Annotated in this window: 85 protein-coding genes, 1 tRNA gene and 1 riboswitch (2 of these 87 running past the window's edge); of the genes, 40 read left to right on the plus strand and 46 right to left on the minus strand. The window is 50.5% G+C overall.

Going from position 1 to position 115,343, the window contains the following annotated elements; translation table 11 throughout:
* Positions 1-619, plus strand: the 3' portion of a protein-coding gene (locus LX87_RS15300; RefSeq protein ID WP_111629089.1) for a class I SAM-dependent methyltransferase. 86 nt of this gene lie to the left of the window's left edge; only the last 619 of its 705 coding nucleotides appear in the window; its start codon lies off the left edge, out of view; it ends in the stop codon at positions 617-619.
* Between the two features lie 3 nt (positions 620-622).
* On the opposite strand, the gene LX87_RS15305 is transcribed toward LX87_RS15300, so the two are convergent.
* The 4 genes from LX87_RS15305 to LX87_RS15320 form a co-directional block, all read right to left on the minus strand.
* A complete protein-coding gene (locus LX87_RS15305) occupies positions 623-1,681 on the minus strand; it encodes a glycosyltransferase family 2 protein (protein ID WP_111629090.1) in 1,059 nt (352 codons plus the stop codon).
* Positions 1,674-3,746, minus strand: a complete 2,073-nt coding sequence (locus LX87_RS15310; RefSeq protein WP_111629091.1) for a DUF7657 domain-containing protein — start codon at positions 3,744-3,746, stop codon at positions 1,674-1,676. Before LX87_RS15310 ends, LX87_RS15305 begins: the two co-directional genes overlap by 8 nt.
* Before the next feature lie 61 nt (positions 3,747-3,807).
* Positions 3,808-4,203, minus strand: a complete 396-nt coding sequence (locus tag LX87_RS15315; protein ID WP_111629092.1) for a DUF2304 domain-containing protein — start codon at positions 4,201-4,203, stop codon at positions 3,808-3,810.
* Between the two features lie 2 nt (positions 4,204-4,205).
* Positions 4,206-4,931, minus strand: a complete 726-nt coding sequence (locus LX87_RS15320) for a glycosyltransferase family 2 protein (protein WP_111629093.1) — start codon at positions 4,929-4,931, stop codon at positions 4,206-4,208.
* 133 nt (positions 4,932-5,064) lie between these two features.
* On the opposite strand from LX87_RS15320, the gene LX87_RS15325 reads away from it, so the two are divergent.
* Together LX87_RS15325 and LX87_RS15330 are read left to right on the plus strand one after the other, a co-directional pair.
* Entirely contained in the window at positions 5,065-6,045 is a 981-nt protein-coding gene (locus tag LX87_RS15325) for a lysylphosphatidylglycerol synthase transmembrane domain-containing protein (RefSeq protein ID WP_111629094.1), read from the plus strand.
* 138 nt (positions 6,046-6,183) lie between these two features.
* On the plus strand, positions 6,184-7,779 hold the full coding sequence (locus LX87_RS15330) for a M28 family peptidase (RefSeq protein ID WP_111629095.1): 1,596 nt from the start codon (positions 6,184-6,186) through the stop codon (positions 7,777-7,779).
* 84 nt (positions 7,780-7,863) lie between these two features.
* Here LX87_RS15330 and LX87_RS15335 read toward each other — a convergent pair whose 3' ends face one another.
* Entirely contained in the window at positions 7,864-9,489 is a 1,626-nt protein-coding gene (locus tag LX87_RS15335) for an amidohydrolase family protein (protein WP_111629096.1), read from the minus strand.
* A 256-nt stretch (positions 9,490-9,745) separates the two neighbouring features.
* Between LX87_RS15335 and LX87_RS15340 the strand changes: the two genes are divergently transcribed.
* Positions 9,746-10,522 carry a hypothetical protein gene (locus LX87_RS15340; RefSeq protein WP_111629097.1) on the plus strand — a complete coding sequence of 259 codons (777 nt, stop codon included), beginning with the start codon at positions 9,746-9,748 and terminating at the stop codon, positions 10,520-10,522.
* A gap of 10 nt (positions 10,523-10,532) precedes the next feature.
* Here LX87_RS15340 and LX87_RS15345 read toward each other — a convergent pair whose 3' ends face one another.
* From LX87_RS15345 to LX87_RS15370, 6 genes are all read right to left on the minus strand, one after another.
* Positions 10,533-11,123, minus strand: coding sequence for a chemotaxis protein CheB (locus LX87_RS15345; protein ID WP_111629098.1), 591 nt, complete (start codon positions 11,121-11,123; stop codon positions 10,533-10,535).
* Positions 11,105-11,914, minus strand: coding sequence for a CheR family methyltransferase (locus LX87_RS15350; protein WP_111629225.1), 810 nt, complete (start codon positions 11,912-11,914; stop codon positions 11,105-11,107). The genes LX87_RS15345 and LX87_RS15350 overlap by 19 nt, the downstream gene beginning before the upstream one ends.
* A gap of 9 nt (positions 11,915-11,923) precedes the next feature.
* Entirely contained in the window at positions 11,924-12,289 is a 366-nt protein-coding gene (locus LX87_RS15355) for a response regulator (protein ID WP_111629099.1), read from the minus strand.
* A gap of 49 nt (positions 12,290-12,338) precedes the next feature.
* The gene (locus tag LX87_RS15360; RefSeq protein WP_111629100.1) at positions 12,339-15,944 is read right to left on the minus strand and encodes a response regulator; all 3,606 of its coding nucleotides are present in this window, start codon (positions 15,942-15,944) and stop codon (positions 12,339-12,341) included.
* A gap of 33 nt (positions 15,945-15,977) precedes the next feature.
* On the minus strand, positions 15,978-17,555 hold the full coding sequence (locus tag LX87_RS15365) for a hybrid sensor histidine kinase/response regulator (protein ID WP_111629101.1): 1,578 nt from the start codon (positions 17,553-17,555) through the stop codon (positions 15,978-15,980).
* Positions 17,556-17,786: 231 nt separating this feature from the next.
* Positions 17,787-17,859, minus strand: a tRNA-Met gene (locus LX87_RS15370).
* Between the two features lie 127 nt (positions 17,860-17,986).
* Between LX87_RS15370 and era the strand changes: the two genes are divergently transcribed.
* From era to LX87_RS15385, 3 genes are all read left to right on the plus strand, one after another.
* The gene (era, locus tag LX87_RS15375) at positions 17,987-18,904 is read left to right on the plus strand and encodes a GTPase Era (protein WP_111629102.1); all 918 of its coding nucleotides are present in this window, start codon (positions 17,987-17,989) and stop codon (positions 18,902-18,904) included.
* A gap of 118 nt (positions 18,905-19,022) precedes the next feature.
* Positions 19,023-20,330, plus strand: a complete 1,308-nt coding sequence (der, locus tag LX87_RS15380) for a ribosome biogenesis GTPase Der (protein WP_111629103.1) — start codon at positions 19,023-19,025, stop codon at positions 20,328-20,330.
* 305 nt (positions 20,331-20,635) lie between these two features.
* A complete protein-coding gene (locus LX87_RS15385; RefSeq protein ID WP_111629104.1) occupies positions 20,636-20,944 on the plus strand; it encodes an ArsR/SmtB family transcription factor in 309 nt (102 codons plus the stop codon).
* A gap of 45 nt (positions 20,945-20,989) precedes the next feature.
* On the opposite strand, the gene ruvB is transcribed toward LX87_RS15385, so the two are convergent.
* Both ruvB and LX87_RS15395 read right to left on the minus strand, forming a co-directional pair.
* Positions 20,990-22,018, minus strand: coding sequence for a Holliday junction branch migration DNA helicase RuvB (ruvB, locus tag LX87_RS15390; RefSeq protein WP_111629105.1), 1,029 nt, complete (start codon positions 22,016-22,018; stop codon positions 20,990-20,992).
* Positions 22,019-22,130: 112 nt separating this feature from the next.
* Positions 22,131-26,201, minus strand: coding sequence for a PKD domain-containing protein (locus LX87_RS15395; protein ID WP_170139369.1), 4,071 nt, complete (start codon positions 26,199-26,201; stop codon positions 22,131-22,133).
* 262 nt (positions 26,202-26,463) lie between these two features.
* On the opposite strand from LX87_RS15395, the gene LX87_RS15400 reads away from it, so the two are divergent.
* Positions 26,464-27,498 (plus strand): PorP/SprF family type IX secretion system membrane protein, encoded by a 1,035-nt coding sequence (locus LX87_RS15400; RefSeq protein ID WP_111629107.1) that lies wholly within the window; start codon positions 26,464-26,466, stop codon positions 27,496-27,498.
* A 67-nt stretch (positions 27,499-27,565) separates the two neighbouring features.
* Here LX87_RS15400 and LX87_RS15405 read toward each other — a convergent pair whose 3' ends face one another.
* From LX87_RS15405 to LX87_RS15455, 11 genes are all read right to left on the minus strand, one after another.
* Positions 27,566-28,846, minus strand: coding sequence for an aspartate kinase (locus LX87_RS15405; protein ID WP_111629108.1), 1,281 nt, complete (start codon positions 28,844-28,846; stop codon positions 27,566-27,568).
* A 74-nt stretch (positions 28,847-28,920) separates the two neighbouring features.
* A complete protein-coding gene (dxs, locus tag LX87_RS15410; protein ID WP_111629109.1) occupies positions 28,921-30,855 on the minus strand; it encodes a 1-deoxy-D-xylulose-5-phosphate synthase in 1,935 nt (644 codons plus the stop codon).
* A gap of 283 nt (positions 30,856-31,138) precedes the next feature.
* Positions 31,139-32,059 (minus strand): rhomboid family intramembrane serine protease, encoded by a 921-nt coding sequence (locus LX87_RS15415; RefSeq protein ID WP_111629110.1) that lies wholly within the window; start codon positions 32,057-32,059, stop codon positions 31,139-31,141.
* A 3-nt stretch (positions 32,060-32,062) separates the two neighbouring features.
* Positions 32,063-32,836, minus strand: a complete 774-nt coding sequence (locus LX87_RS15420; protein ID WP_111629226.1) for a rhomboid family intramembrane serine protease — start codon at positions 32,834-32,836, stop codon at positions 32,063-32,065.
* Between the two features lie 36 nt (positions 32,837-32,872).
* Positions 32,873-34,819 carry a DNA mismatch repair endonuclease MutL gene (gene mutL / locus LX87_RS15425; RefSeq protein ID WP_111629111.1) on the minus strand — a complete coding sequence of 649 codons (1,947 nt, stop codon included), beginning with the start codon at positions 34,817-34,819 and terminating at the stop codon, positions 32,873-32,875.
* A 537-nt stretch (positions 34,820-35,356) separates the two neighbouring features.
* A complete protein-coding gene (locus LX87_RS15430) occupies positions 35,357-36,082 on the minus strand; it encodes an RluA family pseudouridine synthase (protein WP_111629227.1) in 726 nt (241 codons plus the stop codon).
* A 65-nt stretch (positions 36,083-36,147) separates the two neighbouring features.
* Positions 36,148-36,966: a 3-methyl-2-oxobutanoate hydroxymethyltransferase gene (panB, locus tag LX87_RS15435; RefSeq protein WP_111629112.1), complete on the minus strand. Its 819-nt coding sequence runs from the start codon at positions 36,964-36,966 to the stop codon at positions 36,148-36,150.
* Between the two features lie 131 nt (positions 36,967-37,097).
* Positions 37,098-38,519 (minus strand): murein hydrolase activator EnvC family protein, encoded by a 1,422-nt coding sequence (locus LX87_RS15440; RefSeq protein ID WP_229310674.1) that lies wholly within the window; start codon positions 38,517-38,519, stop codon positions 37,098-37,100.
* A 24-nt stretch (positions 38,520-38,543) separates the two neighbouring features.
* Entirely contained in the window at positions 38,544-39,389 is an 846-nt protein-coding gene (lolB1, locus tag LX87_RS15445; protein WP_111629114.1) for a lipoprotein insertase outer membrane protein LolB1, read from the minus strand.
* Positions 39,382-41,133: a tetratricopeptide repeat protein gene (locus LX87_RS15450; RefSeq protein WP_111629115.1), complete on the minus strand. Its 1,752-nt coding sequence runs from the start codon at positions 41,131-41,133 to the stop codon at positions 39,382-39,384. Before LX87_RS15450 ends, lolB1 begins: the two co-directional genes overlap by 8 nt.
* Positions 41,134-41,392: 259 nt before the next feature.
* On the minus strand, positions 41,393-42,037 hold the full coding sequence (locus tag LX87_RS15455) for an AlbA family DNA-binding domain-containing protein (protein WP_111629116.1): 645 nt from the start codon (positions 42,035-42,037) through the stop codon (positions 41,393-41,395).
* A 202-nt stretch (positions 42,038-42,239) separates the two neighbouring features.
* Between LX87_RS15455 and LX87_RS15460 the strand changes: the two genes are divergently transcribed.
* The gene (locus LX87_RS15460; RefSeq protein ID WP_111629117.1) at positions 42,240-42,683 is read left to right on the plus strand and encodes a sterol desaturase family protein; all 444 of its coding nucleotides are present in this window, start codon (positions 42,240-42,242) and stop codon (positions 42,681-42,683) included.
* A gap of 90 nt (positions 42,684-42,773) precedes the next feature.
* Here the strand turns inward: LX87_RS15460 and LX87_RS15465 are convergent, their stop codons facing one another.
* On the minus strand, positions 42,774-42,995 hold the full coding sequence (locus LX87_RS15465) for a DUF2795 domain-containing protein (RefSeq protein WP_009284883.1): 222 nt from the start codon (positions 42,993-42,995) through the stop codon (positions 42,774-42,776).
* 200 nt (positions 42,996-43,195) lie between these two features.
* Here LX87_RS15465 and LX87_RS15470 point away from each other — a divergent pair, with 200 nt between their 5' ends.
* Positions 43,196-43,924: a copper homeostasis protein CutC gene (locus LX87_RS15470; RefSeq protein ID WP_111629118.1), complete on the plus strand. Its 729-nt coding sequence runs from the start codon at positions 43,196-43,198 to the stop codon at positions 43,922-43,924.
* A gap of 84 nt (positions 43,925-44,008) precedes the next feature.
* Here the strand turns inward: LX87_RS15470 and LX87_RS15475 are convergent, their stop codons facing one another.
* The 4 genes from LX87_RS15475 to purU all read right to left on the minus strand — a co-directional run bounded on the left by LX87_RS15475 (position 44,009) and on the right by purU (position 50,639).
* Entirely contained in the window at positions 44,009-45,673 is a 1,665-nt protein-coding gene (locus LX87_RS15475; RefSeq protein ID WP_111629119.1) for a sodium/sugar symporter, read from the minus strand.
* 132 nt (positions 45,674-45,805) lie between these two features.
* Positions 45,806-46,891 (minus strand): DUF4421 domain-containing protein, encoded by a 1,086-nt coding sequence (locus tag LX87_RS15480; protein WP_111629120.1) that lies wholly within the window; start codon positions 46,889-46,891, stop codon positions 45,806-45,808.
* Complete coding sequence (locus LX87_RS15485) at positions 46,888-49,722, minus strand: AsmA-like C-terminal region-containing protein (RefSeq protein ID WP_111629121.1); 2,835 nt, start codon at positions 49,720-49,722, stop codon at positions 46,888-46,890. The genes LX87_RS15480 and LX87_RS15485 overlap by 4 nt, the downstream gene beginning before the upstream one ends.
* A gap of 77 nt (positions 49,723-49,799) precedes the next feature.
* A complete protein-coding gene (gene purU / locus LX87_RS15490; protein WP_111629122.1) occupies positions 49,800-50,639 on the minus strand; it encodes a formyltetrahydrofolate deformylase in 840 nt (279 codons plus the stop codon).
* A gap of 186 nt (positions 50,640-50,825) precedes the next feature.
* Between purU and LX87_RS15495 the strand changes: the two genes are divergently transcribed.
* Positions 50,826-52,640 (plus strand): glycosyltransferase, encoded by a 1,815-nt coding sequence (locus LX87_RS15495; RefSeq protein WP_111629123.1) that lies wholly within the window; start codon positions 50,826-50,828, stop codon positions 52,638-52,640.
* An 84-nt stretch (positions 52,641-52,724) separates the two neighbouring features.
* Here LX87_RS15495 and LX87_RS15500 read toward each other — a convergent pair whose 3' ends face one another.
* Positions 52,725-54,095, minus strand: a complete 1,371-nt coding sequence (locus LX87_RS15500) for a DUF349 domain-containing protein (protein ID WP_111629124.1) — start codon at positions 54,093-54,095, stop codon at positions 52,725-52,727.
* A 71-nt stretch (positions 54,096-54,166) separates the two neighbouring features.
* Here LX87_RS15500 and ettA point away from each other — a divergent pair, with 71 nt between their 5' ends.
* The 3 genes from ettA (at position 54,167) to LX87_RS15515 (ending at position 58,492) form a co-directional block, all read left to right on the plus strand.
* Positions 54,167-55,834, plus strand: coding sequence for an energy-dependent translational throttle protein EttA (ettA, locus tag LX87_RS15505; RefSeq protein WP_111629125.1), 1,668 nt, complete (start codon positions 54,167-54,169; stop codon positions 55,832-55,834).
* 61 nt (positions 55,835-55,895) lie between these two features.
* Positions 55,896-56,717, plus strand: a complete 822-nt coding sequence (locus tag LX87_RS15510; protein ID WP_111629126.1) for an aminotransferase class IV — start codon at positions 55,896-55,898, stop codon at positions 56,715-56,717.
* A gap of 62 nt (positions 56,718-56,779) precedes the next feature.
* On the plus strand, positions 56,780-58,492 hold the full coding sequence (locus LX87_RS15515; RefSeq protein WP_111629127.1) for a GMC oxidoreductase: 1,713 nt from the start codon (positions 56,780-56,782) through the stop codon (positions 58,490-58,492).
* Between the two features lie 85 nt (positions 58,493-58,577).
* On the opposite strand, the gene LX87_RS15520 is transcribed toward LX87_RS15515, so the two are convergent.
* Positions 58,578-59,324 carry a GLPGLI family protein gene (locus LX87_RS15520; protein ID WP_111629128.1) on the minus strand — a complete coding sequence of 249 codons (747 nt, stop codon included), beginning with the start codon at positions 59,322-59,324 and terminating at the stop codon, positions 58,578-58,580.
* A 21-nt stretch (positions 59,325-59,345) separates the two neighbouring features.
* Positions 59,346-62,165 carry an outer membrane beta-barrel protein gene (locus LX87_RS15525; protein ID WP_111629129.1) on the minus strand — a complete coding sequence of 940 codons (2,820 nt, stop codon included), beginning with the start codon at positions 62,163-62,165 and terminating at the stop codon, positions 59,346-59,348.
* A 441-nt stretch (positions 62,166-62,606) separates the two neighbouring features.
* Here LX87_RS15525 and LX87_RS15530 point away from each other — a divergent pair, with 441 nt between their 5' ends.
* Entirely contained in the window at positions 62,607-62,903 is a 297-nt protein-coding gene (locus LX87_RS15530; RefSeq protein WP_111629130.1) for a hypothetical protein, read from the plus strand.
* 457 nt (positions 62,904-63,360) lie between these two features.
* A complete protein-coding gene (locus LX87_RS15535) occupies positions 63,361-65,088 on the plus strand; it encodes a sensor histidine kinase (RefSeq protein ID WP_170139370.1) in 1,728 nt (575 codons plus the stop codon).
* Positions 65,089-65,128: 40 nt separating this feature from the next.
* Here the strand turns inward: LX87_RS15535 and LX87_RS15540 are convergent, their stop codons facing one another.
* Together LX87_RS15540 and LX87_RS28585 are read right to left on the minus strand one after the other, a co-directional pair.
* Entirely contained in the window at positions 65,129-67,060 is a 1,932-nt protein-coding gene (locus LX87_RS15540) for a glycoside hydrolase family 9 protein (RefSeq protein ID WP_111629132.1), read from the minus strand.
* Positions 67,061-67,196: 136 nt separating this feature from the next.
* A complete protein-coding gene (locus tag LX87_RS28585) occupies positions 67,197-67,397 on the minus strand; it encodes a hypothetical protein (RefSeq protein WP_146624488.1) in 201 nt (66 codons plus the stop codon).
* Between the two features lie 556 nt (positions 67,398-67,953).
* On the opposite strand from LX87_RS28585, the gene LX87_RS15550 reads away from it, so the two are divergent.
* Positions 67,954-68,478: a pyridoxamine 5'-phosphate oxidase family protein gene (locus LX87_RS15550; RefSeq protein ID WP_111629228.1), complete on the plus strand. Its 525-nt coding sequence runs from the start codon at positions 67,954-67,956 to the stop codon at positions 68,476-68,478.
* Positions 68,479-68,603: 125 nt separating this feature from the next.
* On the opposite strand, the gene LX87_RS15555 is transcribed toward LX87_RS15550, so the two are convergent.
* Complete coding sequence (locus tag LX87_RS15555) at positions 68,604-70,412, minus strand: acyl-CoA dehydrogenase FadE (RefSeq protein ID WP_111629134.1); 1,809 nt, start codon at positions 70,410-70,412, stop codon at positions 68,604-68,606.
* Between the two features lie 295 nt (positions 70,413-70,707).
* Here LX87_RS15555 and LX87_RS15560 point away from each other — a divergent pair, with 295 nt between their 5' ends.
* On the plus strand, positions 70,708-72,816 hold the full coding sequence (locus tag LX87_RS15560; protein WP_111629135.1) for a LysM peptidoglycan-binding domain-containing protein: 2,109 nt from the start codon (positions 70,708-70,710) through the stop codon (positions 72,814-72,816).
* Positions 72,817-72,842: 26 nt separating this feature from the next.
* On the opposite strand, the gene LX87_RS15565 is transcribed toward LX87_RS15560, so the two are convergent.
* From LX87_RS15565 to LX87_RS15595, 7 genes are all read right to left on the minus strand, one after another.
* Positions 72,843-74,018, minus strand: coding sequence for an acetyl-CoA C-acyltransferase (locus LX87_RS15565; protein WP_111629136.1), 1,176 nt, complete (start codon positions 74,016-74,018; stop codon positions 72,843-72,845).
* A 33-nt stretch (positions 74,019-74,051) separates the two neighbouring features.
* Positions 74,052-74,303 carry a type II toxin-antitoxin system RelE family toxin gene (locus LX87_RS15570; RefSeq protein ID WP_111629137.1) on the minus strand — a complete coding sequence of 84 codons (252 nt, stop codon included), beginning with the start codon at positions 74,301-74,303 and terminating at the stop codon, positions 74,052-74,054.
* Positions 74,281-74,502: a hypothetical protein gene (locus LX87_RS15575; RefSeq protein WP_111629138.1), complete on the minus strand. Its 222-nt coding sequence runs from the start codon at positions 74,500-74,502 to the stop codon at positions 74,281-74,283. The genes LX87_RS15570 and LX87_RS15575 overlap by 23 nt, the downstream gene beginning before the upstream one ends.
* 327 nt (positions 74,503-74,829) lie before the next feature.
* The gene (locus LX87_RS15580) at positions 74,830-75,216 is read right to left on the minus strand and encodes a hypothetical protein (RefSeq protein WP_111629139.1); all 387 of its coding nucleotides are present in this window, start codon (positions 75,214-75,216) and stop codon (positions 74,830-74,832) included.
* 24 nt (positions 75,217-75,240) lie between these two features.
* A complete protein-coding gene (locus LX87_RS15585) occupies positions 75,241-77,709 on the minus strand; it encodes a 3-hydroxyacyl-CoA dehydrogenase/enoyl-CoA hydratase family protein (RefSeq protein WP_111629140.1) in 2,469 nt (822 codons plus the stop codon).
* Positions 77,710-77,735: 26 nt separating this feature from the next.
* The gene (locus tag LX87_RS15590; protein ID WP_111629141.1) at positions 77,736-78,206 is read right to left on the minus strand and encodes a MarR family winged helix-turn-helix transcriptional regulator; all 471 of its coding nucleotides are present in this window, start codon (positions 78,204-78,206) and stop codon (positions 77,736-77,738) included.
* Between the two features lie 139 nt (positions 78,207-78,345).
* Positions 78,346-79,377 carry a WD40/YVTN/BNR-like repeat-containing protein gene (locus tag LX87_RS15595; RefSeq protein WP_111629142.1) on the minus strand — a complete coding sequence of 344 codons (1,032 nt, stop codon included), beginning with the start codon at positions 79,375-79,377 and terminating at the stop codon, positions 78,346-78,348.
* Positions 79,378-79,549: 172 nt separating this feature from the next.
* Here LX87_RS15595 and LX87_RS15600 point away from each other — a divergent pair, with 172 nt between their 5' ends.
* From LX87_RS15600 to LX87_RS15615, 4 genes are all read left to right on the plus strand, one after another.
* The gene (locus LX87_RS15600) at positions 79,550-80,218 is read left to right on the plus strand and encodes a hypothetical protein (protein WP_111629143.1); all 669 of its coding nucleotides are present in this window, start codon (positions 79,550-79,552) and stop codon (positions 80,216-80,218) included.
* A gap of 222 nt (positions 80,219-80,440) precedes the next feature.
* On the plus strand, positions 80,441-81,730 hold the full coding sequence (locus LX87_RS15605; RefSeq protein ID WP_229310675.1) for a Gfo/Idh/MocA family protein: 1,290 nt from the start codon (positions 80,441-80,443) through the stop codon (positions 81,728-81,730).
* Between the two features lie 5 nt (positions 81,731-81,735).
* Positions 81,736-82,662 (plus strand): sugar phosphate isomerase/epimerase family protein, encoded by a 927-nt coding sequence (locus LX87_RS15610; RefSeq protein ID WP_111629144.1) that lies wholly within the window; start codon positions 81,736-81,738, stop codon positions 82,660-82,662.
* A 132-nt stretch (positions 82,663-82,794) separates the two neighbouring features.
* Positions 82,795-84,237 (plus strand): S41 family peptidase, encoded by a 1,443-nt coding sequence (locus tag LX87_RS15615; protein ID WP_229310676.1) that lies wholly within the window; start codon positions 82,795-82,797, stop codon positions 84,235-84,237.
* Between the two features lie 61 nt (positions 84,238-84,298).
* On the opposite strand, the gene LX87_RS15620 is transcribed toward LX87_RS15615, so the two are convergent.
* Positions 84,299-84,688, minus strand: a complete 390-nt coding sequence (locus tag LX87_RS15620; protein WP_111629145.1) for a gamma-glutamylcyclotransferase family protein — start codon at positions 84,686-84,688, stop codon at positions 84,299-84,301.
* A gap of 84 nt (positions 84,689-84,772) precedes the next feature.
* Between LX87_RS15620 and LX87_RS15625 the strand changes: the two genes are divergently transcribed.
* The 7 genes from LX87_RS15625 (at position 84,773) to LX87_RS15655 (ending at position 95,943) form a co-directional block, all read left to right on the plus strand.
* Complete coding sequence (locus LX87_RS15625) at positions 84,773-86,242, plus strand: TonB-dependent receptor (RefSeq protein WP_111629146.1); 1,470 nt, start codon at positions 84,773-84,775, stop codon at positions 86,240-86,242.
* Between the two features lie 237 nt (positions 86,243-86,479).
* A complete protein-coding gene (locus LX87_RS15630; RefSeq protein WP_111629147.1) occupies positions 86,480-88,117 on the plus strand; it encodes a sodium/sugar symporter in 1,638 nt (545 codons plus the stop codon).
* 177 nt (positions 88,118-88,294) lie between these two features.
* On the plus strand, positions 88,295-89,287 hold the full coding sequence (locus LX87_RS15635) for an aspartate-semialdehyde dehydrogenase (protein WP_111629148.1): 993 nt from the start codon (positions 88,295-88,297) through the stop codon (positions 89,285-89,287).
* Positions 89,288-89,525: 238 nt separating this feature from the next.
* A complete protein-coding gene (locus tag LX87_RS15640; protein WP_229310678.1) occupies positions 89,526-92,231 on the plus strand; it encodes a TonB-dependent receptor in 2,706 nt (901 codons plus the stop codon).
* A 100-nt stretch (positions 92,232-92,331) separates the two neighbouring features.
* Entirely contained in the window at positions 92,332-93,963 is a 1,632-nt protein-coding gene (locus tag LX87_RS15645; protein WP_111629150.1) for a M28 family metallopeptidase, read from the plus strand.
* Between the two features lie 81 nt (positions 93,964-94,044).
* Positions 94,045-95,122 (plus strand): peptide chain release factor 2 gene (gene prfB, locus LX87_RS15650; RefSeq protein WP_111629151.1). Its coding sequence is split into 2 segments (ribosomal slippage): positions 94,045-94,104 and positions 94,106-95,122, totalling 1,077 coding nucleotides; the frame shifts between segments, so codons are not numbered across the junction.
* A gap of 62 nt (positions 95,123-95,184) precedes the next feature.
* Positions 95,185-95,943: an alpha/beta hydrolase gene (locus tag LX87_RS15655; RefSeq protein WP_229310679.1), complete on the plus strand. Its 759-nt coding sequence runs from the start codon at positions 95,185-95,187 to the stop codon at positions 95,941-95,943.
* Here the strand turns inward: LX87_RS15655 and LX87_RS15660 are convergent.
* Positions 95,940-96,617: a TVP38/TMEM64 family protein gene (locus tag LX87_RS15660; protein ID WP_111629153.1), complete on the minus strand. Its 678-nt coding sequence runs from the start codon at positions 96,615-96,617 to the stop codon at positions 95,940-95,942. The two genes, LX87_RS15655 and LX87_RS15660, sit on opposite strands and share 4 nt — an antisense overlap.
* 66 nt (positions 96,618-96,683) lie before the next feature.
* On the opposite strand from LX87_RS15660, the gene LX87_RS15665 reads away from it, so the two are divergent.
* Complete coding sequence (locus tag LX87_RS15665; RefSeq protein ID WP_111629154.1) at positions 96,684-97,823, plus strand: cystathionine gamma-synthase; 1,140 nt, start codon at positions 96,684-96,686, stop codon at positions 97,821-97,823.
* Positions 97,824-97,889: 66 nt separating this feature from the next.
* Here the strand turns inward: LX87_RS15665 and LX87_RS15670 are convergent, their stop codons facing one another.
* The gene (locus LX87_RS15670; RefSeq protein WP_111629155.1) at positions 97,890-100,301 is read right to left on the minus strand and encodes a TonB-dependent receptor; all 2,412 of its coding nucleotides are present in this window, start codon (positions 100,299-100,301) and stop codon (positions 97,890-97,892) included.
* Positions 100,302-100,390: 89 nt separating this feature from the next.
* A riboswitch (TPP riboswitch) is annotated at positions 100,391-100,488 on the minus strand.
* Positions 100,489-100,644: 156 nt separating this feature from the next.
* Between LX87_RS15670 and LX87_RS15675 the strand changes: the two genes are divergently transcribed.
* The 6 genes from LX87_RS15675 (at position 100,645) to LX87_RS15700 (ending at position 107,910) form a co-directional block, all read left to right on the plus strand.
* Positions 100,645-101,586, plus strand: coding sequence for a ring-cleaving dioxygenase (locus tag LX87_RS15675; protein ID WP_111629156.1), 942 nt, complete (start codon positions 100,645-100,647; stop codon positions 101,584-101,586).
* 71 nt (positions 101,587-101,657) lie between these two features.
* Complete coding sequence (locus LX87_RS15680; RefSeq protein WP_111629157.1) at positions 101,658-102,323, plus strand: alpha/beta hydrolase; 666 nt, start codon at positions 101,658-101,660, stop codon at positions 102,321-102,323.
* A 14-nt stretch (positions 102,324-102,337) separates the two neighbouring features.
* Positions 102,338-102,634, plus strand: coding sequence for a muconolactone Delta-isomerase family protein (locus tag LX87_RS15685; RefSeq protein ID WP_111629158.1), 297 nt, complete (start codon positions 102,338-102,340; stop codon positions 102,632-102,634).
* 33 nt (positions 102,635-102,667) lie between these two features.
* Positions 102,668-103,102, plus strand: a complete 435-nt coding sequence (locus tag LX87_RS15690) for a barstar family protein (RefSeq protein WP_146624489.1) — start codon at positions 102,668-102,670, stop codon at positions 103,100-103,102.
* Between the two features lie 51 nt (positions 103,103-103,153).
* The gene (mfd, locus tag LX87_RS15695) at positions 103,154-106,549 is read left to right on the plus strand and encodes a transcription-repair coupling factor (protein WP_374755130.1); all 3,396 of its coding nucleotides are present in this window, start codon (positions 103,154-103,156) and stop codon (positions 106,547-106,549) included.
* Positions 106,550-106,638: 89 nt separating this feature from the next.
* Positions 106,639-107,910: an SUMF1/EgtB/PvdO family nonheme iron enzyme gene (locus tag LX87_RS15700; RefSeq protein ID WP_111629161.1), complete on the plus strand. Its 1,272-nt coding sequence runs from the start codon at positions 106,639-106,641 to the stop codon at positions 107,908-107,910.
* Positions 107,911-107,944: 34 nt separating this feature from the next.
* Here LX87_RS15700 and LX87_RS15705 read toward each other — a convergent pair whose 3' ends face one another.
* Positions 107,945-108,655, minus strand: coding sequence for a ComF family protein (locus LX87_RS15705; RefSeq protein WP_111629162.1), 711 nt, complete (start codon positions 108,653-108,655; stop codon positions 107,945-107,947).
* Positions 108,656-108,796: 141 nt separating this feature from the next.
* Here LX87_RS15705 and LX87_RS15710 point away from each other — a divergent pair, with 141 nt between their 5' ends.
* The 4 genes from LX87_RS15710 to LX87_RS15725 all read left to right on the plus strand — a co-directional run.
* Entirely contained in the window at positions 108,797-109,183 is a 387-nt protein-coding gene (locus LX87_RS15710; RefSeq protein ID WP_111629163.1) for a hypothetical protein, read from the plus strand.
* 112 nt (positions 109,184-109,295) lie between these two features.
* Complete coding sequence (locus LX87_RS15715) at positions 109,296-112,781, plus strand: DUF4175 family protein (protein ID WP_310587914.1); 3,486 nt, start codon at positions 109,296-109,298, stop codon at positions 112,779-112,781.
* 174 nt (positions 112,782-112,955) lie between these two features.
* Positions 112,956-114,818, plus strand: a complete 1,863-nt coding sequence (gene mnmG, locus LX87_RS15720; protein WP_111629164.1) for a tRNA uridine-5-carboxymethylaminomethyl(34) synthesis enzyme MnmG — start codon at positions 112,956-112,958, stop codon at positions 114,816-114,818.
* 103 nt (positions 114,819-114,921) lie between these two features.
* On the plus strand, positions 114,922-115,343 hold the 5' portion of the coding sequence (locus LX87_RS15725; RefSeq protein WP_229310680.1) for a class I SAM-dependent methyltransferase. Its footprint extends 370 nt past the window's final position; the window shows 422 of its 792 coding nt (coding positions 1-422); the start codon lies at positions 114,922-114,924; its stop codon lies beyond the right edge, outside the window.

Raw genomic sequence — 115,343 nt, forward strand, 5'->3', positions numbered from 1 at the left:
CAGACAAATACCGGCAGGGGCTACGTTGCTGGATGTAGGCGCGGGCGAATGTCAGTATAAACCGTTCTTTGCGCACACCCGCTACCGAAGCACCGACTGGTGCGGCACCACCGACCACCACCGGTATTCGGCGGGTATTGATTACATCTGTCCGGCGGACGACCTGCCGCTGGGGAACGCCAGTGTAGAATATGTGCTGTGTACGCAGGTTCTGGAACACGTCCGGCATCCCGAACGCGTCATTCAGGAACTGGCACGGGTCCTGAAACCGGGCGGTTTGCTGTTCCTGACGGTGCCGCAGAGTTGGGAAGAACACGAGCAACCGTACGATTACCACCGGTTTACGCGTTTTGCCCTACAAGCCTACGCCGACGATCACGGTTTTGAAGTGGAGGAAATCCGGCCGCAGGGTGGGCGTTTTCTGGTAATCGGTTTTTTTCTGGCCTGGAGTTTACCGACGTTATTTAAAAATACATTCGGCCAACCCGGTTTTCTGTTTGCCGTACTTTTCTTTTATCCACTTAATTTCCTGATTGCCTTACTCTTCTTTCTGCTCGATCCGCTCGACCGCAAGCGTGAGTTTACGATGAATTACGAGTGCATTTTCCGCCGGAAATAAAGCTCAGAGCAGTCGGCGGACCAGGGCGAAGTAGCCTTTCAAAACCGGGTTAACCACCCATGTAATGACGGGATTCCGGATTTCCGAGAAAACCAGCTCGCTCGAAAATTGCGACCAGAAAGCGGTATCCGGCACCGTTCGCTGGCGTTGAACCTGACGGCGAACAGTGCGGATGTGGCTCCGGTGCCGAATCAGAAAACCGTAGCCGTTTAGCTTTTCCGTGAAAAAGCCGCCCATCACGGAATACATCAGAATCAGTAATTCAATCCCGAGTAAAGCCGGTATCAGGAGGAGCAGCGTTTTTCGGTCGTAGTTCTGCCACACCGCCATCAACCGGTTTTTCTCCACATGGTACCACTTGGCCGTGCTTTTGGAAAAATGGTAATCGTGATAAATCACCGCCGACGAGCAGCAGAAATGCCGGTAGCCTTGCAGCAGGCCCCGCCAGCTTAAATCCTGATCTTCGGAATACGCAAAGAACACCGGATTGAAACCGCCAATCTGTTGGTAATACGCTTTGGGAATGTATAAACAGGCCCCGCTCACGCTGATAATTTCCCGGTCCTGAGTTTCGGCGGGCCGGGGACATCCGTTGTCTTTGCACCAGCCAAAACCGAGGTAATGAATCGCGTTGCCCGCCGTATTGAGCAAATCGCGCTGTTGCTGATGCAGAATAACGGGTTGCAGCAAACCGACGTTGACGCCTTTTTGAATCTGATGACAGTAACTCGCTTCCAGCCGGTCCAAAAAATCCGGCGTCACCTCAGTATCCGGATTGAGCAAAACGCAAACGTCGGCACCCGCAGCAAACGCCCGGGCCATTCCCAGGTTGTTAGCCGCGCAAAAGCCGGTATTTTCCGGCTGGTAGATCACCTTAACCGGCAACGATTGGGTCTGTAAAAACTCGCGGGTTCCGTCGGTGGACTGGTTATCAATGACCAGAATGTGGTGATTCCGATGTGTCAGCCGGGCCAACGACCCGAATAGCGTCGTCAGGTACTTTTGGTGGTTATAGGTGACAACAATAATCCAGGTGTTCAGCACAGTGACGGGCTCAGTCATTGGTCCGGTAAATCTCGATACTGCCCAGTTTTTTGACCTGCCGCAAACAACGGGTTTCGGCCGGTTGCGGCTGGCGGTCAAATACGAAGTACTTTACGTTCAATTGTTTCAGCTTGGCGGAACAAGGGTCAACACCCACGGCATACCCGTCTTCAAAGGTGTTGTTAATGACTGTTGTGTCGCGGCCATCGATGTAGGTGTAATATACCGTGTGGGCGTACCGGTTATAGGCCGAATCGCGTCTGGCGGTGGGATCCAGCACCCGCATGGTCTTGAAATCCGGCAGGTTTTTTACCCCACTCAACTGATTGACGCCTGTTGCCGCCACCAGATACGTAATATACTGACTGCCAATGACGACCCACCGGGCTTTAGGCTCCTGTTCGTGCAGTTCCCGAACGTTTTTGTACAGGGCGTTATCGGTAATTGGGGCCAGCCCTTTCGAGAGCGGATTCGCTTTCATGTTGGGGGCTACAAAGAGAAAAATCGCCAGAGCGAAAATGGCGGTCTGGTACGGAAACCGTATGAAAGGCAGTAACGAGATCGCCAGAGCCGTAAAAAAGAGCGTTGGCAGGAAGACCTGATGCGCTTTGAAAAAACCGTTGGAATCGTTCATATTCAGCACCGCCACGTAAGCCATCAGGCCAATCACGCCCGCGATGGCCAGCGCCGACACCGTGCCGCTCACCTTGATGCGCTGTTTACGAACGTAATCCAGATACAGCAGCGTCAGAAACACGTTGCCCACCCCAAAGGGAACCTGCGCCCGGCGCGTGGGACTCATGTTCAGCAGGGTAATTCTGGCGAGCCAATCCGGAAAACCAACTTCGATCCAGGCCCAGAAGATGAGCACGAACAGCGAAACGGCCACCAGCAGCGGATCGGCTTTGCGCGTATAGACAAACAGCAAAATCAGCGACAGAAAAATAACCGGTGCAAAGGTGATGAAGTGCGACAACTCGCAGCTATTCAGCCATTCTTTCGGAAAACGCACATCATCCACCAACCAGCCGTAATATTCCGAAAACCAGTTGGCAATAAAGCCCGTTCCGCCGGTTTCGCTCCGCTGGCCGGGATACACCGTATGGCTCATGACGTCAATGGACGCTTTGGCATCGGTGTAATAGGTATAGAAAATGGCTCCCAAAACCGCAAAGGCTACCCCAAACGTCAGCAGTTTAGCTGGTAGTTTGTCAAACAGCCAGTCGCGGTGAAACTCCCGCGCGACAAAGCCGACAAGCAAAAAGATCAACAGGTACCCCAACGGAATTTGATAGGGCGGATACAGCGCCAGCGCAAACGTGGCAAATGCCCAGACAAACAGCACGCCATTCACCATCAGCGTTTTCAGCGAACGACCGTAGAAAAGGTAAATGGAAGCCACCAGCAGCAGGGCCCCCGGCATCAGGTTCGGAAGCAGGTAGAACGACCACCGGGCCACACCGCTGGAAAAAACAAGCCAGAACGCCCCAAAAACCGACAGCCAGAAGTTGTTGCGGGTGAGCAGCATCAACAGCAGTGTCAGGGCCACCAGCGAACCAATGACCTTAAACTGCCACCACCAGGCGTAACCCTGCTCAGGACTCAGCAGGAAAAATCCCCAGTAGTCCGGACGAAAAACGCTCACCAGGTGCTTGACGGGATAATAGCCGACCAGCGCCGGACGCTCACCGCCCAGCGCCGGATTTTCCAGCGGAAAACCGTTCTGAACCTGCGACAGAATAAAAGGTGTTGAAACACCCCACTCGTCCACCCGAATCGGTAACGGTTTGCCGGAGATAAGCCCCCGCTTTGGGTCCGAGCCATCCGGAATGACCTGATTCCAGTACGGAATAGATGAATAATGAATTTTAGCCAGCGTCAGCAACACAAAAAGACCAAAGCAAACGCCCAGAAACCATTTCAGGCGCTTGTCAAAATGAATCAGTCTAAAGCCCTGGGGAGCGGTTTCAACCGGTTTTTCAGCCAAAGCGGCCGGGCGGCTGGCGGATACATCGGTTTTTACGGGTTGGGTGGTGTTCTTTACAAGGATAGGTTGGGCCGGTATTTTCTTCTTTTTTGACATAGCCGCAAGTTCTAATTTTCAGGTAGGGTACGATAGAAAGGATGTAGACCAATAATCAGGGTCAATCAGACCGTTTTTCGTTTTCCAGCACCAAATTACCGGTGTTCTGCAAATCCGTTACTTCTTTTTTCAAAATTGCTACTTCGTGTGTCAACTCCTTGATCGACTGCTGAAGTCTGGAATTAACGACCGACAGGTGCACCAGGAAGCAGATAATGGCAAAAATAGCAAACAGGAAAATGAGCGACGGCGGATAAAAAACGCCCAAAAGCAGGGAGATCTGCGTCAGGCCGTCACGCCAGATGGAAAATACAATCAAAATGATTGCACAAGCAATCCAGACAAAAGAATATTCTTCCCGCAGCTTTCCCCGCACGATCAACCGGGCAATGAATCCCATGAAAATCAACGTGCCGATCAGGCTAAAAACCTGGATGGTAATGGGTAAGGATTGCATGGCTATAAGCTTTGTTTTCGTAAGCGCACATAAACAAACAGGGTGCCCAGCGTTACTTTGAACAGGTAATAAATCGACCGGATAAACGTGATAGACGACGCTCCGCCCTGCCGTTCCTCCATCGTGACGGGTACTTCCAGGAGTCGTAGCTTGTGCAGGCCAAATTGCACGATTGCTTCCGGTTCGGGGTACTCGTCGGGATAATACCGGTTGACGATTTCCAGGGTTTTCCGGTTAAAGGCCCGGAATCCTGATGTGCTATCATGCACCGTTTTATGAATCAGTAACTGATTGAGCCACCGAAAATAGCGAATTCCAACGCGCCGTGCAAACGAAGACTGGAAGCCTTTGCGCTCCAGAAAGCGCGAACCGATGACCACATCGGCGCGGTCGTCAAAAAGCGGTTCGAGGAGTTTGGGCAAGCCGTCGGCGGGATGCTGGCCGTCACCGTCGATCTGCACGGCCATGTCGTAGCCTTTTCGGTAGGCATATTTATACCCCGCCTGCATACAGCCGCCGATACCCAGGTTGACGGGCAAATCCAGATGCAGGCAATCCAGCGTCCGGACAACGGCCAGGGTATTATCCGTTGAGCAATCATTGACAACCAACGTATCAACCGGCAAACCCGTCCGGATTTTAACCCGGCGAATGTCCTCCACCACAGCAGCCACCGAACTCTGCTCGTTGTAGCACGGAACCACCACCAGTATCCGAAGTGACTTCATTTTTGTTTATGAGTACGATAAAGTTGGACAGAAAACCTACTACTCAAAGGTAGCAGACCACCCCATGCGGGTCAACTTACAGGCCATAAATTCTCCACGGTTTGTCTATCTTACAGCCGATTAGTCTGAACTGATGATGCGCTTTCTCCGAAAAATCCTGCCTTTCTGCCTCGCCATTGCCCTGCTGGCCTATGCCCTCAACGATATATCCTTCGTCGATATTACCCGCCAGTTTCAACAGGCTCACTACGGCTGGATCGCGCTGGTCGCTCTGATTACGGTGCTGACGTATCTGATTCGGAGTAAACGCTGGCAGCAACCGTTGAAGGCACTAGGCTATTATCCTACGGCATTCCGGGCGATGGTTGCGATGCTGGCGGGCGTCATTGCCAGCCTGATTGTGCCGGGTTCGGGCGAGCTGACCCGCTGCGCCACGCTTCAGCGGACGGATAGCGTACCGTTTTCACAGGGTATTGGCTCGGTGGTGGCCGAACGGGTTATTGACCTGCTCATGCTGGGCGTGGTGCTGCTGCTTACGGTGCTGCTGGAACTCAACCGGATGCAAATCTATTTGAGTGGCCTCTCCCTTAATATTCCCAACGTTTCCGGCTGGTGGCTGTTCTTCGGGTGCCTCGTTACTGGGCTTTTAAGCTGGCTCAGTTGGCGGTGGCTACTCCAGTCCACCTTTCAGCAACACTCAATTGTTCTGAAACTAACCAACGCTGCCAGGGGCGTATGGGCGGGTTTCAGCGCCATTCGGAGTTTACCAAAACCATACTTGTTTGTACTCTTAACGGTAGGAACGTATTTCCTTTTCTGGCTGAGTACCTATTGCCTCTTACTATCGCTGGATCGTACGCACTCGCTCCCGCCATCGGCCGCCCTGACCATCCTGGCCGTTAGTTCGCTGGGCGGACTGGCGGTACCGACGCAGGGCGGTATTGGAACCTACCACTTTTTTGTTAGCCGGGTGCTGGTATTATACGGTTTTACGCCCGCCGAAGGGGCCGTCATCGCTACGTTTCTCCACGCCGTCGGGTTTGGTATTAACCTTCTTCTGAGTAGTCTGAGCTTTGTTCTCGTACCGTTTATTCTGGCTGATAAAACCAAATAACTATCCTTATAAGCTATTGATTATGAGACAGGAAAGATTACAGAATGGCTTTCAATAAATTACCCATATTTTCGTTTTATATTTGCACAAGCAGGGTCGGTCCCTGCTTTTTTGTTTGTTTTTCTTCACAACACTCTCATGAAGTATTTGCGTTACAGCGTCGGCTTCCTGTTGCTGGGTCAGTTGGCAATGGCCCAAACCGCCATGGATTATGCCAACACCATTCAGGCTGCCGACCTGGAAAAACACTTACGCGTGCTGGCTGCCGACGATATGCAGGGCCGTGAAACCGGTACGGCCGGTCAGCGAAAAGCCGCCGATTACATTGCCAAACAGTTTGCCGACGAAAAACTGCAGCCCATCGTCAAAAGCGAGGATGGCAAAACAGGCTACTTTCAGCCGTTCAAACTCTATCAGAAAACCTGGGGGGAATTTTACGTTAAGGCCGGAGGCAAGACCTACAATTACCCGAAAGATTTTATTGTTAACGGCCTGTTTGCGGTGATGCAGGAAACCCCGGGCGAAACGGTTTTTGCGGGTTACGGTATCTTTTCGGATCAATACAACGACTACGCCAAACTGGATGTTAAGGGCAAAGCCGTGGTGATTCTGGAAGGTGAACCTAAAAAAGCCAACGGGAATTATGTGATCACTAATTCCAAAAAACCGTCGGACTGGAGCAGCGAGGAAAGCGTACGCAAAAAAGCCATAATTGCCAAGGATAAGGGAGCCGAACAGGTATTTATCGTTTCGGCCGAATCGCCGGAAGCCTACCGCCAGCTGGTGGCCCAGCGCACGGCCCTGATGGGTCGCTTCAATCGGATGAGCCTCAAACCGTCGATGGAGAAAATCGGTGCCGTCGGAACGTTTCTGATTACGCAGGAAATGGCCGCTAACCTGCTGAACACAACAGCCCCAAAATTGCAGAGCGCCGTCGCGAAGATCAATAAAACCGGCAAACCGAACTCGGGCGTTCTGAAGGGCAAAATCAGCCTGAAAGCCGAACGGAAAGACGAGATTCTCGAAAGCAGCAACGTTCTGGGCTTTCTGGAAGGAACCGACAAAAAAGACGAAATTGTGGTGATTTCGGCGCATTATGACCACATCGGCGTCAATCCCGACGGTCAGGTAAACAACGGGGCCAACGATGACGGTTCGGGCACGGTTTCGGTTATTGAAATTGCGCAGGCCTTCGCCAAAGCCAAAGCCGAGGGCCACGGTCCGCGCCGGAGTATGCTGTTCCTGACGGTTTCGGGCGAAGAAAAGGGGCTGCTCGGTTCGGAATATTACACCGACATGAACCCGGTGCTGCCGCTGGAGAATACCGTCTGCGACCTGAACATCGATATGGTAGGCCGCGTGGACGACCTGCACGAAGGCAAATCCGATAACTACATCTACGTGATTGGCTCCGACAAACTGTCGTCGGAACTGCACCAGATCAGCGAAGAAGCCAACCGGAAGTACACCATGATGGATCTGGATTATAAATACAATGAGCCCAGCGATCCGCAGCGGATCTACTACCGCTCTGACCACTACAACTTTGCCAAGCACAAAATCCCCATCATTTTCTACTTCAACGGTTTGCACGCCGATTACCACCGCCCCGGCGATGACGTGGAAAAGATCGATTTTAAGCTGGCCGAAAAATCAGCGCGGCTGGTGTTCTATACCGCCTGGGAGATTGTAAACCGGGAAAATAAGCTGGTTGTGGATAGCAACAAGCCGTAAGCCAGAATCAGGCAGATTTAAGGAGTAACCGATATTCCCGCTACAACAACGGTTTGTAGCGGGAATATTCATTTTAGACAATAGTTAGTTTCCGGTTGAAATTTTGGCGGGCTTAGGAGCCATGCCCGGTTGTGCGATTTCGAAATTTTCTTTCTGTTTGGCTTCGGCAACAATCTTGCGGACATCGGCCAGCAGTTGTTTGGCATCGTAGACAACGCCGTCTTTTACGGTATATTTCACCCCGCCAACCCGCGTTACTTCATTTTTTTCGTTCAGGTGAATGGCTCCCGTGCCGTACAGGACTTTCAGGTTCGCCAGCGGGTTCTCTTCAGTAATCACAAAATCGGCCAGTTTACCGACTTCCACCGAACCAATCTGATCAGCCATACCGAGGGCTTCGGCCCCTTTCAGCGTGGCCGCCCGGATCACTTCCAGCGGATGGAAACCCGCTTCACGCAGCAACTCCAGCTCACGGATGTAGGCAAAACCGTATAACTGGTAGATATAGCCCGAATCAGACCCCGTGGTGACGCGTCCGCCCCGATTTTTGTATTCGTTGATAAATGCCATCCACAGTTGGTAATTGCGCTTCCAGGTTACTTCCTGCTCCGTTCCCCAGTTGTGCCAGTACGACCCGTGCGAAATCCGGCTCGGTCCATAAAACCGCCAGAGCGACGGAAGCGTGTATTCATCGTGCCACTCAGCCCGGCGGGTTAACATCAATTCGCGGTTGGCCTCGTAAATGTTAAACGTTGGGTCGATGGTAAAATCCAGCGCGATCAGTTCATCCATCACCCTGTTCCACTTTTCGGTGCCCGGTTTGGCGGCTTGCTGCCAGAGCTTACCGGCCTCCTCAAACCGATTTTGCTCGTTGTTATAGTTATAATCGGCGGGGTACGACTGAACGGTTTTATCCTCAAACAGGGCTTCGGGTAAACCATACCAGTGCTCCATCGTCGTCAGACCGGCTTTGGCGGTTGCCAGCGCATTCATCCGGGCCACTTCCAGTTGCGCGTGGTGGCAAGCCGAACGCAGGCCCAGCTTTTTGTTTTCGTCCAGAGCTGCCCGAAAGACATCCGGTTCAGCTCCAAAAAACTTGATACCGTCGGCTCCTTTTTTAGCATTTTCGCGGACCCACGCCCGGGCTTGCTCAGGTGTCGAAATCGGATCTTTGGCCCCCATCCCGAAAGCCGTATACGCTTTGATGCGGGGAGCCGTAATCTCGTTCCGCTCGCTTTTGGCGCGGTGGTCGAGCACCCAGTCGAGGCCGTTTCCCGCCGATGGATCGCGGATGGTCGTAATACCGTGTCCCAGCCAGAGTTTAAATACATATTCCGACGGCGTTCCCTGCGCCTTACCGCCGATGTGGCCGTGCATATCCACAAACCCCGGCATCAGGTACATGCCTTCGCAATTCAGCTCTTTGTCGCCGGGATTGGCCTGGGGGCGTCTTTTCCCGTCAATCGGAACACCGGGGTAGCCCACCTGCCGAATCTGGGTAATACGGTTTTTCTCCACCACAATATCAATCGGCCCGACCGGGGGCGCACCGGTGCTGTTGATGAGCGTAACGCCCCGGATGATGAGCCGTTTGTGGGGGCCATCGCCTTCCCTGCGGGTGGGGGCGTCGGTAATCTGGGCCAGTAAGCGGGATGAAAAGGTAAAAAGCAGGAGTATGAGTGTAAACCGACGGGTAAAAATCGAGTTCATACCGTGATGGAGGGTTTGTTGATCAGCAGATTAAGCAATATACGGCGTTTGTTGGTACATTTGATTTTTCCCGAACGTGGTTTTGTTTACTGAGTAAAAAAGTCAAGATTCGGATAATTATTCGCCGATAAAGTACAAATTATTTGAATTGGGGGTGGTCGTTACAAACAACTCACCATACGCAACGTTTTACAAATAGCCGTTCACCAGCGCTTCAGCCGTTGATGACCGGAACTCCAAGGACTGTTTAACGCTTATGAAAACCCTGTTTTTTAGCTGCATTTTACTGCTGACCCTCGTAGCCTGCTCCTCCGACAGCGGGAAAGAAACCGATGCCAACACGCCGAAATCCGGCCCCATCTATACCCTGATTTTCCTGGACAAATCGGTAAGCGTTAATCCTAACCAGGCCTTTGTCGCCCAGAAATATCAAAGTGCCCTCAACGACATCATCGAGCAGAATATCAAGAATAAAGGGGATAAACTGGAGGTTTATTTCATCCACGAAAATACCTCGAAAGCCCGCGCGCTGTCGGTGACGACACGTTCCGAGATGGAAGACGTCAGCAGTGCCAACGCCACCGACCGCGAAACGGCCCAAACCAGCTTTGATGTGTCGCTGAGCCGCGAAAAAGCCGCCATCCGTCAGCGGGTGTTGCAGCAACTGGCCGCACCCAATTCTTCCTCTTCGCGGAAAGAAACCGACATCTGGGCCAGCCTGCCGGTGATTGCCAAAGCCAACGAAAGCGGAGCTACCGTAAAGGTGTATTATCTCAGCGATATGGTGGAGAGCGTCTACAGCGCCGGACGCCGGGACTTTCATAAAACTCCGCCGAAAGACAATGCTCAGGCCGAAACCTGGGCCAAAGCCGACGCGGGGCAATTGAAACGGCACATGATTGGTAGCCCGGATATCGAAATGATTCTGCCGTTTGCGCCGGATGCGTCGGTGAAAGTAAATAACCCGGCGGTGACGCAGTACTGGACCACCTTGTTTCAGGAACTGGGGGCCGGAACTGTTGAGGAGCAATAACCCGGCTTTGTTACGAAGCCGTATTCAGCGACCGGACGAATTCGATTAGTTCATTAACGTCCAGAATAAAGTCGATGGGCGTGTTGAGAATGGCCTGCTGCGGCATAAAGCCGGACATGGCGGTTTCCGGTTTCTGGGCCACGATGACGCCCCCGGCATTCTTAACGGCCTTCAACCCGGCTGTACCATCGGCATTGGCACCTGATAGCAGAATGCCTACCATCGCCGGACCGTACACATCCGCAGCCGACTCAAACGTTACATCAAGCGATGGGCGGCTGTAATTCACTTTTTCGGAATTATCGAGTGAAAAAACGCCCTGTTTTTCAATCAGCAGGTGGTAATCTGCCGGAGCCAGGTACATGCTTCCGGGAAGTACCGCATCCTTGTCTTCTACTTCCTGAATGGGTACCGCTGTTTTAAGAGAAAGCAGATTGGCCAATGATGACTCAGCCGAGTTTTTTCGGTGTACAACGATAATAACAGTGAATGACAGAACAGAAGGCAGGGCTGGAAGTAATTTTAATAATACTTCAATACTACCCGCAGACCCACCAATAACGACGGCTTTGCAAGGCGTTTTCAGCTTATTTTCCGCCATATTTTTTCTTTATTCAATTGTTTATATTTCGGCTTAATTGTCGAAAAGTTCAGGGTTTCTTTCGAGCCCAAGGCCAGATAACCCAGCTTACCAATACTTTCATCGAACAGTCGGAGCGTTCTGTCCTGCAAATCTTTATCAAAGTAGATCAAAACGTTTCGGCATAAAACCAGATCAAACTCATTAAAAGAGCGATCAGAAACCAGATTATGCGTCGAAAAAATCATTTTCTCCGCCAACTTATCTTCAAATTTAACCTGGCCATACTGAGCGGTATAATAAGACGAAAAATCCTGCTTACCGCCGGACTCAATGTAGTTCTCCGAGTAGAGTTTCATCTGGGCCATCGGAAAAATACCCCGCCGGGCTTTTTCGAGTGCTTCAGGGTTTAAATCGGTCGCATACAGCAAAGACTTATGGAGCAGATTGGCTTCTTTTAACAGGATAGCCATCGAATATACTTCTTCGCCGGTTGCACAGCCCGCGTGCCAGATCCGGATGAAGGGTTTGGCGGAAAGTGTTGGTACAACTTCCGTACGCAGCGTTTTATAAAATAGCGGATCACGAAACATTTCCGTAACCGTTACCGTGAGCCCTTCCACTACGTGTTTCAGATAATCTGCATCCGATTTAAGTCGGTACCGGAATTCGGCAAAACTTGGAAATCGGTCCAGCGTAAACAGCCGGTTGATCCGCCGTTTCAGCGACGCCCGGGCGTAGTTTGTAAAGTCATAACCGTAGATTTCAAACAGGTCATTCAACACCAAATCCACTTCCTCGTCTTCAATCATCATATCCTGTCAAACCTGCGATAACAATTGCAATAACCGATCAACATCAACCGGCTTTGAAATATACTCCGTAGCTCCGGCTTGCAGGCATTTTTCGCGATCACCGACCATGGCCTGAGCCGTTACCGCAATGATAGGCATCCGGGCCCGTTTCTCGATGTTTTTAATTCGCGGAATCGCTTCATAACCATCCATCTCGGGCATCATCATATCAATCAGGATGGCATCTACAACTTCGTCGGTTGTTAATAAATCCAGAGCATCCTGCGCATTCGAGCACGAAATACAGTCGAAAGATTTAGCCCGTAAGGTAGCACTCAGGGCAAAAATATTCCGGGAGTCATCGTCAATAATCAAAATTCGTTTTTTGCGCATGGCGACCGTGTTAAAGTATCTACGCTAATGGGCTGTAATCAGACGTTTATCAGGGCCGCTCATAAAGCCACACCCGCAACAATGAGATTAGTTGATCAATATCGACCGGCTTCGTAATGTAATCGGAAGCACCCGCCTGAATGCATTTTTCGCGGTCGCCGGTCATGGCTTTCGCGGTTACGGCAATAACAGGTAAATTCTTCCACTGGTAATTTTCGCGGATTTTTCGGGCCGTTTCATATCCGTCCATTTGCGGCATCATCATATCCAGTAAAACCACATCAATAGCTGGGTTTTCCTGGAGTTTCTGATAGGCTTCCTTACCGTCCAGGGCCGTCACCACGTTCATCTTATAATTCTCAAGTGCTTTCGAAAGCGAGAAAATATTCCGCACATCGTCGTCGGCAACCAGTACGGTTTTATTCGCCAATACCTGACCTAACGCACCCAGTTTTTTATAATCCTCGTTGATCTTACCGGACTTCTTATTTTCATCCACTAAATGGAGGAAAAGCGACACTTCGTCGAGCATACGCTGGTACGAATGTGCCGTTTTTATAATGATGGAATCGGCGTATTTTTTAATTTTTAATTCCTCGGCCAAAGAAAGACTTTTCCCGGTAAATATAATAATTGGTAGACTTTCCAAACCCGGATTCTTTTTGGCTTCTTCCAGCGTTTCATACGCCTTTGTATCCGGAATTCCCATGTCCAGAATCACGCAGTCGATCTCTTCTTTCTGCAAAGCATCAACCCCTTCCGAAATGTCACTTTTCAGGTCCGAATTAATGTTAAACGTTTCCAGAAAATAAGCCAGGGCTTTAGCGTGTTTTGGATTATCTTCAATAATGAGAACTTTCTTACTCGTCCGGTTCAGGACGTATTCGATCTTCTCGAAAATTTCCTGCATTTGCTCAAAAGCCACCGGTTTATCCACAAAGTCTACGGCTCCTTTTATCAGGCTCTCGTTTTTCAGCTTGTGCGAAGACATGATGTGGACCGGAATGTGACGGGTTTGCGGATCGGCTTTCAGGGCGTCCATGACCTGCCAGCCACTCATGATGGGCAACTGAATGTCCAGCAAAATGCCGATTGGCTTGTAAATACCGGCCAGTTTCAGCCCTTCATCACCCCGCACGGCTACCACACCCTTATACCCCTTGTTGCGCGAATAATCCAGCAGGGCTTTGGCAAAATTCGTGTCATCCTCAACAATCAGAATCACCTTATCCTGCTCGGTAATACTGGCCCGGTCGTCCGGAACACCCTGCGGAACGGTTGTACTAATGTATTTATTGGCGGTTTCCGGCTCCCTCTCCGGCTGCGGTTCTACGTTCCGGCTGACATATTGGGTGGTTTTTGCCTGCACCTGCTCCAAAGGCGCGTTTTTAATGGGCAGGTGGACGGTAAACTCACTTCCCGCATTGACTTTGCTGGAAAGTACAATTTCGCCCCCAAGCAGCTTTGCCAGTTCACGACTGATGGATAAGCCTAAACCCGTGCCGCCGTACTTGCGTTTGGTAGAGCCATCGGCCTGCTGGAAGGCTTCAAATACGAGTTGCTGCTTCTCCGGCGGAATACCGATTCCTGTGTCTTTCACAATAAAGCTCAGCATTGAGTCCGTCTGCGGAGTTCTCTTAACCGTCAGCGTAATACTGCCCTGTGCCGTAAATTTGAGCGCATTGGAAATCAGGTTTTTCAAAATCTGTCCCAGACGCATTTTATCGGTTTCGATCACGGTCGGCACATTTTCTTCAACGGTTATGGCAAAATCCAGTTCTTTTTCTTTGGCCAGCGGAGCAAACAGCGCCTGAAGTTCCTCGGTTATATCGGCCAGCGAGACATCCAGGTACTCCAGTTTCATCTGACCGGCTTCAATCTTGGAAAGATCCAGAATCTCGTCGATCAAACCGAGCAAACCATTTCCGGACGACTGAATGACTTTGGCGTAGTCGATCTGGTCGCTGGTCAGGTTTTCCTCGTTGTTCTCGGACAGCAATCGGCTCAGCAAGAGAATGGAATTGAGCGGGGTCCGGAGTTCGTGGGACATATTGGCCAGAAACTCCGACTTGTAGCGGGTGCTGAGTTCCAGTTCTTCGGCCTTCCGCTGGATTTCGTTATTTTTTTCTTCCAGCAAAAAGCTGCGTTCTTCAAGCTCGGCGTTGGTTTGCTGGAGTTCTTCCTGCTGCACGCGCAGTTCTTCTTCGGACGCCTGAAGCTTCAGCGACTGGGCTTCGAGTTCGGCGTTGACGTTCTCCAGTTCGTTGTGCTGAGCCTGCAATTCCTCCGACTGAGCCTGGGTTTCCTCCAGGTAATTTTGCAGTTTCACATAGTCCAGCGCCGAATTGATGCCAATGGCCACCGACTCCAGGTTTGACTCCAGAAATTCCATTTCCAGCGGTTCGGGTTTCCGCAGCAAGCCAATTTCGATTACGCCAATGCACACGCGGGCGTATACCAGCGGCAGAATGACCAGAGCCGTCGGTGTGGAATCTCCTAAAGATGAACTAACCCGAATATAATTGGCGGGCAAATCCTGAATAACGATCGGCTTTTGGCTTTTGATCACCTCACCAGCCAATCCCTCACTGATCCGAACGGTTTCCGGTGCATGGGTTGCTGCGTAGCTGCCGGCCAGCTTAAAGGTGGCGTCGTTTTCGATGATATAAACCGTCCCCAAAGGCGCATTAAGGTAGCTGGTCAGCGTCGCAATAAGGTTGTCAGCCAGCTTCTTTAAATCCCGTTCGCCCCGCATGGCATCGCCTATCTGAACCGTACCGGTTTGCAGCCAGTTGCGCTTATTTAAATCAGTAAATGTCGTCTCAAGCGACTCCGCCATCGTATTGAGCGCCCGGGCTATTCGACCCAGCTCATCATCACGGTCGTCCTGGCTTCGAATGGCGTAGTTTCCTTCGGCGATGTCGGTCGTAATATCCTCCATCACGGTGATCCGTTCGGCGGTTTCCCGGTATTTTTCTTCCGATTCGAGCTGCTTGGCAATCCGATCGTCCAGGTCTTTTTTAATACGTACATAGGCACTACCGGTAATAATAATGGAAATAAGGGCGGCAGCAAGCAGTAGATAAGGCGTATACGTAATATAGATTTGCTGTTGTTCGAGCCGGGTGTTTAAAAAGTTATTTTCATCCGCTTTAATCTGGTTGATCATGGCCCGTAACTCATCCATGATTATTCTTCCTTTTACCATTTCCGCATGACGGGCCAGGGTATCTTGGGTAAACGATTTCCGGCGGGTTGTTAAGGTGATGACCTGCTGCATCTGAGCAAACTTGGCCTCATATAACTCCTTAACTCTCTGAAGATTTTTCTGCTGGGCGGGATTGTCGGCCGTCAGTTCCTGAACCTGGTTATAGCTATTCGTTACCTTTTCATAGCTTCCGTTATAAGGTTGTAAGAAAATCGGATCAAGGGTGACTAAAAAACCACGCTGGCCGGTTTCAGCGTCTTTAGTATACGAGATAATATTTTCAGCTTCGATTAATATCTGGTTGGTATGATTAACCAGCTTCGAATTGTCGATCAGCTTCTGGGTGCTATAAAATGAAGCAATAAGGCTGACCAATAATAATAAAACGGAAAAAGAAAAGACAAGCTGAAGCTGTCGTATTACGGAGTTGGAAATCGTTTGCGGCATGACGGATGCGCTTAATTAGCACTTAGCGTTGTGTTATTCTATTTCATTATTCTGGCGAGCCGGAAGAATCAGAATGAATTGGCTCCCTTTATCAATCTGGCTCCTGGCAGAAATAATTCCGTTGTGTCTGTCAATGTTTTTCTTTGCAATGGCCAATCCAATACCGGTGCCTTCGTAACTGGTCCGGTTGGTTAACCGCTGAAAAATCACAAAAATACGGTCTATAAATCGTTCATCGAAACCAATACCGTTATCGCTGACAATGATCCGGTAAAAGTCTCCATCACTGGCCGGTTCGCTGTCAATTCGTTTGTCTTTAATACGCTCCGACGTGATGCTGATCATGGGCGGAACGTCTTTTTTAGAAAACTTCAGGGCATTACTGATCAGGTTTTGAAAAACCTGCCGAATCCGGCCCGGTATGGTATCAATGGTTGGTAAGGAATCTACCGTAATGATGGCGTTCTTTTTGCTGAGTAGTTCGTCGAAATCCGATAAAATTTCGTTTAGAATACCGTTTAAATCCGTCGATTGAAAGGCTGCGGGTGTCGATAATTGGGAGTAGGCCAATAAATCGTTGATCAAACTCGACATACGGGCCGACGAATTAATGGACCGGTCAAGGTAAGAAACAGCTTCCGGAATATCGGATAAAAACTGCTCTTTAACCAGATCGTTCAGAATCTGAATTTTTCGGAGCGGCTCTTTTAAATCATGCGACACCACCCACGTGAACTGCTGTAGCTCATGGTTGCTTCGTTCGAGTTCCAGATTTTTAATGAGCAGTTCTTTGGTCCGCAATTCTACTTCCTGTTCCAGCAATTCAGCCGCCTGTTTTTGCGGATGGATATCCGTATACGTACCGACCCAACGTACCAGAGCATTCTGCTGTTTGACGGGTAGAATACGCAGCAAATGATAGCGATAATTTCCGGTTTCCAGCTCTTTCAGACGAACTTCCCGCGTAAATTCAATCCCACTTTTTAAATAAACCGGCCATTCGTCGCAGACATCATCGTCCGGGTGGGTCTGGGGAAAAGTCGTCGGGTCAGTAGAATACCGAAACCAGTGTTCGTTGACGTACTCAATCTGACCATCGGGGGCAATGGTGAAGGCCATTTGAGGCAGCGAAGACATAACCAGCCGAAGTTCCTGCATCCGCCCGGCTATTTCCTCCTGCGCCTGCTTTCGAACTTCAATTTCTTTCTGCAAAGACAGCTGCGTTTCGCGCAATTCCTGCTGCTGCCGGTAGAGCCGATATAACGTTTTAACTTTCAGAACCAGAATATCCGGGTCCACGGGCTTGGTCAGGTAATCCACGCCACCCGATGTATAACCGCGGGTAATGAATTTTTTCTCGGTATTAACGGCCGACAGAAAGATGATGGAAGTGTCTTTGGATTTACTAAAACCTGCAATGGCATTGGCGACCTCAAAACCGTCCATGCCGGGCATTTGTACATCCAGAATAATGACCGCATAATTGGTTTTCAGAACTTTCTTCAGCGCTTCTTCGCCCGATTCAGCCGTATCGACCAGAAAGTTATGCAACTCAAGTATTTTTTTTAAAGGGAGGATATTTTCCGGCCTGTCATCAACAATCAAAATCATACGCAATTCGGGTGTTTAAGGCTACGAAAAAGGCCGCTTTACGTGTTTCCGACTCCTTCCAAAAGAAGGTGTGAAGATAGGACGGTGAACGGGGTGCTTCCAAATCTGGAAGTGTTCGCTAAATAAATAAATTGAAGGTATTCTGCGCTTTTGGATAGTTTTCGGCAGAAGATAATGAACAACTGGGTACTAAAAAATAAACCCTTGCAGAATTTCTGCAAGGGTTCTCAGTAGCGGGAGCTGGACTCGAACCAGCGACCTTTGGGTTATGAGCCCAACGAGCTACCAACTGCTCCATCCCGCGATGTTTGGAATGCAAAGGTACAGCGTTTTTCATAAAAAACAACTATCTTTGTAAAAAATTTAACCCCCTCCGCTATTTTTTTAGTTCGGAGGGGAGTTTTTTTCTGTAGGTGTTGGTTATCAAATCCATGAATACTTCCATTGAAACATATTCCCCGGACCATAAAGCCGGTTTTGTCAGCATTGTTGGTAAACCGAATGTGGGTAAATCCACGCTGATGAATCAGTTGGTGGGTGAACGGCTTTCCATTATTACCTCCAAAGCCCAAACCACCCGTCACCGCATTATGGGTATCCTCAACGGGGTACACAACGGGCAGGAGTTCCAACTGGTTTATTCGGATACACCAGGCATTATTAAGCCTCAATACCGCCTGCATGAGTCCATGATGAGCTTCGTGCGCGGTTCGCTGGAAGATGCCGACGTGGTTTTGTTCGTGACCGACATTTTTGAAAAACACGACGAAGATGATGTAATCGAACGGTTGCAGAAAGCACAGACCCCCATTTTGTTGCTGATCAACAAAATTGACCTGGCAACTCCCGAACAGATTGAGGAGAAAATTCAATACTGGCAGGAGAATTTTAAGGCCGAAGCCATTATTCCCATTTCGGCGCTTAATGCCAAAAATATTGATCTGCTGTTTGAAGCCATCATAAACCGTCTGCCGACTCACCCGCCTTTTTTCCCGAAGGACGAACTGACCGACCGGCCCGAACGCTTTTTTGCTTCAGAAATTATTCGCGAGAAAATCTTTCTAAATTATAAGAAAGAGGTTCCGTACAGTTGTGAGGTTATTATTACGGGCTTTAAAGAAAAAGAAGACATCATCGTCGTCCAGTCGGAAATTCTGGTTGAGCGGGCTACTCAACGGGCAATTCTACTCGGAGAAGGTGGTAAAATGATTAAAAAAACGGGCATTATGGCCCGTGAGGAACTGGAACGCTTCTTTGGAAAGAAAGTGTTCCTTGAACAGTACGTAAAAGTTGAACCCGATTGGCGCAGTAAAGAAAGGGCGCTGAAACGGTTTGGATACGAAGAATAACCGGAAAAAGAGGACGGGAAGACAGGAAAACAGGAGGAAAGGAACACTTACTAAACTTCTCCTCCCGGCTCTCCTTCTTCCCATTTTCCTTTTCCTCCTTTCCTCATTTAACTGAATTATGGCAAATATTGTAGCAATTGTAGGCCGCCCGAACGTCGGGAAATCGACGCTGTTTAACCGACTGGTAGAGCAGCGACAGGCCATTATGGATAATCAGCCGGGCGTTACGCGCGACCGGCATTACGGCTATGCCGACTGGACCGATAAGTATTTCACGGTAATCGATACTGGTGGTTACGTAGTCGGCTCCGATGACGTTTTTGAAGAATCGATTCGCGAACAGGTGCAGATCGCCATTGAAGAAGCATCGGTGGTGCTGTTTATGGTGGATGCCATGGCCGGCCTAACCGATCTCGATAAGGACTTTGCCGACGTACTTCGCCGGTCGAAAAAGCCGGTTTTTGTGGTGGCCAACAAATCCGAAACCGTGATGCGTCAGAACTCGGTCGGTGAGTTTTACGCCCTGGGGCTGGGTGACCCTTACCCGATCTCGTCACTGACGGGCACCGGAACGGGTGATTTGCTGGATGAAGTCATTAAGCATTTTCCAACACCGGGCGTGGAAGATCCAAACGCCGGTATTCCCCGTATCGCTATTCTGGGCCGTCCGAACGTCGGGAAATCGTCATTTCTGAACGTTCTGATCGGTGAAGACCGCAGCATTGTGACCGACATTGCCGGTACTACGCGCGACGCCATCGACACCCGGTACAAGGCATTTGGTAAAGATTTTATCCTGACCGACACCGCCGGTATCCGGCGCAAGGCGAAGGTGAAGGATAATATCGAATTTTATTCGGTGATGCGCTCGCTGAAAGCGCTTGAGGAATCGCACGTGGTCGTTGTGATGCTGGATGCTACGCGCGGCCTGGAAGCCCAGGACATGAACATCATCGGGCAGGCGGTTCGAGCCAAAAAAGGCGTGGTTCTGATGGTGAATAAATGGGATGCCATTGAAAAGGATTCCAAAACCGCCGACCAGTGGAAAAAGGACATCGTGCATCGTATGGCCCCCATTGATTATCTGCCGGTTGTTTTTGCTTCGGTTCTGGAAAAACAGCGGATTTTTCAGGTCATGGAAAAGGCGATGGAGGTATACGAAAACAAAAGCAAGAAGATTCCTACCTCGAAGCTAAACGACGCGATGCAGCCGGAGATCAACGCGTACCCGCCCCCGGCCACGAAGGGGAAGATGATCAAAATCAAGTATATGATTCAACTGCCAACGCCGTCGCCAACCTTCGTGTTTTTCTGCAACCTGCCGCAGTACATCAAAGAACCGTACAGCCGGTATCTGGAAAACAAACTCCGCGAACACTTCGGCTTTGACGGGGTTCCAATCACTATATTTTTCCGCCAAAAATAATCGAAACCGTTGGGGCGGTTTTGTCGTCTCAATTACGGGATTGAATTGGAGCGCTGCTGGTTTTCCCGGCAGTGCTTTTTTTTGCCCTGAAGCCGTTAAGCTAACCTATTCTTAGCCGTCGGCAATGGCCTATAGGATAGCTATTCCATGATGCAGAACCTCCTAAACAGCACCTAAATTTACCGTTTGATCTAAATAAATTAACATATCAACTTTACGGGCTATATTTTTTTGGAGAATATGGATAAATGACTAAATTTCAATCACTTTACCATCTCTATTAATTCTAAAACGCACAAGGAATCATGACTAACGACACGCTGACCAACGACGACAAAAAGATTGAACGGGCTGCCTACGTACTGAAAGCCGTGGCCCACCCTCTGCGCATCAAAATTATTCAGATGCTGAACGAGCAAAAGGAACTGAATGTATCAACAATTTACAAAAATCTCAACGCTGAGCAATCACTGATCTCCCACCACCTGATCAACATGCGCGACAAAGGAATTCTGGAAATTCGTCGGAGCGGCAAAAATATTTATTACTTTCTGGTCGATGGCTCCATTGCCGAAATTATCGACTGCATATACCGTAGCAAAATTATGGCCTAGCAAAAAGGGAAGCGGTACCGCTTCCCTTTTTCATATTTTCTATATTTACGAGAATAACTCGCCATCCCGGTAGACGGGCACAACGCCCAGGTGCCGATACGCTTTTTCAGTGGCTTCCCGTCCGCGCGATGTGCGCTTCAGGTACCCCTCCTGAATCAGGAAGGGTTCGTACACCTCCTCAATGGTTTCGGCTTCATCACCGCAGGCCGTGGCAATGGTCGATAAGCCAACCGGTCCGCCTTTGAACTTGTCGATAATGGTCATCAGAATCCGGTTGTCCATTTCGTCCAGCCCGTTCTGATCAACGTCGAGCGCCCGCAGGGCGATTTCAGCAATTTCGGCGGTAATGATGCCCTTTCCTTTCACCTGCGCAAAGTCACGCGTCCGGCGAAGCAGGTTATTCGCAATCCGCGGAGTTCCGCGGCTCCGCCGGGCAATTTCATACGCTCCGTCCTCTTCAATGGGCGTACTCAGAATGGCCGACGACCGCTTGACAATCGAGGTCAGCAGGACCGCATCGTAGTACTCCAGCCGGGCGTTGATCCCGAACCGGGCCCGCAAGGGCGAAGTCAGCAACCCGGCCCGGGTGGTGGCGCCGATCAGCGTAAACGGATTCAGCTTGATCTGAACCGTTCGGGCATTGGGCCCCGAATCGAGCATGATATCAATTTTGTAATCCTCCATCGCCGAATACAGGTACTCTTCCACAACGGGGTTGAGCCGGTGAATCTCGTCGATGAAAAGCACATCATTTGCTTGCAGGTTGGTGAGCAAACCGGCCAGATCACTCGGCTTGTCGAGTACCGGACCGGACGTCATTTTAATCCCCGCATTTAACTCATTGGCAATGATGTGCGAGAGGGTGGTTTTACCCAAACCCGGAGGGCCGTGAAGCAGAACGTGGTCAAGAGCCTCTCCGCGCTGCGTGGCCGCCATTACGAAAACTTTCAGGTTTTCAAGCACTTTGGCCTGGCCCGTAAAGTCTTCGAATGAGAGCGGCCGCAGGGCGCGTTCGATCTCTTTCTCCGTCGCTGTCATCCCCTCACCGGTACCTTTTAGAATATCTTTCCGCATGGTTCTTTGAATGAAAGCATTTGTTGTTTAACTTCTAAATTCGGCTTGATTTTCAGCCATTTAGACAAGTGCCGTTTTCATTCAAATATACGAAATTCCGCGCACAAAACCGCTATCGAACCAGCAGAATTGACCCCCGTTTTACGACTTTCGGCCGCTCCGGATAATATAAACTTTTGTAGTTGACGACGTAAGCATACACCATCGGCGGGTACGCCTGTCCACGGTATTTTCCATCCCATTTCTGCTCCGGATCGTTCGAGACAAAGATGACCTCCCCCCAACGGTTAAAGATGCGAAGCTCGAAGTCGGTTATGTAGGAGGTGAATACGTCCAGCAGGTCATTGTTGCCGTCGCCGTTGGGCGTGAACGCGTCAGGAATTACAACCCGAGGTTCGCACTTATCGACTACCACAGCCGTATCCATCCGGAAACACCCGTTGGCGCCCGTCACCCGGACGGGGTATTCGCCCACCTCCAGCACAATCGTCCGGGGGTTAGTATCGCCCGAACGCATCCATAAGTAGGTCAGATCACTCCCGCCCGTTACCTGGAGGGTTACACGGCCACCTTCATTCACGCAGAAGGGCACCTCCTTGGTCAGACTGAAATTGGGCAGCGGCAGGAAGGTAAGCTGCACCTCGTCGGATACCGTACAGACGCCGTCTTTGGCCACCACCGAGTATGTACCCGAAGTGGTAGGCTGGATGGATGAGGTGGTGGCCCCGGTTGACCATAGGTAGGTGGCCCCCGCCGAACCCGTTGCCTCCAGCCGCAGATCGGGCGTTGGACACAGGGTTCTATCCGGCCCTAAACTAACGGTGGGCGGCACCTGCACAAACACAATTTTCCGGTCAGAAGCTACACAACCCAACTGTGATGTCGTATACGTCAGGACAACAGGATTTGGCCCGGCCAGGCTATCGGCGGGCGTAAACCGTCCGGTACTGTCCACTCCCGGCCCCGTCCAGAAACCGCCTAACGGTGTTGCTCCGCTGAGCGTTACAACCGGCGAATTGGCGCAGACTTCCAGCGTTGGCCCGGCTTCAACGGTTGGTTTGAGATTAAAATTAACCACAATTTCATCAGATCCCTGACAGCCGGTTAACGGGTTACGAACCGTCAAGCGGTACGGACCAGCCGCTGATACGGTAATCGATGGGGTCGTCTGGCCGGTATTCCACTGATAAATATCACCCGGTGCCTGCACCAGCGAGGCCAGTTGAACGGTATCGCCAATACATTTGCCCCGATCCGGCCCCAGCGAGACATACCCCGTTGTATCAACCGGTACGCGGATATTATTCAATGTGTCGAGACAGCCCCCGGCATCGCGCGCTTCGAGGCTGTAGACCCCGCCGTCGATTCCTGTCAGGCCCGAACCGTTGCCGACCACCGCGCCGTTGACATCGCGCCAGATAAACTGCGTGGGCTGCCCTCGGACAACGGTTAGCTGAATGGAGCCGCTTTGCGGAACCGTACACAAGGCTATTTTCGGATTTGCCCTAACTTCGATGCTGTTGTTGGAACGAAGTGTCAGGGTGGTGTCAACCGTACAGGCGTCGTCGCTGATGATCCGGACGGTATAATCACCATCCCGAATGCCCTGTAATAAGGCCGTGGTATCCGGGAGCGGTTGTCCGCCAAAACTCCATTCAAACCGCCGGACGGTAGCCGACCCCACGTTTATCCGAATGCTTCCGTCGACGGTCGTACAGCCGGTGGGTGGGGTCATGACAGCCGTGATGGCCGGTTTTGGTAAAGCGATGACGGCAACGGTATCGGTATTTTCACAACCGTTCACATCCCGGACAATGACGGAATAATTACCCGCCTGCGAAACCGTTGTTTCCCGTTCGGTCGAACCGTTGCTCCACTGGAAGCTCGTCCAGCCGTTGCCCCGGGCGGTCAGGGTGATGGCACCGTTCAGACAAACCGTTGTATCAGGGCCGAGTGAAAAGTTGGGCGAACGACGCAAATTCACAATGATTGTATCACTTTGGAAACACCCCCCATTGGCCGCAATAACCACAAACGTACCGGGAGTTATGCTGTTATACCCCGGCCTGCCCGGGGTTGTCACAGTTAATGTTCGTTCATTATACCCTCGAAGAATACGCCCGTTTCGAATCCAGATGTACACACTGGCGTCTACTTTGGCATCCAGCGTATGCGTGTTTTTACACTCATTTATATCCGGTCCCAGATCAATAGGGTCGGGTGTTTTAACGATGGTTACCTGTTGCGTTATTAACGTATCCTTACAGACACTGCCATCTGACCGCATCGTCACAATACGCAGACTAACGGAATACGTACCCGGATTGGCATACGTGTGTGTAGCCTGCGTTGCGGTTGAACTGAATGGTGCGCTGCTGTCTCCCCAGGTCCAGGTGTAATTGTCTTTCAACGGCGGACACATCGGCGTGGCCGTAAACTGAGTCGGCGACCCGGCGCAGGTATCGGCGTAGGAGAAACCGGGCGAACTGGACGGTTCGTTGAAATTGGCCACCATATTGGGCAGACCCAACTGGCTGGTCGGTCCGTTCAGGTTAAGCCCATTGGGATCGAACGTGGCCGGAGCCAGCAGCTCATCGTTCGGGTTTTCGATCACCCCCAGGCTCTTCCCGTCTTTGATGGCGACGTAGATTTTCCCGTCCGAACCGATCTGCAAGGCCCCGTATTGCCTTGCCGTAGTACTGTCCAATAACGCCTTGGAGGCTTCAATGGCTGCCGGGTCGGGGTTGGTCAGGTCGTAAATCAAAAGCTGGGAGGCATGGGTCGAATCACCCTGCAACGAAACGTAGAGCTTGGAACCGTCCGGCGAAAACTCTACCCCGTAGGCTTTGGGCGGTGCCGGACCCAGGTTGATTCGCGGCCCGCCCGTCATGACGCCGGTTGAATCGTTGAACGTAAAGACTTCGACGTAGTTGGTCGGCGGACCGGGCACTACCACCGCAACCGGGCGGTTTCCGTTGCCGGTCGTATCCGCCGGACCGATTTTCATGTACCCCTCGCCCTTGGTCGTGGTATCGTGGTCCATTCCGAGCGCGTATTCCTGCGGCCCCTCAATGCCCGCCCGCGTTACGTGATAAATCTGAAATTTATTGTTGCCGTAATCGTGCGAAATAACCCAGTAGGTGGTATCGCGGTCGTTGCGGACCGACGCCAGCCGTTCGGTGGTCATGGTGTCAACTACCACGTTTTTCTCGATAATGGCCCCCGTTCCCTGGTTATACCGCATATCGACCGTGCTGACGGTCATGGTCTTTTTCCCTCTGATCTCGGAGGTAGTATAAACCCGGTAGAGATATTCACACCCCCGACAGGTCGGCTGTGGAACAATCAGCGCCGACTGCGTAGCCGTCTGACTCCCCTGCAACTGGGCCGTATCGGCGGGGTTGAGCGGTTTCATCGGGTTGCCGTTCTTGTCGTAAATGGTAATACCGCCCGTGTAGAAAAGAAGCTGGCCCTTGGTGTTGGAGATCGACGAGGTTCCCTCGATGGTATTCAGCTTTCCGTCATCCAGCGGGCTGGGGCTGCCGCCCGAAAAGTCAATACCGGCATTATTCCCGAAATACCACTTGGCGCCCTGCTGCTGGGGCCGTTGCCCGCAGACCTGCACATTAATCCGGTTTTCTATCGTACAAACCTTCTGCTTGTCGGCCTGGGTGCCAATCCAGACCTCTACCGAATAACACCCCGCGCTATCGACCTCGATGGTTCGCGTGGTGTCGCCTTTCGGATACCAGAGGTAGCTGGCACCCGGGGGCGCTCCGTTGGGATACGGGTCGAGTGTGATTTTCTGGCCGTTACACAACATGGTGTCCGTCCGCCAGTTCTGAAACTCGGCAGGAGGCAATCCAATGATAACTTCTTTTGTCGCGGGCGGCAATACCGTTCCATCCCGCAAAGTCCGCGTTAAGGTCACGGTATACGTGCCGGGGTTCGGATAAGAATACTTGGGGTTGATGGCCGACGAAGTATCCTGGGTAGAAGCCGGATCGCCAAAATCCCAAAGGCGGGTGCGGACATTCGGCACCGTATCCTGAAACATCACCCCGGCTTCGCAAGTTGGGTCGGCGGCACAAAGTTTACCACTTACTTTGATACCGGTCTGCGCATAGGCTATGCCGGCGAATAGCCCCCAACAGAGAAGCATCCACCCCAACCGTCGTACCATTCCTGTATAGGTTGTCATTCGCTGCTAATAAATCAAGTAAGTTACCGGCCCTTCGAATCGTGTGTATATTTTGTGTATAGGACACTTAAAATGGGCAGTACGTTGTAAACGAAATGGCAGCTATAAAAATTTTATAGGCATTTCCATCAATTGCTACTACCTTTATCTTACCCGCCGAGTGCAATTTTACGCCAAAAAAACGTTTATGTTTTAGTATTTTATCGGAACAAATCTGGCAGGTAGTTTGCGTATCGATACCGTTATGTTAAAACGTTACATTTTCCTCTTTGTTGGCTTGCTGACTGCCGGACTGGCCCGGGCGCAGGACCCGCAATTTTCGCAGTTTTACGCGGCTCCACTGTATCTAAACCCGGCTTTTGCGGGTTCGGCACTGGCGCCGAGGGTGTCGGTTAATTACCGCAACCAGTGGCCCGCCGTCACCAATTACGTAACATCGATGGTGAGCGTCGACCACTTTTTCGAACGGTATAACAGTGGGGTGGGCTTAATGTTACAAAATGATAACCAGGGGCAGGGCCGCATCCGGTCTACGGACATCGGCTTGCAGTACGCTTACCAGATCCAGGTAGCCGAACAGGCGTTCGTCCGGCTGGGGGTGCAGGCGTCCTACGTAAACCGGTCTATCAACTGGTTTGGCCTGACCTTTGGCGATCAATACAACAACGGCGGCTTTACCGGTAACCCAACAACGGACCCGGTGGTTTCCAACGGTTCACCGAAAGTTTCGTACCTTGATTTTTCTACGGGTGGTTTGCTTTACTCCGACTGGTACTGGATTGGTGTGGCCGCTCATCACCTGAACCGCCCCAACCAGGGCGTTTTTGTCCTGAGTGACGATAGCCGTCTGCCCCTGAAAGGGAGTGTACACGCCGGTTTGCGGATTCCGTTTGCCGGTTTTACGGGTCTGGGTGACGAGTGGGACCGTGAAAAAACCATTTCACCCGCCATTAATTACCGGTTTCAGGGCAAATATGACCAGTTGGATCTGGGCGTATACATGACGTATTCTCCGGTGGTCTTTGGACTCTGGTACCGGGGCCTGCCCTTGAAAAAATATGAAGCCAATATCACCAACCGCGAATCGCTGATTGCGCTGGTCGGTTTCCGGCAGGATGCCTTCTCGATTGGCTATAGTTACGACGCCACGATTTCGTCACTCGGGCCGGGCAGCGGGGGCGCTCACGAGATTTCGTTGTCGTATACGTTTGAGAACTGGCCGCCGGGCAAACCCAAAAACCGCAAATCCCGCAAGCAGCTCTCCTGTCCGAAGTTTTAATCGCTCAGACCGGTACGCATGGGTTTTTCTGGACAAAGGGAGGGTTTGTAAGGCCGCAGGACACGAACTAGAGTCCGTGGGTGTTGAGGTCTTTGACAACCAATTGTACGGTATAACGGCTTTTCTGCTCGACCAGCAGCTTTTTATTGACCAGAACCCGTTCAATGGTTTTATCGTCGTAATGTCGGATGGTAATTAACTCCAGCCCTTCGTTGTAGGTAATCCGGAATTCTTCCTGCAAGCGTGATAGCAATCCAGCCAGCCGGTCGGGGCGGTTGTCGACGGCTACGGAAAAGCTGATGGCGGTATTCTGCATCAGATTGATTTTCACCCCAAATTCGGCAAACTGCCCAAAAATTTTGCTCAGATTTTCTTCCGCGATGAAGGAAAAGTCTTTGGGATGAAAAGAAATCAGCGTCTGATTCATTTTGAAAATGAACGACGGAATGGGCAGTCGCTGCTCAAAATTTCCGATGACGGTTCCGGCATTCTGAGGATGCAGAAACGACCGGACATACAGCGGAATATTCTTGTTCTGTAACGGTTTAATGGTTTTGGGATGAATCACAGTGGCGCCATAGTAGGCTAGCTCAATAGCATCCTGATAGGTAAGCTGGTCGATTTTGACGGTTTCGTCGAACCACTTGGGGTCGGCATTCAGCACCCCCGGCACGTCTTTCCAGATCGTTACGCCACTGGCTTCCAGACAATGGGCGAAGATAGCTGCCGTATAATCTGAACCATCACGACCCAGGGTTGTGGTGTTGCCTTCACCCGTACTGCCAATAAAACCCTGGGTAATAACGACGCTGGTACTGAGCAACTCCGCCAGCGAGTCCGTGATGTATTCACAGGTTTGTTTCCAGTCCACTTTGCCTTCCCGGTAGCTGGCATCGGTCCGGATCAGGCGTCGGGCATCCACCCAGTACGAATCCAGTCCCGACTGGTTCAGGTAGGCATTGACAATGCGGGTCGATAGCAACTCACCGTACGAAACAAGCTGATCGTATATCTGATCGGGTTTTGTGTACGGGTCAGGCTCCCGTTGCAGCAGGGATTCCACTTCCGCAAATAAATCATACACCTGGCCGAATGCCGTCTGGTCTTCACCCGCCAGTTCCTGAATTACCTGCTCGTGTTGCGTTCGAATGCGTTGCCACAAATCATAGGTGTTGTCCTGCCTACGCAGGTACGCCCCTATCAGTTGTTCGAGGGCGTTCGTGGTTTCGCCCATGGCCGAAACCACCACCAATAATTGATTCGGGTTTTGCTGCTGGATAATGCCCGCTACAGTACGAACGCCGTGAGCGTCTCTAACCGACGCTCCACCGAATTTGAATACCTGCATTTGTTACTAATCTGTCATGACAGGATCGCGGTCGGGTTGTCGGTGGGTTTGAAAACCGCGCTTCCTGAACGTTATTAAACCGTCACGGCCCGCCCGGTATAAATCAACTCCCGAACGGAGTCGGCAATGCCCTGTGGATCAAAACCGCATTCCCGGTGAAGGTCAATCTGTTCGCCGTGTTCAACGATCGCATCCGGAATGCCCAGCCGCTTGACGCGGGCCATGTAACCGTGGTCGGTCATGAATTCGATTACGGCACTCCCAAAACCGCCCATCAGGCAACCGTCCTCAACGGTCAGCACGCTGTCGTAACGCTGAAAAATTTCGTGCAGCATGGCTTCGTCGAGCGGTTTCACAAAGCGCATGTCGTAGTGAGCCGGCTGAATGTTTTCTTTCTCAAGGAGTTCGCAGGCCTTGACCGCGTAGTTCCCAATGGGACCAATCGTCAGAATGGCTACTCCTTTCCCGTCCCGGATTTTGCGCCCTTTGCCCACTTCAACGGCTTCCAGCGGAGTTTTCCAGTTAGGCATCACGCCTTCACCGCGCGGGTAGCGGATGGTAAAAGCCTGTTTCCCCTGCTGAATTGTGTCCGACTGAGCCGTAAACATCAGGTTGCGGAGTTCCTGCTCGTTCATCGGGCTGGCTACAATCATGTTCGGAACGCAGCGCATAAAGGCCAGATCGTACGCGCCGTGGTGCGTCGGGCCGTCGGCACCGGCAAAACCGGCCCGGTCAAGGCAGAAAATAACCGGTAACTCCTGAATACAGACGTCATGAATAACCTGATCGTAGGCCCGCTGCATGAAGGTGGAGTAGATATTGCAGAACACCACCTGCCCCTGCGTTGCCATACCCGCCGAAAAAGTTACGGCATGTTGTTCGGCAATACCCACATCAAAAGCCCGATCCGGAATAGCCTTCATCATGATGTTCATCGACGACCCCGAGGGCATGGCGGGTGTAACACCCACAATTTTTTCGTTCACCTCCGCTAGTTCAACCAACGTATGGCCGAAAACGTCCTGGTACTTGGGCGGCTGGGGCGTCGCGTATACTTTCTTTTTGATCTCGCCCGTTACCTTGTCAAACAAACCCGGCGCGTGCCATTTGGTCTGGTCTTTCTCGGCGGGGCCGTATCCTTTCCCTTTCACCGTAAGGCAATGCAGCAGTTTGGGACCGGGAATATCTTTCAGGTCGTTCATCACACTGACCAGATGATCAATGTCGTGGCCATCAATCGGGCCAAAATACCGTAAATGCAAAGACTCAAACAGGTTGCTTTGCTTCAGCAGCGACGCTTTCAGGCCCGTTTCGAGCTTTGAAACAATCTCCTGCGCACTCTTGCCAAAATTGCTCATCTTGCCCAACAAGTTCCAGACTTCGTCTTTCACCTTGTTGTAGGTCGGCGAGGTGGTAATATCGGTCAGGTATTCGCGCAGGGCGCCCACGTTCGGGTCAATCGACATGCAGTTGTCGTTGAGGATAATGAGCAGGTCGGCTTCGGTAGCTCCGGCGTGGTTCATGCCCTCAAACGCCAGACCAGCCGTCATGGCACCGTCGCCAATAACGGCAATATGATGTCGCTTCGGATTATTCTGGAGTTGTGACGCCACCGCCATCCCGAGCGCAGCCGAGATTGAGGTGGACGAGTGGCCGACCCCAAATGAATCGTACGGACTTTCCTTACGCTTTGGAAAACCGGACAAGCCTTTGTAAAACCGGTTGGTATGAAATACATCCCGGCGCCCGGTCAGAATTTTATGGCCGTAGGCCTGATGGCCCACATCCCAGATCAGTTGATCATCCGGCGTATTAAAAACATAATGAAGGGCAACTGTCAGTTCAACAACGCCCAGGCTCGCTCCAAAATGGCCGCCATATACCGACACATTATCGATGATGAATTGCCGGAGTTCGGCACAGACTTGCGGGAGTGCAGCTTGATCCAGATTACGAAGGTCGTCAGGAGTGTCAATCTTGGCGAGCAGTGAGCCGGGAGTGATCAACATAGTAGGTAGAATGGTGTAAATTGTGTTTCATAAACTACGTGTGCTAACAAACTGTTTCACAACGATCATCCATGAAATAAATACCGGGCAAAAGTACAAAAAAAACCAAACTTTCGCAGGTAATGCCCGGATTCAGAAGAAATGAATTAACCAGAAGTACGGAGAAAGAAAAAGTACGCTGAAATAGCCATTCAGCGTACTTTTTCAGAAGTTATCAGACGATACCGGACGGTTTCAGAGAAAAAAAACAGAATCCATTGGCGAGAAAAATACAATTTAAAGTCTATCCCCGCTGGCTGGCCCGAAACAATTTCTGTTTTTCTTCCCGGGTCAGGCTTTCATATCCGGAGCGGGAAATTTTATCCAGAATAGCGTCTATCTCGTCCTGATCCGGCATGGCAACCGCCGACGACGAAGAGGAAGAGGCTGCGTACGAACCGGTTGTCATGCTGGCGCTACGCTGGCGGTACGAAACCTTAACCGGTGGTTTTTTCCGGAATAAACTCTGCCAGCCGTCCATGATCCAGTAAATCGGCTGACCCAGGTCCGTACCGTTCTGGAGCATTTTAATAAACAGAAAGCCGACTAAAGCGCCCCCCAGATGCGAAAGTTCGCCCCCGGCATTAGGGCCAATCGAGCGGGCCAGCGACAGGACAATATAAAAGAAGGCAATGTATTTAATCCGTACCGGGCCAAAAAACAGCAGATGAAACGTATAATTGGGCAGCAGCGTCGAAGCGCCCACCGCCACCGAGAAAGCGGCCGCCGAAGCGCCCAGCATTTCGGCCCGGCCTACCGCCCCGTGAAAGTACGGAAGCAGATTATAGATCGCTATGTAAGCCAGACCACCCGTAATACCGCCCAGCATATACAACGCTACAAGCCGCCGGTTACCCAGGTACTCATCAACCAGCCGCCCGAACCAGTACAGGAACAGCATGTTGAACAGAATATGAAATACATCTTCGTGGGTGAAGAAGTACGTAATCAAGGTCCACGGCTTTGTGATGAAAGCACTGAGCGACGCCGGTATTCGCAGTTGAGTAATCACAAAGTCGTATACTCCTGGAATTACCGCTAACATGACGACAACTTTCAGGATCAGAAGCAGCAGAAAAACAATGGTATTAATCAAAATCAACTGCACCAACGTATTGTTGGGCTTGTTGAATTCGTTCCGGAAGTCATCTAACAGTCCACTCATTACTCAATAAAAATTATTTCGTTGCTTCCCCCAATATTTTACCAATATAAATGCAAAGAGCATACCGCCAATATGAGCGAAATGCGCTACATTGTCGGACTGCGCCCGATAAATGCCGGAATATAATTCATATGCGCCGTAAAACGTCACCAGGTATTTGGCCTTGATGGGTATCGGCGGAAATAATAAGAAAAGTTCGGTATTTGGAAATAATAATCCAAATGCCATTAGAATTCCAAAAATTGCTCCCGACGCTCCAACCATCGGAATGCCTAATTGCTGGTCGTAATAGCGGTTTACTAACTGTATAGCGCCCCGTATATACGAAGGGTCGGTAGGATTGTCTTCAAAAGCCCTCAAAAAGTCGTCTCCCTGCACCAGCAAACCCCGATCGGCCAGAAACACCTCCAGCGACTGCGGAGATGGGTTACTTTGAAAAGCAGCCACTGCATCTCGTAACTGGCTGGCTTCAAAATAGTTTATGCCGGCAAATAATAATCCGGCTCCGATGCCGGTTATTAAATAAAAAATTGTAAACCGCTTGTTTCCCCATACCCGTTCAAGCATCGGGCCAAAGAAAAACAACCCCAGCATATTGCTGAAAAGGTGCATAAAACCCGCATGTAAAAACATATGGGTAATCAACTGGTGGGGCGCAAATGCCGGTGAAAGAAACGAATACAACCCAAACCTGCCGATTAGATCGATTCCCGAAGCCGTTATAAGATATAAACCAACATTAAGTAACAGGAGCGTCCTGACAACCGGCGTAAGCATCATAAAGTTGTAACGTTTTCTACCATAAAAACCATATTAGGACCGAAATAATCCGGCTAATTTATCCAACGTCAAGACCGTCGTAATCGGTTCACCGCTGGGCGTATAAGACGGATTTGACGATGCCATTAACTGTTCGACCAGTCCCCGCTGCTCCGCTTCGGCCAGTGGCTTCTGATGCCGGGAGGCCGACCGCCGGGCCAGCGAACGGGCCAATATCTCGGCACGCTCCAGCCTGAGCCGTCCGGTATCTTCGCGCAGCTGGGCCAGCAGATTCGCAAAAAGCTCCTCTTCATTTTCGCCCACCGAGAGCGCTGGTACACCCCGAATCAGGAATGCATTCTGTCCAATTTCGTCAAACAGAAAACCCAGGTTGGTTAAGTCGTCGCGGAGTTCAAGCGCTAAATTATAATCAACCGGCATTACCGTCACTGTTTTGGGGAACAACAATTGTTGCGAAACCCCATTGCGCTTGGTAAGGGCGGTCTGGTACTGGTCATACAGAACCCGTTCGTAGGCTTTACGCTGGTCGATTAACAGCAGGCCCTCGGAAATAGCCAGCAGCAAATAACGGTTGTGTACCTGAAAAACAGACCCAATCTCCTCCAGAGCAACTAACGGAGATTTTATTTTGTTTACCCGACTTTCCACCGTTACCAGCTCGGGCTGCCCCTGATGCTCTGCGGCTGCCGGTTTTCCGAAGAGATCGGCCGGGTCGGTAGCGCCTGTTTCCGGCGGATTGACTCCTTCAAACAGGGCCTGCCAATTGGCCGCTGACTTACGGGGAAAATCAAGCCCACCGCTGGTTTTCTTTTCGGATGCGTCCGTTGACCAGGCCGGGTTACTCATAGGACGCAGCACGGAACGGCTTTGGCCCTCCGACGTTGGACTTTCTACAGATACGTCTGAGGTTCGGCGGGGGGCTGGAGTTACCGGCAGAAAGTTAACATTCGAATCAAAATCGAGCGACGGTGTCAGGTTATAAACTCCCACGGCTTTCCGAACGGCCGCCATGACGATGGCATACACAGACCGTTCATCGTCAAACTTAATCTCTGTCTTTGTGGGGTGAATGTTGATATCAATATGAGACGGATCAATGTCGATAAACAGGACGTAGAAGGGATGGCTGCCCTCCTGAATCATTCCTTCGTAGGCTCCAACCACGGCATGGTGCAGGTAGTTGTGCTTGACAAACCGTGAATTGACAAAGAAAAACTGTTCTCCCCGCGTCTTACGGGCAAATTCGGGCTTCCCAATGTACCCCCGGACATTCACATACGGCGTTTCTTCCTCGCAGTAGGCCAGTTGCTCCCGGTATTGCTTACCGAATAAATCAACAATCCGGCGGCTGAGCTTACCCGCCTGTAGGTTATACACTTCGGAATCGTTGTGATATAGCGAAAACGCCACTTCCGGATGGGCCAGGGCAATGCGCTGAAACTCATCCAGAATATGCCGCATTTCAACCGAATTGGTTTTCAAAAAATTACGCCGGGCCGGTACATTGAAAAACAAATTTTTTACCAGTATATTCGTTCCTGGCAAGCACGAAACGGATTCCTGCGTTTTGATTTCCGAGCCTTCGATTCGAATTAGTGTGCCTAGTTCATCGTTCGTACGGGATGCATCGGACCGGCGCGTGCGGAGTTCAACCTGGGCCACAGCCGCAATCGAGGCCAGGGCTTCGCCCCGGAACCCCATCGTCCGGATGCGGAACAGATCGTCCGACGAACGGATTTTGGACGTTGCGTGCCGTTCAAAACTCATTCGGGCATCGGTTTCGGACATACCATTGCCATCGTCAATAATCTGGATCAGCGTTTTACCCGCTTCCCGAATTATGACCTGGATAGTTTTTGCTTGAGCATCAACTGAGTTTTCCAGTAATTCCTTGACCACCGATGCCGGCCGTTGCACTACCTCACCTGCCGCAATCTGGTTGGCAATCGAATCCGGTAACAGTTGAATGATATTCAACATTTTGTATTAATCTAATAATTTGAATCCTCAATGGAAGAACAAATTACTATTTTTCTACGACATAAGAAAAACCAATTGATGGACCCTTGCTCATTTTAGTAATCTTTTTTCACAATTCTTTGTTATAGAAATAATTCAAGACTAACTTTGAATATAAGGAGATTTCGGTAATGGCTCCAGCTTGCCCTTTGTTGTTCATTATCAGGTCTCGCTCCTGGAACTTTGTTAAAAGCGGCACATTTTTATTCTAACACTGAGATGAAAAAGGTCAAATTGAACATGATTTTGCACTGGGTAGTTTTCTTTCCAATTATCCTACCGCTGTGCATGGTGTTTGGGGCCGTACAGGGAGCGCTCCAAATGGCAGAACGCGTTATCAACCAGTTTTTATCCGACGTTGCGCCCTCGGTTAAATAAGCTGATTAAAATAGGGCTTTTCAAGTTGACGACCTTCTTCTGTCGTCCCGACTTTCATGCGGCTGTTCTGATTGGCGGAAGGAGGAGTCAATAGGACCCTCTGTTTAGCCCCGGCTACACTTAATAAATGAAATCCAGGTTTTTGTCTTTATAATCTTCCGGATCAAGCGTTATAAATTCCTCCCAGAATGAATTGTTGGGAACTCCGGCTTTGCAGATTACCGGCTCTTTTTTAACGGGATGAATAAAATAAAGCCGTCTGGCGTGCAGGTTGATGCTGCTGTCCTGATTGGGTCGCGGAAAGCCGTATTTAATATCGCCCCGGATCGGGCAGCCCATACTCGCCAGTTGCACCCGAATCTGATGCGGACGTCCCGTAATCGGATTGACTTCCAGCAAATAATGATCATTCACCTTCCCCAGCAACCGGTACGTTAACTCCGCCTTCTGCGACCTGGGAACTTCATAATCGTATGCTTTTACGGTATTGGTGGCTTCATCCTTGAGCAGAAAATGGGTTAACCGCCCTTTTTCCTCACGCGGTTTGCGCCCTACCACCGCCCAATACGTTTTTTGAACCTGCCGCTTCCGGAAAATTTCGTTCATCCGTTCCAGCGCCTTCGAAGTCCGGGCAAATACCACCAGACCGCTAACGGGCCGGTCGAGCCGGTGAACCGTACCCAGAAAAACGTCGCCGGGTTTATCGTATTTCTTCTTGATGTAGTTTTTAACCAGGTCCAGCAGCGGCACGTCGCCGGTTTTATCGCCCTGTACCAGCACGCCCGGTTCTTTATTGACGACAATCAGGTGATTATCCTCGTAAACAATAACATATTTCTGTTTCATGGTAGTCGAACGGTTTTTACTCCGTTTTTGGGTATTCAATTCGATCGGAATACCGTTTGCTTCGGCTAATACGCTTCTTCTTTGCTCGGAAATTCGCGTTCTTTCACATCATCAACATACTGCCCGATGGCTCCGGTGATGATGCCGTGCAGATCGGCGTACCGGCGCAGGAAGCGCGGTTTAAACTCTTTAGTAATACCCAGCAGGTCATGCAGTACCAGAATCTGGCCGTCGGCATCCGGCCCGGCCCCAATCCCCACCGTCGGGATCGACAGACTATCAGACACCTGTTTCGTCAGCGCAGCCGGAATCTTTTCCAGAACCACCGAAAAGCAGCCGATCTCTTCGAGCATTTTGGCGTCTTCCAGTAATTTCTGTGCTTCGGTTTCCTCCTTTGCCCGAACGGCATAGCCCCCAAATTTATAGATCGACTGGGGTGTCAAACCCAGGTGACCCATCACGGGAACGCCCGCGCTCAACACGCGGACAATCGACTCCTTTACTTCTAATCCGCCTTCCATTTTCACGGCGTGAGCGCCCGACTCCTTCATGATCCGAATGGCCGACCGCAGGGCTTCGGACGAATTTCCCTGGTACGAACCAAAAGGCAGGTCAACGACCACCAGCGCCCGTCTCACGGCCCGAACAACCGAGGCCGCGTGGTAGATCATCTGATCGAGGGTAATCGGCAGGGTCGTTTCGTGCCCCGCCATGACGTTAGAGGCCGAATCGCCCACCAAGATCAATTCTACACCGGCGGCATCAACCAGGCGGGCCATCGAATAATCATAAGCGGTCAGCGCCGAAATTTTCTCGCCCTTGGTTTTCAGTTCCTGAATAACGCGGGTAGTAATCCGTTTAATATCGGGGTTATGAACAGACATTCTCTTGAATAAACCGTTTAGCAATCGTGAGCAGAATGGGCAGGCAATCTACGGTGATCTTGTAAGCTATAAAACCCGGATAAGGACAAAATGATTCTGTAAACCGTCGTTGGTTTTACACCTAACCCGAATTAGCGGTCGATCAGCCAGGATTCGGGGTTCAGCCGGCTGGTGCTTTTCCAGACCTGAAACTGGACTTCGGCCACACCGTCTTTGTCGGTAGCAACCACTCCAATTACTTCGCGGGCTTTCACACGCTGCCCTACCTGTACCGATACGCTCTTTAGTTTGGCGTAAACCGTATAGTAATCGCCATGCTGAATGGCAACAATGTTGTACATACCGGTTACATACGTGGTATACTGAACCACGCCGTCGTAAACCGCCCGCACGACTTCGCCGGGACTGGTCTGGATGTCGATACCCGGATTGTCCTGCATCACCCCTTTCAACACCGGGTGGGGCTTGACTCCGTAATGATCCGAAATAAAACCACGGGTAACCGGCCAGGGCAACCGGTTTCGGGATGCGGCAAACGAGGACGCCAGGGCCGCTTCTTCATCGTTCAGCAGGTTGTTCCGACGTTCATCGGGTTTGCGGGCGATTCGTTCAGCAGCTTCCGGAGCCGCTTCAGTGGATTTGGCTTCAGCCGTTTCGGACTTTCCGGCCGACGGTTCGTCGGTATCAGCGTTTTCGGCTTTTGCGGCCGCAGCCGCAGCAGCTTTTTCACGGGCAATCCGCTCACGCTCGGCTTTCTGACGAGCCAGCCGGGCCAGGCGTTCGCGTTCCTGCCGTTCCCGAATTTCCCGGCGGATCATTTCTGTGATTGCAGATTCCAGCCGGTTAACGGCTTTACGGCTTTCGGCCAGTTCGGTACGCAGATCCTGTTCTTTCTCGCTTAGCTCCTCGGCCACCCGGTTTTTCTCTTCTTTCAGCCCTTCCAGCCGCTTGGATTCGTTTACCTGAACGGCCAGGGTACCCTGCTGCTGTTTTTTCTTGCGCTCCACGTCCTGTTGTTTCGCCAGCATCTCCTGCCGTACTTTCTCCATTTGCCGTACCTGTCCCTTCCGGGCTTCGGAGTATTGCTGGAGGTATTTATACCGCGCTACGAGTTGGTTGAAGCTTTCGGCCGAAAATAAAAAACCCAGCGGATTGACCTGCTGCCGCCGTTTGTCGGCGGTGTAAATCATATCCCCGTATTCTTTCTTGAGTTTTTCCAGGTCTTTCTGCAACCGGTTGGAGCTTCGGCGCAGTTCCTGAATTTCGGAGTTCATCAGTTTAACGTCTTCCGTCAACAAATTGATTTGCTTGGATTGGGCCGCAATTTCCTGATTCAGGGCTTTTAGCTGGCCCAGCGTAGCCTGTTTCTGCGAGGAGGTTTTGCGCAGGATCGCGCGTATTTGCGATACTTTCTCAACGTTCTGCTTCTTTTCCTTTTCCAATTGCTGTCGGCTCCGCTGTTGGGCCATTGCGCTCCCAACCGCCAGCCAGCCCAGGCTAATTGCGAGAATAACCACTTTCCAACCTGTCGCCCAAACCACTCTGTACTTCATACGCATTGTGCAATACCGGGTTCGTTACGGTCTCCGCTGAAATTTCGACGGAATAGTGAACGGGAAACCCGGATTTTTGTCGGTAAGCTCTACTTTATTATGTCGTATTCGCAGGACGGTCTGGTAGGGTTGTCCGTCGCTCCTGGATTTGTAATCAACGGTTACCAGACTCGTGTACGGGAACAGAAAATTGTTCAATGCCGTAAAGTCTTCATAGTCCAGCGTCAGTGAATTCTTCGTGGGTTGTTCGACAACCAGGAGTTTTTTCAGCTTCCGGTTTTCTTCACCGATGTAATTGTCAATCAGCACCTTGCCTTCGTGTTGACGCAGCAACAGAAAGTCTTTCTCGTTTTTTACCCGCTGGGCAGGCTCCTTGGGCAGCGGCAGATTGCCGACCAGAAGAGACTGAATCAAACCGAAATTGAGATCAAAATTGAACCGCTGGCTCAGTGACGGATAATCAAAAACGGAATATTCCCGGTGAATCCGGTCCATGATAACAACCGAATCTTTGGTAATCAGCGCCCGGGCTACTTCAACACCCACACCCGACACCGACAACCAGATCAGGCTATCTTTTCTGATCCGCAAATTGACGCTGGCATTGTTGATATCCTGCTCCTTACTCTTAAAGGAAACCTTCGATTTCGCCGTCAGATACTCAAAATCAACCTGTTCGACGGTGGTATCAGGAGCAACAGAAGGAAGCGATGGTGCGGTGGCAACGCTGTCAGTCCGGATTTTGGGCGTTACCGAAACGGTATCCACTGAAGGCGAAGGGGGCGCGTTACGGAATAATTTCTGACGACGGCACCCGCCCGATGTGATCAGCATTACGGCGCACAAAAATCCAATAAAGTGTTTACTCATACATCTTTCCGGTTGCAATCTTTTTATCCAACCGTTCGGTCGTTTCGCCTTTTGATTTTGCTTTTTTCCACTGTTCAACGGCTTTGTCGTGCTCACCAAGCTGGTATAGCACATCACCGTAATGTTCGTAAATAGTGCCGCTCACGTTTTTGTCGGACTGGATAGCTTTTTCGAGATAAATCCGGGCCTTGGCGTAGTCTTTCATAACGTACAGCACCCAGGCATACGTGTCCAGATACGTGGCGTTGTTCTGATTCTTTTCTACCAGCCGCTCCGACATTTGCAGCGCCAGCGGTAGTTTTTCTTTCCGCAGGGATAAAAAGTAGCTGTAATTATTCAGCACATAATCGTTGTCGGGGTCCACTTTCAGCACTTCTTCGTAGGCTTCGTCCGACTTCTGATATTCGCCCATGCCATTGTAGGCATCGCCCAGTTGAGCGGTTACGCTCTTCATCAGTTCGGCATTACTGGCCGACAGCCGACGGCTTTCTTCGTAGGCTTCGACGGCTTCCTTGTAGCGTTTTTTGAAGTAATTGGCCGATCCGTTGTACACCCAGAGCACCCCCTGATTCGGGAACAGCTCCAGGGCCTGTTCTGAATGCACCAGCATACTGTCAATCTGGTTAAGCTCGCCGTCGAGTTGTAGAATGGCGCCCCACATTTCGTAGGTAGCTTTGTCCAGACGGGCGGCTTTCACAAAATAATCGCGGGCTTCGGCTTTTTTACCCTGCTGCGCCAGTAATTCGGCGTAAATAGCCTGCGAGCGGGCATCCCGCGGGTGAGCCGTTGCGAGGTCTCCGGCGAGTTTTAAAGCACTTTGTTTTGCTTTCTCGTCGTTACCCATCATGCGGATGTAGCTCGCCAAAATCCTGGCTTTGATACTCGCTTCCAGATTCGGATTGGAAAAGACCTTATCCAGTTCCTGACTGCATTTTTCCAGATTACCCTGTTTGCGGTACAGGTCGGCCAGCATAACGTGGGCCTGTGGCAGGTCGGAATTCACTTTCAGGGCGCGCTGTAGCCAGTCAACAGCCTGTTCGTTGCGGTCATTGGCAATCAGCAATTCGGCACCTTCCAGCAGGTAATCGGTTTCGCCCGGTTCAGAAGCCACCAGTTTTTCGGCCTCCTGAATAGCTTTTTCGACTTTGTTCTGTTTCAGGTAAATCCGTTGTTTCTGCCGGACAATTTCCTCGTTCATCCCCGTAGCTTTCTCCACCTGATCGTACATGGCAAGAGCCTTGTCCGGTTTTTCATCGAACAGGTAGATAGCCGCCAGTTCAACGCCGTATTCAATATTTTCGGGGCTTTTCCGGATCAGCTCCTCGTACAGATTTTCGGCATCGGCGTAGCGCTTCTGCTTCACGAAAAGCTCGGCCAGTTGAAGTACGTAATATTTGTTGGTGCCCTTGTCGAGCTGAACGGCTTTCTGCGCCAGCGGCAGGGCCTCCTCGGTTTTTTCCTGTTTCAGTAACGCAGAAGCCGCAGCATAATGAGCCGCCGGATTTTCAGGATAAAGCTGGATGACTTTCTGGAATTGGGCAAGGGCTTTGGCAGGCTCGTCCATCATCATGAACTTCATCCCTTCCGTAAACAAAGACTCTTCAACGCCCCGGGCGCCTTCTTCTTTAGGCTTCTGCTCCTTGGCTTTCCGTTGAGCCTCCGCGGGTGTGATCACGCACATAATCAGGCAACCGATACCGGCAACCAGCCACGTCCGCCAATTGGATTTTACCAGATAGTGCATGGATATACAAACTTAAATAAATCGAATGAATGTGAATGCCAACCAGGCTTTTCAGTTCAAACGTGTTTGACCTATTCTCTATTGCAACAGCACGTTACCGTTGATCACAATACACAAAGGTAGTGGAAAAGCTTCATAACCACTGAACCAGAATTGATTGATTCGCTGGAAAATAAAAATGATAAACGCAAAAGTACCCACCGGGGTTTGCTTTTACATTTATCATCTTTCATTCAGTAAGCATCCTTCTATCAACGCCTTAACCGGTGCGGCTCGTAAACTGATCTACCACTTCATTGGGGTGAACCTCCAGCACATTCGCCAGCACAAGTAGCACCAGTGTCCGGGAAGCCATTTTGCGTGGAATATTCGCAATCCGGGCAAACAAGTCGACCGTAATGGTCTGGTTGTCATCCAGATGCCGCATCAAGGTTTGTTCTTTATCGCCGTACGTAAACCGTACGTTGCGCTCGGCGGTTTCGCCCTTCATGATTTCCCGAACTTCCTTGCTGGCCTGCACGGCTTTATCATCGACCCGCACATAAGCCCGCCGAAAGTCATTCACGGGATCATCCACGTAGTGCGGCTTGCGGTCGCTTTCCGGAACGGTAATCACCAGGACATCCCGTTCGTTGGCCAGCGCCACGCGTTCCATGCGATAAGCGATTTGGGGGGTGCAATACCGTTCAATGGCGCGCTCCAGCAGGTATTCATCTTCATCGACGTGTTTAAGCCCCTGGATGCTTTTATCGTCGCCAATTCCAATCAGCAGTTTCCCGCCTTCTGTATTAGCAAACGCCACAATTTCGCGGATAATCCGTTCGGGGTGATTGGACTTCAACTTGAATTCGAGATGCGTTCCCTCACCCTGTCTAACCAGTTCCTTGAGCGCCCTGTAGTCCATCCGTCTGTCGGCTGTGTAGGTATCAGAAAGGTTGCCAGCCCTCCCTTGCTTTTAAATATAACCTTTTTAATCAATACGAACCAAAGGTTTACCCAACTATTTTACCTCAAAATCGGCTAACTTCGCTGATAATTAACGGTATTAACCTTTTATATTCGTTTGTGGTTTACGATTTGGCTGTATCTAATATAGTAACACAAAAATGATGCTAAACGTTGTAATTATTCTAGTTACGTTTATAGGGATGGAGGGCCTTGCCTGGTGGACGCACAAGTATATCATGCACGGTTTTATGTGGCGCTGGCATCATTCGCACCACAACCATCATTCGGGTTTCCTGGAGCGCAATGATTTATTCAGTGTCGTGTTTAGTTTTGTAGCTGTGGGAACGGTGATAACTGGGTTTGAAGTGAAACCGCTCTGGTTTCTGGCTCCCATCGGTATCGGTGTAACGCTATACGGTATTTTTTACTTTATTTTTCACGACCTCATCGTACACCGACGGATCAAATTCCGGTTTAAACCCCATAACCCGTATTTAAAACGAATTATCCGCGCCCACTACGTTCACCACAAGGTTCACAAACGGGACGGAGCCGAAGCGTTCGGTTTTTTGTACGCGCCTAAAAAATACCAGTCCCGGTAAAATGGAGTAAACTGACTAGAAATGGCAAAACCCATAAAGTCTGACCGCGAGGGCATTACTTTATGGGCAAATGCTGAGGGATAACCCGCTCTAATACTCGTCTTCGTTGAAAAAGAAGTCGTCTTTTGTTGGGTAATCAGGCCATATTTCCTCGATACTCTCGTAGGGCTGACCGTCGTCCTCCAATTCCTGCAGGTTTTCGACTACTTCTAGGGGAGCGCCTGAGCGAATCGAATAATCGATTAACTCATCTTTGGTTGCCGGCCAGGGGGCATCTTCCAGATAGGATGCCAATTCGAGTGTCCAATACATACGCGTTGCTGGTAAAAAATATGACGACTGACTGTCGTGAAATTGTGCAAAAGTAAAAAAATATGAATATCCTAGACATGTCCCTGAAAAATCTTTCAGAAACGGGCAGAATGCTGTTTAGGCCAAATAACCCACTCACGAATAAAAATGTTTACCTTCTATTATCCAAACTTTCTTTTTTTCTAATCACCTATTAATCAATGAAGATTGAAATTTGCTGTTTTTCACTGGAATCCTGCCTCATTGCCGAAGCCAACGGCGCTTCCCGAATCGAATTATGCGGTGGAGCCGCAGAAGGCGGAACAACCCCCAGTTACGGACTCATTGAATTAGCGCGCCAGCAGGTAAAAATTCCCATATATGTGATGATTCGGCCCCGGGGCGGTGATTTTTTGTATAACGAAACTGAACTGGCCGTGATGCGTCGGGACATTGAAGCCGCCAAACAGGCCGGTGTAGACGGTATTGTCCTCGGACTGCTCAAAGCCGACGGAACCGTAGATGAAGAAAAAACAGCCGAATTAATTCAGTTGGTCCATCCACTGCGGGCTACCTTCCACCGGGCGTTTGACGTGGCGCGTGACCCACTGGAAGCACTCGAAGCCGTCATTCGCACGGGTGCCGAACGGATCCTCACCTCGGGCCAGCAAGCCAGCGCCGAAGCAGGGATTCCGCTTTTAAAGCAATTAGCGCAACAGGCCAACAACCGGATCGAGATTATGGCTGGAGCGGGCGTAACCCCGGCCAATGCCGCCCGGTTGGCCGAAACGGGCGTCCATGCGCTTCACCTGACCGCCAAGCAGGTGATGGACAGCGGCATGGAATTCCGTAATCCAAACGTGCCGATGGCGTCGGTTGCCATGAGTGAATTTGAATGGCTGAGTACAAGCAGTGCCGTGGTGCGGGCGATGGTAGAAGCTGTAAAATAAAAAAGTTATTTCGCAGCGTTTAGCGAAGGGCAAAGAGTCCATCAGAGGCTCCGCTAAACGCTGCGAAATAATGCTTAAACCCGCCTACCAGAAATAAGCGTACAGGAACGTAATGACCCCGATCACCACAGCCGCGCCGATGGCAAAGCTCGACGAGGTTTTAAACATGCTAGCGTCGATTTCCAGCCCTTTGTTGCTGGGTTTCTGCAAGCCAAGCACGATCATCACCGCCACGCAGATCAGGAAGACAAAGCCCATCGTGTCCAGGAACGGAATGGTGTAAACACCGTCGGCTCCCAACACCGCAAAACCGGCAGGAGCCAGAAACTCCAGATTTACCATCCCGGGCAGGACGTATTTGAAGAACAGTGACAGCAGAAAACCGCCTACAATGGCAAACAGCGCCCCGCTCGAGTTGGTCTTCTTCCAGAAAAAGCCCATGATAAAAGCCGCAAATACACCCGGCGAAACCAGCCCCGTCATTTCCTGAATAAACTGAAAACCGCCTTTTTTATCGATCCCCATAAACGGCGAGATCAAAATAGCCATCAGCATGGATACCCAGATGGCAATCCGGCCCACGCGCACCAGCTTTTGTTCAGTAGCGTTCGGAGAAATATACTTCTTGTAAATATCGAGTGTAAAGATGGTTGAAATCGAGTTGGCCTTACCCGCCAGCGAAGCCACCACGGCAGCGGTTAGAGCGGCAAACGAAAGCCCTTTCAAACCGGCAGGCAACAGATTCAGCAAAACCGGGTACGCATGGTCTTTGTTGACCTCTCCCGTAGCGTCCAGCATTTCCTGCTGAAACAATCCGTTCTGGTATAGCGTATAGGCCGCAATACCGGGTAACACCACAATAAGCGGCATCAGGAGCTTCAGGAACGCAGCAAAGAGAATTCCTTCGCGGGCGGTTTTCAGATCGGCACCCAGGGCCCGTTGCGTAATATACTGGTTACATCCCCAATAGTTCAGGTTAACAATCCACATCCCGCCGATCAACACCGTCAGGCCGGGCAGCGAAGCGTAGTGCGGGTGGCCTTTCGGAAAAATCATGTGAAAATGGTCTTCCGATTGGGTCAGCATCTGGTTAAAACCGTTTATAATTCCGGTTGTGCCGTTCTCCGACGATACCAGATTAACGGCCAGATAGGTGGTAGCCAAACCGCCCAGGATCAGAAAGAATACCTGAATAACGTCGGTAAACCCAATCACTTTCATCCCGCCCAGCGTGATAATAACCGCAAAAACGGCCAGACCAATCATGCAGACCGTAAAATTGAGCCCCGAAATGGTAGAAACCGCCAGCGCACCCAGAAACAGAATCGACGTCAGGTTGACCAGAATGTAGAGGAAAAGCCAGAAAATGGCCATGATCATCGCGACGGTATTGTTGTAGCGCTGCGTCAGGAACTGCGGCATCGTAAAGATGCGGTTCTTGAGATAAATTGGCATAAAGAAAACCGCAACCACAATCAGTGTGGCAGCCGCCATCCACTCATAGGTAGCAATGGCCAGACCCATGGCAAAACCGTCGCCGGAGGCTCCGATAAACTGTTCTGCCGAGATGTTGGAAGCGATCAGGGAGGCTCCAATGGCCCACCAGGTCAGCGAACCTTCAGCCAGAAAGAAATCTGTTGATGACGTTTCTTTCGTCTTCTTTTTATTGTAAATCCAGTAGCCATAGGAGGCAACAATGATGAAATAAATAAAGAAAACAATGTAATCGAGGAGTTGTAATTTTTGCATATGGGCAACCTAAAACAGGGAAGAAATGAGCGTAGGATTATTTCGACTCGAAAGATAATAATTTAGAGAACATATTTTGGGCAATTTTGGTCTTCCTGCCGGATAATTTTGGAAACGGCCCACCCCGGTAAATTACAGAACTTTGATGGTTTCCGGTACCAGCTTTCGTAACCGGGAATTGGCAATAAAACGCCGGGCGACCGTAAAGCGGTAATTACCGGTATGTACCGTGTAATGGTAGAGCGGGTTGCGAACGGTTACCGAGCCGTTGATCCAACCGAGCGTCACGCACCACCGATTGCTGTTATAGCCCCCCACCACCTGAAAAAGCAGGTCAGGACGCACGTTGCTACGGGTTTGATCCCGGTTTTCAAACCGCTCTTTGCTGAAGGTCGCGTTCAGATTTCCCATCAGCGAAGCAGTGGCAAACCAGTTCTGACGGTATACGAACGTGTAAGCGTAGCCCGCGCTGGGACCCAGTTTCAGGAACCGCATCCGGCGCACATCTTCATCCGGAAAATTGGGCTGGACCTGTTCTGGAACCAGTGCGCTGTCGCCCTGCACAATACCGTAGTAGAATTGAAACCCGGTCAGCCAGGTTCCTGCCGACTGTTTCTGCCACTCATTCTGTACGAAAGACGCCCGGAACGAAAACCGCCGGAAATTAAATACCCGCCGGATGGCCCCGCCGACCAGACGCACACGCAGGTCGGGCCGGTGGTAATAAAGCTCCGGACTGGCTGCGGCCCGTCCGCGGGGCGTCAGAAAATAACCGTTGTAAAACTGGGCTACGCCATCAAGCACCCACTTTCGTGTGTATACGTGCGTTTGAAGGTCAATGTTGCTGGTTTCTCCCTTGCCGTTGTTTTTGTTCAGGAAGGAAAGACCGTAAGCCAGGTTCAGCGTCAGGGCGTTGAACGTTGCCCCGATCCCCAGATTCAGCGGAGCATTGGGCAGAAAACGCAGCGCCGGTGTCTCGGCGGTTGGCGTCGACAGATTGAACGACGTATATTTCTGGGAAAGGTAGGCCCGTCCCGTCAGCTTGCCGCGAAACGTCTGTACATAGGCCGAATCCACCTCGGATCGGAATCGGTTCTGGGCCGGGCTCGTCAAAGCCGTTAGCAGAAGCAGAATCGTACTGAGGCTGGGCCGGAAAACTGAAAACGCCGGTTCGCAGAAATCAGCAAGCGCATGGCCGACTGTGGAGCTTTGCTTCATCGGGCAAAGGTGGTGTCAATTTTGTGGCGACTCAATTCGGTCTGCCACTCGTAATGTAGTGATTTTCGATGGGCCTCGAAGTCCCGGCGGCCAAACATTTTCATTCGGTACTTGCCCAGATCGCGGTGCAGCATCAGGTGGTTTTTCAGACCGCCGGTCATTCGGGTGGTATCGTCGTCCTGAATCTGGCGGATGCGCCGTTTGTTGTTGCCAAACAGCAGGTCCAGCACGCTGATCTCGACCAGAAAAGCCGCTTTTTTATTGAGCGTATAATCGCCATCCAGCTGAAGATAGGAAAGGTTACTGGTCAGATTCAGGTCTGGCATCAGAATCCGGTTTTTGTGTAACAGAAACTGAGCGTCAACGTCTTCAAAATAAATATGGTTGGTTTTGGCTTTCGGCAAAAACCGTAATGCCTGCTGAATGGGCTGCACCTCGATCAGCTCCATTTGCCGAATGGCGGCTTTTGTATACGCCGTCGTTTTGTTCATATCGGGCAGAAAGTCGTTGTCCAGTTCCGTCCGTAGCGTCATGGAGCAATCCACGTTGCCGCGAATATTTTCACTTTTCAGGACGTCAATATTCATTTCTTCAGCCGCCCGAAAGAGCTGGTTTAAATCCATTCGCTGAAGCGTGACGTTGAGTTTAACGGGAATTCCCTTCAGTTCATCCAGCTTCATCAATCCGCGGGCGCCCAGCCTGCCCCCAAAGGCATTCATGGTCAGCCGTTCGAGTTGAGCGGTTTCGTCCCGGATAACGGTTTTTACCCCAAAATCATGTCCGCGCAGCGCATTGTAATCCAGCTTGCGGGCTTTTACTTCGATATCAAACTGGTAGTCGCTAATTCGGGATTTCCGCTTCGGTGCAGCCGGTCGGTTATAGGTGGCCTGCATCTTGTTTAAACCGGACAGCAGACTCAACAGCCGTTGCAGCTTTAACTGATCGTACGACAGCCGCAAAGCCGCATACGGTTCCTGAATACCCTCCTGATTCAGTTGAAAATGGCCCAGGCCCGCAATTTTTCCGCCCAGTGTGGTCTGGCAAAGTAACTGTGGCACCCGAACCTGCGCGCCTTTTTTATTGACAACAAACGACAGATCTTTCAAATCCTCACCAGCCGGAAGCCGAATGCGATCAATCTGGATAACGGCGGAATATTCCGTACCAAATAAAAGCCCCGCCAGCAGACTATCCGTTGCCGTCGGGATTTTCTTCGGTGCTGACGCCCGGGCTTTAGGCGGGGTGGGTTTCGAGAAATCCAGTTCCTGCCAGTGGGCTGCCAGATTGGTCCGAACCGGGTGCGTCGCCGTGTTGTCGCCCAGTGCATACCGCAGCAGATTAATCACTTCCCCATTTATTTTGAACGCCCGCCCATCCATTTTACCGACAACCTCCCGGATGCGGAGCATATTGTTTTCCGGAATAAAATGAATATCAGCATTGAGCGCGGTACAGCGCCCCGACGACGTTGGAAACAGTAGGCAGCCATCCTGAATACGAAGTGTCCCCTGCCAGAACGGTTCAATTGGCGAAGGATTCGCAACGTTGGAGTACAGCAGCGGACTCCGGACGGCCAGATCAATGGCGGCCGTACCCCGATACAGGGAGTCGCCGGGCCAGTTCATCATCTGCGCCAGTTGCATCAGCGACAGATTACCGCGCATGGTGGCGTCAATCACCGGCGAAACGAGGTTGGTCAGGGTGCCCTTCATGGCGAGCGTATCGGTCCCACACTGCAACTGGAACTGGTGGAGCGTCAGCGTGGAGGTTTCGCGGGCGTTGGCGGAGCCGTTGTTCCAGTTACCCCGCAGTTGAACGTTCTGGAAAACCACCGGGGTTTTGGGCCAGCGGTAATCCCGGGCCTGCAACCGAAAATTGATGTTGTTATGCGCCCGGACGGTGGCGCTGCTTCGTCCATGCATCCGAAACTGAAAAGCCACATTTCCCTTTAAAGCCGTATCGCCCGCATACCGTTTGAGCGAATCGGGCAGCAGAGCCGCCAGAAATTCGTGTGCGGGCTGAACACCCCGTAGGCCAATGTCCAGATCAGACCCCTGCTTTTCGGGCAATTTCCGGTGGCTTCCGGTCAGGCTGATGGGTGAATTGTTCAGGATTACCTCGCTTCGGCGGAACGTACCCGTTTTGGTTGCTGGATTGTAGGCATAGTGGACGTTGGCCCGGAAAGGCTGATTCCGAAACATCGTCAGCGTTCGGTTTTTAACGTATTCAATTTTACCGCCGAGTGTTCCTTTCAGTTGTAATCCGTCTTTCACCAGCTTACCGCTCAGATCGGCCTGCTGGATGTGCAGGGCAAAGGCGTTCTTTTTGTAACCGTTTACGATGGTTACGGTAGCGTCTTCAATCCGAATTTCCGGAATGGCTACCGAATTTCCGTGTTCACTGCCTGAATGATTTGCGGCTTTCCAGGCCAGGGCCGACTTCTCCCCGGTCGAATCCACCCATTGTTTGTACCGGATGCCTTTCAGGACTATTTTCCGCACGGTACGGCTTTTTCGGAATAAATCGGTGGTGCCGATGACCAGATTGGCCTGATCGATCCCGACAATTTCCATCGGTTTTTCCCGGTGCTTATCCAAAATCGACACGTTGGTCAACTGGATGGCTAAATGGGGAAAGTGACTCAGCAATGAAAATTTCACCTCAAAATCGGCCAGTCGCTGCTCCGAATGGCTGGCAAACTCCTCCCGGACGGCCAGAATCACCCGTTCTTTATAAACGGTCGTTAGCAGGAGCGGAAACAGCAAGCTCACCAGCAAGGTAACCCCTGCCGCAGCCAGTACTATTTTTACCCAGTGAGCAACTCTCGCCATTGCTTTTACAAACCGTCTTTAAAACCGACAACAAAACCGGTTTTACTAAAACAAGCGTGAGTGCCTCACTGTTCGGCCTACAGAATGATCGTTCGGTTCTGATGGATAAAAACGCGGTCGTTGAAAACCAGTTTCAGAGCCTGCGATAGGACAATTTTTTCGACATCCTTGCCTTCGGTCGCCATATCAGCCGCCGTATGCCGATGGTCCACTTCCTTAATATTCTGGGCAATAATCGGCCCTTCGTCCAGGTCGTTGTTTACAAAGTGGGCCGTAGCACCGATAATTTTGACGCCCCGTTCGTAGGCCTGCCGATACGGGCTGGCGCCCATAAACGCGGGCAGAAAAGAATGGTGAATATTGACAATACGGTTTGGAAAATGGCTGACGAAAGCGGGCGTTAAGACGCGCATATATTTAGCCAGTACAATGTATTCCGGCTCATAAATCGATAGCGTTCGCAGAATGGCTTCCTCATGTTCTTCCCGGGTACGGTGTTCGTGGGTGATAAAATGAAAGGGAATTCCAAACTTACTGACCAGCGATTGCAGGGAATTGTAATTGCTGACCACAGCCAGAATATCGGCATCTAGCTCATTAAAAGCATAACGAATAAGCAGTTCGGCCAGACAGTGGTGTTCTTTTGTAACAAAAACAATAATATTTTTCTTTTTTTTAGGATTAATGCGCAGATTAATCCCGGACGGCAAGGTCTCGCGTAATTTGTCGGACAAAACAACGGAATCGTAGTTACCTTCGAACTCGGTTCGCATGAAGAACTGCCGGTCGGGGCTTACGTATTCGTCGTTCCGGATAATGTTTAGATTGTGGTGAGCCAGCACACCAGTAACGCGGTGAATAAGCCCCGTACTGTCGGGGCCGTCCATTAACAAAATATGACGAGTTTCGGTGGACATGAACGAATTGATAATTTGAAAGTTATTGTAAAAATAGTAAAATCACTGCGCTAATCGCCTTTGCCCAAGGGAATGTGCCATTCGTGAGCGGTTTTAGAAAACATAATGGTCGTTCAACGGTATTGTTACTGTTGATCAGGTAAGCGAAAAAAAGGTAGGTTAACCACCCCTAAAAATTGTATAGCATTGGAATCGTTGCTCTCTGCATCTAAGCGAAAGTTGCTCATTGAAGTTGCCTGGGAAGTGTGTAACCAGGTTGGCGGTATTTATACGGTTATTCGGTCGAAAGTACCGTCGATGGTTGAAAAATGGGATAACGACTATATCCTGCTGGGTCCGTATTTTCCTCAGCGGGCAGCCGTTGAATTTGAACCCATTACGCACGACGACGGCACCGAAATCGGTCGGGTGGTGCAGCGTATGCGGTCGCGGGGCCTCGATGTTCAGTATGGCTACTGGCTCATTACCGGCAAACCCCGGGTGGTGCTTTTTGGCATTCAAAGCCTGGGCACCGGTATCGATCAGGTCAAATACGGTCTCTGGCAACGGCACGGCATCTCAACGCTGGGCGTCGAAGATCTGGTGAATCAGGTCATCGGATTCGGGGAACTGGTCCGGATTTTTCTGACCGAACTGGCCGACGAAAGTGCCCGGCACGTTGATATTGCGGTTCACTTCCATGAATGGATGGCCAGCAGTGGCCTGCCGGATTTACGCCGGGATAACGTCAAAATCGCGACGGTTTTTACAACCCACGCGACCATGCTGGGTCGGTATCTGGCGCAGAACGAGACCGGTTTTTACGGGAAACTTCCCTTTTTCGACTGGCAACGCGAAGCAAAGCACTACAACATTGAAGCCCAGGCTACGATTGAACGGTTATCGGCCCAGCAATGCCATGTTTTCACCACCGTCAGCGACGTTACCTCCCGCGAGTGCGAGGTTTTTCTGGGCCGCATTCCCGACTTAATTCTGCCCAACGGTCTGAATATCGTACGATTTACGGCGGTTCACGAATTTCAGAACCTGCACGTGAAGTACAAGGAGCGGATTCACGAGTTTGTGATGGGCCACTTCTTCCAGAGTTATTCGTTTGATCTGGAAAAGACGCTGTATTTCTTTACATCGGGGCGGTTTGAATTCAGCAACAAAGGATACGACCTAACGCTTGAAGCCCTCGCCCGCCTGAACTGGAAAATGCGCGAAGCCAACATGGACACCACCGTGGTGATGTTCATGATTACCAAACAGCCGTTCCGGTCGGTCAATCCCGATGTGCTGCACAGCCGCGCCCTGCTCGACGAGATTCAGGAAACGTGCAAGGCCATTGAAAACGAACTGGGTAATAAACTCTTCCTGAGTGCGGCTGCGGGTGAAGACATCAACCTGCCGGATTTAAACCAGTTTGTTGATGAATACTGGCGGCTCCGGCTCCGGCGAACTATCCAGAGCTTTAAGACCAATAACCTGCCGCCATTTGTCACGCACGATCTGGTCCAGGAAGACGATATGGTGCGGTTTATCCGGCAGATTCAACTGGTTAATAATGCCCACGACCGGGTGAAAGTGGTGTACCACCCGGATTTTATTTCGTCTACCAATCCGCTGTTCGGCCTGGATTACGGGCAGTTTGTGCGGGGCTGTCACCTGGGCGTTTTTCCGAGCTACTACGAACCCTGGGGATACACACCGCTGGAATGCGTGGTGCGCGGTATCCCGACCGTCACCAGCGACCTTTCCGGTTTTGGAGACTTTATCATGCAGATTATGCGGGATTACGAAAACCGCGGAATTTATGTGGTCAACCGCAAAACGCAGACGTTCAACGAAGCCGCCGACCAACTGGCCAATATTCTGTTCCGGTTTGTCCGGCTCTCGCAGCGTGACCGGATTACGCAGCGCAACCGCGTTGAAAACATTGCGGAGGTCTTCGACTGGACCAATCTCCGCTCCTACTATGACACGGCCCACGATCTGGCCCTGAAGCGCCGGAAACCGTGAAATAGATAAACGAGAAAAGCCAAGAGACAATAGAAACCGCGTGGGAATCTATTATCTCTTGGCTTTTCTCTACCTTCTATCTTCTCAGTACTGATTCAACTCTTTATTGAACTCCACCAGTATCTGTTCCTTCATAGCGATTTTGCGCTTTTGGGTATTCACCTTGTTCATCATCATCTTGTCTGCCTCCTCATTTCCCGGGCGTCCCATGCTGTCCATGCTGCTCATTGACAGGGCCAGATCGCTTTTTTCACGACGAACTAGGTATTCCAGCTCCCGAACTTTGGTCCGCAACTGCTCCGAACGGCTTTTGAGTTCAAAGGCTGGGTATTTGCGGGTAATCACGCGTTCGAGGTAGTTCAATTCAAAAATCTTATCGCAGGCAGAACGGAACCGATCGGCCACCGTTTTATCCACCAGTTTAAACGGAATCTTGATTTCCTTCCACTGGTTGAGCAGTTGTTTCGCACGGTCGGCGGCTGCCGGGATATCGGTTTGTTTAGCCAGTTTTTCGGCTTCGTCGGCCATTTTCATCTGCTGTTCCACCCGCGGGTCAATCCGGACTTTGGGCTGGATACCCCGCGCCAGGTTGTAGCGGTCGAAAACGGTTTTGGTAGCCCGACGGTATTTTTTGAGGATCTTGCCGGATTTCTTGATCGGCACTTCACCTACTTCTTTCCACTCGTTGTTTAGGTTCCGAATCAGGTGGTAGGCTTCGGTCAGCACCTTCATATACCGTTCTTCGGCAATGTTGGCCCGTTCGAGGGCTTCCCCTTCCAGCCCATCGCGTTTAAACGGACGGCTGCGATCGGCTTCGTAGATCGACCGAACGGCCCGTTCCGCCTGCGCAATGAGGCTATCATAGCGATCCATTCGCTCCTGAATCACCTTGTTCTGCTCATTGAAGAACTCGCGCCGACGCTGGAAAAACCCGTCTAACGTTTCGCTGAAACGCGTTTCAATGGTTTCGTCCAGTTCTTTATCGACCGGGCCGGTTTTGATCCATTTTAACTTAATTTCCTGAAGCTTCTCGGCGGTTTCCTTCCATTCGCTGCCGTCGGCAACGGACTCGGCTTCGGCCAGCAACGCTTGTTTGATTTCAAGGTTTTTAAGCTGGTTTGTTCGAATCAATTCCACCAGTACTTCCTCCAGTTCGTCGAGCCGGTTCAACAACGGAATGAAGTTACCGATGGCATCAAAATTCAGGAGCTTTTTCCGCAATTGAACAAGTTTAGTCAGGTAAGACCCTTTGTTCTGGGCTTCCTGAACTTCCTGCTCGAGCTGGTTTACTTTGTTTTCGGCAATTGTAAACCTATTTTTGAAATAATCGAGCGCTTCCTGTTCTGTGCGTTTCACTTCACCGATTTGCCGGTCCGGATAGCTGAGGTAGCCCGATAAGAATACCTTTCCGTCTTTGACGTAACCGTATTCGTCTACCAATTGAGCCTGTTCCATTATTTTACTCTTTAAGACTGAGCTATGGGTTTAATTGTTGATATTTGCCACCTACAAAAGTAACCAAAACCATGAGTCAGGAAACGATTATATTCTCAATGGCGGGTGTCAGTAAAATTATTCCGCCAAACCGACAAATCCTAAAGAATATCTACCTTTCCTTTTTTTACGGCGCAAAAATTGGTGTTTTAGGCTTGAACGGCTCCGGGAAATCGACCCTGCTGCGCATCATTGCCGGTATTGACAAGAACTATCAGGGCGAAGTAGTGTTTTCACCGGGCTATTCAGTAGGCATGCTGGAGCAGGAACCGCAGCTCGATCCAGCCAAAACCGTGAAGGAAGTTGTTGAGGAAGGTGTTCAGGAAACCGTGGATTTGCTGAAGGAATTCGACCAGATTAACGAAGCCTTTGGCGACCCCGACGCGGATTTCGACAAACTAATTGCCAGACAGGGCGAGGTACAGGAAAAACTCGACCACCTCAACGCCTGGGAACTCGATAACCGGCTTGAAAAGGCAATGGATGCCCTTCGCTGCCCGCCCCCCGATGCTAAAATTGCCAATTTATCAGGCGGAGAAAAACGCCGGGTTGCACTTTGCCGCCTGTTGCTCCAGCAACCCGATGTGCTGCTGCTCGACGAACCGACCAACCACCTTGATGCCGAATCGGTGTTGTGGCTGGAAGAGCACCTGCGCCAGTACGCCGGAACCGTTATTGCCGTAACGCACGACCGGTATTTTCTGGACAACGTTGCGGGCTGGATTCTGGAACTGGACCGGGGCGAAGGTATCCCCTGGAAAGGTAACTACTCATCGTGGCTCGATCAGAAGCAGACGCGTCTGGCAAAAGAAGAAAAACAGGAGTCTAAACGCCAGAAAACCCTGCAACGGGAACTCGAATGGGTTCGCATGGCGCCTAAGGCCCGGCAGGCCAAATCGAAGGCCCGGCTGGGTGCCTACGAAAAGCTGCTGAGCGAGGAAAACCGTCAGAAGGAGGAACGGCTGGAAATCTTCATTCCGGCGGGTCCGCGTCTGGGCTCGAAGGTGATCGAAGCGCACGGCGTATCCAAAGCGTTTGGCGACCGATTGCTGTTTGAAGATTTAAACTTTCAGTTGCCGCAGGGCGGTATTGTCGGCATCATTGGTCCGAACGGCGCGGGTAAAACGACGCTGTTTAAACTTATTACCGGCAAAGAACAACCCCAAAGCGGTACTTTTGACGTGGGCGAAACCGTAAAGTGGGCGTATGTCGATCAGGAACACGATGGCCTGGACCCCGACAAAACGGTATTCCAAACCATTTCCGAAGGCAGCGAATGGATTATGCTGGGCGGCAAACAGGCCAATGCCCGCGCCTACGTCAGCCGGTTTAACTTCACCGGTTCGGATCAGGAGAAGAAAATCGCCAACCTATCGGGCGGAGAGCGCAACCGCGTTCACCTGGCGATGATGCTGAAAGAAGGTGCCAACCTGCTGCTGCTCGATGAGCCAACCAACGACCTGGACGTTAACACGCTGCGAGCGCTGGAAGAAGGGCTGGAAAACTTTGCCGGTTGCGCCGTCGTGATTACCCACGACCGCTGGTTCCTCGACCGCGTTGCCACGCACATTCTGGCGTTTGAAGGCGATTCGCAGGTTTACTGGTTTGAAGGCAACTTCTCGGAATACGAAGAAAACCGCAAAAAACGGCTGGGCAGCGATGCCACTCCGAAGCGGATTAAATATAAGAAACTGGTGTAAACTGTCCTGAACTGGGCTTACACCGGTTAAGCCCAGTTCAGGACGGCTCAGATAATAGGCTATCATGTACGGTTATTTCAACGGCTCCATTCTGCCCGTCGAGCAGATCAGTTTTGGCGTCACGGATCTTGGCCTGCTGCGCGGCTTCGGCTTATTCGACTACTTCCGCACCTACAACGGTCGGCCTTTTCAGTGGGACTGGTATTGGGAACGGTTTGCCAATTCGGCGGCTAAAATGCATTTGCCGGTACCGATAAACAAAGACGAAGCCCATCGGGTGGTCATGGAGCTAATCGACAAAAGCAACCTGCCCGACATTGCCGTACGGTTTGTCATGACGGGCGGTTACAGCCCCGACAGCATCAGCATCGTCAGACCTAATCTGCTGATGATCGCCGAAGAGATTCATCCCACCCCGTTGAATCAATATGACGACGGAATCAAGGTGATTCTGGACGAATACGTCCGCGAGATGGCCGAAGTAAAAAGTACGGATTACAAACGGGTGATTCTGCTCGCTGAAGCCATCCGCTCGGCACGGGCGTCGGATGTTTTATATCACAAGAACGGCGAAATTAGTGAACTAAGCCGTAGCAACGTCTTCATTTTCAAGGGCGACCGCCTGATTACTCCCAACCGGCACATTCTGCACGGTATTACGCGCCGAACCGTCATGCACCTGGCGCAGAACGATTTTGAGGTGGAAGAAGGGCCTGTTTCGCTCACGGACCTGTACGATGCCGACGAAGCGTTTACGACCAGTTCCACCAAAAAAGTGCTTCCAATAGTCCAGATCAGCGACCTCACCATTGGCGACGGAAAACCCGGCCAACGCACCCGGTTTTTGCTGGACGAGTTCAACGAGCTGATCGAAAACTGGTAAGCATCAGAACCCGGATTTCTGTATCTTGCGGATTGATCTGGATAACTTCAATTACGCTTTCAATGCATGTGAACGGAAAAGCCCGCGAGCAGATGAGCTATGACGCCATTGTCATTGGTTCAGGAATCAGCGGGGGCTGGGCGGCCAAAGAGCTCTGCGAAAAAGGACTTAAAACCCTGGTGCTGGAACGGGGCCGCCAGGTAAAACACGTGACGGACTACCCGATGGCCATGGCCAACCCGTGGGACCTCCCCCACCGCAACCGAATGCCCGACGCTTTCGAAACGGCCAATCCGATTGCGACCAAATGTTATGCGCTGGATGAAGCCACCCACCAGTATTTCGCCAGGGATGCCGATCATCCGTATATTCAGGAAAAACCGTTCGACTGGATTCGCGGCTATCAGGTCGGCGGCAAATCGCTGATCTGGGCGCGGCAAACGCAGCGGTGGAGTGACTATGAGTTTCAGGCCCCCGCCCGCGACGGTTTTGCGGTCGACTGGCCCATCCGCTACAAAGACATTGCGCCCTGGTACAGCCACGTTGAAAAATTCGTCGGCATCAGCGGCAACAAAGACGGGATCGACACCCTGCCCGACGGCGAGTTTCTACCCCCGTTTGAACTGAACTGCGTCGAGAAGCACATTCAGAAAGCCGTTAAAGCCCACTATTCCGACCGGCACGTTATTATTGGTCGTTGTGCTCACCTGACCAAACCGCAGGCCGTTCATCTGCAACAGGGACGTGGGCAGTGCCAGTCGCGGAGCCTGTGCTACCGGGGTTGTCCGTTCGGCGGTTATTTCAGTTCCAATTCGGCTACATTGCCCTGGGCAGCCAAAACCGGCAATCTGACCCTCCGACCCGATTCGGTTGTCTATTCAATTATTTATGATGATAAAAAGGGCAAGGCGACCGGTGTGCGGGTGATTGACGTCAACACCAAACAGATGACGGAGTATTTTGCCAAAATCATTTTCGTCAATGCCGCTGCGCTGAACTCCAATCTCATTCTGCTAAATTCAACGTCCAGCCGGTTCCCGAACGGGTTGGGCAACGACAGCGGTTTACTGGGTCGGTATGTGGCGTTTCATAATTACCGGGGCAGCCTGACGGCTTCGTTCGACGGTTATCAGGACCAATATTTTTACGGTCGTCGGCCCACTACAGCTTTCATGCCTTCGTTCCGGAACGTAAAAAAGCAGGAAACGGATTTTCAGCGCGGTTACATGGTCGCGTTCAGTGCTGGTCGGGCCGGTTGGTCTCGCGGCATGAGCCAGGAAGGTTTTGGAGTCAACTTCAAGGAAAGCCTGCTAACGCCCGGCGACTGGAGCGTATACATGATGATGCAGGGCGAAACCGTACCGAAATACGAAAACCACGTGCGGTTAAGCACCGACCAGAAAGACCCGTACGGCATTCCGCAATTGATTACGTCGATTGGGTACGACGAGAACGACGAAAAGGTGATTAAGGACTTTCTGGTGCAGGGTGCCGAAATGCTGGAAAAGGCGGGTTGTAAAAACATCGCGTCGTACGACGACAAACGCAACCCCGGTCTGGATATTCACGAAATGGGCGGTGTTCGGATGGGCCACGACCCGAAAACCTCGCTGCTCAATCAGTGGAACCAGTTGCACACGGTCAAAAACGTCTTCGTCACCGACGGCGCCTGCATGACTTCCGTGGGCAACCAAAACCCGTCAATTACCTTCATGGCCCTAACCGCCCGGGCCACCAACTACGCGGCTGCGGAATTGAAGAAAGGAAACCTGTAGAGGGAGTGAAGAGTTATGAGTGAAGAGTTATGAATTAGATGCGGTAACCCACTTATAATTCTTCACTCATAACTCTTCATGCTACTTAATACCGTATCGACCAATACGGGTTTTCCTGAGCTTTCATGCTAGACTGGATATGGTCTTTGACTATTTTGTCGTAATCGGACGTTTTAATTTTCTTTCCTTTTATTTTCTTATTGGCGGTAAGTTCTTTCGCCACATCGCGAAGTTCAATTTTAGTAGCCGTAACCACGACATCCCCATCGTTCAGGTCCAGTTCCAGAATAAGCCCCGGTAAACCATAATATTGCTCGGGCCCAGCCGAAACCGGAATGTCCTGCGCAAACCAGGCGACAACTTTCTGTTCCTTAACGGGGTCTTCTGTTTCGGCCTTCATGCAGATGTGGCCCGCAATGTCTTTCAACTGGTTCAGGATTTTCCACTTCGGCGTTGGCAAAGAGTCCTCGATAATGTAGGTTTTCCCCAGCATTTCGATCACATCCGATTTGGTTTCCTGTTTGAAATCCCGTCGGATTGTGTAATCGCTATTCCGATATGACCACCGGCCATCTTCACTCCGCCAATATTCATCGGCGTTGGTGTACAGGCTCTGATCCTCATTGAAATAAAGCACCATCTGGGTAGGGCGGCTACTGTAATTTTTGTTTGTTGCCTTCATCCGTTCCTTTTGATCCAGGCTCAAAAACGACATACGAGACATTATTTTGACGTAATCCTGCGTACGATCGTAGGTAACTACGCCTTCCAGCTTCTGGGCTATCGTCGGGAACGCCGACAGGAGCAAAATCAGCAATAAAATCCTCTTCATATTTATCCGTTATTTTACGTATTACCATCCATTATTCTGACGCATCTGCGACTTCAAGCCCCGAACATTATAGGAAACCGAGAGCATAAAATATTGAGCCAGTGTCTGCACCTCTTCCTTCTGGACGAAATTCTGATACGCCTGCTGCGTAATGCCCCGGTTTTTGTTGAAAACGTCATACGCCGTCAGTCGTACCTCCGCCTTATTATCCTTCAAGAACTGCTTATAAACCGCCAGGTTCAGAATGGGCAGCTTCTGCGTAAAGGGAAACCGTTCATTTTTCAGCTTATAAATCTGGTAATTCATCTGTCCATTGAAGAAGATACCGCCGGGGAACTGAATATTCATTGCACCGCCATAGTTGTGATTATAAATTTTCTGGTTTTGACTTGAATTGATTGAGTAGCGTGTATCGGTAATGCCCCAGTTGAAGTAGGGATAGAGCGTAAACTTATCGAATAGGGTTAAGTCAAGATTGACCCGAAAGTTATAGTTATCACTACGGGTATCGTTCAAGACGGTATTGATATAAATTGGATTCTTGTTGAAATTCAGGCTGCTGCCCAGGTTTAAGGTCGCCTTGGTTTTTTTCAGCGGAAAGCCAAAATTAAGATAAGACCCTACGCGGGTACCACCACTAATATTCTCAGGCCGACTGGTCGTTATCAGATTTTCATCTATAGTCTGGTTATAAACGATCTGGTTGATATTGTACCCGTAGTTAAGGCTCAAATAGTAGTTAACAAAATTGCCCGGATTGAAGCTACTGAAGGAGCCGTTCAAATTGTGAGTCAGGGAAGGGAGCAAGCCCGGATTTCCTTCCTGGATGAATCGGGGGTTACTGTTATCAACCACGCCGGGTTGTAACTGGCTGGTTTGGGGCTGCTGAATGTTTACGTTGTAATACAGCCCCATGCTCTTGTTTTTGAGCCGGTAATTGCCCGAAAAATTGGGGGCTACGGTAAAATACTGCCGGCTCACGTTCGTAAAGGTTGTCGCGCTCTGGTCGGAGGCAAACCGACCCGCCAGCTTGTACCATACCCCTGCCAGTCCACCTGATATATTAAAACCCTTATCCGAATAGCGAAGCACCGTTCCCACCCGGTTATAGGTGTAGTCATTGGTATAATACCGGCTCAGATTCCTGTTCCGGACCGCCCCCTGATCCGTTAGGTCGAACACATCCCGGTCAACCTTATCATTGCGCAGACTGAAATTGTAAAACGTTTCCCAGAACATGGTTTTCGTTAACGGCTCAATGTAGTGCAGGCTGGATTTGAGTTCGGTTCTCAGGCTGGAATTGGTAACGTCCTGATTAATCCGCACAACGGTCGGTCCGGCGCCGGTGCTATCCGTAAAAAAGGTGTTTGTTGAGCGTTGTTTGGCCGTACCATCGCTATCATTCAGGTTAAAGGCCACACTAGCTGCGAAGTTGCGCCCTTTCTTCAAAAACTTGTGTCGGAAAATAGCCGTTGTGGCCAGTTGCAGACCGTTAAAATTATTTCGATTATCTAAATTTGTTTGGCTGGTATCCGCTGCCCGATAAAAGTTCTGGTTACTGAATTGGGCATTATTGCCGCTGTTGGCGCGAAGGTTTCCAATCAGGACCAGGGTATTGAGCGAATCAAGTTGCTGTTCATAGCGGGCACTGCCCCGGTGATTGCGGGTGAAGCTCCCCTGGCTATTGCCGCTGATGGTCACAAAAGTACCTTCGGGTAAAAAGGTTTGTTTATTAGAAGTGGAGCTAAGCGTTTGGCCGGTCTGGTTATAGAAGTAATTGGAACTAAGCTTGGTCTTCTTCGTATCATAATTGTAGTTGGCCCCACCGGCATAATTACGGGAGAATCCCCGGTTGCTGCTGTACCCTCCTGTCAGTGGAACGCCCATGCCATCGTCTCCGCCAAAAAAATACATTCCTCCGCTGTAGAATCCAAAATCGCCCTGGTCTTCCCAATTGAACGACTGACTGCCACGAAAATCCTGATAATCATCCCAGGATAAGCCCGTCTGGTTGATGTTGTTGCCAAAACCCAGCACCGACATCTGCTCCTTCGTATTGAATCGATTGTAATTTCCCCGCAATTGAAAACGGTCTTTGGTACCTGCTCCGGCCGTTACTTTCCCAAAACCGCCCCTTTTGTGGCTTTCTTTTAAGGCCAGGTTAACGGCTTTTTCCCGTTTGCCATCGTCGATACCCGTGGTTTTGGCGGCCTCCGTTTTATCGTTAAAAATCTGGATTTTATCAATCGCTTCGGCTGGAAGGTTTTTGGTCGCCAGTTTCGGATCGGTGCCAAAAAAGGTCTTGCCGTCCACCGTCACTTTTTTAACGTCCTCACCCTGCGCTTTGATATTACCGTCCTGATCGACCTGCACACCCGGCAGGCGTTTCAGCAGTTCCTCCACCGTCGATCCGGCCGGTACTTTAAACGAACTGGCGTTGTATTCGATCGTATCGCCCCGGATGGAGAGCGGAGCCCGGGCGGTTTTCACCACCACTTCCAGCAATTCTTTTTGAATAGGCTTGATTTCCAGTGTGCCCAGATCGGTTACGTCGCCGTCGCCCGGATCGACTTCTTTTTGCAGGGGCAGAAAGCCGACGTACGATACCTTCAGGATATACGGAGCCCGTTTCACGTTCCGGAACTCAAAGGCACCTTTGTCGTTCGTTCGTCCGAAATTGACCAGCGCCGAGTCTTTTGGAGTCAGCAGCATGACCGTAGCGCCGGGCAGAACGGCTTTATTCGTGTCAGCAATGGATCCCCGAATAGTAAAGCGGGGCGACTGGGCAAAGGCCGTAGAACAGCCAGCCAGCAGGAGCAGCAGCAGAAGCAGGTTTTTCATGGGATAGGAATTGGTTGCGAATAAGAGCCAGCAAATTGTAAAGAATTAATATCCGTTGCTGAAAGTTAACAAATTTTAATAGTTGCAACTATAATAGTAGTTAAAAAATTATTTTTATAGGTAAGCTACTTGAAATAAGAAATGGCAGTATGATCATAAAATTTGCTCAATGACGGTTTTCATCAGGAAACGTTGCACGAACCACCCATCTAAAATGCTGGAAAATGGATAGGCTGCGGAATCAGGCCAAAATAGTTTGCCATTTTATAAAACACCGTGCAACGACTACGTTCAGAACTGCATCTTTTAGACACTTATCAATGAAACGAACCATCCGGCAGCACCAAAACCGGACTTAAACGATCAGCATAGCGGGGCACCATTACTCTCCAAAATCACCGTATCATGAAGTTAATGAACTCTTGGGCTACCCGGACCCCTATGGCCACTCCTTTGACCCATTACACTGTTGAAATCGAACAGACCGGTTTGTCCGGCTGGATCAACTACCGCGAGTCGATGCTGACGTTACGCTTCTCCTATGAGCGAATGCTGACCTCCCTGTACGTTTTCGTTCCGGGCAATGAGCAGTGGTCCGCTTACTGCCGGAGTTCCGGTGCGCGAACCGCGGGCTCCCGCCGAACTGAAATCATCCAGCGGATTGCTGCTGAACTCCGCGCGCAGCAAGCGTCGTCAATGGTACAGATTAATGACTATGGAATTGAAGTACTATTTTAACGAGTGAAGATCCGGAAAACACGGCGGATTTCTAGTGTTGCAGTGCGGTACAGAGCCTGTTTTCCGCTTTTAACCTAGTACCAAATTAAACCGAGTTTCACTTCGTCCATAAAAGTTAGTACTTCTTAAAACTACTCATAACAATACGGTTTATCAAGTTGCTATTATTAAAATTAATTTTTCACATTAATCCACGTGTTTCCCGGTTCATAATCTGCATCTTTCGTCGATATTATACCTTAATTGTCAGACAAGTAATAGAACATCTTCTGTCGCCTTTAAAGGGCTGCCTACGAAAGCCACTCCTTATTTTATAAGTATTTATTACCATTTCTTACAGACTTTTATTAGCTTTAAAAGGCAATTTCAGTTTGTTTAAGCTATGGCTATTTCTGCTTTTCGATGCAAAATCGTACTCATCTTCCTGTTTATTACCTATGGGTTGATACGTACAGGCATGGCTCAGCAACCAACACCCCTAAAACTTCAAACCGATAAGCTGCTGTACGCGGACTCGGTATATCAGGAAGCTATCGTAGAAAGGGATTCACTGAAACTGGCCGAAGCTTATTATTTGTACGGCAAAACATACAACGCGGCCGGAGAATATCTGATGTCGCAGCAATGGTTTCTTCACGCCTTGGCCATTCTTGAACCCCGTGGCGATTCCTACGCCTTAAGCCGGATTTACAGTGTTTTATCGTATTTACAGGAGAATTATCAGGAAACCCTTCACTACGCGTTTCTTTCGCTGGCCGTAAGCCGTCGGATTAAATCGGATAAAGCATTAATGCGGGCTTACCTCAATTTAGCCCATATTTATCAGACGGATTGGTCTAAAAAGGGGCAGCATGTATACGGTTTTATGTCTTCCAACGTCTACCGGATGGACTGGTCCAAAGCCGGGAAGAAAACAGACTTGCCCAAACCCCAGGCTGACAGCGCCCTGCACTACATCAAAAAGGTGTATGCCCTCTCTTATAAGCTCAATGATCGTATCGCTATGGTTGAGTCCAATATTCACCTGGGGCGTTTCCTGTGGAATATACAGCAGAATCCGCGTGCAATTGACTATCTGAAAAAGGGGCTGGCAATAGCAACCGCCGATCAGGAAGAACGGCTCCAGATTCGGTTAATGCTCTATATTGCCTCTATTCATATCGGACTCCGGCAGCCTGCGCAGGCGGCCCATTTACTCCGTAATGCCCAGCAATTACTCGACCGAAGCGACATCAATGATTATTTTATTAACGCCCAGTTTGAAAGTGCCTACACGGCGTACTATTCCCTGACCGGTGATTGGAAACGCGCTTTTGAACATGGTCAGAAACTCCATACGATGGAGATTAATAATTACATCGCCGACCATGATGGAGCTGTAACCCGCCTGAGTATGGAGTACAAATCGGAGCAGAAAGAAGCGAAGCTGCGGGCTCAGAAAAAAGAACTGGAGTTACGTTCGGAAACGCTGCGGGCTCAGCAGCGGTTAACCTGGGCCATGTCGGCACTGTCGGGAATAACCGTGGCGATGGCCATCGTTTTCTTTCGGCTTTACCGCAAAAACCGTCGCATAAGCGAACGGAATGTAGAACTGGTAAAAGAACAGAATCACCGGGTGAAAAATAACCTACAGGTAATTTCCAGCCTGCTGAATCTACAATTTAACCAGCTTACCGACGAAAACGCCAGACGGATGGTCGAAGAAAGCCAGATGCGGGTGCAGGCCATGGCCATTCTTCACCAACGGCTTTATACGGGCGGCCAGTTAGCGGTTCTGGATACCGCCGAGTTTATCATCGAACTGGTCGAAGAAGTTCTAAGAGCGTATGGTTACTCGGCCGTTCATCCCATCTATGACCTGGAACCCCTGGAATTGTCGGCGGATGAAGCCCTACCCCTGGGCCTTATTATCAATGAGTTGACCACCAATGCCTGTAAATACGCCTTTGCCGACCACCCTTATCCGGCTTTTAGCATTTCAAGCCGTCGGAAAGGAAACAAATTCCTCCTGTCCGTAACAGACAACGGCCCGGGATTGCCCAGTCACCTCATGCAGGATGGTTCTTCAAACCAACGCCTTACGTTTGGTATGCGGCTTATTCAGATGGAGGTGCAGCAATTGCAGGGAACGTGCGAGTTCGAATCAAAGGGCGGCACTCACTTTTCGATGGAATTTAAGATTTAACACGGCCTTACGCCATCTGCATTTCGCCCCCTCAGGGCTTTTACCGCCGTCTCCGCTTCTTCTTAACCGTTGAGCGCCCTGTCGTTTTCTTCCGTCCTGACGATTTTCGTTTAATTGATTTCCGAACCGGGGCCTTCTTTTTAACGACCTTCGCCTTAGCCGGAGCGGCTACAACCGGGGTTTCCGTCGCTTCAGCCTGTTTTGACGCCAGCAGATAGATCAGGGAGGCAGTGCCGTCCATGGTCGGTTCATTGGTACTGTAGTCACCGTAATCGTCGTGATACACCACCAGGTCGCTCTGGAACGCTTCGTATTCGTCCGGGTCTTTAAGCTGAATACCGATCAGATTTTTGTAAATCCGTCCATAGACCGGCCCGTCTACCAACCCACCATCAATCGGGTAGTTGCCTATGTGGGTAAAGGCAGAATGCGGGTCGGACGGTGTATCGGCTCCGGCAGGCAACCCATACACAAAACTGGTTCCCCAGGGATTACAACCAAACAGCCAGTCGAAACACGCCTGTTCGAGCTGCGCATAGCGGTTATCACCGGTCAGTTTACGATACCAGAGACATTGAATGGCAAACGAGGTTGTCAGGTTGTTGCTGCACCAGATGAAAGGAACGCCCCGGTAAAATGCATTACTCTGCGCTTTCTGCCAAACCTTTTCAATACCGCTCCGATAAAAGCCAATGATGTGCTGACGCCGGGAATCAACAACCCGTTTGGCAACCTCGTAGTGCCCGATGTTAATAAACGGATACCATTGATAGTGCCGGGCGGTATCGGCCCCCAGCCAGGGTGTTACGGGCTCGATCAAACCATAGGCATAGGCGCTGTTGAGGTAATCGGCGGCTTTATAACCCTGGATCCGGGCGGCATTATAGAGCTCAACGGCCGCCAGCTCCATATCATCTACGTAATTGTCTTCTTCGTAAAAATAAGGGGCCCTGCCGGGCGCCGTCTGGCAAACACCCGGCTTTTGCAGACCCAGCTTGTAAGCCGTTTGCGCCCGCTGCCACAATCGTTCGGCATACTCCTGATCACGACGGCGCAGTACCTGAAAACCCAGTGCAAACGCGCTGCTAAACTTGCCAGCGGTAGAAGCTACGCCGGTTGCGCGGTTTTTATGGCGTAATAACCCCTGTGGCTTGCCGGTAGCAAAATATACCGGGCGTTCGTAGCCTTTTCCATAAGCGCTATCCTGCTTGGGAATTCGTATTCCGGAATGGTCCCGATCATCGGCCAGCTGGTTGAACATCCAGTCGTCTTTCGGGTGCATTTTCAGAAGCCAGTCGAGCCCCCAGCGGGCTTCATCCAGTACGTCAGCCTGGCTATTGCTGCCTTCCAGCCCGTTGGCCTGATGCCGATCACCAAATACGCGCGGAAAATCCCGGTAAGCGGCCAGCAAATGGTAGGTCGCATTGGCCGAGGTCGTTACATATTGCAGGTAATCAGATGCATCGTGCCACCCGCCCGAAACGTCAATGTGTGTACTGTCGGGCATGGGGCCATACATCGTATACCCATCGTGCGTATGACAGGAATCTTTCAGGAAGGGATTGTAGCCGCTGCGTTGCTGGCGCATATACCGCAGACAAAAATCGGCCGTTCCGTTGTATACGTCGTCTGCAATCCGAAATTCCGGTGACTGAACGGTACCCACTTTGAGATAATACCGTCCGGGTTTCTTAATGGCGGAGAAATCAAGGCGGTAGGTCTGTGTAAAGGGGCCGTAGGCACCAAAGTCTCTCCCGACCGTATTTTCGTACACAACCTTTCCGGTTTGTATTTCCACAACCTGAAAAGGCTGTGTTACTGCTTCTGTTGTTTTTCCGGCCCAGACGGCCACTTTTGTTCTCGCCGGTCGGTACCCCAGAAAATTGATTCGTATCCAGGCCTGCTCGTCAACAGTAGATTTGAACGCAGTAAGGCAACAAATTATCCCAATCAGCAAAAATAATTTCCTCATCGATAGGCAAGTTACAATTTTTACCGTTCGCGGAGGAAAGTCTGCATAAATGAAATAAACCCATCCCCAACTTTATTAAAAAATGTTAGGGGGATGGGCTCAGTATGGATATAGTATCAGTCTTGAATTGGAAAAATCAATAACGCCGTTCGAGCATTTCAAGAATGCGCAGCCAGGGCATACCACTGCGAATAAACTCATCCAGCGGAATCTCAGAAAGGAGGTTAAAACGCTTTTCCAGGCTCTCCTGAATGGGTTGATCCTTCTTGGAAGAATGCTGGCGATAGAGTTCATCGCCCATCATGCTGGATAATAAATAGTAACGATTGTACTGCATGAGATTACTTAAACTTTTCGGTGACACAAAAGTAGGCTACAAAAGTCCTTTTTGCAACCCGTTCAGACACATTCTTATAACCAACCTACTCCTAATCAGGCAGAAACGATCTGACTAGTTAAACCAACAAAAGCGTACCCGGTTAAATTACTTGGTCATATATACTTAATAGACGTAAGGCAACTTTAAAAGTCACGGGTCAACTTCCATATGTTAGTTAACGGTTATTCTGTCTCCACCGGAGTACTCCGCAAACCAGCATTGTACAGGGCATCAGCAAATAGAAGCCCTAATGTAAACCGTCGTTTGCAACAATACGGACCAGATAGTAGGATATTCGCTCATCCCCCGGCTGAGGTAAAAAAGAAGCCGGTCGGTGTACCAGCACGGTTTAGAATTTCCGGTGAACCGGCGGCCGCACATCCTCCTGCGTATAATGTTGGAACAAACCATGCTGCCCGGCGCCGTGAGCTTCAATTTCTGGCTTCTCAGCTTGCCGCAAACATTACGTCTTCACAAGCGGTTCTTAGCACTCAACCTTAACTCAGCGTATTCCATGCAAGATTCCCGACACGATGAAGAAGGCCACATCAAGAATCTGGCCGGAACCGAAGCCCTCGAAAAATTGAAAGCCCTCGCTGAAGGGATCTGTATGTTTACCACGTTCACCGACAGCCGACCGGCCCCCAGCCGGCCTATGGCCTTGCAGGGCGTGGACGACGATGGCGCGCTGTACTTTTTTAGCGCAGCTTCCTCAGACAAAAATAAAGAACTGGCTGCCGACCCGGCGGTACAGCTTTTTTTCTGCAAGGAAGGCCCTTCCGAATACCTTAGCCTATACGGCAGTGTTACCATTTCGCGAGACCGTGAGAAAATCGAAAAGTACTGGAACCCCTTCGTAAAAACTTGGTTTCAGGGTGGTAAAGACGATCCGGACCTCACTGTTATTCGCGTGCAGCCCGAAAGCATCTACTACTGGGATACTAAAAATAACCGGATGGTATCCTACCTCAAAATTGCGGCCTCCTTGGTAACAGGCAAAACAATGGATGACGGTGTGGAAGGCGAATTGAAAGTATAGCCATCACGGCGCTTGCTATCCGACGGAAACAATAAAGCCGACCGCGAATCCGCAGTCGGCTTATACAGTATTGGTTTTTAGTTTGGAAGTTACTCGTTCGGCCTAAGCTTATAAGCCTGAATAGTTTAAAAGATATATTTATTCTCCGCAATCATCGCATCGGCAATCCGTCGGCGGGTTTCTTTCAGGTTCAGCGGCTCAATTTTTGTGAACCGTTTCAGACCCATCAGCATTACACGCAGTTCATCGCCCTCGGCAAAGGACGTGATGGCTGCCCGACCAGCGTTGTTGACTTTCTCAACCGCTTCGTGCAGATACGTCAGCGCAAGATCCTTCTGTAACGCTGCGTCTCCCTGCGCATTGGCCAGTTTTTCGACCCGCAGTAAAACGGATTCGGCCACGTAAGTCTCGATTACCATATCGGCCAGATTCATCAGGATTTCCTGCTCCTCCGACAGCTTCATCATGAATTTCTGAACGGCAGCACCGGCCACCATCAGGACGGCTTTTTTGAGGTTGCGCAGCACTTTTTTCTCAGCCGCAAACATGACCTCTTCTTCCTCGGTACTAAAATCTGGAATCGACATGATTTCCTTCACCACCGCCATAGCCGGTCCCATCAGATCGAGTTCACCCTTCATGGTCCGTTTCAGGATCATATCGACCGTCAGCATCCGGTTGATTTCGTTCGTGCCCTCAAAAATCCGGTTAATCCGGGCGTCGCGGTAAGCGCGGTCCATCGGAGCGTCGGCCGAATACCCCATACCGCCGTACACCTGCACCCCTTCATCCACCACGTAATCGAGCACCTCCGACCCGTGTACTTTCATCATGGCACACTCAATGGCAAACTGTTCGAGGGCTTTCAACTTGGCGTCGGCGTCGCTCATACCGTTGGTTTTCAGGCTCTCGATCAGATCGTCGATGTTTTGTCCGGCGCGGTAGCAGGCGGTTTCGCAGGCATACACTTTCACGGCCATTTCGGCCAGTTTGTGCTTGATAGCGCCAAAACTGGAGATCAGTGTCCCGAACTGCTGGCGTTCGTTGGCGTACTGGATGGCATTGGTAATAACTTTTTTGGCCCCGCCAACAGCCGCAACGCCCAGCTTGATCCGGCCAACGTTCAGGATATTGACGGCGATTTTGAAACCATTGCCCCGCGTTGAAAGCAGGTTTTCGGCGGGTACTTGGCAGTCGTTAAAGAAAATCTGTCGGGTATCAGACCCCTTGATGCCCATCTTATGCTCGGGCTCATTCATGGTAATACCGCCGAAGTCTTTCTCCACCAGAAAGGCACTGAGGTTCTTATCCGCCTGTCCGGACCCGTCGTCAACTTTGGCAAAAACAATGAACAGATCGGCAAAACCGCCGTTTGTAATCCACATTTTCTGCCCGTTGAGGGTATAGTATTTTCCGTCTTCCGACAGTCTGGCTCTGGTTTTGCCCGAGTTGGCATCCGAGCCAGAATCCGGCTCCGTCAGGCAGTAAGCGGCTTTCCACTCGCCAGAAGCCAGTTTGGGGAGGTATTTTGCTTTTTGCTCCTCATTGCCGTAGTAGACAATCGGTAAGGTTCCGATGCCCGTATGAGCCGACAACGCTACGGAAAACGAATGACCCGCGCCGGTTACTTCGGTGACTAGCATCGATGTATTGAAGTTCATGCCAAAGCCACCGAATTCTTCGGGTACTGAGGTACCAAGCAAACCAAGTTCTCCGGCTTTATCCATCAGGGAAGCAATCAGCTCCGGCGATTTTGCGTGGTCAATTTCGTCCAGGCGGGGCCAGATTTCGCGCTCCAGGAATTCGCGGCAAGTCGCGGCAATCATCTGTTGCTCTTCCGAGAACTCTTCAGGAATAAATACCTGCGATGCGGCCGTTTCCTTAATGAGAAACTCGCCCCCTTTGATCGTTGCTTTGTGTTCCGTGGCAATCATGGTATCTAGGTCAAATTGGGTTTTTCCAGGCTGGAATTGATTCTTTCTTTGTTCAACAAATGTAAAAAATGTGTATATAGTATGCAAGCATACGAAATCAAAAAATTAAGTTAGATGGGTCTGGTTTAAGTGTAACGGCACTTATCTATCATCATTTACTCTGTGGTTTATGCCTGTCTACTTATTTTAAACTTATTGTCTACGCAGCAGACTATATAAATTAATTTTAAATTTGCTTGTACACATATATTTTAAATGTATATTCGTTTCCAATTGTATATGAACAACTTGGATCATGACCCGGAAAACCACGTTTAAACAAGCGGTGTTTACTCATTTCCAGAATCCTCTAGCAATAAATTGGACGTTTGCAGTAAGTTTATTTTTTCTCTTTTATAGTCAGGACTCACCAGGGCAAGGCGTTCCCCGGATTGAAAATCAACTCGAGTTTGCCGGGGTAACAATCTACCTGACCGATGCAACCCAGCATTTGGTACAGCAGGAGGCCGAATTGTTATACGTTAATCGGGCGCTGGTCACTTCCCGGCTGGAGCGCATCAATCTTTATCTGCCATTGATTAAGCCTTTATTGGCGCAGCATTCGTTATCCAACGATTTTGTATTCCTGGCGCTTTACGAATCCGGCTCGTCAATAACGCCGGTGCCGCTGCACTTCTGGGCCTTTAATCAACCCAATGTGGCTGGCCTCCGGGTCGATGCCCTCATTGACGAACGGCGGCATCCCGTACGGTCCACACTGGCAGCAATTAATCATTTGAAACGCCTTTATGGGCAGCAGCCAAACTGGGTGTCGGTAGTCCATCGGTACAGTCAGCTACCGGGTTCTGACACCACACGGACGTTCACAAAAGAGCCGACGGACAGTAAAACATATGCTCTGACCGATGCGCGGGACGAATTTCTGATCCGATTGCTGGCTTCAAAAATTGTTCTGGAAAGAGCCTTGTCGGTTTACCACCCCCAAAAGCAACTGATGTTGTTTCCTTACGAGGAGACAAGAGGGAAACGCTTGTCGCAGATTGCCCAGTACTGCCAGGTTGATGAAGCGAGCGTTGTAACCTACAATACGTGGCTCAAAGCTCCCCACGTGCCGGAAAATGAAGACTATACAGTTTATATTCCGGTTACGATTGAGCAATACGCCGAATTAAAACAAAAAACGGGGTTCACCGAAGACAATGCAATAGCCATCGGGAGTGTTGGCTTTCCGGTTTTGCAAAAAAAGGCAACAGCTACCGATCAGTCGGGAAGTCTGTTCTACCGAATCAACGGTAAAAAAGGAATTCAGGCCCAGCTATTTGATAACCGCATTACGCTGGCTTATCGGGGCAAACTAAAAGTCCGAAAGCTGGAACAATACAATGATCTGCACGGCAACCGCCCGATTGTAGCCGGAGAAATTTATTATCTGGAGAAAAAAAGCAAACGAGCTGCCGTACCGTTTCATGTCGTCCGGCGGGGGCAGTCACTCTGGGCCATTGCGCAGCAGTATGGCCTCCAGTTCCGGAAACTAATTGAATACAATGACATTAATCCGGAGCAGCAACCTGCTGTAGCCCGGATTTTATGGTTACAGCGTAAACGTCCGGCTACCGTGCCTGTCGAATATTACCGATCGCCCAAACAGCCTGAGCAACCTGTACCAGCCATCAATGCTGAATCTGTGCTGGCCGTTACCAACCTGGAGGGAGGTGATAAAAAGCCGATCAAGCTAAAAAATGATCTCGCCAGTGAAACAGGAAAGCCATTAATTGTTCCAAACAGATCGCCTTTGGCTTCATTGGATAGCTTGATAGCTGCACTCCATAAACCTGAGATTCCAACTTTTCGCTCGGGAGCTACCAAGATGATTTTTCCCGGCAGGCCAGCCGAACATACCGATTCGGAGAACCGACCGGCAAAGGAAGCAAAGGAATTAAGCGGTCCGCTAATTATACATACGGTTGAAAAAACGGACACCTATGCCACTGTAGCCCGGAAGTATCAGGTAACCATCCAGCAACTGTATAGCTGGAATAATTTGTCCGCAGGAAAGCCGTTGCGTGTAGGCCAGTCGCTGCTAATTGATCAGGCCCTGGCACCCGGCAGGAAAGGCACTATTCCGCTTGCTGCCAAACCAGTTGCCGTAAAACCACCAGTTGTAAAACCGGCAGGAGCCCCTTTTCTGAAACCGGCTACCGTAAAACCCCGGGCTACCCAACCGGCACCAATGCCGTCGCCCGTCGAGCCGGTCAACGAACTGATCCACGTGGTACAGGCCGGCGAGAATATGTACCGGATCGGCCTACGGTATAAAGTAAAGCCCACGCAAATTCAGCAATGGAACAATTTGCCGGATCTGACGGCAGTTGTTGGTGCCCGGCTTGTGATCCGAAAAAAATAAAGGGAACCGTTGTGGTTCCCTTCTGATTAAAGCCGTTCGAAAACTCCGGCGACGCCCTGCCCGCCACCGACGCAGGCCGTTACCATACCATACTTCTGATTCCGGCGCTCCATTTCGTTCATCAACTGCACTGATAACCGCGCTCCGGTTGAGCCCAGCGCATGGCCCAGCGCAATGGCTCCGCCGTTCGGATTTACCTTGGTGCGATCCAGCCCAAGTTCCTGAATAACCGCCAGCGATTGCGCGGCAAAGGCTTCGTTCAATTCAATCTGATCAATGTCATCCTGCTTCAAACCGGCTTTTTTCAGCGCCAGCGGAATGGCATTGACGGGCCCAATGCCCATAATGCGCGGTTCGACCCCGGCAGCCGCGTACGACATCATGCGGGCTTTCGGTTTCAGTCCCAGTTCGTTCACCAGTTTTTCGGACATAACAATAACAAAAGCCGCGCCGTCGGAGGTTTGCGAGGAGTTACCGGCCGTGACCGAGCCACCCGCGGCAAACACCGGTTTCAGCTTCGTCAATGCTTCGGCACTCGTATCGGCGCGCGGTCCTTCGTCTTTACTGACGGCCCATTCGCGGGTTTTCTTCTTGCCCGCATCGGCGTCGAAATAGGTTTCTTTTACGGTAATCGGCACAATTTCACCGTCGAATTTGCCGGCTGCCTGAGCTGCCAAGGCTTTCTGGTGCGATTCATAAGCAAACTGATCCTGCGCTTCCCGGCTAATTTTGAACTGCTCGGCCACCTGCTCGGCGGTCAGGCCCATGCCGATGTAGTAATCCGGGTTTTTCTGCGCGATTTCAAAATTCAGGGCGGTTTTCCAGCCCATCACCGGCACCAGCGACATCGACTCGGTTCCCCCGGCAATGATGCAGTCGGCCAGCCCGGCGTGGATTTTGGCCGACGCAATAGCGATGGCTTCCAGGCCCGACCCGCAATACCGGTTGATGGTCATGCCCGGCACGCTGTTCGGCAGCGACAGCAGCGCCACATACCGGGCGATCTGCATACCCTGTTCGGCTTCCGGCACGGCATTGCCGACGATCAGGTCATCCACGCGGGCGGGGTCGAAATTCGGTACCTGCGCCAGCAAATGTTTAATGACCTCTGCCGCCATATCGTCCGGGCGGGTCAGTCGGAGTCCTCCTCGGGGAGCCTTCCCGACGGCGGTTCTATATCCAGCTACGATGTATGCGTCCATGTTAAAATTGGGGTTCTTGTCAATTAAATAGAGTTAATCATAAATTTCCCGGCGGTGTCCTACGTCAATGATCAATACAACTAATATACCGTCATTGATTTCGTACACTACACGATAGTCACCCACTCGAATACGATAACCTTTCCGGCCTTTTAGTTTTTTACAACCAGAAGGCCGCGGATTATCGGCTAAAGCTTTTATTGCCTCCCTTAGCCGGATATAAACTTCATCCGGTAATTTCTCAAGAGCTTTCGTTACGCGATTACTGATTTGCAGTTGATACACGGCTTTTAGCTCTCTTTTGTTCAATCTCTTTTAAGGCGTCCTCAAACGGGCGAAAGGTTAATTTTTCGGCTTTTGCCTTATCATACATACGAACCGTATGGGCTTCATCTAGTTCATCCATCAATTTTTCATAGTCTTTGATGGATAAAATAACGCCAACTTTGTTGCCTTTATCGTCGGTGATGAATTGTGTTTTCATAGTATTGTCATTTCAATTGCCGTTCTAAACGGATTGTCATAGTAAAGCCGTTTACCCCGAAGAAGAAAGCGGCTTTCAATTGTGTTTTCTGGTTGAAAATACCATTCGATCCAGCCGGGGCGAGTATTGATGTCAACCCGAAAAGCTATGCTGTTTAATCGCGTTCCGAAGCTTTTCTTCTGGCATTTCCGACTGACATTCAGCATGGTACTGCTCAGTCTGTTCATGGGTTCCCATATAAAAAGCGGTTCGATCGAGCTTTAGATTCATTGTATAATAAGGTTATTGGTTTGGATCAATACCTTTTCTCGACAAAATAAATTACACCTACTTTATCGAATTCGTCAGTAGTCCCAGGATTTGTGTTACTTCACAAACCCCAACTTTTCTTGAACCTTCCATAAAATAGCCTCTTGTACCAACTTTAATACGTTGCTGATGAACAGTTCGTCGTAATTCTGGACTTACGATCCACATGATTGCTATTCCGTATGGATAAATAGGCTCAAGCTCCTCCAAGAGAATAACGCCATTTTTATCCAAAAACTCCGGCCAAATCATGAAAGTCTCTGTTGAAAATTCTTCATACAGAAAATTCCACCGGATGCCTTGAAAAGCCAGAGTTTGACGACCTCCTTCCTCCTCCGTGAACAAGCGGTACGTCACCTCAAAATCAGGCGGATGTCCAAGCAGTTCTTGATAAGGCTTATGCATAGCTGCTTAAACGATCGTCTAAACCTAATTTCTCGGCGGTTTACCGCCGTTCAACAATCCTTGCATCCGCTCCAGCGTTTTTCTTTCCCCAGTCAGTGACAGAAAGGCTTCGCGTTCCAGGTCTATCAGGTATTGCTCGCTCACGGTTTGCGGGGTACTCAGGTCCCCCCCACAAATGACATAGGCTAGCTTTTCAGCAATTTTCTGGTCGTGTTCGGAAATGTAGCGGCCCATACGCATGGCCGTAATACCGGCTTTGAACAAGGCAATCCCGGTTTTTCCCTGTACCTTGATATCCTTGCGCGGTTTCGGTTGCGTGTAACCATTTTCAGCTAGTTCGATGGCAACTTGTTTGGCTTCGGCCAGCAGGCGGCTGCGGTTCAGCACAATCTGGGCCGTGGGCAGCAGGTAATTCATCTCGCGGGCTTCCTGCGCCGAAGTCGACACCTTCGCCGTGGCAATGTTCATGAAAATGCTTTGCAGAATATTCAGCTCCGGGTCGCCGGTTTGGTAAAGGTCGCTAGCGCGGGCCGCCATCTCTTTCGTGCCGCCCCCCGCCGGAATCAGTCCAACGCCGACTTCGACCAGACCCATGTATAACTCCGAATGCGCCACCACCCGGTCGCAGTGCAGATTCAGTTCACAGCCGCCACCGAGCGCCAGCGAATGCGGAGCGCCCACTACCGGAATCGACGAATACCGCGCCCGCATCATGGTCTGCTGGAACTGTGCAATCATCAAGTTGATCTCGTCAAATTCCTGCTCGATGGCAAACATGAACAGCGTCGCCAAGTTGGCACCCGCCGAGAAGGCTTCCGCCGACTCGTTGCCGATCACCAGACCGCGAAACTCTTTTTCCCCGATGCTGATAGCCTTGTTGATGCCTTCGATCACCTCGGCGCCCATCGTGTTCATCTTGCTCCGGAACTCCAGGTTCAGAATACCGTCGCCCAAGTCGTACAGCACCGCACCGGCATTTTTCCAGACAATATTGTTGGAGGGACCGTCCCCCCGGAAATTTTCCAGCAGAATAAACTGCTCGGTACCCGGAATGGCCTTGTAGCTCTTCGTCGGAATGTCATAATATTTCCGAACCCCACCTTCTACTTTATAAAAACTCTCAAAACCGGCTTCCAGCATTTCGTACACCCAGGGCGCCGGTTTCTCACCCATCGACTCGATCAATTCAATCCCTTTCCGCAGTCCGATGGCATCCCAGGTTTCGAACAGGCCCAATTGCCAGCCGAAACCGGCGGTAATAGCGGCATCGATGCGGTAGAGCTCATCGGCCACTTCGGGAATCCGGTAACTGGCGTAGCGGAACTGGTCGGCGAAGGTTTTGCGGTAAAACTCTCCGGCCTGATCCTGGCCCGCCAGCAGGACCGAAAACCGTTTCTTCAGGTTATCGATGCTTTTGGTGCCTTCCAGCGTGGCAAACTTGACCTTCTGCGACGGTTTATATTCGAACGTTTTCAGATCGAGCGCCAGAATCACCGACTGGCCTTTTTCATCCTTGATTTTTTTGTAAAAACCCTGCCCGGTCTTATCGCCCAGCCACTTGTTTTCCATCAGTTTCTGCATCACCGATGGCAGCTGAAAACCGTCTTTCGACTCATCATTGGTCAGTACTTTCAACAGGTTGGTAGCCACATTGACCGTCGTATCCAGACCGACCACATCCGACAGCCGGAACGTTCCCGATTTCGGGCGACCCACCACCGGACCGGTCAGTTTATCAACTTCCTCCACCGTCAGGCCCATTTCTTCGGCCACACGGATGGTCTGAATCATGGCGTAAATACCGAGCCGGTTGGCAATGAACGCGGGCGTATCCTTGCACAAAACCGTTGTTTTTCCCAGGTACAGATCGCCGTACTTCATCAGGAAATCGACGATGGCCGGGTCGGTATCCGGACCGGGAATGATTTCGAGCAGCCGCAGGTAACGGGGCGGGTTAAAAAAGTGCGTTCCGCAGAAATTCTGCCGGAAGTCTTCGCTCCGGCCTTCGGTCAGCAGGTGCATCGGAATACCGGACGTGTTCGACGTAATCAGTGTTCCCGGCTTGCGGTATTGTTCAACCCGTTCGTACAGCGACCGTTTGATGTCCAGCCGTTCCACCACCACCTCAATCACCCAGTCGTATTTGCCAATGTCTTGCAGATTATCATCGAAGTTGCCGAGCGTAATCCGACTGGCAAATTTCGGGCTGTACAGAGCCGCCGGGCTGGCTTTCAGGAGATTCTGAAAAGCATCGTTCACAATTCGATTACGAACGGCGGGTTTGTCGAGCGTCAGTCCTTTGGCTTCTTCGGCGGGTGTCAGTGCGTTCGGAACAATATCGAGCAGCAAAACGTCGACGCCGATGTTGGCAAAATGGGCGGCAATGCGTGAGCCCATAATCCCGGAGCCTAAAACGGCGACCCGTCGAATGCTACGGTTTCTGGTGGCCGAAGACCGGCCTTCTGCGTATGGTTTTGAAAGGGTTGTTTGCATGGCGTTTGGGAACGTCTGTACAGGGGTTACTTTATCAATAATTCGTCGATAGCATTGGCTTTCAGTTTGGCGTTTTCGTCTTCTACCAGCCGATTGATTTCTTTCATGACTTCGAAGAAGATGACCAGTTTATCGAGTGGAATATTTTCCCGAATCACGTTATTGAACTGAATAACGCCTTCACGGGCCAGTTCGCGCTTTTCTTTGCCGGCATCCGTTAAAAAAATCCGGACAAACCGTTTGTCGTTTTCGTCCACAACCCGCCGAATCCAGCCGCGCTCTTCCAGGCTTTTCAGCATCCGAACCAGACTACGGGGTTCCATGCCCAGCAAGGGGCCAATTTTAGTAGCCGGGGTTCCCTGCTCGAGGTCGATATTCAACAGCACATAACCAATTGCCATCGTCATATCGTAACGGGCCGCGTAGGCGTTGTACATGCGCGAAATAGCGTGCCAACCCGTTTTAATGTGAAAGTCGACGGTTTTCTCCTTCTTCATTGCCGTATAAGTCCTTCTAAAAGAGTAAGGACTGTAAAGCTACAATTTTTAATAGGTATTATGCAAGCATACTGTTGAAGAAATGGGCGAAAAATTGCGATAAAATAAGCAGATATGGGACAATTTAAAGAGCCCTCCTTTATTCTTCCATCATTGCAATAGCCCCCTTCGCACCAACGGCCCAGCACCGACCGCTCTCGCAGGAAATAGCGTGAAAAGCGGAGTCGTCAATTTTCGTCCAGGTTTTGCCAAAATCGTCGGTATAACCGGTTCCGGATGGGCCTACGACAATAAGCCGTTTGCTGGTCAGCCGTCCGACGCCTTCTTTCAGACCGGGCGGGTTGGTTGGCGTTCCGGCTGTCCAGGTCTTGCCTGCGTCGGTTGTTACGGCAACATTCGCCCAGTCTGCTTTTTCGTTTTTATAGTCTCCACCGACAGCCATGCCCTTTTCGCCCGTGGCATCGAACCACAGCCCGAAAATTCCGGCAGTAGGACCGGCTGGAATGGTCGTTTCGGTTACCTGCCAGTTGCCGTCAATCGACGGAGTCGAATAAATCCGCCCCTTGCCTGTTCCGCCCGAAGCAATCCAGGCCCGCTGGTAATTATGGGTCCGCCACTTATACCCCCGCGTAATCAGGCTTGTTCCGCTGGCGGCAAAAGCGGCTTCACCCGGTTGCAGGGGCGGAAGTCGGTCCGGCGAAACCCGTTTCCAGGTTTTGCCGCCATTTGTGGTGGTCATGACATACCAGGTTCCCCCAACCGGATCGCTGAACACCATGCCTTCCCAGCGATTCCAGAAATCCATCGAATCGAAAAACACCCCGTTCTGGCCGGTTTGGTAGATCAGTTTCCAGGTTTTGCCGCCGTTGCTGGTCCGGTAAAGCCGGGCCTGTCCTTTTTCAGCGGGTCCGGCTGCCATCAGGATCGCTTCGGTTGCACTGAACGCCTGAACATCGCGGAAATCACAGGTTTCGGCGCCTGGTACGGTTCCGGCCTGCCAGGTTTTACCGCCATCGGTCGTGCGGACAAACGTGCCTTTGCTTCCCCCGACCCAGACCACCTTCCGGCTAACCGCGCTGACGGCCCGAAAATTAGCGTCGGTACCGCTGGTCTGGGGTTGCCACTGAGCAAATAAAACGGACGGAAACAGAAGAAGCCAAAGCAGTTTCATACGGTAAAAGAGCGGTTTTAACTCGATAAAATAGCAATACAGAACGGTTTCGCAACCTGAACCGATTGATGTAATCTACTTTTGTCAACGGCATTTTCGTAAACGGTTACCCAGTTTCGTACCGTTTCACGTATGTTTATCCGGATTGTAACAACAACTAATTGAATCACCCATGAAAAAGATCTTCACCCTTATCCTTGCGCTCGGCTGGAGTGTATTGACGTACGCCCAAACGCCGGAAAATACGGTTTCTGCCAAAATTAACGGGAAAGAATGGCAGGCCAAAGCCCAACGCTTAAATCTGCCGTTTACGGGTGTCAAGTACCTGGCCATTGCCGGTATGAACGTAAATCCGGATGTGCAAACCTGGATTCGCTTTGTCTATGTGGATCAGCTGAAACCCGGCACGTATGAAGTCATTGCGGAAAACGACCGCGAAATGGATAAAAAGGCAAAAGCAGCCAACGGCAACGTGATGTGGGCGTTTGTAGATTATACGGAAGAATCAAAAGGACTGGGCCATGCGTTCCGCGATGGCGAATCGTGGAAAGGGACGGTAACCATCACCAGCGTAACGGATAACAGCATTGAAGGCACGTTTGAGGCCACGCTGAAAGAAGTGAATTATAAAAAACGGGCGCTGGCGACGGTTTCCGGCTTCGGACTGCGGCAGAACCTGGAAGATAAAGCCATAACGGCGGCTGGTGGCGGTATGCTGACCAAGTCCGGACCGCATGACCACGATAACACCAAACGCTCCGAAGGCACTGGCGAAATCACCATCACCGACGGTAAATTTAAGGTGAGCTGGGGTAAAGAAACCGCCAAGAAAGATAAGTAACGTTCGTCTGTCTGATAAAAGCCCCCAGATCGCTGATCGGGGGCTTTTTGTTTTGAGGGCACTGAAACCGGCAAAAAGAGCCGCTAACGCATCTGGCCAGACAAGCAACCGCGTCCCAAAACCATACAAAATTTTGGCTTTACCGCTAATACTGACTATATTTAGGGCGAAATCTTGGAATTCCGAATAGTAATACCTAACCCTCCATTTCTGATTTCTGATATGAGTACTTCCCGTCGAGACGTTCTGAAAATGACTGGTATGGCGTTGGCCAGCAGCATTTTGCCCTCTGTAACGATTTTACATCCGCAGCGTTCCTTCGCCGGAATCAACAGCGATACCCTTAAGGTGGGGCTGGTCGGTTGTGGTGGCCGGGGTTCGGGTGCGGCTGCTCAGGCATTAAAAGCCGATCCAAATGTCGTTTTACACGCCGTTGGCGATATCTTTAAAGACAAGCTTGAGGACTCGTTAACCAATTTAAAGAAAATTCACGGCGACAAGGTCAAGGTTGACGAAGAGCATAAATTCATTGGTTTTGACGCCTACAAAAAAGTGCTGGATTCGGGCGTAGACGTTGTCATTCTGGCCACGCCACCCCATTTTCGGCCCGAGCACCTGATGGCGACCGTTCAGGCAGGCAAGCACGTTTTCTGCGAAAAACCGATGGCTGTTGATGCGCCCGGTGTACGCAAGGTGCTGGAAGCAGCCAAAATTGCCAAGGAAAAGAAAATTTCGCTGCTGTCGGGCTTCTGCTGGCGGTTTCATGAGCCAAAGCGGGCCATCTTTAATAAAATTCAGGATGGCGCAATTGGGGATGTCCTTACCGTCTACAATACCTATAACACCGGCACGGTCTGGTCGCACCCCCGCAAACCGGAATGGAGCGATGCGGAATATGTATTCCGGAACTGGTATTACTACACCTGGCTGTCGGGCGACCACCTGGTGGAGCAGGCCATTCACAGCGTCGATATGATGGCGTGGGCCTTTGGTGATAAACAGCCCCTCTCCGCATCCGGAACCGGTGGCCGGCAGGTTCGTACCGAGCCGAAGTACGGGAATATTTACGACCACTTTGCCATTACCTACGAATACGAAGATGGTGCCAAAGGGTTCCACTTCAGCCGTCAGCAGGTCAACTGCGAGGGCAGCTATATGTGCGAAGCCCTGGGCAGCAAAGGCCGGGCTGTGGCCAACGTATCCCGGAACATTCACGAAATCACCGGGCGTAAAAAATGGAAATACTCGGGAGCGGCCAACGACATGTATCAAACCGAACATGACGAATTATTTGCCGCCATTCGGAAGGGAGAGCCGATTAACCAGGGTGAATACATGGCCAAAAGTACACTGTTAGGAATTATGGGACGAATGGCTGCTTATACCGGAAGACGAATCACGTGGGACGAGGCCATGAACTCCACCGAGAAATTAGGACCCGACACGTATAGTTTTGAAATGACGCCCCCCATCGTGGAAGTCGCCAGACCCGGTATTACTACTTTCTCCTAAAACCCATGCAACGTAGAGAATTTCTGAAAAACGGCTCGCTGGCCGCTATGGGCGGCTTTGCGGCTGTTGAATCACTGCCGAACCTTACCAAACCGTTTGTAAATCCGCCCGTTAAACCCGCCATTGCCCAGCCTATGGTCAAAAAAAGCCTGAAATGGGGTATGGTGAAGGAGGATTTGTCGATACTTGATAAATTCAAGCTCTTGAAGGACCTGGGTTATGATGGGGTAGAACTGGATACGCCCAACGACCTCGACATGAAAGAGGTTCTGAACGCCCGCGACAAAACCGGTCTGGAATTGCCGGGTACGGTCAATTCGTTCCACTGGAAATCCCCGTTGTCGGACCCCGATCCGAAGGTGCGGGCGGCTACCGTGGACGCGATGAAAAAATCGTTGCAGGATACCAAACAGTACGGCGGCACGACGGTCTTGCTGGTTCCGGGCGTAGTAAAAGCCGATGTGAGTTACGAAGATGCTTACAAACGGTGCCGGGACGAAATCCGGAAACTGCTGCCAGTAGCCGAAAAAACCGGGGTAAAAATTGCGTTTGAAAACGTCTGGAACAGCTTTTTGATTAGTCCGCTGGAGGCCGCACGGTTTGTCGATGAGTTCAAGCACCCGATGGTGGGCTGGTATTTTGACGTAGGGAACATCCTGCGGTATGGCTGGCCCGCCCACTGGATTGAAACCCTCGGCAAGCGGATTCTGAAACTGGACCTTAAGGAGTTCAGCCTTAAGAAACAGCAGGAGGAGGGACTCTGGAAAGGATTTAATGTCGAATTTCTGGAGGGAGATTGCAACTGGCCGGAGGTCAACAATGCACTTCGGAAAATTGGTTATTCCGGCTGGGCGTCAGCCGAGGTAAATGGCGGAGACCGGACCCGGTTACTGACCATTCGGGAAAAAATGGATGCCATCTTTAAAGCCTGATCTTCGGATTAAATTTATATTAAATCATTAAAAGTAGGATTATACGTAGCCTATTAGGGCGATCGGTATAAACTAAAAGAATCCGGAATTCGTTAATTATAGGAATTACAAACCTATAATTAACGACTTTCTGTGAACATACGGTATTTTGCCTGGATAGTGGCGGTAGGAGTTATTTTTGGAATGACAGGCTGCACCAAAGACCCGTCTATTACGCCCGACGCGCCTGTTACGAGTACCCCTTCGAAGACCGATCAATCGCAATCGGTCAATAATTGGATTCTGGAAAACATGCGGGATGTGTATTATTGGGCGGATCAGATTCCGGCCAATCCGGATACCACGCTGGCCCCCGCACCCTTTTTCTACTCGCTTCTGTACGATTACAACAAGGAAGCGAACCCCGAACGCGACCGTTTTTCGTGGATTCAGGAAAACGTGGACGAACTGAAATCATCGTTAAGCGGAGAAGAGAAAACCACGGGACTGGAAGTTAAATACTACCTCCGGGCACAGGGTTCGACGGATGTGATCATGCAGGTGTTGTACGTGCTGCCCGGCTCTCCGGCAGCCCAGGCCGGTTTGAAGCGGGGCGACATCATTACCTCCGTTAACGGTCAGAAATTAACCACCAGCAACTACGCGTCACTGGCCACCACGCCAACGACATTCAGGTATGGTCTAGGAGAAGTGGAAAACGGCAAAATTGTGGATACCCAGCTTGTGAAAACGGCTATAGCCGCCGTCTTTCAGCAAAACCCGGTGTTGCTGGATTCGGTTTACACCATCGGTAGCAAAAAGATCGGGTATCTGGTCTATAACCAGTTTATTCCCGGCCCGAACGGTAGTAAAACCCCCATTTACGACCAGAAGCTGGAGCAGATTTTCAGTAAGTTCAAAGCGCAGGGTGTCAACGAGTTGGTGCTCGACTTGCGGTATAACCCGGGCGGTTACGTGTCCTCATCGGTCAAGCTGGCAAGTATGATTGGTAAAGGCATTGACAATACCAAAACGTACTACCGGATGGAATACAACAAGAACATCATGGATGAAATCAAGCGGGCGGGCCAAACCGGTGAACTGGTAACTCATTTTGAAAGCAAACCCCAAAATATTGGCAATAATCTGTCGCGGGTTTACGTCCTGACTTCGGGCGGAACGGCCTCGGCCAGCGAGCTGATTATTAACGGGTTGAAACCGTTTATGCCGGTCATTACCATTGGCGAAACCACGTACGGTAAAAACGTAGGGTCGATCACGATTGAAGATGAAACGGGCAAAATCAAATGGGGTATGCAGCCCATCGTTTTCAAGTCGTTCAACGCGCTCAACCAGTCGGATTATTCAACGGGATTTGTTCCGACCATTGAAAAAAGCGAACCGCTGCAAGTCAAATCGCTGGGTGATCTAGAAGAAACCTATCTGGCTACGGCTGTGGCCCAGATTACGGGCAGCGGAACCGCACGGCTTTCGGCTGAGCGCGGACCGAAATTGCCGACAATCGGCTCATCCGTACAACGCCGGGCCGGTGGCAGCAATATGTTCATTGAGCGGAGTAAGATTACTTTATACTAACCAGACTGCTCATTCAAAAACAAAAAACCGTCCCTGGCTGACGGTTTTTTGTTTTTAAACCCTATCCAGTATATCGGCCTGAGGCAATGACCGGCCAGGCAGCCGTCGGTTGTATAAGAAGATACGTCCAGCAATCGATCAAACCGTTTCCCGTTTGTACCGGCACCACAGCCCGGCGGTATTCGTCACCTTCGTATTCATCGAGCACATTCAGCAATCCGGCGACAGCAACTTCCGAAAATGTATAGAGTTCGCCATGCACCAAACCGTCGGCATTCCGGTCATAAACCGCCCCGGGATACTCACCAAGATCGTATAACCGCCCCGGAAAACGACCCGCTCCGATTAACTGGCTATGCTGCCGGAGATACTGAGCCATAGGCTTTTCTGACGCATTTAGCAGCGTTCCGTAAACAAAAAGATAGGTAACCGGTGTTGGGGAAGTAGGCATTTGGTAGGCTTTTTTCGGATGATATTTGTAAATTTAAACCAAAAGTAGTCTGGCCCTACGTCCGACCAGGACACTCATCAACCTATGTACGACAAAACAATTGGAACCAAACAAAAAGCGCTACGGATCAACCTTGACCGGAGGATCTACGGCTCCTTTGCTGAAATTGGGGCCGGGCAGGAAACGGCAGCGATGTTTTTCAAAGCCGGGGGCGCATCGGGCACCATTGCCAAAACCATGTCGGCCTATGATATGACGTTCAGCGACGCGATTTATGGCCCCGAAGAAAGTGGCCGTTACGTAGTCGAATCGCGGCTGATCAAAATGCTCAATAAAGAATATAGCCTGATGGAAAAACGGCTGGCCGAACAACGTGGTGAAACGACCACGTTTTTTGCTTTTGCCAATACCGTTGTGGCCCTCAACTACCAGAAAACCAACGAAGCACACGGCTGGATTGGGCTACGGTTTCAACTGGAGCCGAAAGCGCCCTACAACGATGTGATCATCCACGTCCGGATGCGCGATAACGAGAATGTGCTGCAACAGCAGGCCCTCGGCATCATCGGCGTCAATCTGATTTACGGCTGTTATTACTACTATAAATCGCCGGAAACACTGCTGCTGTCGCTGATGGATGATCTGTCGCCGGAGCGGATTGAAATTGATATGATCCGTTTCGACGGGCCGGATTTCACGAATGTGGATAACCGGTTGATGAGTTTGTACTTGGTTCGAAACGGTTTCACGAATGCCGCCCTGTTCGGCCCGGACGGGAAGGTACTGCAACCCTCCGAAGCGCTCTACAAACGCCATATTCTGCTGCTGCGCGGACGGTTGCGGCCCGTAACCAACGTGCACATGGACATACTCAGTAACGGCTACAAGCAGTTTCTGGAAGAACCGGATATTGATCCGACCCGGGTTGTTACCATTGCCGAACTCACGCTTCATAATCTGGCGGCCAACGTCGATCACGGTATTGACGAAAAAGACTTTCTCGACCGCGTTGATATTCTGTGTTCGCTGGGGCAAACGGTGATGATTTCGAGCTTTCTGGAGTATTACCGGCTGGTGGCTTATCTATCTCGTCTGACGCGTCTGAAGATCGGCCTGATTCTGGGCATTCCGAATCTGGAATACATTTTTGAGGAACAGCATTACAAAAATCTGCCCGGCGGCATTCTGGAATCGTTTGCCACGCTGTTCAGCCGGAAAGTCAAATTGTTTGTTTATCCGACGCTGATGTCCGATGGCATTATTTACAAATGTCAGGATTTTCAATTGGCGCCCAATCTGCAACCGTTGTATCAATACCTCATCGCCAACGATAAAATTGATGACATTACCGATTACAACGAAGAGAACCTGCATATTTCGACCGATCGCGTTTTGCAAATGGTCAAAGCGGGCGAAGACGGATGGGAGGCTATGGTACCCGAAGGCGTTGCCAAGATCATCAAAGACAATTGCCTCTTTGGTTATCCGTGCGAGGTTATTTATCCACCCGTTCCTCAACCGCTTCAGACGGCGGCAGGCTCCCCATCACCGTAACGACTGCTCACTATATGTAGATAACCCCGGGTTACACCCGGGGCTTGCCGCCGTCTATCGAGGGCGCTGGCAGGTAGTCAGGGGGTATATCTCATGCAAGGATTGTAACCCGGGGTTATCAATAGTCAAACCCTTTGGGCTTGTCTATCATTTTGATGTAACAACAGCGGGCTACATTTGAATAGGAATGGAAATAATTCTATTTTGGCGTTCTTTTAGCCTAAATCACGCACCCGAATGAACCACCTCCAACCCGCTGATTATGCGGTGTTCCTGCTTTATTTTATTGTTGTTTCTGGTTATGGTTATTGGATTTACCGCCGTCGAAAGACTACTGAAACGAATACCAAAGACTTTTTTCTGGCCGAAGGGTCGCTGACCTGGTGGGCCATCGGTGCCTCGCTGATTGCATCGAACATCTCCGCCGAACACTTCATTGGCATGGCCGGGTCGGGTTTTGCCATGGGGCTGGCCATTTCTTCGTACGAGTGGATAGCGGCTGCAACACTCATCATCGTAGCCGTGTATTTCATTCCGATTTACCTGCGCAACCACATCTACACCATGCCGCAGTTTCTGGCGCAGCGTTATAACGATACCGTCAGCACGATTCTGGCCATTTTCTGGCTGGTGGTGTATGTGCTGGTTAACCTCACGTCAATTCTATACCTGGGCGCTATCGCCATTGAATCGCTGGCCGGTATTTCGTTTACGACCTGCACCATCGGCCTGGCGCTTTTTGCCATTTTAATTACGCTGGGCGGCATGAAAGTCATCGGCTATACGGATGTGATTCAAGTAGTTGTTCTGGTATGTGGGGGCCTGGTTGTTACGTATCTGGCTTTACAACTGGTCGCGGATAAACTTGGTTTGGACGGTGTCTGGAACGGGTTATTATCGCTCCGTACCCAGGCCGATTCGCATTTCCATATGTATTTTCCCGAAGGACATCCGCATTATTACACCCTGCCGGGCATGGCGTTGGTAACGGGTGGAATGTGGGTTAATAACCTCTCGTACTGGGGTTGCAACCAGTACATCGTGCAGCGGGCGCTGGGCGCGGATCTGAAAACGGCCCGGAGCGGTATTCTTTTCGCGGCTTTTCTGAAACTGCTGATTCCGCTCATCGTCGTTATTCCGGGTATTGCGGCTTATGTCCTCTACCAGAATGGTACGTTTCAGGAAGCCATGACCGGCAGCAACGGCGCGGTTCGGCCCGACAATGCTTATCCGGTTTTGATGAATCTGCTGCCGACGGGCATGAAAGGGCTGGCTTTTGCGGCTTTAACGGCGGCTGTCGTAGCCTCCCTGGCGGGCAAGTGCAACAGTATTTCCACGATTTTTACGCTCGACATTTACAAGAAATTCTTCGATCAGAACGCGTCGGAACAGAAGCTGGTGCGCGTGGGGCGGTATGCTGTGGTGGTCGCGTTTGCCATCGCCATTGTAATTGCGCCGATGCTGCGGTCTTTCGATCAGGTGTATCAGTACATTCAGGAGTATACGAACTTCGTTTCGCCGGGCGTCTTTGCTATTTTTCTTCTGGGTTTTTTCTGGAAACGTACAACCACCCGGGCGGCTTTGACAGCGGCTATTCTCAGCATTCCGCTTTCGGTTCTGCTCAAATTCTGGCCGGAAGTAATGGATGTAGTTGGCATTCAGGCTGCCGAAATACCGTTTCTGCACCGCACGATGTGGGTATTCTGCCTCGATATTGCCCTGATGGTTGTGGTTACGCTAACCGACCCGGCCAGCCATCAGCACGACAAAGGGCTGGATATTGATAAAAAAATGTTCCACGTAACCCCTTCGTTTATCGCAGGCTCGGTTGTTATTCTGACGGTGCTGGCGGTTTTATACACGAACTTCTGGTAAGGGGGTTAATTCATTTCCCAAGTTGATAGAGCGGTTCTGGTTACGGGGCCATCGCGCGGTTTTGAGAATGAGTGAATTATCCAGCAATTTTTAGAGGGCTTTTTCCTTTCTATCCGCATTTCTGCGTATTTTTGCACCCAATTTTTAAGAACAGTTTCACTTAATTAGTTGGACAAAATGAAAATTGCAGTAGTAGGAGCAACCGGCCTGGTCGGCGGCGAAATCCTGAAAGTGCTCGAAGAACGTAACTTCCCGGTAACGGAACTGATTCCTGTCGCGTCAGAACGCTCGGTAGGTAAACAGATTACGTTTAAGGGTAAACAGGTTACGGTCGTGAGCTTCGAGGATGCCATCGCGGCCAAACCCGCTATTGCGATTTTTTCGGCGGGTGGCAGTACGTCGCTCAAACTGGCCCCGCAGTTCGCCGAAGCCGGTATTACGGTTATCGACAACTCTTCGGCCTGGCGGATGGACCCCACCAAGAAACTGGTGGTGCCGGAAATCAATGCCAACACGCTGACGCAGGAAGATAAAATCATTGCCAACCCCAACTGTTCAACCATTCAGATGGTTGTGGTGCTGAATCCGCTGCACAAGAAATACGGTATCAAACGCGTGGTTGTTTCAACCTACCAATCCGTGACCGGAACGGGGAAAGCCGCCGTTGATCAACTGTTTGCCGAACGCTCGGGCGATCAATCTACCGAGAAGGTATACCCGCACCCCATTGACCTGAACGTATTGCCGCATATCGACGTCTTTCTGGACAACGGCTACACGAAAGAGGAAATGAAGATGGTGAACGAAACCAAGAAGATCATGGGCGATGACTCCATTCAGGTAACGGCCACCACCGTGCGGATTCCCACGATTGGCGGTCACTCGGAAGCAGTGAACGTGGAGTTCGAGAACGATTATCAGGTGAGCGATGTCGTGACGCTTCTGGGAGAAGCAGAAGGGGTAGTTGTCCAGGATGATCCCAAAAATTATGTGTATCCGATGCCGCTGACGGCTCACGGAAAAGACGAGGTATTTGTCGGACGGATTCGCCGGGATGAAAGCCAGCCGAACGCCCTTAACCTGTGGATCGTTGCTGATAACCTGCGCAAAGGAGCCGCTACCAATGCCGTTCAGATTGCCGAGTATTTAGTTAAAAACAATTTGGTCTAACATCCTGTTATACAATATAAAGCCCGTCGGTTGAACGCTGACGGGCTTTTTTATTTATAGCTCTACCAGCGTAAAACCAGATCAAAAACGGGGCTTCTTCCAGCAAAAAAAGACAAAAGCTGTCTGATTTGCGCAGAAATGCCGCCGAAAACGGTCTATAACGCCGAAAGTAGCGTTTGAAGTAAATTTAAAAAGTAGTCTGTCCTTATTAGCTCAATGCAATTTAGCCTTTCCCATTATGAAAACATATTTGGTTACTTTTTTAATGATTTGTGTAGGTGCGTTTGTGCTAAGTACTGTCCATGCCCAGCAACCAACCCCGGTTTCCAACGCCATGATTGAAGGAATCGGTCTGGAAGCCGACACGACCCAACCGGCGGCACCCACCCGCCCGGATACAACCCAGTATAACGTAGCCGACCGCCCCGATACCGTTGGTTCGCTGAACACTCCGCCCGTTGCCCGACCGGCACTGCCAGCCAGCACAACCTCAACTCCAGCAAGCAGCGCTCCCGGAAACCGTCAGGCCAATACCGGCAACGTACAACCCGTTGTAGGTACCGGAAAAATCAGCGGAAGGCTGGTAACACCGCAAGCCGGAAAAAACCAACCCGTCGAATTTGCCAGCATCGGTCTGTTTCGCTCGCGCGATTCGAGTTCGGTAACGGGTGCCTTAACGGATGAAAAAGGATTTTTTCAGATTACGAATCTGGCACCGGACGCTTACTACATTCTGATTCAGAGCCTGGGTTTTGCGGCCAAACGGCTACCACGCATTGTGGTCAGCGATGATCGGCCAATTGTTGATCTGGGCAATATTATTTTGACCGAAACGGCCAAACAACTTCAGGAAGTAACCGTTCAGGGCCAGAAACAGGCGTACGAATATTCACTTGACCGAAAAATTGTCAATGTCGATCAACTACCTATTGCGCAGGGTGGCTCGGCCATCGATATTCTGCAAAACGTTCCGTCGGTAACGGTGGATGTGGACGGTACCTTAAGCTTACGCGGTAGCAGCAACGTGATTGTGCTGGTGGACGGAAAACCATCGGGCCTGACGGGTCTGGACCGGCAGGCAATTCTGGACCAGATTCCGGCCAGCAACATTGAACGTATTGAGATGATCACCAACCCGTCGTCGCGGTTTGATGCCGACGGAGCTGCCGGGATTATCAACATTGTCCTGAAAAAAGAACGCGGACCGGGCTTCAACGGCAACGTACAGCTCAACGTTGGAACCCGCGACAAATACAACGCGTCAATCAACCTGAACTCACGGTTTAAGAAGCTGAATCTTTTCAGCAGCTACAACTTCCGGGCAGACCGCCGGTTTCAATACCGGATTTCAGACCGGCAGAACATCTTCGAGGATTCGATAAGCTACCTGTCGCAACGCAATGACGCCATTCGTCGGCGCGTCAACAACAACCTTCGCTTTGGTTTTGATTACTCCTTATCGGCCCGCGATAACATTACGGCTTCCATTCTCTACCGGCCGGAATACAGCCGTGATACGGAAGTGGAAGTATTTAATACCCAGAATGCAAACCGTGTTTCCCTGGGCCAAACCATTCGGACCACCGAAGAAACCGAACCGGAACGTGGACTCGATTACTCCTTCGGATACCGGCGGACATTTGACAAGCAGGGCCGTGAGCTTTCGTTTGATGCCACCTTGTCCAACAACCGAAGCACTGAATACCAGAATTTTAACAACACAAGCAATCTGCCCGAAAACCTGTTAGCGCCCAGTTTTCTGATCGGACAGCAGCGGGCGGATAACGGTCGTAACAACCGGGTGGCGGTGCTGCAACTGGATTTTGTGGAGCCGATGAAAGACAAAAAGAAACTGGAAGCCGGTCTGAAACACACCTATCGGCGGCTGGGCTCCGATTACCTGTTTGAAAACCTGATCAATGGCAACTGGACCATCAATCCGGATGTTACCAATAACTTTATCTACAACGAGCGAACCAGTGCAGCTTACGCCAACTTTGGCAACGAAATCCGGAAGTTTAGTTACCAGGTGGGTTTACGGACCGAATACACCAGTATTGAAACCGACCAGCGAACGACCAATGTGCAGAGTCAGCGTGACTACTTGTACCTCTTTCCGAGCGTTTTCCTGAACTACAACGCCAGCGAAGCGCAGAAAATGCAGATCAATTACAGCCGTCGGATCAACCGGCCCTCCACTTGGTCGCTGAACCCCTTTATCGACCTCTCGGACCCGCTGAATATCCGGTACGGGAACCCAAACCTGAACCCGGAACTGATCCATTCCTTTGAGATCAGCCACCTGCTGTACGGAAAAAACACAACGTTGACTTCTTCGCTGTTCTACCGCCAGACCAATAACGAAATCACCAGTTATCGGACCCTACGTCCCGACGGCATCACCGAGCAAACGTCATTAAACCTGAACCGCTCGCAGAACTACGGTTTGGAACTGGTGCTGACACAGGATCTTACGCGCTGGTGGAAAGTCAACGGTAATTTCTCGTTTTTCCAGCGCAACATTCAGGCCAGCGCCGACGTACCGGGCATTCTGACCCGCACCAACCGTAGCTGGACCGCCCGAGTAACCTCCAACATGAACCCCAGAAAAGGAACGGATATTCAGATCGCAGCGAATTACCGATCACCGTTCATTGTGGCGCAGGGAACGATCAACGGCTTCTTTAACGTCGATCTGGGTGTGAAACAGAGTGTGCTGAAAGGGCGCGGCACGGTTAGTCTCCGCGTCAGCGACATCTTCAACACGCTGCAATTCCGGAATGAAAGCTTTGGAACCAACTTTGTCGCCACCAGCCGCAGCAAACGCGAAAGCCGCATCGGTTTCATCGGTTTCAGTTACCGCCTAAGCAAGCAGGTGGTCCGCGAAAAAGAACGCGATCAGGATCGTGAGCGGGATGAAACACCGGGCGAGAATGATTTTTAAGCGTATATTTACGTACCCACGGACCCGGTTTTCGCGACCGGGTCCGGTTTTAACCAGGTGTTAAACAAACCAGCACGGAAGAACGTCTGTAGGTACGGATATGCTTTATCGTTTTCTTGCTCTAAGCGGCTTTTTGTTGTTCGCCGGAACGTATGCCTTTGCCACCGCTGATAGCGCTGCCATCGACGGCAAAGCCTTTGTCAAACATATTCAGGTGCTGGCTTCCGACGAGTTTGAGGGCCGCAAACCGGGTACGGTAGGAGAGGAGAAAACCGTTCAGTACCTGAAATCGGAATTTCAGAAAATGGGCCTGAAACCGGGCAACGGCAAAAGCTATTTTCAGGATGTTCCGATGGTAACGATTGCCTCTCAACCGGCGGGACCACTGGTTTTGAAAGGCCAAAACGGTACGGTTTCGCTCACAAACCTGACGGATTTTGTGGCTACTACTCCGCACGTGCAGGATCAGGTAAAAATCACGGATTCAGAACTGGTATTTGTGGGATACGGTATTGTGGCACCCGAGTACAACTGGAACGACTACGCCGGTCTTGATGTGAAGGGCAAAACCGTAGTGGTGATGGTTAACGATCCGGGTCTGATAGACAGCACCCTGTTCAAAGGCAATACGATGACGTATTATGGCCGCTGGACCTACAAGTACGAGGAAGCCGCCCGTCAGGGGGCCGCTGGTGTTCTGATTGTTCACGAATCAAAAGCGGCCAGTTATGGCTGGTCGGTGATTCGCAGCAGCTTTTCAAAATCAAAACTGTATTTACAGACTGCCGACGGCAACCGCTCAAAAGCCGTAATGGAGGGCTGGATTACGCTGGATGCGGCCAAAAATTTGTTTAAGCTGGCGGGTGTTTCGCCCGAACTGTTTCGGGAAGCGGGAACGCGCGGTTTCAAAGCCGTGCCGCTGGGCGTTAAAACCTCGCTGGTGATTACCAACCAGATTACCAAATCAACTTCCAAGAACGTGCTGGCGCTGCTACCCGGCACGGATCGGCGGAATGAATACATCATTTACAGCTCCCATTGGGACCATCTGGGCAAAGGAGAAGCCATCAAAGGCGATTCCATTTACAACGGGGCTTCCGACAACGCGTCGGGCACGGCAGCTTTGCTCGAACTGGCCGAAACGTTTGTCAAGTTGAAAAAGAAACCGTCGCGTTCCATTCTGTTTCTGGCCGTAACGGCCGAGGAACAGGGGTTGTTGGGCTCGGAATATTACGCGACGCACCCGGTTTTTCCGCTGAATAAAACCGTTGCCAACATCAACATGGATGCGTTTCATCCGGTGGGGCGGACCAAAGATGTGGTCATCGTCGGGCGGGGGCAGTCTGATCTGGAAGACTATGCCGCGGCTGCCGCCAGCAAGCAGGGCCGGACCATTCGGGGTGACTTTAATCCGTCGGCGGGCAGCTATTTCCGCTCCGATCACTTCAATTTTGCCAAAGTGGGTGTTCCGGCGCTGTATCTGAAAACCGGGGTCAATTCCGTCAAAAACGGCGAAGCCTGGGGCCGGGCGCAACTGGAAGAATACAACCTGAACCGCTATCATGCACCTTCGGACGAGTATTCGTCGTCCTGGGATCTGTCGGGAATTCTTGAAGACATGCAACTGTTGTTTGATGTGGGCTACCGACTGAGCAACGAATCGACCTTTCCCGGCTGGAAACCCGGCTCCGAATTCAAGGCCGTCCGGGAGAAAGGACCGGCAAAAAAATAACGGTTCGGATAGCCACGGCTAAAACCTTATCTTTACGGGCTAGTTAGCCATATTGATCATTCATTTATTGTTTCACGCATCATGACGACCGACCAATTAAAGGACGTGAGGGCCAGAGTAGAGGCCCTGAGGGGGTATCTTTGACTACGATAGCAAGAAAGAACAACTCGCAGATTTAGAAGACCGCACCAGTCAGCCCGAATTCTGGCAGGATGCCGAAGGCGCCGAAAAAACCATGAAGCAGGTTCGGATGCTGAAGGGCTGGACGTCGGGTTATGAGCACGTTGCTTCATTGCTGGGCGATCTGGAAACCCTCTACGAATTCTACGAAGCAGGTGATGTTTCGGAAGAAGAAATTGACGCTGAGGGCGAAAAAGTAAAAGGCGCGCTGGATGAACTGGAGCTGAAAAAAATGCTCAGTAATGAGGAAGATCAGCTTAGCGCGGTGCTGGAAATCAACTCCGGAGCCGGTGGTACCGAAAGCCAGGACTGGGCCGATATGCTCTACCGGATGTACCTGATGTGGTCGGAAAAGCACGGTTATAAAGTCAAACAGGTGGATTACCAACCCGGCGACGGTGCTGGCATCAAATCGGCCACGCTGGAAGTGGACGGCCCGCTGGCCTACGGTTATCTGAAGTCTGAAAACGGCGTTCACCGGCTGGTACGGGTTTCGCCCTTCGACGCCAACGCCCGTCGGCATACCTCGTTTGCTTCCGTCTACGCTTATCCGCTGATCGACGACTCCATTGAGATTGAAGTCAACCCCGCTGATATTGAGTGGGATACCTTCCGATCGGGTGGAGCCGGTGGACAGAACGTCAACAAGGTGGAAACCGCCGTTCGGCTGCGTCACAGACCGTCGGGACTCATCATCGAGTGCCAGCAGGAGCGGAGCCAGTTGCAGAACAAGGAAGTGGCCATGCGGCTTTTGAAATCAAAGCTGTACCAGATTGAGGTCGAAAAACGCAACGCAGCCCGGGCCGAAGTGGAAGCCAGTAAGAAAAAAATCGAGTGGGGTTCGCAAATCCGGAGCTACGTCCTCGACGACCGCCGGGTGAAAGACCACCGCACGGGGTATCAAACGTCCAATACGGAGGCCGTTTTGAACGGAAACCTGGACGAATTTATTAAAGCCTACCTGCTGATGCAGGATTAAAACAGGGATGTCCCCGGCAGCCGATGGCTTGTCGGGGATTTTCGTTTGTTGTATGTTTGGCTATGCTCCCGGTTTTCAAGCTGTCCGACGGCCCTGTTCCTTTATTGGCATTTCACGGTATTGGTCAGGATCACCGGGTCTTTGAGCCACTGGCGCGGGCGCTGGAAGGACGGTATGCCGTGTATGCCTTCGATTTGTTTTTTCATGGTGCGCAACCCGTTGCCATTCCGGATGGCGTCCTTACTAAGCAGACGTATGCGCACTTTATCCGGGCTTTCCTGCATAAACATCAGATTGAACGCTTTGCTTTAATCGGTTACAGTATGGGCGGGCGGTTTGCGCTGGCTACCGCCGAAGCGTTCCCCGAACAAACCGATGAACTGATTTTACTGGCTCCCGACGGCATTACGGTCAGCCCGTGGTATAAGCTTGCAACGGGCAGCGGTTTAGGCCGGTGGCTGTTCCGGTATTTCCTGAAACACATGCCCCTCTTTCATCGGCTTGGGCAGTTTTTAATTTCTTTAAGGCTGATTAACCGCAGTGTCTTACGGTTTGCCGAGACGACGTTGGCAACTGCCGAGCAGCGAGAACTGGTCTATAACGCGTGGATTGGCTTCCGTCACTTACGCTTTAATCTTCAAAAACTGAGCGGCCTTTTCAACCAGCGATTCATGCGCATCCGGTTTTTTGCCGGCCATTTCGATCAGGTTTTGCCCGTTTCGCTGCTTAATCCGTTAACCCGTCGGCTGCAATCCTATGAATTAACGGTTTTAAAAACCGGCCATAACCGGCTGATCGAAAAAGTGGCCCGGTTGCTTTAACGGTTTAACGTCCGGTTCAGAACGGCATACAGACCAATAACTGACGCCAGCAACAGAACGCCAACGGAAATCTGCGTCCAGCTACCAGCGTTCGGGTCCTCCACCAGCGTCTGGATTTCCTTGGCTTGCAGAGCCGTCCAGACCGCGATGAAGGTGCGCGGAATCATGCCCAGAAAACCGCCCAGCAGGATATTTCTCAAACGCGCACCGGATAAGGCAAATACCAGATTGATGACCGCAAAGGGCAGAACCGGCGATAATTTTGCGAAGAAAATCACTTTCAGTTCCTGTTCACGAATCCGTTCCAACACCTTCCTGGCCTTCGGGTTTTGTTCGATAAACCGCACAAACCGATCCTGATCCACCCAGTTTACCATCCGGTTTACGAGCAGAATACAGATCATGTTGAGCGCAAAAAGCGGCAGCAGCGAGTTCCAGCCCAGAAAATAGCCAAAAATAAGGGCCAGAAAGGTTGGCGGGGTCAGCGCAAAGGCCGAAGTCAGGCAACAGGCCGCCGTCAGCCCCAGCCACTCCCAACCGTTGAATTGAGCAATAACCGGCTCATAGGCAACCGTCAGATACGTGAGTGCCGAGCTGAACACGAGTGGGATCACCGACAGAATGACGCCTGCCACCGCCGGACCCGATAAAGCATTGAGTAAGACATTTTTCACACGTCAAACTTACGGCATTTTCGGGCAACGACTGGTACCATTTGCAAAACCGTGTTACATTCGGGTATGAAATTCGCAACCAAAGCCATCCACGCCGGCGTTGAACCGGACCCCACGACGGGAGCCATCATGACGCCCATCTACCAGACTTCGACCTACGTGCAGGAGTCGCCGGGGAAGCACAAGGGCTACGAGTATGCCCGGACGCAGAACCCAACCCGAACGGTATTGCAGAATAACCTGGCCGCGCTCGAAAACGGCAAACACGGTATTTGCTACGCATCCGGTCTGGCCGCTACCGACGCCATTTTGAAGCTGTTCAAACCGGGCGATGAAATTATTGCCAGCAACGACCTATACGGCGGCACTTACCGGATTATGGTCCGGGTTTTCCAGGAGTTGGGCCTGAAATTCAAGTTTATCGGCCTGGAAAATCCGTCGGCGCTGGAGAGTGCGATCACGCCCGCAACGAAGATGGTCTGGATTGAAACACCAACCAACCCGTTGCTGCGGATTGTTGACATTGCCGCCATTGCCGCGATTACAAAGGCCAAAAACACGTTGTTAGTGGTCGACAACACGTTTGCATCGCCGTACCTGCAAAACCCGCTCGATCTGGGCGCGGATATAGTTCTGCATTCGGTTACAAAGTATCTCGGTGGCCACTCCGACACGGTGATGGGCGCAATTGTTCTGAACGACGATGAAATCACGAAACGGCTGGAATTTATTCAGAATGCCTGTGGGGCTGTGCCGGGGCCGCAGGATTGCTTTTTGGTATTACGGGGCATCAAGACGCTTCACCTCCGGATGCAGCGGCATTGTGAAAACGCGCTGAAAATAGCCCACTATCTGAGTCAGCACCCGAAAGTCGGCAAGGTCAATTATCCGGGTCTGGAAAACCACCCGCAGCACGAACTGGCAAAACGACAAATGCGCGGTTTTGGCGGGATGGTATCGTTTGAATTACAAGGTGATTCGCTGCCGGAAGCTGTGCGGGTGATGGAAAGCTTCAAGGTGTTTTCGCTGGGCGAGTCGTTGGGCGGGGTAGAATCGCTCTGCACGCACCCGGCTTCGATGACACACGCCAGCATTCCGAAAGAAGAACGCGAAAAGAACGGTTTGAAAGATACGCTGATCCGGTTGAGCGTTGGCGTTGAGGACGTTGAGGATTTGATCCAGGATTTGGAGCAGGCGATTGGTTGAATTGAGCCTATACAGAAAGGATTAACTAGGGTATTTATTTGGCCCTGGTTAATCCTTCCGTCAAGTTTAGAAACGCACGCGCACCCCCGCCAGAAAATTCCGTCCGGCCTGCGGATAATAGAAGTTTTCGGTAACGGTTTTGCCCTCCGAAATGTAGCTGAACGTGTAGCCGTTTGATTCGTACAGTTCACCCAACACGTTGTTCAGCAGGAGCGAAAACGCGATTTCATTCATGCCTTTGGGCTTCAGCGTATAAATAAACCGGATATCGTTGACGAAATACGCATCCAGCTTGCGGTTTTCGTTCGCCGTATTATCGAGGTATTGCTTCCCGACGTACTTCGACAGCAAGCCGATTTCAAGTCCTTTTGCGGGCGTATAAAGTAGTTGGGAGCCAACAATGGTCTTGGGCGCAAAGGCAATGGCGGTGTTGGTGTATCGGTTTATCTGCTGTTCACCCGTGTCGTAGTTGTCGAGAAACTCCGTAAACGATTTTACTTTATTCTCGCTGAACGTTGCATTTACATTCCAGCGAAGCTGTTTCGCCAGCAGGGTACCAGCTTCCAGTTCAATACCGGCGCGGTAGCTATTCGGCACATTGACACGGTTTTGTGCACCAACATCGTTGATCTGGCCGGTCAGGATTAGCTCATTTCTATACTTCATGTAGTACAGATTGGCCGAAAAAGCCAGACGCTGGGTCTGCATTTTATACCCGGCTTCCCAATCGTTCAATCGCTCGGCTTTCGGACGGCTGGCGGGCGTCGATTGGGTGTAATCGTTGCGGTTGGGCTCGCGGTGACCCACGCCAAAGGAAGCGTAAAGATTGCTGCGGTCGTTCAGGGCGTAAGTAATCCCGGCTTTGGGATTGAAAAAAGTCAGGTTATCGTCCTGCTGCACATTCCGAAGCTGATTGTCGAAGCCTAAAAACGAGTATCCGACCGTCCGAACCTGCAAATCGACGTAGGCGTTGAATTTCGGGCTAAACTGATAATACGCTTTTCCGTAGAGATTGAAATCCGTTTTGGTGGCGTCGTTATCATAATACCGCTGCCGGATGTTGCCCGTGCTGGCAAACCGTGCCCAGATGATTTCACCGTAATGCTTACCGGTGTATTGATTCCAGCCCCCGCCGATGTTGGCCGTCAGCTTTCCGAAACTGTTGTAATCCAGCGAGAAAACCGCCCCATAGAAGTCATTATCCAGCCACCGACGGCGAATCAGGTCCGTTTGGCTAATGGTCGAATCACGAATCACAACCGGCGGCAACCCATAATCGGCCAGATCTTCGCCCTCGCGGAATTGCTCGTAATACCCACGGCCCTGGGTGTAATGCAACGAAGCGTTCAAACGCCAGTTTCGGCTCAGTTCGTGCGAGCTAATGAGCTGGTAATGATCCTGCTGGTAATTATCAACCTCATTGTCGTAGGTGTAGGCGTTATAGGTCCGGTTGGTTTTCAGCAGATTTTCCGGCACCCCATCCCAGGCCTGGTAGGTTTTTTCCGTCCCTGAAAAGACATTCAGACGCACAAAGCTTTTTTTGCCGTACCAGCCGCCGGAGACGTAAAAAGATTTCAGGTCCGACGACGCACGGTCAATGTACCCATCAGAGATAATCCGGGAAAGCCGGGCATCGACCACAAAATGGTTGTTCAGCAAGCCAGAACCGGCTTTTACGGTGGTTTTTAGGGTGTTGAACGAACCGCCCGAAATGTCGGCTTCGCCGTACGGATTTTTCTCAAAGCTGTTGGTTTGCACGTTGACCGAAGCCCCAAAAGCACCCGCGCCGTTGGTCGATGTACCAACGCCCCGCTGAATCTGGATGCTGCTTACCGACGAGGCAATATCCGGCATATTCACCCAAAAGGTGCCCTGCGACTCGGCGTCGTTGTACGGAATGCCGTTGACCGTCACGTTGATCCGCGTGGCATCCGACCCCCGAATTCGAAAACCCGTATAGCCGACGCCCGCGCCCGCGTCGGAGGTGGTTACCAGCGAGGGTGTAAAGTTCAGCAGGAGCGGAATATCCTGACCCAGATTCTGTTTGCTCAGTTCGCGCGCCGAAACGTCGGTGTACGCAATGGCCGATTTCTGATTGGCCCGTGTGGCACTGACCACTACCTCATCGACGACCACCACGGTTTTGGTGAGTGTTAGCGTAATCTGGGCATCCTGATTAAGTTCGACCGTTTGCAAAACCGGCTCATACCCCAGCAGGGAAGCCCGCAGCCGAACGGCACCCGACTTTAAATTGGTCAGGCGAAAAGCCCCCCCGGCGTCGGCAAAAGTCCCTTTGTAGGTACCTTCAACCGTGATAGCTGCGCCGGGCAAAACGCCACCGTCGGCATCGTTGACCGTTCCGGAAATAGAGAATTGTGCCCACGCGGGCAGATTAACCAGTAAAAAAACAGTTATTAAAATACTGAGGTTAACAAAATACCGCCAAAAAGGGCGCTGTCTGATCGCAACATTTTTCATGGTGTACGAAATGTTCACGACAGGCAAGGGGCCGACCTATCACGTTGGTATGTATTTGCATGAAGTTTAACGGCTTAAAAGCAATCTGCTTTAATCCGTCGTTACATTCCCTTCGCCGGCATTACCCGGTGCAGGTTCAATGGGTATAATCTCAGCCCGTTGTATTAAGGCACCCCTTGTGTAAGATTAGCGATGCAAAGGTACAGGTGTTATTGTCACAAAAAAGCATTCTACCGAAATAATGAATGCCGATGAACTTTAGAGAAAATTTAAATGTATATACATTAAATGTCGATACACAATAAATAATTCGACTTGTATTCCTCGTAAAACGCTCACAACTATGGAAACCCTTGTCAATGGATTACACCACGTGACGGCGCTGGCCGGAGAGGCCCAGACCAACGTTGATTTTTACACGCATATTCTGGGGCTGCGGCTGGTCAAAAAAACCATCAACTTCGATGCGCCGGATGTGTATCACCTGTATTACGGTGACGAAACCGGTTCGCCGGGCAGCATCCTGACGTTCTTCCCGTATGGAAAAGGCATTCCACGGGGCCGAAAGGGTGGGGGCCAACTCACCTACACGGCTTTTTCGGTTCCGACGGCTTCGCTGAATTTCTGGATCAATCGGCTGCACGAATTTAATATCGCCTTTTCGGGGCCGTATCAGCGGTTTACGGAAACCTACCTGCGGTTTGAAGATTTCGACGGTATGGGCATTGAACTGGTAGCGCACGATAACGATCAGCGGCCCGGCTGGTCGAACGGGTTTATTCCTGTCGAACACGCCGTGAAAGGCTTCCATACCGTTACGCTGAACGAGGTACAGGTAGACGATACGGTAAAATTATTAACCGAATCCCTCGGTCATACGTTGGTATCAGAAGAAGCCGGGCTTTTCCGGTTTCAGGCTGGCCAGGGCGGTTCGGGCCATTACGTGGACGTTCGGCATTCCGTAAATGAAGCCCGGGCACACCAGGGTGCAGGGTCGGTCCACCACGTTGCGTTTTCAACGGATTCCGACGAATCGCAGATCGTTCTGCAACAGCAGTTGCTGGAAGCCGGATATCACGTAACACCCGTTCAGGACCGGAATTATTTCCACAGCATTTATTTCCGCGAACCGGGTGGTATCCTGTTTGAAGTGGCCACCAACCCGCCGGGATTTGCCGTGGACGAACCCGTTGCCGAATTGGGGAAAACGCTTAAATTGCCGGAGTGGTACGAACCCCGACGCGCTAAAATCGAAGCCGCTTTACCGAAAATTGACGTAAAATAAATTCCACAGGGCTGAGAAGGCAGAGAACGGTTTTCTACTGCCTTCTCCCTTTGCCCACTGCCCAGAAAGCGATGATACACGATCCGAACAATTTCATTACAGCCGGAAAACCGCTGGAAACTGCCGCAAAAGTCATGGTGATGGTGCATGGCCGGGGCGCTTCGGCGCAGGATATTTTGTCGTTGTCTAACCATATCGACGACCAGGAATTTGCTTTCATAGCCCCGCAGGCCAGCCAGAATTCGTGGTATCCGTATTCGTTTCTAAGCCCTTTTGAGCAAAACGAACCGCAGTTGTCCTCGGCTTTGCAGGTGCTGAGCAGCATCCGGGCACGGTTGCAATCCGATTACAATTTTAAACCCCCGCAGATTTACTGGCTCGGCTTTTCGCAGGGTGCCTGTCTGGCGCTGGAATACGTCGCCCGCAACGCCATGCCGTACGGAGGTGTTTTTGGCTTGAGTGGCGGTTTGATTGGCCCACCGGGTACACCCCGGCTTTACGAAGGGGAGCTGGAAGAAACGCCAATCTTTCTGGGTTGTAGCGACATGGACCCGCACATTCCGAAAGAGCGTGTCATTGAATCAGAAGGTGTGTTCCGGTCGATGGGAGCGGAGGTAAAAATGAAATTGTATCCAAATTTTCCGCATTCGGTCAACGAAGATGAGCTAAAGATTGTTAATCAATTGATTGGCGGTTCGGCTAGCTCTGACGCACCTATTCGCGAATTGTACACCTAAAACGACCACACCTTATGAGCCAGTTTATGGTAGAATTTGCTCTCCCGGCCGAAATAACCGAGGAGTTTACAGTACGAATACCGCTCCAGCGGCTGAAGGTGAATGAGTTGATGGAAAACGGAAAACTGATTACGTACGCGCTGTCGTTCGACCGCCAGAAATTGTGGTGTGTGGTCAAAGCGCAGACGGAGTTTGAAGTAATGGAAATCGTCTCCGAGTTTCCGCTCATTAATTTCATGGACCCGACCATTACGGAGTTGATGTTCAATAATATCGTTTCATTAAGAATGCCCCTGTTTTCGCTGAATTAACTACTTTTGCCCGGTTATTTTTTCCATTTAATTATGGCAAATTTTAGATTCGTTCAATCGGATTCAGCCCTGAAAGAATACGCTGATTTTAAAGTGGCCCGGATTGATGGGCAAAAAGCGCAGACGCTGCGACAGTTCTTCGATCAGATTTCCCGCGAACTTCGGTTCCCCGACTATTTTGAGTTTGATCTGGAGTCACTCGATGAAGCGTTAAACGATCTGGAATGGCTGCCTGCCGATAAAATTGCCCTGTATATCAGCAGAACCGATGTTTTTTTATCTCAGGAAAAAAGCGAAGCCCGGAAAGCCGAACTATTAAATGTTCTGGACGTAGCCGCCGAAGACTGGAAGTGGGTGGATGAGGAAGAAGGCGTTGCTCCACGGGAATTTGTTATTTTATTTCAACCCAGTGATTCGTTGATAACTCTCCTGGATAAAGAAGGATTTGTCTACGATGATCTTGCTTAGTTTTTGCAACAATATCCGTTAACGCACGGTTAACCTGTTGCTTTTTGCCGCATGGAAACTAGCTCCCTGCGGCTTTTGGTATTTACTATTTCTATGAAAGTAGCCGATTTAATTACGTTATATACTGAAGATAGCTTCATCAAAATTATTGGTGAACAATTCCGCCGACCACATACCGCAGAATCCGCCCGTATTCAGTTAAAAGGCATTGTGGGCAGCCTCGACGCCGTACTGGCCGCGTCTGTTTACCGCATGCATCCATCCACGCTTCTGTTTGTTTTAACCGACCGGGAAGAAGCTTCTTATTTCTATAATGATTTGCAAAATTTATTGGGCGAAGATGTCCTGTTTTTCCCCATGTCCTATAAAAAACCGTATCAATATGAAGAGGTAGAAAATGCCAATGTATTGATGCGGGCGGAAGTGCTGAACAGGCTCAATTCTGATGCTAAACAAAACGTCATTGTGGTGACGTATCCGGAAGCATTATCGGAAAAAGTTATTAACAAACGGTCGTTGCGGGCCAATACATTATCCGTTAAAGTCGGGGATAAAATTGACGCTAATTTCGTCAACGAACTGCTCAACAGCTACGATTTCGAGAAAACCGACTTTGTGTACGAAGCCGGGCAATTTTCGATTCGGGGCGGTATTATCGACGTTTTTTCGTTTGCCAGTGAGTTTCCGTACCGGATTGAGCTATTTGGGGATGAGATCGAAAGCATCCGGTTGTTCAATCCGGAAAGCCAGCTATCCACCGATCCGGTCGAGCAGATCAGCATCATTCCAAATATCGAAAACAAGCTTATTCATGAGACGCGGGAGCCGTTTCTGGAGTTTTTCACCGATACAGCTACACTCTGGTTCAAGGATGTAGAACTGACGCTCGAAGTTATCGAGAAGAATTTTGAGAAAGCCGAGCAAAGTCTGGCGAGTCTGGTCGGCGGTAAAGGCGGTATTCAGATCGTTTCGGACCCAAACGTGCTTTTTGAAACCCGCCGGGGATTGTTAAATCAGATTAAAGCCTTCCGGACCGTCGAGTTTGGCCGTCGGTTTTACTTTAAATCGGACAACCGGCTTACGTATTCTTCCAAAGTTCAGCCCTCATTTAATAAAGATTTCAAGCTCCTGGTCGATAACTTATCGGAGAATCAGTCGAAAGGCTACACAAACATTATTGCGGCCGAATCCTACAAACAACAGGAACGGCTTAAAACCATCTTCGATGAACTCGATCCGTTTCTGAAATACCAGCCGCTCAGTATCTCACTGAAAGAAGGCTTCATTGACGAGCAGACAAAAGTGGTTTGCTACACCGATCACCAGATTTTTGACCGCTACTACAAATACCGGGTCCGGGATAAATTCTCCAAATCGAAAGCCCTGACCCTGCGTGAGTTAAAAACGCTGCAACCCGGCGACTTTGTAACCCACGTTGACCACGGTATTGGCCGGTTTGCGGGCCTGGAAAAAGTGGATGTGGGCGGTCGCGAGCAGGAGGCCATTCGGCTGATTTACCGCGATAACGACATTCTGCTGGTCAGTATTCACAGCTTGCACAAGATTGCGAAATACACCGGCAAAGAAGGGACTCCGCCGGTGATGAGCAAACTCGGAACGCAGGAATGGGAACTGAAAAAGTCGCGGGTTAAAAAGCAGGTCAAGGACATTGCGAAGGAATTGATTTCGCTTTATGCTAAACGCCGTCAGGCCCCGGGTTTTGCGTTCTCGCAGGACAGTTTTCTCCAGGCCGAACTCGAATCGTCGTTTATTTACGAGGATACGCCCGATCAGGCCAAGGCGACGGCCGACGTGAAAGCCGACATGGAACAATCGCACCCGATGGACCGGCTAGTTTGCGGGGATGTGGGTTTTGGCAAAACCGAGGTGGCGGTTCGGGCGGCTTTTAAAGCCGTTACGGATAACAAGCAGGTGGCGGTTCTGGTCCCGACCACCATTCTGGCCATGCAGCATTACAATACGTTCCGGGAACGACTGGCCGACTTTCCGGTAAAAATAGAATACATCAATCGCTTCCGTACAACCGCTCAAATTAAAGAAACCCTGAAACGGGTGGCTTCGGGTGAAACCGGCATTCTGATCGGTACGCACCGGATTGTAAACAAAGACATCAAATTCAAGGATTTAGGCCTGCTTATCATCGACGAAGAGCAAAAGTTCGGGGTTAAAACAAAAGACCGGCTGAAGGAAATGCGGGTGGATGTGGATGTCTTGACGCTAACGGCCACGCCCATTCCGCGAACGCTGCACTTCTCGCTGATGGGTGCCCGCGATCTGTCGGTCATTGCAACGCCCCCGCCAAACCGGCAACCGGTCACGACTGAAGTTCATGCGTTCAGCGAAACCATTGTCCGCGATGCGGTTAGTTATGAAGTCCGCCGGGGTGGGCAGGCTTTTTTTGTACACAACCGCGTCAGCGATATTGAGTCGATTGCCAACCTGATTATGCGGCTGGTCCCCGACGCACGGGTGTCGGTCGCACACGGTCAGATGGAAGGTGAAAAGCTGGAACGGGTGATGACCAAGTTCATCGAAGGGGAGTCGGACGTGCTGGTTTCCACAAACATCATTGAATCGGGTCTGGACATTCCGAACGCCAATACGATCATCATCAACCAGGCCCATATGTTTGGTTTGTCGGATCTGCACCAGATGCGCGGCCGGGTTGGGCGGTCGAATAAGAAAGCTTTTTGTTACCTGATGACGCCCCCGGTTTCGGTAATTACGTCCGACGCCCGGAAGCGGCTCCAGACGCTGGAAGATTTCTCGGAACTCGGAGAGGGTTTCAAGATCGCCATGCGTGACCTCGACATTCGGGGGGCGGGCAATCTGCTGGGTGCAGAACAGAGCGGTTTTGTGAATGACCTTGGCTTTGAAATGTACCACAAGATTCTGGACGAAGCGGTTCAGGAATTGAAAGAAACCGAGTTCAAAAACCTCTTCATGCCGAATGAAGACAGCCTGAAAACGCTGTTGCCGGACACGCTGATCGAAACGGATTTGCAGGTTCTGATCCCCGAAAAATACGTAGCCAACATCTCCGAGCGTTTGTCGTTATATAACCAGTTGGATAACATTCAGAATCAGAAAGAACTGGAGAGTTTCGAGCGTTCGGTGATTGACCGCTTCGGACCGATGCCGGAAGAGGTCGGCAACCTCATCAAATTGGTCACAGTTCGCTGGAAAGCAGAACGGTTACAGTTTGAAAAATTAACGCTAAAGAATAATATCATGAAGGGTACCTTCGTTTCTTCTGGGAACGATGATTTCTTCAACTCCGGGCAGTTTGGCAAAGTAATTGATTATGTCAAGAACAATTCAACAACCTGCTCATTAAAAGACTATAAAGGAAAGCTGATTTTCACGCAACGAGACGTAACTTCGGTCGATCAGATGGACACTGTGTTGCGCCAGATGGTGGAGTGATCGTCGGAAATTACGCATTGACCGTTCGTTACCGTGAAAGTTTGCCGGACATACTGTAATTTTGAACATTTATTAGTTACCAAATCGCAATGAATCGAACACAACCGTTACGTTCAATGGTCTACCTGCTGGCTTTTGCCGCGGTATTAGGTGCGTGTAAGTCCAAGCACCCGACCAGCGTGAAGCCGGGTAAGTTAAGTACAGCCACCGGTATTGATTACAACAAAGAGAATGGATTTCAGGTAGCTAAGTACAGAGGACAAACGGCGGGCCCCAACCTGGTGTTTATCGAAGGTGGACGTTTCACGATGGGCGCTTTGGAAGAAGATGTGATGAACTCGCGCGATAACCGCGAACGGACCGTCAGCATCCAGTCGTTCTACATGGACGAAACCGAGATTGCCAACATTCACTACCTCGAATATCTTGACGCAATTCAGCGCGATTCATCGGAAGAAGTTTATACCCGCGCACTGCCGGATACGAACGTCTGGAAAAATCCGCTTTCCTATAACGACCCTTACGTGACGCAGTATCTGCGTTTCCCCGGTTTCCGGTATTATCCGGTTGTGGGTGTATCGTGGGAACAGGCGGTAGACTACTCAACCTGGCGGACGGATGCCGTTAACGCAAACCTGGCGCAGAAAGGTAGCTCAACCGGCAAGAAAAAAGGCTTCTCGTTGAAGCGTAAGAAGAAAGAGGATGCCGCTCCGGCTGGTGAAGCGGAACAACCCGCAGTTGCTAAAAATTCGCAAACTACCCCAGCGATGGAAAGTGGCAACATTCTGCCGAACTACCGTCTGCCGTCTGAAGCCGAATGGGAATACGCAGCGAAGGCTATGATCGGTACGCAGTACATTGACGAAAACCAGTCGAACCAGCGGATTTATCCGTGGGATGGTTCTTCCATCCGGAACGCGAAAAAAGGCCGTAAACAAGGTCAGATGCTGGCTAACTTCAAACGAGGCCGTGGTGACTACGCCGGTATCGCCGGTAAATCAAACGATGCTGCCATCATTACGGCTGAGATTTATACGTATCCGCCCAATGACTTCGGTCTGTACAATATGGCCGGTAATGTGAACGAGTGGGTGTATGACGTATACCGTCCGCTTTCGTATCAGGACATGAATGACCTCAACCCGTTGCGTCGGGATGGTTATCTGGACGAAGAGAAAAACTACGATACCAAAAACGGTAACTCCATTATCAACGATAAACTGCGCGTTTACAAAGGTGGTTCCTGGGCGGATGTAGCCTATTGGTTAGCCCCTGGTACCCGCCGGTTTATGGCGCAGGATTCGGCAACGGCTACGATTGGTTTCCGCTGTGCGATGATTGCCGGAGGACGGAACAAATAAGCTTCCGATTACAGGCATTTTGGCGGCCACTCGACTATCGGGTGGCCGCTGCTGTTATAATCCCGACAGAACGGCTGTTTGCGGCCAGTAAAGTGGCGGTACAGGCTTCTAATGTAGCTCCCGTGGTTAGGACGTCATCAACCAGCAAAATGCGCTTATTTGCCACTAAATCGGGCTCGCCAACCTGGAAGACGTTACTCACGTTTTCCCAGCGTTCCATTCGGTCTTTACCGGTTTGACTGATGGTGTACTGGCTGCGCGTCAAAGCGCGATCGCTCCACGGTATTTCTAACACTTCCGAAAGGCCCCGGGCAATCCAGTCACTCTGGTTGTAACCGCGCTGGCGAAGCTTAGCAGGGTGGAGGGGTACGCTAACGATGAGGTCAATGTGCTCGTTCAACTGATTATCCGTTTTTAACTGATAACCATACCAGCGGCCCAGCAGATGTCCAACCTCTTTATGCCCCCGGTATTTCAGGGCATGAATAAGCCGTTGGGTTTTGCCCCGCTTGGTGAAATACAGGTAAGCATATACAAACTCAACCGGCACTTTTCCCGCGAATTTGGTCAGCCCCGCCATTAGGGCGTCTCCCCGATGCTGGCCGGTTTCCGGGAGCTGAAGCCGACAGGCTGTGCAGATGAGTTCTTCGCCGTTTTGCAGGCTGTTCTGACACAACAAACACGGGTCTGGGTAAAACAGATTCAGGAAGTCTCCGAAGCCGCTGGCGATAAGTTTTCCGATCATTTTCAGGAACTTAGTTAACAGAAAATGTTTTAATGCAACGATGCCTGATGCGCTTACATCTTTCTTTCGCTTCTTGTGACGGATCAGGTTACAGAAAGTCATAAAATGAATTAAAAACCCGATAAGCTCTTATAGACATATATGATTACCCAGGAAATTGAACAGGAGTGGGAACAGGTGCTGGATTATCTGGAAAAAGCCGTCGGCAAGCGCCCGGCTGACTTAAACAGCGTGCTATTTCTAATTGGTGTGCAGGAGTTAGGCCGTGGAACACAGACGTTTACGAAAGAACAAAAGCAGGATTTAATGCACATCGCCATTTGTAAAGTACTAAGTTACTCCGGCTATTATGAGTTGGTTGGCACAGATCAGGATGGCTGGCCGCACTGGCGTTTGGTACAGAAGGTGCCCCATATTGATTTACTCAGTCAGGAGAGTTTTCTGAAGGCGCACGTCATCCGGTATTTCAATGATTACCTTGATCCTTCTGAAAAAAGTGAAGCGGGTCCATCGGATAAAATTGTGTAACGATCTTCTTCGTTATCAGAAGGAAGTTAGGGTCTAAATTCTTATCTTGAAGTAAGATTTAGAACCGTGATTATCAGAGCAGTGCCAACCCTTTAAGAACACACCCATGCAGATGCAAGATTCGATTCAAACGCTGCTGCTGCGTATTGAAGAATACAGGAAAAAGTTTTACATCAATCAGATTGCCAAAGGCGCCATCTTTTTTATTGCGTTTTCGCTGTCGATTTATCTGCTTATGAACACCGCTGAATTTTTCGGCCGTTTTAGTTCACCCGTTCGTGGAATGCTGTTTTTCGGCTCCCTGGCGGTTATAGCGTTTGCCTTATATTACTGGGTTATTAATCCGTTGATTCACCTCTACGGTCTGGGCAAATCACTAAGCCATGAAGAAGCCGCTCAGCAAATCGGACGTTTTTTTCCGGAGGTCGGGGATAAGCTTCTTAATACACTACAGCTTCGGGCACTTAGCCGTCAGCAAAGCGATTTGCTGGAAGCGAGTATTAACCAGCGTTCCAAGCAACTGCTGATTGTGCGGTTTGCAGACGCTATTCAGATCAATCAAAACCGTCGCTTTGTAAAATATGCCGTTATTCCGGCGCTCATTATCGGTGGTTTGTTACTGCTTTATCCGGCATTTTTAACCAGTACGTCCAAGCGAATTATTAGCTATGACCAGGAGTTTGCGGAGGAAGCGCCCTTCCAGTTTTTGCTGCGCAACAAAAATTTAAAGGCGTTTCGCAATGAAGATTACACACTGGAACTGCAATTAAAAGGGAATGCCTTACCGCAGGATGTTTATCTGGTTTCCAACAACACCCGTTTCAAGTTAACAAATGACGGCAAAGGGCTTTTTACATATACGTTTGATAACGTCCAGCGTGATATACCGTTCCGATTCGAAGCCGTTGGATTTACCTCACCCAATTACCAGTTAACGGTTCTGGACCGCCCCGGCCTGCTTTCGTTTGACGTTAGCCTGGTTTACCCATCGTATCTGAATAAACCATCGGAGCAGCTTTCAAACGTCGGTAACCTGCTTGTTCCGGAGGGTACTCAGGTAACCTGGCGATTTGCAGCCGCCAACACCGACTCGGTTCTGGTCCGGTTTGGCAGCGAGCCGCGTGGTCTGGTAGCCGACAAGCAATCATCTGATGAGTTCGAATTCTCGCGGGTAGTCCGGAAATCGTCGATGTATTCCATTTCGTTGAAGAATAAAGTAGCCGCAAGCCGTGACAATATTCAGTATACACTGAATGTCGTTAATGATAAGTTTCCGCAAGTTTCGCTGGAAAACTTTAAGGATACGACCTTCTATAACTACGTGATGCTGGGAGGGACCATCACTGATGATTACGGTTTCTCAAATCTGAAAGTCATGTACAAAGTGATCCGGGCCGGTCAGGGCGCTCCGGATAAATTTCTGGCCCGGTCGATTCCTTTCAATCGTTCGACCTCTACGCAGAACTTTTACTATCAGTGGGGGCTCGATAGCCTGAAAATGCAACCCGGTGATCGGTTGGAATATTTTGTCCAGGTTTGGGATAATGATGCTCTCAATGGCTTTAAAACCGCCCGTTCAAGCTTTGCGCAATTTGCCGTTCCTGATCAAAATAAGCTCACGGAAGAAGCTGAGCGGTCGTCGGAAAAAACCGAAAACCAGATTAGCAAGACGTTATCGAAAGCACAGCAGCTCAAAAAAGATTTAAACTCTCTGGAAAACAGGCTTCAAACCAAAAAGAATCTGGACTTCCAGGACAAAAAACAAGCTGAAGATTTGCTGAAAAAGCGGGAAGAGTTGCTACAGGAGTTGAAAGAACTTCAGGAGCAAAACCGGACGAACAACGAGCGGCAGCAGCGTTTTAACAATCAAAATCCGGAAATGCTCCAGAAGTTCGAGCAGCTTCAGAAGCTGATGAACGAGCTCATGGACCCGGAAACCCAGAAGCTGTACGAGGAATTGAAGAAGATGCTGGAGCAGAAGCAGGATGATAAAATGATCGATATGCTCGACCGGCTGAAGAACAAAGAGAAAAACCTCGAGAAAGAACTGGAACGTGCGCTCGAACTTTTCAAGCAATTGCAGATGGAACAGAAGATGGAAAATACCATCAAGAACCTTCAGCAGCAGGCGGAGAAGCAGGAGCAGCTAGCCAACGATACGGAGAAAAAGGACGCTCAGAAAGGAAAAGAGGAGAGTGCTGATCCGAAGAAAGACAACGCTCAATCAAAGAAAGAGGACAAGTCTCAATCAAAAAAAGAGGATCAGCAGGCCAAGAAAGAGGAGGGCGCTGACAGCAAGAAAAATGAAAACGATGCTTCCAAAAAAGATGAAAACGCTGAGTTAAGCAAAAAGCAGGAAGAGCTTAACAAGGATTTTCAGAAGACCCGCGAAGACCTGAAAGAAACTGAGAAGATGGCTCAGGAGATGAAGAACAGCCAGGAGCAGGATACGCATAAGGATCTTCAGGAGGAAATCAGCAACGAACAGCAGGAAAGTAAAGAACAGCTTGATCAGCAGCAGAACAGCAAAGCGTCCAAGGCACAGCGGAATGCGGCTAAGCAAATGAAGAAGTTGAGCGAGCAACTGGAGCAACAGATGCAGTCGTCGGAGATGGAAGAGTCGCAGGAAAATATGGATGATTTGCGCGACATTCTTGAAAATCTGATTCAGCTTTCCTTCGATCAGGAACGGGTTATGAAGGATTTCAAAGCCGTTTCGCTACAGGACCCGCGTTTTGTGAAGCTTGCCCAGGATCAGCTAAAGTTACAGGACGATGCAAAAATTATTGAAGACAGCCTCTATGCTTTGGCAAACCGGGTGCTACAGATTCAGACGTTTGTGACGCGGGAATTGAATAACATGAAAGGATACATGGATGAGAGTGTAAAATACATCCGTGAGCGTCGGCTGAATGTGGCTACCTCGAAACAGCAGTTTGCCATGACGTCTATTAATAATCTTGCGCTAATGCTGAGCGATGTTTTCAAGCAGATGCAGGAGCAGATGAATCAGATGTCGTCCTCCAGTCCAGGCAAGGGCAAACCGAAAAAAGGAAAAGGCAAGGGTAGCATGGCATTGGGTGAAATGCAGAAGAAGTTGAACGAACGAATGCAGAAACTTCTGAAAGAAGGCCAGAATCAAGGGCAGGGTGGTAAGGGAGGCCGCGGTATGTCGGAAGAACTTTCCCGTCTGGCCGCTGAGCAAGCCATGATGCGAAAAATGCTGAAAGAATTGCAGGATGCCCAGAAAGGAACCGAAGTTGGTAAAAAGCTGGGCAATGAGCTAAACGACCTCATGAACAAGATGGATGAAACAGAAACCGATCTTGTAAACAAACGGCTCTCCCAAAACACGATCAAACGTCAGCAGGATATGCTTATCCGTTTGCTGGAATCTGAAAAAGCAATTAAGGAGCAGGAGGAAGATATGCAGCGCAAGGCAGAGTCAGCGAAACCCGTTATGCGAAAACCACCTCCGCAGTATGATCAATTGGTGAAGGACAAACAGAAACAGGTTGAATTGTTACGCTCTGTTCCACCGGATTTTTCACCATTCTACAAACGGGAGGTCGATTCCTACCTCAAAAAGTTAAAGTAAGTTAAGGGGCTTCGGCCCCTTTTTCTTTTTGAATTATTTAAATGTTTTTCATGTTGCATGTAATAATGTAGCCCTTTGTACGGGCTTTATTTTTTATTTTTGTCTTCGTTTTTCTCCGTGTTGTAAAATGTTTCCACGTGGAACATTTTTTCAAACTTTCTAAAAACCAAATTTATGTTTAGTAAGTATGATGTCATTGTAGTAGGGGCGGGCCACGCCGGTTGTGAGGCAGCAGTAGCAGCAGCCACAATGGGTTCGTCCGTTTTACTGATCACAATGAACATGCAGACCATTGCCCAAATGTCATGTAATCCAGCAATGGGCGGAGTTGCGAAAGGGCAGATCGTACGGGAAATAGATGCGTTAGGAGGGCAGTCAGGAATCATTAGCGATAAATCCATGATTCAGTTTCGAATGCTGAATCGCTCGAAAGGTCCCGCCATGTGGAGTCCACGTTGCCAGAGTGACCGTATGCTCTTCGCAGCCGAATGGCGTAAAACACTGGAGGAAACACCGAACCTGGACTTCTGGCAGGATACGGTAACCGAAGTTACTGTAAAAGATAAAAAAGTGACTGGCGTGAAAACCAGCATGGGAATGGAGATCGAAAGTGATGCGGTTGTTCTTACGAACGGTACGTTTCTGAACGGCAAAATCTACATTGGAGAGAAAACCTTCGGCGGAGGACGTACCGCCGAGCGTTCAGCAACGGGTTTAACCGAGCAACTGATTCAGTTGGGGTTTGAAGCGGGCCGGATGAAAACAGGAACTCCCCCGCGTGTGGATGGGCGCAGTCTGAATTATGACAGGATGGAAGAGCAACCCGGCGACGAAGAACCCGGCAAATTCTCCTACCTGAATACTCCGACTTTGACCAAACAAAGGCATTGCTGGATAACCTACACCAACCCGGATGTGCACGAAATCTTGAAAACCGGCTTCGAACGGTCGCCCATGTTTACGGGTCGCATTAAAGGATTAGGCCCCCGCTATTGCCCTTCGGTAGAAGATAAAATCAACCGGTTTGCAGATAAAGACCGGCACCAGATTTTCGTGGAGCCAGAAGGATGGGATACCGTCGAAGTTTACGTGAACGGTTTTTCAACTTCTTTGCCGGAAGATATTCAGATCAAAGCGCTGCGAAAAATACCGGGTTTTGAAAACGCCAAAATGTTTCGTCCGGGCTATGCCGTGGAATACGACTACTTTCCGCCGACTCAATTAAAGCATACGCTGGAGACGCAATTAATCGACGGATTGTTTTTTGCGGGACAGATCAACGGGACGACGGGGTACGAGGAAGCCGCCTGTCAGGGACTCATGGCCGGTATCAATGCGCACAACAAAGCTCAGGAATTAGGCGAGTTCACGTTAAAAAGATCGGAAGCTTACATTGGCGTATTGATCGACGATCTCATTACAAAAGGTACCGAAGAACCGTACCGGATGTTTACCTCGCGGGCCGAATACCGTACCATTCTTCGCCAGGATAACGCGGATTTGCGACTGACTGAAAAAGGCTATAAGATCGGACTTGCCTCGCAGGAACGGTATGACCTTATGCAAACCAAGCAAGCAAATGTGACGGCAATTCTGGATGAGATGAAGCAGATGCGCGTACAGCCGGAAGCCATCAACGGTTTGCTGGATTCATTGGGAAGCGCCCAAATTCGTGAAAAAACTTCGCCTTACTTGTTGCTGCGGAGACCCGAAATTAACCGGAAAGAACTCCAGTTGTTGGGCGGAACGGTAACCGAGTATCTTAATTCCTTTAACCAGGAGACAATCGAAGAAGCGGTGATATCGGTAAAATACGAGAGCTACGTGGAGAAAGAACGTCTGATGGTAGAGCGAACCGAGAAGCTTGATAACTTATTGATCCGACCCGATTTTGACTATGACCGGTTATCGGCTCTGTCATTTGAGGGACGTGAGAAATTGAAACGAATCCGCCCCCAGACCATTGGACAGGCATCGCGCATTAGCGGAGTTAGCGCTTCCGACATTTCAATCTTAATGGTGTATTTAGGTCGGTAATAGCATGGCGGTGGAACATCTTGCAGAATGTCCGGTTTGCGGAAATCAGTCGTTTTCGAACTGGCTAGCGTGCAAAGATTATCTGGTTTCTGAAACCGAGTTTATGATTCAGAACTGTGAAAAATGTGGCTTCAAGGCAACCAATCCCCGGCCTGTTGAACAGGAAATCGGGCGGTATTATCAGTCCGAAGACTATATTTCGCACAGCGATACGCGGAAAGGAATTATCAGCCAACTGTATCATACCGTCCGGTCGATTACCGTAAAACAGAAAGTAAAGCTGATTACAGGACTAGCGCCCCGGAAAGGCCATCTGTTAGACATAGGCTGCGGATCGGGTTATTTTCTATCCGCCAGTCAGCAGGCGGGGTGGAACGTGATGGGAACGGAGCCGGATGAAAATGCCCGGCTGCAAGCACAAAACCGCATCAATATCAAGCTTGGCAAATCCATTCATGAGTTGGATGAAAGCCAGCGTTACCATGTGATTAGCTTATGGCACGTTCTGGAACATATTCATGAATT

Source organism: Larkinella arboricola (genome assembly GCF_003259745.1).
In the GTDB taxonomy this organism is placed as follows: Bacteria; Bacteroidota; Bacteroidia; order Cytophagales; family Spirosomataceae; genus Larkinella; species Larkinella arboricola.

Bases quoted from the DNA above. Each gene is read 5' to 3' on its own strand.
- LX87_RS15305 (WP_111629090.1), bottom strand. From the start codon at position 1,681: ATGACTGAGCCCGTCACTGTGCTGAACACCTGGATTATTGTTGTCACC.
- LX87_RS15310 (WP_111629091.1), bottom strand. From the start codon at position 3,746: ATGTCAAAAAAGAAGAAAATACCGGCCCAACCTATCCTTGTAAAGAAC.
- LX87_RS15315 (WP_111629092.1), bottom strand. From the start codon at position 4,203: ATGCAATCCTTACCCATTACCATCCAGGTTTTTAGCCTGATCGGCACG.
- LX87_RS15320 (WP_111629093.1), bottom strand. From the start codon at position 4,931: ATGAAGTCACTTCGGATACTGGTGGTGGTTCCGTGCTACAACGAGCAG.
- LX87_RS15325 (WP_111629094.1), top strand. From the start codon at position 5,065: ATGATGCGCTTTCTCCGAAAAATCCTGCCTTTCTGCCTCGCCATTGCC.
- LX87_RS15330 (WP_111629095.1), top strand. From the start codon at position 6,184: ATGAAGTATTTGCGTTACAGCGTCGGCTTCCTGTTGCTGGGTCAGTTG.
- LX87_RS15335 (WP_111629096.1), bottom strand. From the start codon at position 9,489: ATGAACTCGATTTTTACCCGTCGGTTTACACTCATACTCCTGCTTTTT.
- LX87_RS15340 (WP_111629097.1), top strand. From the start codon at position 9,746: ATGAAAACCCTGTTTTTTAGCTGCATTTTACTGCTGACCCTCGTAGCC.
- LX87_RS15345 (WP_111629098.1), bottom strand. From the start codon at position 11,123: ATGGCGGAAAATAAGCTGAAAACGCCTTGCAAAGCCGTCGTTATTGGT.
- LX87_RS15350 (WP_111629225.1), bottom strand. From the start codon at position 11,914: ATGATTGAAGACGAGGAAGTGGATTTGGTGTTGAATGACCTGTTTGAA.
- LX87_RS15355 (WP_111629099.1), bottom strand. From the start codon at position 12,289: ATGCGCAAAAAACGAATTTTGATTATTGACGATGACTCCCGGAATATT.
- LX87_RS15360 (WP_111629100.1), bottom strand. From the start codon at position 15,944: ATGCCGCAAACGATTTCCAACTCCGTAATACGACAGCTTCAGCTTGTC.
- LX87_RS15365 (WP_111629101.1), bottom strand. From the start codon at position 17,555: ATGATTTTGATTGTTGATGACAGGCCGGAAAATATCCTCCCTTTAAAA.
- era (WP_111629102.1), top strand. From the start codon at position 17,987: ATGAATACTTCCATTGAAACATATTCCCCGGACCATAAAGCCGGTTTT.
- der (WP_111629103.1), top strand. From the start codon at position 19,023: ATGGCAAATATTGTAGCAATTGTAGGCCGCCCGAACGTCGGGAAATCG.
- LX87_RS15385 (WP_111629104.1), top strand. From the start codon at position 20,636: ATGACTAACGACACGCTGACCAACGACGACAAAAAGATTGAACGGGCT.
- ruvB (WP_111629105.1), bottom strand. From the start codon at position 22,018: ATGCGGAAAGATATTCTAAAAGGTACCGGTGAGGGGATGACAGCGACG.
- LX87_RS15395 (WP_170139369.1), bottom strand. From the start codon at position 26,201: ATGGTACGACGGTTGGGGTGGATGCTTCTCTGTTGGGGGCTATTCGCC.
- LX87_RS15400 (WP_111629107.1), top strand. From the start codon at position 26,464: ATGTTAAAACGTTACATTTTCCTCTTTGTTGGCTTGCTGACTGCCGGA.
- LX87_RS15405 (WP_111629108.1), bottom strand. From the start codon at position 28,846: ATGCAGGTATTCAAATTCGGTGGAGCGTCGGTTAGAGACGCTCACGGC.
- dxs (WP_111629109.1), bottom strand. From the start codon at position 30,855: ATGTTGATCACTCCCGGCTCACTGCTCGCCAAGATTGACACTCCTGAC.
- LX87_RS15415 (WP_111629110.1), bottom strand. From the start codon at position 32,059: ATGAGTGGACTGTTAGATGACTTCCGGAACGAATTCAACAAGCCCAAC.
- LX87_RS15420 (WP_111629226.1), bottom strand. From the start codon at position 32,836: ATGCTTACGCCGGTTGTCAGGACGCTCCTGTTACTTAATGTTGGTTTA.
- mutL (WP_111629111.1), bottom strand. From the start codon at position 34,819: ATGTTGAATATCATTCAACTGTTACCGGATTCGATTGCCAACCAGATT.
- LX87_RS15430 (WP_111629227.1), bottom strand. From the start codon at position 36,082: ATGAAACAGAAATATGTTATTGTTTACGAGGATAATCACCTGATTGTC.
- panB (WP_111629112.1), bottom strand. From the start codon at position 36,966: ATGTCTGTTCATAACCCCGATATTAAACGGATTACTACCCGCGTTATT.
- LX87_RS15440 (WP_229310674.1), bottom strand. From the start codon at position 38,519: ATGAAGTACAGAGTGGTTTGGGCGACAGGTTGGAAAGTGGTTATTCTC.
- lolB1 (WP_111629114.1), bottom strand. From the start codon at position 39,389: ATGAGTAAACACTTTATTGGATTTTTGTGCGCCGTAATGCTGATCACA.
- LX87_RS15450 (WP_111629115.1), bottom strand. From the start codon at position 41,133: ATGCACTATCTGGTAAAATCCAATTGGCGGACGTGGCTGGTTGCCGGT.
- LX87_RS15455 (WP_111629116.1), bottom strand. From the start codon at position 42,037: ATGGACTACAGGGCGCTCAAGGAACTGGTTAGACAGGGTGAGGGAACG.
- LX87_RS15460 (WP_111629117.1), top strand. From the start codon at position 42,240: ATGATGCTAAACGTTGTAATTATTCTAGTTACGTTTATAGGGATGGAG.
- LX87_RS15465 (WP_009284883.1), bottom strand. From the start codon at position 42,995: ATGTATTGGACACTCGAATTGGCATCCTATCTGGAAGATGCCCCCTGG.
- LX87_RS15470 (WP_111629118.1), top strand. From the start codon at position 43,196: ATGAAGATTGAAATTTGCTGTTTTTCACTGGAATCCTGCCTCATTGCC.
- LX87_RS15475 (WP_111629119.1), bottom strand. From the start codon at position 45,673: ATGCAAAAATTACAACTCCTCGATTACATTGTTTTCTTTATTTATTTC.
- LX87_RS15480 (WP_111629120.1), bottom strand. From the start codon at position 46,891: ATGAAGCAAAGCTCCACAGTCGGCCATGCGCTTGCTGATTTCTGCGAA.
- LX87_RS15485 (WP_111629121.1), bottom strand. From the start codon at position 49,722: ATGGCGAGAGTTGCTCACTGGGTAAAAATAGTACTGGCTGCGGCAGGG.
- purU (WP_111629122.1), bottom strand. From the start codon at position 50,639: ATGTCCACCGAAACTCGTCATATTTTGTTAATGGACGGCCCCGACAGT.
- LX87_RS15500 (WP_111629124.1), bottom strand. From the start codon at position 54,095: ATGGAACAGGCTCAATTGGTAGACGAATACGGTTACGTCAAAGACGGA.
- ettA (WP_111629125.1), top strand. From the start codon at position 54,167: ATGAGTCAGGAAACGATTATATTCTCAATGGCGGGTGTCAGTAAAATT.
- LX87_RS15515 (WP_111629127.1), top strand. From the start codon at position 56,780: ATGCATGTGAACGGAAAAGCCCGCGAGCAGATGAGCTATGACGCCATT.
- LX87_RS15520 (WP_111629128.1), bottom strand. From the start codon at position 59,324: ATGAAGAGGATTTTATTGCTGATTTTGCTCCTGTCGGCGTTCCCGACG.
- LX87_RS15525 (WP_111629129.1), bottom strand. From the start codon at position 62,165: ATGAAAAACCTGCTTCTGCTGCTGCTCCTGCTGGCTGGCTGTTCTACG.
- LX87_RS15530 (WP_111629130.1), top strand. From the start codon at position 62,607: ATGGCCACTCCTTTGACCCATTACACTGTTGAAATCGAACAGACCGGT.
- LX87_RS15535 (WP_170139370.1), top strand. From the start codon at position 63,361: ATGGCTCAGCAACCAACACCCCTAAAACTTCAAACCGATAAGCTGCTG.
- LX87_RS15540 (WP_111629132.1), bottom strand. From the start codon at position 67,060: ATGAGGAAATTATTTTTGCTGATTGGGATAATTTGTTGCCTTACTGCG.
- LX87_RS28585 (WP_146624488.1), bottom strand. From the start codon at position 67,397: ATGCAGTACAATCGTTACTATTTATTATCCAGCATGATGGGCGATGAA.
- LX87_RS15550 (WP_111629228.1), top strand. From the start codon at position 67,954: ATGCAAGATTCCCGACACGATGAAGAAGGCCACATCAAGAATCTGGCC.
- LX87_RS15555 (WP_111629134.1), bottom strand. From the start codon at position 70,412: ATGATTGCCACGGAACACAAAGCAACGATCAAAGGGGGCGAGTTTCTC.
- LX87_RS15560 (WP_111629135.1), top strand. From the start codon at position 70,708: ATGACCCGGAAAACCACGTTTAAACAAGCGGTGTTTACTCATTTCCAG.
- LX87_RS15565 (WP_111629136.1), bottom strand. From the start codon at position 74,018: ATGGACGCATACATCGTAGCTGGATATAGAACCGCCGTCGGGAAGGCT.
- LX87_RS15575 (WP_111629138.1), bottom strand. From the start codon at position 74,502: ATGAAAACACAATTCATCACCGACGATAAAGGCAACAAAGTTGGCGTT.
- LX87_RS15580 (WP_111629139.1), bottom strand. From the start codon at position 75,216: ATGCATAAGCCTTATCAAGAACTGCTTGGACATCCGCCTGATTTTGAG.
- LX87_RS15585 (WP_111629140.1), bottom strand. From the start codon at position 77,709: ATGCAAACAACCCTTTCAAAACCATACGCAGAAGGCCGGTCTTCGGCC.
- LX87_RS15590 (WP_111629141.1), bottom strand. From the start codon at position 78,206: ATGAAGAAGGAGAAAACCGTCGACTTTCACATTAAAACGGGTTGGCAC.
- LX87_RS15595 (WP_111629142.1), bottom strand. From the start codon at position 79,377: ATGAAACTGCTTTGGCTTCTTCTGTTTCCGTCCGTTTTATTTGCTCAG.
- LX87_RS15600 (WP_111629143.1), top strand. From the start codon at position 79,550: ATGAAAAAGATCTTCACCCTTATCCTTGCGCTCGGCTGGAGTGTATTG.
- LX87_RS15605 (WP_229310675.1), top strand. From the start codon at position 80,441: ATGAGTACTTCCCGTCGAGACGTTCTGAAAATGACTGGTATGGCGTTG.
- LX87_RS15610 (WP_111629144.1), top strand. From the start codon at position 81,736: ATGCAACGTAGAGAATTTCTGAAAAACGGCTCGCTGGCCGCTATGGGC.
- LX87_RS15620 (WP_111629145.1), bottom strand. From the start codon at position 84,688: ATGCCTACTTCCCCAACACCGGTTACCTATCTTTTTGTTTACGGAACG.
- LX87_RS15625 (WP_111629146.1), top strand. From the start codon at position 84,773: ATGTACGACAAAACAATTGGAACCAAACAAAAAGCGCTACGGATCAAC.
- LX87_RS15630 (WP_111629147.1), top strand. From the start codon at position 86,480: ATGAACCACCTCCAACCCGCTGATTATGCGGTGTTCCTGCTTTATTTT.
- LX87_RS15635 (WP_111629148.1), top strand. From the start codon at position 88,295: ATGAAAATTGCAGTAGTAGGAGCAACCGGCCTGGTCGGCGGCGAAATC.
- LX87_RS15640 (WP_229310678.1), top strand. From the start codon at position 89,526: ATGAAAACATATTTGGTTACTTTTTTAATGATTTGTGTAGGTGCGTTT.
- LX87_RS15645 (WP_111629150.1), top strand. From the start codon at position 92,332: ATGCTTTATCGTTTTCTTGCTCTAAGCGGCTTTTTGTTGTTCGCCGGA.
- LX87_RS15655 (WP_229310679.1), top strand. From the start codon at position 95,185: ATGCTCCCGGTTTTCAAGCTGTCCGACGGCCCTGTTCCTTTATTGGCA.
- LX87_RS15665 (WP_111629154.1), top strand. From the start codon at position 96,684: ATGAAATTCGCAACCAAAGCCATCCACGCCGGCGTTGAACCGGACCCC.
- LX87_RS15670 (WP_111629155.1), bottom strand. From the start codon at position 100,301: ATGAAAAATGTTGCGATCAGACAGCGCCCTTTTTGGCGGTATTTTGTT.
- LX87_RS15675 (WP_111629156.1), top strand. From the start codon at position 100,645: ATGGAAACCCTTGTCAATGGATTACACCACGTGACGGCGCTGGCCGGA.
- LX87_RS15680 (WP_111629157.1), top strand. From the start codon at position 101,658: ATGATACACGATCCGAACAATTTCATTACAGCCGGAAAACCGCTGGAA.
- LX87_RS15685 (WP_111629158.1), top strand. From the start codon at position 102,338: ATGAGCCAGTTTATGGTAGAATTTGCTCTCCCGGCCGAAATAACCGAG.
- LX87_RS15690 (WP_146624489.1), top strand. From the start codon at position 102,668: ATGGCAAATTTTAGATTCGTTCAATCGGATTCAGCCCTGAAAGAATAC.
- mfd (WP_374755130.1), top strand. From the start codon at position 103,154: ATGGAAACTAGCTCCCTGCGGCTTTTGGTATTTACTATTTCTATGAAA.
- LX87_RS15700 (WP_111629161.1), top strand. From the start codon at position 106,639: ATGAATCGAACACAACCGTTACGTTCAATGGTCTACCTGCTGGCTTTT.
- LX87_RS15705 (WP_111629162.1), bottom strand. From the start codon at position 108,655: ATGATCGGAAAACTTATCGCCAGCGGCTTCGGAGACTTCCTGAATCTG.
- LX87_RS15710 (WP_111629163.1), top strand. From the start codon at position 108,797: ATGATTACCCAGGAAATTGAACAGGAGTGGGAACAGGTGCTGGATTAT.
- LX87_RS15715 (WP_310587914.1), top strand. From the start codon at position 109,296: ATGCAAGATTCGATTCAAACGCTGCTGCTGCGTATTGAAGAATACAGG.
- mnmG (WP_111629164.1), top strand. From the start codon at position 112,956: ATGTTTAGTAAGTATGATGTCATTGTAGTAGGGGCGGGCCACGCCGGT.